The following is an 83,447-nucleotide window of genomic DNA, read 5'->3' as shown; positions in this document are numbered from 1 at the left end:
TGCGCCCGACGTGCCGTCCCTGCGCGCCCATCTGCCCCAGATCACCTTCGCCGTGGCCATGGCAGGGGCAATGCTGAACGCCCTCAATGACGCGCTCAAGCATGACTTCCTCGGACAGGTCTTCCCCCTGTCGGTCTCGATCATCGGGCTGGTGATGCTGGCCATCCTGATCCCGCAGCTGGTGCGGGGCAAGGCCGGGCATCATTCGCATTTCGATGCGGAACTGACGGGCGATCACGTCGGCCAGCCGGGCATCGGCAACCTGTGGGGCGGCCTTGCCTGGATCGCGGGCCTCGTCGGCCTCACCGCCCTCATCGGCTTCTATGGCGCCATGCTGCTGTTCTTCCCCGTCTTCCTCATCGTCCGGGCAAGGGCAGGACTGCTGGCAACCGTCCTGATGACCGCAGGGGCCGCCGGCATCATCCTCCTCCTCGCATGGGCCCTGTCCCTCAACTTCCCGTCAGGCATGCTGCAGGACGCGATGGACCTGCCCTGGCCATTCCGCTAACCAGATCCAGACCCGCCCGCCAAAACGGGCGGGTCAACCAAGGCTTTCGGTGCTGACGCATCACGCCTTGGAAATACTCAAACGCCGCAAGGGCTTAACCAGTCTTCGGCTTCAGGAGATCATGATGGTGCGCTTGCGCTCCGTCTTCGCCCTGTCCTCAGGGGCGGGCTCTGGAAGCCGGCAGCTGCCCGCCAGACATAGCCGATGATCAATTCCGGCAGCAGCGGACATGCAGCAATAAAAACAGCCACACAGCCTTGCATCTTGCGCGGTGCGCTTGCCAGAAGCCTTTTCCGCGAAGACGGGATGCGGTTTGACGTCCGAAGCCTTGTGCAAACGGACAAGTGCCTTCTGATGGCTTTGTTTTCGTCAAACCTGCTCTAGTACAAACGATTTAAAAAACCGGCCCCGTCAAAGGTTTCAAGCGATACCCTTCCGGCATATTGCAAAACCCGCAGGATGAGATAATGCATAAACGGATCTTGTTGCCGGGATGATTTGGTTTGTCTTGTTGTGGTGAGTAAAGCCGGAGGGAGACGGCGCACCAGAACGGCCAAACGGAGAGTGTCCGGATTTATCTGCGGGTATCAGCTTGGAGGGGGGCTGCATGCTGCTGGAACGATCTGCCACGCCACCGGTGTATCCACCTGCCGTTCTGACGGCAGATGATCCGGTTCAATTTGCTCAGCTCACGCCGGAGTGGCCGGCGGAATATGTCCAGCTCTCACCCGGGCGGCTGTCCGCTTCGGTTCAGGTGCTGAACCTCAAGCATGTCCAGCTTCTGCGGGAGACCGTTGACAAGTCGCTGTTGAAGCGGGGGCTGGCGTCCTGCCGTTCACCGCTGGTCTTCGCCTTTCCCCTTGCCGCCGAAGGCATCGGCAAGGCGGGCGGGCGCGACATTCCGGCGATGGCCGGGCTGCTGGCGGACGGGAGCGGGCACCCGGATATCGTCACATCGGGTTATCTGGATCTCGCCTGTCTTGCCTTTGACGAGGACTGGTTCCGGCAGGCCTGCCTTCTGGCGGACGGAGAGGAATTGCCGGAGGCCTTGTCCCGCCACAAGACCCTGTTCATTCCCCCCGAAAAGCTCGCCCAGGTGCGCGCATTGTTCGAGACGGTTATGGGCTCCGGCCACATGCTGCCGGATGCGGCCCGCTTGCGCGCCGGGGAAGACCTGCTCCTGTCCGTTCTCGATCTTTTCACCCTGTCCGGTTTCCAGCCCGGACCGGCAAGCCGCCCGCATCTGCAGGTCACCGATGCGGCGCTGGAACTGGTGCTGGAAGGCGGGCTGGAGGCCTGTTCGGTGCTGGAACTGTGCCAGAAGCTCGGGGTCAGCCGCCGCTACATGCAGTATTGCTTCACGCGGGTCTACGGCAAGAGCGCGGTTCAGGTGCTGAAGTCGGTGCGCCTTGGGAAGGTGCGCGAGGCGCTGGTGGCCGCCCGCAAGGAGGCCCGGCGCGAGACCATCGGCGACATCGCCGCCCGCTGGGGCTTCTGGCACTGGAGCCACTTCAGCCGGGACTACAAGGCCCAATTCGGCGAATTGCCCTCCGAAACGCTGGGGAATGCCGGCGTCATGTCCTGAAGACCTGCGGTTTTTGACGAGGACGGTAACGGAGTGCCGATCTCGGATAACGGCGTTCAGCCTACTGTGTCTAGGTTTTCCTGCTTAACCGGAAAACACAGTGGGGAACAATGAAGGTTAAAGATATCGCAGGAAAGACGGTTTTGGCGGGTGCAGCGCTGCTGGCCGTTCTGTCCGGGGCTCAGGATGCGTTTGCGGTGGAGGGAGGAGCCACCATCACGCCTTTCGGCCTGTTCGACTTCGGTGCCGGCATGTCGCCGCCGCCGACACCTTACGGCGCCTTTGGCCTGCAGGTGATGCATTACACGGCCAACAAGGGCAATGACGTCTTCGGCAATGACAACGGCATCGATCTGCAGCTGGATGTCACCTCCGTCACCCTGTCCTACATCAAGATGACCGAGATGAAATTCCTGGGCGCTGCCTATGGCTTCGGTGTCGCGGTGCCGCTCATGAACCTGACGGGCTCCTTCAATGTGGGGCAGAAGGTGGCGGACAAGGATTTCCACATTGGTGATGCGGCGTTCATCCCGCTGATCCTGCAGTGGGATCTGACGAAGAACTGGTACGTGAACACCGCCTTCCAGATTCAGGCGCCGACCGGCCACTATGACGTGAACAATCCGTTCTCGGCCGGCGTCAATCACTGGACCTTTGCACCCACCGCCGGTGTGACCTACCGGACGGACAGTGGCTGGGAAGTCTCCTCGCGCATCGAAATCTCCTTCAACACGGTCAACCGCGCCACGGATTACACCAGCGGCATCGAGTACAAGCAGGAGTTTGCCGTGGGCAAGTCGCTGGGGGCATGGACGCTTGGCGTCGGCGGCTATGCCTATCAGCAGCTGACCGATGACAAGGGGCAGAATATCGTGAAAGGCAACCGCAGCCGCGCCTTCGCCGCAGGCCCTGCCATCGCCTGGTTCGAGCCGGGCCTCCCGGCGGTCAACTTCCATGCCTACAAGGAGTTTGGCACGCGGAACCGGCCGGAGGGCTACAACCTGTCCTTCCGTCTCTCGCACGCCTTCTGAGGCAGGAGGCCAGCAGTCACCTGACAGTATCAGGTTGATGACAAAGCAGGCATTCTTCTCTTTCGTCATGGTCGGGCTTGTCCCGGCCATCTGCAGACAATCGATCTGTATAGATCCTCGGCACAAGGCCGAGGATGACGATGGAGAAGCTGCAGATTTGTCAACAGCCTGCAGAACGCCGTCTTGCCGTCCCGCACAGTCCTTGAAAACAGAAACCCCGCCGCAGGCCTGAGAGCCTGCGGCGGGGTTTTGTGTCAGCCGAGCTGGGCGGTCAGCGGGTCGTAGGCGTAGACCCAGGCCGGGTCTTCCGGTTCCTTCAGCCAGGTGTTGGCGTTGGAGATGGTCTGAACTTTCGTGGCGCGGTCGCGGCGGGTGGCTTCGTAGAGGGCGAAGGCCTCGCGGTAGCCGCTGGTGCCGGTTTCCTCCAGGCACCGGGTCAGCACGGCGGCGTCCTCGATGGCCATGCAGGCGCCCTGCGCCATGTGCGGGCGCATCGGGTGGCAGGCATCGCCCAGCATGACGAGGCGGCCACGGCTCCACAGGTTCAGCGGATCACGGTTCCAGAACGGCCACTTGGTCACGGTCTCCGTGGCATCGATCAGCGCCTGCACCACCGGATGCGAGCCGCCGAAGATGGCTTCCATCTCCTCGCGGGAGCTGTCCACGAAGCTCGTCTCATGCTCCCAGCCATCCACCGGCACGCCGGTGACATAGTAATATTCGCTGCCATCGCCCTTGGTCGCATATGCCATGATGTGGCGCGAGGCTTCCCACCACCACTTGACGCAGGCCTCGAACTGGAGGCCGGAAGCGCGCAGCTTGTCCATGTTGACCAGTGCCCTGTGCCCGACCCAGCCGGAGAAGCGCGGCTTTTCCGGCCCGAGCAGCATTTCGCGGATCATGGAATTGATGCCATCGGCACCCACCACCAGCCCGGCGGCGATCTTGCGCCCGTTCTCGAAGGTCAGCAGAACATCGCTCTCGCGCTCCTCGATGGCGGTCAGCCTGTGGCCGAAATGGACCCGGTCCTGCGGCAAGGCATCGATCTGCACCGCGTGCATGTCGCCCCGGTGGATGGTGATGTAGGAGGCGCCATATTCGCGGCGGCCATAGTCGCCCAGCGGAATGCGCGAGAGATAGTCACCCGTGTTGCCATCGCGGGAGAACCAGAAATCCGGGTGCGAGCCGATGGATTCCAGCGTCTTCTCGATGCCGATGCGGCGGAAGATCTTCATCACGTTGGGGCCAATGTGAATGCCCGCGCCCAGCCGGGTGAAGACCGGCGCCTGCTCGAACGTGTGCACCGAAAACCCGGCTCCAGCCAGCAGCGCCGCCGCCGCAGCCCCGCCAAGCCCTGCACCGATGACGGCGATTTCTACCCTTTCAATTGCGTCTGTCATGGGTCTGTCCTCTCTCTGTCAGATATTTGTTTGTATACTAACAATATGGGTATGCGTTGACCTTGGTCCCGTGTGTCCGGGGTTCAGGATTGGTTACGGGGCCTACTCTGTTGGCACGGCCTCTCGTTTCCCCTCCCCCTTGAGGGGAGGGGTAAGGGGTGGGGGTCTTCACGCCGAAGCGTTGGATGACTTGCACTCTGGTCTGCATAGCGAACCTGCAACAAAAATACCCCGTGTTTTCAGCCCGTTACCCCCACCCCCTGCCCCTCCCCTCAAGGGGGAGGGGGTGGAGAGTCCATTGGAATCTCTCCCCTCTCACCATGGCGGCAGGTCCGGGGCGAAGCGGTGGCGGAGGTAGGTGGCCAGTGCCTCGCGGTTGCTGGCGGTCAGCTCTCCATGGAAGGAGGGCATGTCGCGCAAGGGGAGGCCATCGGGGGCGCGCACGCCCTCGTCCAGAACCGAGTACAGCGCATCCGGCTTTGGGGCGCGCAGGGCGGCGGAGCGGCTGAGCGGGGAGAGCGCCGCCGTGACCGTGCCGGAAATAGCCGGCTCGTGGCAGACGGCGCAGGCGCTGTCATAGATGCGGCTGCCCGGTCCGGGTGCGGGAGAAGCTTCCGTAACAGGGGCCAGCGCTGCCTTCGGATCGCCGTCCCCCAGAGAGGCGAGATAGGTGGCCATGGCGCGGATGTCGCTGTCCGGCAGGGCGGTGAGGCTGGCGGTCACTTCGGCCATGGGGCCGGAGGCGGTGGCGGCTTCCGAATGGCCGGTCCGCAGATAGGCAAAGAGCGTGTCCTCGTCCCAGCCGCGTGCAGTTGCCTGCGCCCCGGCGAGCGCGGGCGCGTACCAGCCCTTGATCATGGCACCCGTCAGCTCCGGCATTTCGGCCCCGGCCGCATTGCGCGGGGCGTGGCAAGCGGAGCAATGGCCGGCTGCTTCCACCAGATACTTGCCCCGGTTCCAAACCTCGCCTTTCGCTGGCTCGGGCATGAAGGGCCTGGCATCGTGATAGAGCAGGTTCCACACGGACAGTGCCGGGCGCAGGTTGGCCGGCGCGATCATCTGCGCCTGCGGGGTTGCCTGACTGACGGGCGCAAGCGTTTGCAGGAAGGCGTAGAGCGCCAGCATGTCCTCGCCCGACATCTTGGCGAAGGATGTGTAGGGGAAGGCCGGATAGAGATTGTGCCCATCGCGGCTGATGCCGTGGCGCATGGCCCGGTCGAAGGCCTCGAAGCTCCAGCGGCCAAGGCCGGTCTCCGGGTCCGGTGTCAGGTTGGTGCTGTAGATGGTGCCGAAAGGCGTGACCACGGGCCGCCCGCCCGCATTGGCGATGCCGCCTTCCGCCGTGTGGCAACTGGCGCAGTTGCCAAGGGCAAAGACCTGCCGTCCGCGCTCCAGCGTTTCCGCCGAGAAGGAAGCGGGAGCGGAAGGGGCGACCGGGGCAATGGGCCGGTGAAGCGGCAGGGCAACCGCGCCGAAGGTGAGCGCGCCGCTCAGCACCGTGCCAAGGCCCAGCAGCTTGCGGCGCAGGCTGTGGCTCTTCCTGCCCGGTGCAGGCGCGGGCAGGGCGGCGGCACCGTCAAAGCCATGGGCGGCAAGGGCGCTGCGCATCTTTTCCGGCGTGAAGGGCACTTCGCGCATGCGCACGCCCGTGGCATCGAAAATGGCATTGGCGATGGCGGCAGCACTTGGCACGGCGGCGCTTTCGCCCACACCCAGCGGCGGGTCTTCCGGGCGGGCGATCAGCATGGTGCTGATGTCCGGCACGGCGGGGAAGGTCTGGATCGGATAGGCTGCCCAGCTTTGCGGCGTGGGGGAAATCTCGTCGAAGGTGACTTCTTCCAGCATCACGCGGCTGGCGGTCTGCACCGCGTTGCCGTGGATCTGCTGGCGCACCCCGTCCGGGTTGATCACAAGCCCCTGATCCTGCCCGATGAAGATGCGCGTCAGGGTGACTTCGCCCGTTTGCGTGTCCACCGCCACATCCACCACCCAGGCGGCGGAGGCGGCGGCAACGCCGGGGAATGTGCCATGCACATAGGTGGCAAAGGCAAAGCCCTGCCCATAGGCCATGCGCCCCTCGCGCCGCAGGCGCGGGCCGCTGCGGGCGGACCAGCCCGCCTCTGCCGCCGTGCGCCGCACCAGTTCGGCCTGCCGGGGGTCATCGAGATGGCGCAGGCGGAAATCAACCGGATCTTCCTCCGCCTCGAAAGCCATTTCGTCGATGAAGCTTTCGTGGGCAAAGGTGTTCGGCAGGGCCGAGACGCCGCGCATCCATGCGGCGCGCACCATGGGCGCCATGTCATGCACGGTGATGCGTTTGTTCGGCACCCGGTAGGGCGGAATGATGGTGCGGTCGCCCATGTCCGAGGGGCGCGGCTCCGGGCTGACGCGCCCGGTCAGCAGCAGCGCCAGATTGGGGCCGCGGTTGGACGGGTACCAGGTGTCGATGGCATAGGCATGCAGGCTGCCCGCCTTCATGCCGCCTTGCACTTCCATCAGCTGCGCCGCGCCCTTGGGCTCCCACAGATGCTCCTGCGCCCGGGTCAGCTGCACGCGCACCGGCTGGCCGATGGCACGGGAGAGCAGCAGCGCGTCGCCGCACACATCGTCGGCGCAGTTGCGGCCATAGCAGCCGGCCGCCTGATAGCGGCGGATCTCGATGGCCTCCGGCGGCAGATCCACCAGCACGGCCAGATCACCGCGCAGCATGTGCGGGTTCTGCGTGCCGGACCAGACGACGGGCTGCCCCTCCGCCCAGTCGGCAATGGCGCAGGACGGGCCGATGGAGCCGTGCTCGTGATAGGGCCAGACATAGGTGCGCTCACGCGCCACATCGCATTCGCCAATGCCACGGGCGAAGTTGCCGGTCTGGTCCAGCGGGCGGGGCGTGGAGGGATGGTCCTTCAGCGTCTGGCGCAGGCTGGCCATGTCCGGCAGCTCCGGCGGCATGCGCCAGTGCACGGGCAGGGCCTCTGCAATCGCCTCAGCCTGATCGGCGCGCTCAGCCACTACGGCCAGAAAATCCGCATCCCGCACGAGGGCGATGAAGCCCGGCATGCCCCGCACGGCGGCTTCGTCAAAGCTGATGAGGCTGTGGCCGATGAAACTGCCGCTGTCGCGCCCGGCATAGGGCGGGCGGATGACATGGCCATGCACCATGCCGGGCACGTCCACATCGTGGATATAGGGGTGCTGGCCGCGCAGCTTTTCCGGCAGGTCCCGCCGCCCAGTCTTCCGGCCGACGATACGGTACTCCGCCGGGGCCTTGACTGCGGCGCTGCGGTCCAGCGGCAGGTCGAGGCTCAGTCCCTCCAGAAGCTGGGCATAGGTGAGGCTCTTGCCCTGCCAGTGGGCGGCGCCTGCCTCCAGCCGCAGCTCATCTGCCGGGGCGTTGAAGCGGCGGGCGGCCTCGGCGGCCAGCACCGCGCGGGCCTGCGCGGCGGCAAGGCGCAGCGGAATGGCGGCCACCTGAATGGTTTCGGAGGCAATCGTCGGCCCCTGATCCGGCGTCAGCGCCGTCTCCCCCAGCACCATGCGCACAGAGCCGAGCGGCAGATCCAGCTCTTCGGCCACGATCTGCGCCAGCGCCGTCTCGATGCCGGTGCCAAGATCCACATGGCCGTTGAAGCCGGTGGCACTGCCGTCTGCCGCAAGATGCAGATAGACGGCGCGACCATTGGGCCGGTCCTCGTGGATGATGAGGGCAGGGGCGGCGGGGCTCATGAGGCGCCTCCGCGCATGAGCTCGGCGGCGCGCTCGACGGAGGCGATGATTTCCAGATGGGTGCCGCAGCGGCACAGGTTATGCCGCAGGGCGGCCCGGATTTCCTCGCGTGAGGGGGATGGATTGTCCGCCAGAAGGGCGGTCGCGGTCATCACCATGCCATTGAGGCAATAGCCGCATTGCGCGCCCTCGCACTCCAGAAAGCCCTGCTGCACGGGGGAAAGCGCGCCGGTTTCAGCATCGGCGAGGCCTTCCAGCGTGGTGATTTCGCAACCTGCGGCGCGGGAAGCGCGCAGCACGCAGGCGCGGGCTGGCCTGCCATCCACCAGCACGGTACAAGCCCCGCACTGGGCCATGCCGCAGCCATATTTCGCCCCCGTCAGCTTCAGCTCGCTGCGCAGGATGTCGAGAAGCGTGCGGTCTTCCGGATGCGGCAGCACATGGCGTGCCCCGTTCACGGTCAGGCAGAACGTGTCAGTCATTGTACCCTCTGGATCGCTCTCTCGGGGGAGCGTTGCCGTGAGTTGAGCAAAAAATTTGTATGCATGCAAACAATTTTTTACGGGATGATACTTATTTCTGCGCAAATGATGTGCAGGGGGTAGATATGCCTAATGCGGCGCCGGAGCTGCCCGGCATCCGGGCTGACACTCATGCGAAACTGCAACCTTTGCTGCGGAACTCATGGTAAGGCAGATTCAAACAAGAAAGGCCGGCGGGGGAGACAGCGGGCAAATGGCAGCTACCGGAAATGACAAGGACAGTGAGAAGGCCTATGTGCTGGACGAGCAGGCGGGATTCCTGCTGCGCCTTGCCTATCAGCGGCATATTTCGATCTTTACCGAGCGCATGACCGGCGGGCTGACGCCGACGCAGTTTTCAACCCTGTTCCGCCTGCGCGAGGTGCGCGGGCCGGTGTCGCAGAATGCGCTGGGGCGCATGGCGGGCATGGATGCGGCGACGACAAAGGGGGTTGTCACGCGGCTGATCGCACGCGGGCTGATCCGGCTGGAAAAGGACTGCGAGGACAAGCGCCGCCATCTTCTCTCCACCACGCAGGCGGGCCGCGATCTGCTGGACGAACTCGTGCCGCAAATGCGCGCCATCACCGAGGCAACGCTGGCGCCCCTTTCGCCGGAGGAACAGGCAACCTTCCTTGCCTTGCTGAAACGGCTGATTTAATTATTCATATGAATAATATGAGCGTATGAGTCAGCAATCTTTTGCCCTCTGGCGGGGGGCTTTACACGGGGTGGCCGGTCAGGCAGCAGTTCGTTTCAAAGGCACGGCCTATCTGCTCCCCTCCCCCTTGAGGGGAGGGGTGAGGGGTGGGGGTAACGGACTGAAAACACGGGGAATTTTCATTGAAGTTGCGCTGGGTGGAGACGAGTGCCAGTCAAGCTGCGCTCCTGTGTGAAGACCCCCACCCCTACCCCCTCCCCTCAAGGGGGAGGGGAAACGAGAGGCCTTAGCCAGAGAGGCAAGACTCTGAAACTGTTCGCATTTCCGGCATCGAGGCAACGTTTGCAGCGTCTTGCTATACGATGTGTGAATCCGGTAGCCCCTCTTGAGGGGGAGAGGAGTGCTGCGGCAAGGGGAGGGCGCTTTCCTTCTCTGGCCATCCGTTGCAAACATTGCCCGCCAGTGGGCCAGACACGAGACATGAGGAAATCCGCGTGGCGGAAACCAGCAAGACATCTCCGGCAGACGCGAAGGCAAAATCAGGCGCCAGTTCGGGTTCTGGCAAGCGGGCAAAGCCGCGCGGGCCGGGGCGTCCGGCGCGGGGTGAGCAGGCCAGTGCTGCGCCGGATCTGAAGGATCAGATCCTCGATCATGCGGAGCTGGCCTTTGCCGAGGCGGGCTTTGAGGGCGCGAACCTGCGCGATATCGCGGCCCGCGCCGGGGTCAATCAGGGGCTGATCCGCTACTATTTCGGCTCCAAGGTGGACCTGTTCGACGAGTGTTTCCGCCGCCGGGGCGGGGTGCTGGCCGGGCACCGGCATGTCAATCTGGACCGGCTGCTGGAATTCACCGAAACGCCCACGGTGGAGGATGTGGTCTTTGCCTATCTGAAGCCCCAGTGGGACATGAAATATTCCGGGCCCAACGGTGCCGCTTTTGTCGCCATGCAGGCCAGGCTCCATGCCGAGCCGGAAGAACATGCGCTGCGCCTGCGCCGCGAGGTCTATGACGCCTCGGTCAAGCGCTACATCGCGGTTCTTTCCCGCATCCTGCCGCATGTGCCGAAGGATATCATCAGCGTGCGCATGGCCTTCCTCGTCGGCGCCTATCTCTTCATGCTCAACGACCTGGGCCGCATCGGCGACCTGACGGAAGGCCACCTCACGGCCTTCGGCAAGGACGAGATGCTGGACCATCTCGTCCGCTTCCTCTCCGCCGGACTGCGCGCGCCGCTGTGATTGGGAGGGGTCTCTGTCCCTCCCTTTCTTGAGCGGCAGGGTCTGCAACGGACTGTCAGTCAGGCTCCAGTTCCTCTCCCCCCTTGAGGGGGAGATGCCCCCGGCAGGGGGCAGAGGGGGGGTGTGCAGCCTGTCCATTTATGCGAGAGTTCCTGCTGTGCTGCGCCGCTGCCACCCCCCTCTGTCAGCTGGCGCTGACATCTCCCCCTCAAGGGGGGAGAGGGGCGCTGCGGCAAGGGGTAGGCGCGTTCCTCCACTGTGCGTCCGTTGTAAACACTGCCCCGCCAGGGGGAGGGGAGCGGAGAGGCCCCGCCGGAGTGATCGTCTGCGTGCACTCCTCTCGCTTTTTCACCTCTGCTGAATGATGGTGCAGCGCGATATGGCGGCACGGTGAAAAAATGGGCTTGTTATTATTCAATTGAATAATTAACGTGGCTTCCAACGAATGGAGGGAGCCACAGGCATGAAGACCTACCGTATCGGGCAGATCGTCCCGAGCTCGAATGTGACGATGGAAACGGAAATCCCGGCGCTGCTGCGCATGCGTGAGCAGATTGCGCCGGAGCGCTTCACCTTCCACTCCTCCCGCATGCGCATGAAGCATGTGACCAAGGAAGAGCTGGCGGCGATGGATGCGGACAGCGACCGTTGCGCGCTGGAGCTTTCCGACGCCCGCGTTGACGTGATGGGTTACGCCTGCCTCGTGGCGATCATGGCCATGGGCCTTGGCTATCACTGCCAGAGCCAGACCCGCCTGCATGGGGTGACGGTCGAGAACGGCAATGCCGCGCCGGTTGTCACCTCTGCCGGGGCGCTGGTTGAGGGTCTGCGGGCCATCGGCGCGAAGAAAATCGCGCTGGTTGCGCCTTACATGAAGCCGCTGACGGAGCTGGTCGTTGCCTATATCCGCAATGAAGGCATCGAGGTGAGCGACTGGCGGGCGCTGGAAATTCCGGACAATCTGGCCGTTGCCGCCCATGACCCGATGAACCTGCCGGGCATCCTCAAGGGCATGAAGACTGATGACGTGGATGCGGTGGTTCTGTCCGCCTGCGTGCAGATGCCCTCGCTGCCGGCCGTGCCCATGGCGGAAGCCATCACTGGCAAGCCGGTGCTGACGGCGGCCATCGCCACCACATGGCAGATGCTGAAAGCGCTGGATCTCGACACCCGCGTTCCCGGCGGCGGCACACTGCTGTCCGGCGCATATTGAGGGGGCGGGTGATGGCACGCGGCTACAACGTTCACGCCAATGGCATCCGCCAGCATCTGGTGCATCACGCGGGCAACGGGCCTTCGCTGCTGCTCATTCCGGGCATCACCTCGCCGGCGGTGACCTGGGGTTTCGTGGCCGAGCGCCTGACCGGGGCCTTCGACGTGCATGTGCTGGACGTGCGCGGCCGTGGCCTGAGTGAAGCAGGCGCGCTCGACTATTCGCTCGACGCCATGGCGGAAGATGCCATTGCGGTGGCGGAAGCTGCCGGTCTCGGCAAGCCGGTGGTGCTGGGCCATTCCATGGGCGCCCGCACCGCCATCCGCGCCGCCCGCAAGGCGCCGGAGGCCTTCTCCGGCCTGGTGCTGGTGGACCCGCCGGTCTCCGGCCCGGGACGGCGGGCTTATCCTTCGGCCTGGAACTGGTATGAGGATTCCATCCTCATGGCGCAGAAGGGCTGCTCGGGCGAGGACATGCGCCGCTTCTGCCCCACCTGGACGGACGAGCAGAATGCGCTGCGGGCCGAGTGGCTGCACACCTGCCAGCTCGACGCAATCCGCACCGCCTATGACGGCTTCCACACGGACGACATCCACGCCGACCTGCCGCATCTGCGCCTTCCCATGCGCCTTGTGGTGGCAGGCGGAGCTGCGGTGATCGGCAAGGAGGATATCGCGGAGATCTGCCAGCTTTCGCCGGGCATCGAGGTGATGATCGTCGAAAAGGCCGGGCACATGATCCCCTGGGATGATCTGGAGGGCTTCCTCTCCGCCGTCATGGATTTCCGGGCGTAAGCCCCAAAAGAACAAGAGGACACAGCACATGGACCACGCCAGCTTTACCGAGATCTGCCTGCATCAGCTGAAGATGTCGGGCGTGCATGAGGGCGAGAAGCTCATCGTCCTGACGCAGGGCAGTGACCGGCTTGATTATGCCGATGCCTTCATGGCCGCAGGCCAGCGTCTTGGCGCGCTGATGTATCACATGCGCCTGCCCGCACCGCTGCCGATGAGCGGCTGGAACGTCGGCGTCACCGGCCTTGCCGCCATGCCCGACGCGGTGGAAGCGCTGAAGGCCTGTGACATGCTGATCGACTGCGTGTTCCTGCTGTTCTCGCCCGAGCAGATGGCCATTCAGGCCGCCGGCACGCGCATTCTCACCGCCGTGGAGCCGCCGGAGCTGCTGGCGCGCATGCTGCCGACGAAGGAAATCCGCGAGAAGGTGGAAATCGCCGGGGAAATGCTGGCCAAGGCGAAAGTCATGCGCATCACCTCGCCCCATGGCACGGATGTGACCTACAAGCTGAACACCTATCCCACGGTGACGGAATATGCCTGCACCGACGAGCCGGGCCGCTGGGACCACTGGCCCTCGGGCTTCGTCTTCACGGGCGGGGATGATGACGGTGTGGACGGGCAGATCGTGGTGGCGCCGGGCGACATCTTGCTGCCGCAGAACATCTATGTGCGCGAGCCGATCATCTACACCATCGAAAAGGGCTTCGTGCGCGACATTCGCGGCGGCCTCGATGCGGAGCTGGTGAAGTCCTACATGGACGCCTTCAACGATCCGCGCGGCATGGGCATGAGCCATGTGGGCTGGGGCATGAACCCCCATGCCAAGTGGCACAACATGGTGCCGGGCGCCTTCCCCGGCGGCATGGGCATGGAGCCGCGCAGCTTCTACGGCAACGTCATGTTCTCCACCGGCCCGAACAACGAGCTGGGCGGACCAAACGACACCGCCTGCCACCTCGACATCCCGATGCGCGGCTGCTCGCTGTTCCTTGATGACGAGCCGGTGGTGATCGATGGCGACATCGTCGTGAAGGACATCCAGATGGCGCGGGGCTGAAATGGGCTCCAACTCCTCTCCCCCCTTGAGGGGGAGATGCCCCCGGCAGGGGGCAGAGGGGGGTAACGGACTGTCCGCTTGTGAGAGAGGTCCTGCTTTTTTGAAATGCTGCATACCCCCCTCTGTCTGCTGACGCAGACATCTCCCCCTCAAGGGGGGAGAGGGGGGCTGCGGCGAGAGGTGAGGCCGCAGTTTTTGAGCAGCGGGAACGTCCAGCCGAAGGGGGGCAAGGACATGACACAGCAGGAAGAAACATATCAGGCTGCCGGGTTTGGCCAGCCGGTGCCGCGCGGCACGAGGCCTGCCGTTCTGGTGGTCGATTTCACCTATGGCTTTACCGACACCGCCTATCCGACGGCGGCGGACATGAGCGCGCAGATGGCCGCCACGCGGCGGCTGACGGATCTCGCCCGTGCCAAGGGCTTTCCGGTCATCTACACGACGATTGCCTATCACCCCGGCGAGATTGCCCTGCTGCCATGGTTGCGCAAGGCGGCCGGCATGGCTGCCCTTCTGGAAGGCAGCCGGCTGGTGGAGATTGACGCGGCAACGGGCATTCAGCCGCAGGACCCGGTGATCACCAAGAAGGGCGCTTCCGCCTTTCATGGCACGGCACTTGCTGGCCTTCTGACCGGGGCGGGCGTGGACACGCTGGTCGTCACCGGAGCCACCACATCGGGCTGCGTGCGCGCCTCCGTGGTGGATGCGGTGCAGAGCGGCTTCAACGTGCTGGTTCCGGCGGACTGCTGCGCCGACCGCGCGGCGGCCCCGCATGACGCCAACCTTTATGACATGGGCCAGAAATATGCCGACGTGACCGATGCGGCGGACATTGAAAGCTGGCTCACCGGCCTTGCGCCTTCCGGGCGCTGAGCCTGTCACCTGATGTGCTCCGGCGGACGGCCGGGGAACTTGCGGGCGCCGGCAAGCGTCCGTTCAAACCGCCGGAGACAAGGCGGATGAAAACAACCCACCAATCTCTAGAGGGAAGTCACCACATGTCGAAAGCTGCTCTATACCTGATAGGCGTGGTCGTCCTCGCCTGCTACGCCATACCCTATACGCTGCTCACCAATGTGGCGGAGTGGTATGGCTCGTTCCTGTTCTGGTGCGTGGCGGGTGTCGCCGTCATCGTCCTCAACATTCTGGCGACGTCCAGCTTCGAGGAGGACGAGGCATGAGTGTTTCCCTTGTCGTCTGGGGACTGGTCATCTACGTCCTCGTCTCCTTCATCGTGGCCTATATCTCCCGCACAGGCCAGTCCGCCAGCATGTCCGACTACTTCATCGGCGGGCGCTCCATGGGCGGCGTGCTGTCGGCGCTGAGCTATTCGGCTACCACCTATTCCGCCTTCATGATGATCGGCCTCGCCGGTCTCACCTTCAAGGGCGGTGTTGGCGCCCTCGGCTTCGAGATCGTCTATTTTGCCGGTGTGTCACTCGTCGCCATCTTCGGCCCGCGCTTCTGGGCGGTGGGCAAGAAATACGGCTTCGTCACGCCCTATGAAATGCTGGGCACGCGCTACGGCAGCCGCTGGGTGGCCGTGGCGGCCGGTCTCGTCAGCCTCGTGTTCCTCATTCCTTATTCGGCAGTGCAGCTGTCGGGCGTGGGCTATCTGCTGTCCGGCATGACCGGCGGCGGCATTCCCTTCCTGTGGGGCGTGGTCATTTCCACGGTGCTGGCCATCATCTTCTCCTATGTGGCCGGTATCCGCTCGGTGATGTGGACCGACAGCCTGCAGGCTCTGATGATGATCGTTGCCTCGGTGCTGGTCTGCGGTCTGGTGCTGATCGAGCTGGGCGGCTTCTCCGGCCTCTTCGGTGCCATTCAGGCCACCAAGCCGGAACTGCTGCAGGTGCCCGGGCCCGGCCTCTTCAGCTTCACCACCTTCCTGGGGCTGACCATTCCGTGGTTCTTCTTCGCCATCTCCAACCCGCAGGTGAGCCAGCGCCTCTATATGCCAGCTTCCCTGAAGGCGCTGCGCCGCATGCTGGTGATCTTCCTGTGTTTCGGCTTCGTCTACACGGTGGTGTCGGTGCTCTGGGGCTTCTCCGCCTTCGTCGCCTTCCCGGACCTTGAGAAAGGCGATCTGGCCACCTCGGCGCTTCTGTCGTCGGACTTCGTGCCGCCGGTGCTGGGGGTCATGGTCATGGTCGGCATTCTGGCCGCGGCTGTTTCCACCATCGACTCGATCCTCCTCACCCTGTCGTCGGTCTTTGCCCGCGACGTGTGGAGCAACGTGACGGGCGGCACCAGCGATGAGCGCCAGCTTTTCATCGGCAAGCTGATCATCCCGTTCATCTCTGTCGTCTCGCTGGTCTTTGCGGCGATGGAATTCTCGATGATCGCCATCCTCTCAGTCGCGGCGTCCGTCGGCCTGCTGGTCACGGTTCCGGCCATCATCGGCGCCTTCTTCTGGCGGCGCGGCACGGCGGCCGGTGCGCTGGTCTCCATCCTCGGCGGCGTTGCCTTCGTGGTGTGGATGTACCTGACGGGCAACAAGCTGTTCGGCCTCAACGCCGGCGTGCTGGCCCTGCCGGTCTCGACGGTGCTTTTCGTCGCCGTCAGCCTCGTCACCAAGCCCAACATGAAGGCCGCTGACGAATTCGTGGAGGCGTCCGTCTCCTACAAGAAGAGCAAGCTGCCGCAGGGCATGCCCGCCCCGGCTGAGTGACAGAGCGGCCTGACACTGCAACAAGGGCGGTCCCGGTTTCCGGGGCCGCCTTTGTCTTTATGCGAGCCGCAACCGCCCTGCGGAATTGGGCTTAAGCTTCCGTTAACCTAATATTTCTTGCAGAATCGGCGGGGCTGGGGCATTTCTGACGGTATTGAGGTCGCGCTCGAATGCGAAACCGTCAGGAGATCGAGATGCTCGCAGGCGAGATGGATAGCGCCAAGGACACAACCGCCAAGATCGGGGACTTCACGCAGCGCCTGTCGGACAAGCTCCAGTCCATGCGCGAGATGACCTATCCCCCCGAGGCGCGCAAGTCCTATGGCCGCACGTTTTCGACGCTGGATCTGGTGCGCCTGCTTGGCATTCCGGAAAGCACCTTGCGCGCCCTGACGCTGGACGGCAAGGGGCCGCAGCCGCTGCGGGCCGAAAACAACCGGCGCATCTACACCATCGAGCAGGTGTGGGAGCTGCGCAAGTATCTGGCCGAACAGCGGCCCGACGATGCCTTGCGCCTGCTGCCGCACCGCCGGGCCGGCGAGCATCTGCAGGTCATCGCCTGCGCCAATTTCAAGGGCGGCTCGTCCAAGACCACCACCTCCGTGCATCTGGCCCATTATCTGGCGCTGCAGGGCTACCGGGTGCTGTGCATCGACCTGGACCCGCAGGCCTCGCTGACCACCACCTTCGGCATCCAGCCGGACCGGGATCTTCGCTCCGGCGAGGACGAGGACGAGCGCACCGACACGGCCTATGACGCGCTGCGCTATGACAACAACCGGGTGCTGCTGAGGGACGTCGTCCGCAAAACCTATTTCCCCGGCATTGATCTGGTGCCGGGCAACCTGCGTCTGATGGACTTCGAATATGACACGCCGAACGCGCTGGTGAACCGCACCACGGACGAGCTCGGCCTGTTTTTCCAGCGCCTCGACGCAGCCATCCGCACGGTGGAGGATGACTATGATCTGGTCATCCTCGATACACCGCCCTCGCTCGGCTACACCACGCTTGCTTCGCTCTATGCGGCAACGGGCCTGATCATCACCGTGCATCCGGCCATGCTGGATATCTCCTCCTGCGCGCAGTTCCTGAAGATGATTGCCGATGTAACGGCGACGCTCTCGGAAGGGGGCGCGCGGTTCGAGCATGATTTCGTCAAGTTCCTGATGACGCGGGTGAACCCGAACGATGCCCCGCAGAAGATCATGGCAGGCACCATGCGCAGCCTGTTCGGCAAGGATGTGCTGGTGGCCGAAGCCGTGGAATCCACCGCCGTGGCCTCGGCCGGCGTTGCCAAGAAGTCGCTTTACGAGGTCGAGCCCGGTGAAGTCGGGCGCGAGCCGCTGAAGCGCGCATTGGAGAGCGCCGATCAGGTGAACGGCGAAATTCTGGACCTGATCAAGTCCGTATGGAGGCGGCAGGGATGAAGAAATCCATCGTCAAGATGATGGCGGAAGCGGCCAAGGCGGCTGAAGCCGAAAAGAAAGCGGAGGCGTCCGCGCCTGCCGCCCAGCCTGCATCTGCACGCCAATCTGCGCCTCAATCGTCTGCCCCGTCCGCGCCCGCAGTAGAGGGCGCGCGGATGGTGGCGCCTGTCGTCAGCTCCATGGGCCGCGCCCTGTCGCAGCTGAAGGAAGACAGCATCGTTGCGCTGGACCCGGGCAAGATCGACCCTTCCCCCTTCCGCGACCGCTTTGCCGCCGATGAGGAGGCTGCCGAGGCGCTGGAGGAGCTGAAGCTTTCGATCTCTTCCGAAGGGCAGAAGATCCCGGTTCTGGTGCGCCCGCACCCGGCGGCGGAGGGGCGCTATCAGCTGGCCTATGGCCACCGCCGCCTTGCGGCCGTGCTGGCGCTGATGCAGGAGAGCGGCCGCCCGGAAGCGGTCAAGATCCGTGCCTATGTGCGCCCGCTGTCCGACATGGACCTGATCCGCGAGCAGTCGCTGGAAAACGGCGTCCGCGAGAATCTGACCTGGATCGAGCAGGCCCTGTGGGCGCAGCAGTTGAAGGAGGCTGGCTTCAAGCAGCGCGACATGCAGCCGGTGCTGGGGGTGACGGAATCTACCGTTTCCACCCTGCTGAAGGTGGCGGCGAGCGTTCCGGAGGACATTGTTCTGGCCATCGGCCGGGCGCGCAATGTCGGCCGCCCGGCCTGGACGGCCTTTGCGAAGCTGTTCGACGACGCCAAGGCTGCCCCGCGCATCCGCGCCGTTCTGGACAGCAAGGCCTTTCTTGCGGGCGATGCGCCCGCGCGCATGAGCCTTGCGGCAAAGGCCGCGCGCGGCAAGGGCGCTGAAAAGGCGGCGGGCAAATCCGGCGAACAGGAAATCCGCTCCGGCAAGCGCCTCCTGGGCAAGCTCAAGACTGGATCATCCGGCGTGACGCTGACCATCCCGAAGCAGGAGGCCGCCTTTGGAACCTGGCTGGGCGGGCGGCTGGAGCAGCTTTACGCGGAGTTTGAAAAGGACACTGACAGCCGTCAGCACTGAATCTGTTCCGAACTTATCCCCGCCCGGCAAGGCGGTGGTAAAAAGGAGACAGAGGCATCAAATCAGGGAAAGGAGCAGCAATGACGCAACAGGCCAAATGAAAAGGGATCATCTGGCGGCAACCAGATGATCCCCGATTTCACGGTCGAATGGGACTTCGCCCACACGAAACCTTGCACACATTTCTTGTAGGCGAAAAGCGAATCACGTTCAAGACCCGCTCTTGAGCGCACAAGCACTTTTGTGCCCGTTTCCCCCGTTCCGGCCTCCATCTTGTTCACCGTCCGAGCGTCACGCTCGCGGCGGATGGAGGATTTCATGTCCACCACTTCGATCGCCACCTTTCGCAAGGTGACGCCAGGCATTCTTGCGTCCGCAGTCCTGTCGCAGCAGGACGGCCGCCCGCTCGTGACCAAGCAGGATCTGTCCCTCGTGCTCAAGCGCGTGGCGCCTGCGCTTGGCATTGATGGCACGTCCTATCACGTGCTCGACATTCTGCTGGGCCTTGTCCAGGCGGAAGATTTCAAGGCTGGCCGCAGGCCTGTGGTCGCCATCTCCAACCAGCGCCTGTCCGAATACACGAGCCGCCATCCGCGCACGGTGATCCGCTGCCTGAAGCGGCTGGTGGAAGCCGGGATCCTCGCCTACCGCGACAGCCCCACGGGCCGGCGCTACGTGCAGAAGGACAATGCTTCCGGCCACATCGAAGCCTATGGGCTCGATTTTACGCCGGCCTGCGTCAATCTGGAGAGCTTCCGCGCGGCCGCTGATGCGTTTCAGGCGCAGATCAAGGCCGATCAGGCCGCCCGCCGGGAACTGACCCGTCTTGCCCGTGCCATCGCCGATCTGAATGAAGCCTGCGAGGGGCTGGAAGGCTTCAGGGCCTGCGCCCAGACCATCCTTGAGGAACGGCACACGCTTCTGGGCTTCAGGCTGGAGCGGATGCGCGCGCTCTATCAGGATGCTCTGGAGTCAGCTGCTTCGGATCATGCAGCTTTTTCTGAAAATATGTCATCCACGGGTGACATTGCTGTCACCTCCTTATTTATTACAAACCGTCCCGACTCTTCAAAAAGTAACATCAGACGGACTCGCCCTGACGGGCGAGAGATAAATACGAAGACTGACAACGGCTGCGCCGTTGAATTGGCTCTTGAAAAAGAGCCTTGCGGCGATCCTGCCCGTGAGCAACCAAAACTGCGGCAAGCGGCAAGGCCTCAGGGGGCGGGCCGGGATAGTCATCAGGAAACTCATCAGGATACTCGGCGGGCCACGCAAAGAGACAGGCAGCAGGGCAGGGCGCAAGGGGCCTCGCAGCATGGGCTGCTCGACGATGTGTCGGCAGGTCTCGTTGAAAGCGCCTGCTCCGAGCTTCAGGCGGTGATCAGCCACAGGCTCACCTCATGGCCCGCCATTTGCGAGGCGGCAGAGGAGATCCGTGTGCTGATCGGCGTCAGCCCTTCGGCCTATGCGCAAGCGGTGGAGCAGCAGGGCCGCTATGTGGCGGCCGCCTGCCTTGCGGTGGTGGCGGAAAAGGCGCTGCGCGATCCGGAACAGATTTCCCGTCCTGGCGGCTATTTCCGTGCCATGATCGAACGCGCAGGCGAAGGCCGCCTGCATCTGGCCCGCTCGCTGTTCGGACTTGCGGCGGACAGGCGGTCGTGATGGGCGTCCTTCAGAGACCGAAGAGGCAATGTCTGGCAGATTGGAGAACGATATGTTTGCTCGTACACAAGCCGATACAGATGCCATCTCTGCTGAGCGCGAGATTAAGATCATCGACGGCATCAAGCAGAGTATCGGCGATGCAGCCGCTGGCCGCGCCGTCCCGCATGAGCAGGCCATGGCTGAGCTCTATGCGGTGATCGGCGAAGCAGAAGAAAAGTGAAGGGGCCCCGCATGTGTGCGTGTGCAGCGCTGAACTGAAACCTTCCGGACTGGCCAGCCTCGGGCGGGAATTGATCTGTGAAGGCATGAAGATACAAAAACGGCAGGCCCCGGTGAGGCCTGCCGTCTGATTGTGCCGGTTGGTTGCGCTCAGCCTCAGAACGTGGCGGAGAGCGACAGGTAGAAGGTGCGGCCGGGCTCGTTGTAGGTGTTGGCACCGGCACTGTTGCTGTTGCCTTCGCGGAACTGGCGCTTGTCGAAGATGTTGTTCACACCGGCGTTCAGGCGGAAGTGGTCATTGAGATCATAATTCATGGCCGCATTGACCAGCGTGTAAGCGCCGCGCGCTTCCGGGTTGGTCACCGCGCCGCCGGTGGTGGCGGTCAGGGTGGGGGACTCCGTCTTGCCGTAGTGGGTGGCGGAGAGGATCAGCGTCAGCTTTTCCGTCGCGGCCCAGTCCAGCGAGGTGTTGATCGTGTATTCCGGGATGAGCGACAGGGGCTGGTTGTTCCGCTTGTCCTTGGACTCGATCATGTAGGTGGCGTTGGTGCTCCAGGTCAGCCCATCCATCACCGGCACGGCGAGGTTGCCTTCAAGGCCCTGCACCACGGCTTCGGGCACATTGTACCAGCGGAAATACTGGGCCCGGCCCGAGCGTCCCTCCGGCACGATGCCGGAGGCAATGCGGTCCTTGTAGTCATTGTGGAAATAGGTGATGCCGGCATTCCAGCCGTTGTCATCATTGTAGTTGATGCCGATTTCCTTGTTGATGGCAATCTCCGGGTTCAGATCCGGATTGCCGACCACAAAGCAGCCGTTGCCAAGGCTCGGATAGTCGATGGGGCAGCCGTTCCCACGGGTGTAATACACGTAGTTCGGGTTGAGCTGATAGAGGTTCGGCGCCTTGAAGGCGCGGGCGATACCCGCCTTCAGGGAGATGTTCTGCGTCAGCATGTAGGTGGTGTTGAGGCTGGGGCTCCAGTTGCCGCCGAAGGAGCTGTGATGATCGAAGCGGATGCCGGGCGTCAGCGTCCAGTCTTCCGTGATCTCGATGTTATCCTCCAGCATCACACCGAACATCTGTGCGTTCACATTCGGGTCGCGCAAGGCGGGATTGGAGGCCGTGCCGGGAATGGTGGCGCCATTCAGCCCCTGGGTGATCGAAACCGGATCATCCATCCACTCGCCGCGGAACTCGGCGCCTGCCGTCAGCATCTGTTCAAAGCCCAGATGCAGGGGCAGGTTCCATTCGCTCTTGGCAGTGACGTTGTCGAGGGTGATCGTGCCCCAGGTGGCGTCCGGCAGGATGGCCCCTTCCACCCGCCCGGCCGGACCTTCCGACAGGCGGCGGTTGAGCGTGCGCTCCCACTGGACATAGCTGCTGGACTTGCCGAAGTCATAGTCGCCGGAGTGGGTCAGCGACACCGTCCGGCGGGTCATCGAATTGGTCTCGGTGCCGAACAGGCCATTCTTGACGCTGTCGTCGATCGTCCCGAGCTGGCTGTCACCGGCAAAGAGATTGCCCTGCCGGCTGTAGGAGCCTTCCAGATCGAAGCGGTGATCGTCACGCGGGGTGAAGGACAGAAGGCCCCGCACGTCCTTGTTGATCACCCCTTCACGCCCTGCGGCCACGCTGCCGCCGGGGATCGTTGCATCCGCATTGATGTTGGCGTCATCCGGCTCGGTGCGGGAATAGCCTGCATTGAGGCGGAAGGAGAGCCAGTCGAGGATCGGGCCGCCCACGGTCACATTGGTGCGTGCCGTGCTGCCCTCTTCGGAATGCTGCGGCAGGGCAAAATAGGTGGTGACGGAGCCGCTCATCTTTTCCGGCCGCTTGGTGATGATGTTCACCACGCCGCCTGCCGCGCCCGAGCCGTAACGCGCTGCCGCAGGACCCCGGATCACCTCGATGCGCTCGATCATCTCGGCCGGCACCCAGTTGGTGTCACCGCGCGTGTCGCGCTCGCCCGCACGGCCCATGCGCACGGAATTGCGCGACAGCACCGGCTTGCCGTCGATCAGGATCAGCGTGTTTTCCGGGCCCATGCCGCGCAGTTCGATCTGGCGCTGGTTGCCGCGCTGGCCGGAGGAGGTGGTGCCGGTCAGGTTTGCGCCGGGCATCTTGCGCAGGATTTCCGAAATGTCATTGGAGACCGGCGTACGCTCCAGATCGGTGGCGCTGAGCACGGAGACGCCCGGCGCCTGCTTCAGCTGCTCTTCGGCCGAGAGGACGATCTTGTCGAGAGAAGTCGTCTCTGCGGCCTCCTGCGCCTGCGCCAAAGACGCCTGCATCAGCACCAGACCCAGGGCGCTGGCCCGCAGCAGGTGGACCTTCAGCGCCTGCGCCGTTGTGTCCGGTGCCGTCCGCCCGAAGGCGGCCTTTTTGATCATACGCATGCTTCACCCCAATATATGAATTTTGATGTCATATTTTCTATGGGGCGGTTCGGGTCAATCCTGCAGAATTAGAAGCCTTCCAAATTGCTGAAATGGCAAATCATCAGTCCGTTGCTGCGGCTCCGGTCCGCCTGAACGGGCAGCCGCCATAGAGGACAAAAGCAAGCGGCGCACCGGATGTGTTTTTCCGGTGCGCCGCTGTTGTGGTTCAGGCCATCATGGATGGCCGGATGGGGCTCTTGCTTAAGGCTTTGTTCAGGCGGCCTTCAGCAGGTCGCCATGCGGGTCCAGCACGAATTTCGTCGCGGCACCCTGATCGAAGGTTTCATAGCCCTGGACGGCTTCATCCAGCGGAATGATCTTGGCATTCACGATGTCGGCAATCGGCAGCCGGTCATGCAGAATCGCCTGCATCAGCTGGCGGTTATATTTCAGCACCGGCGTCTGGCCCGTGTGGAAGGACTGCGCCTTCGCCCAGCCGAGTCCGAAGCGCAGGGACAGGCTGCCCTGCTTGGCAGCAGCATCCACGGCGCCGGGATCTTCCGTCACATAAAGGCCCGGAATGCCGATGGAACCGGCTGCCCGGGTGATCTCCATCATCTGGTTGAGCACGATGGCGGGCTGCTCGCCGCCCGCATGGCCTCTGGCCTCGAAGCCCACGGCATCAATGGCGCTGTCCACCTCATCGGTGCCGACCACCTGGGCAATCATGTCGCCCAGCCGGTCGCTGGCGGACAGGTCGATCGGCTCAAAGCCCATCTTGGCGGCATGGGCCAGACGGTCCTTGTTGAAGTCGCCGATCATCACCACAGCAGCGCCGAGAATGCGGGCGGAGGCGGCGGCGGCAAGGCCGACCGGGCCGGCACCGGCCACATAGACCGTTGAGCCCACACCAACGCCTGCACGCACCGCGCCATGGAAGCCGGTTGGCAGAATGTCGGACAGCATGGTCAGATCGCGGATCTTCGCCATGGCCTGGTCGCGGTCCGGGAACTTCAGCAGGTTGAAATCCGCATAAGGCACAGTGACATAGCGCGCCTGTCCGCCGATCCAGCCGCCCATGTCGACATAACCATAGGCACCGCCCGCGCGGGAGGGGTTGACGGTCAGGCAGACGCCCGTGTCCTGCGACTTGCAGCAGCGGCAGCGCCCGCAGGCGACGTTGAAGGGCACGGACACGATGTCGCCGATGTCGAGCATCTCGACGTCGATGCCTTTCTCGATGACCTGACCGGTGATTTCGTGGCCCAGCACCAGCCCCGGCATGGCCGTGGTCCGGCCGCGGACCATGTGCTGGTCGGAGCCGCAGATGTTGGTGGAAATGACCTTCAGGATGACACCGTGCTCAATCCGGCGCCCATCCGGAGCTTCCAGCTTCGGATCGTCGATGTCACGAACCTCCACCTTGCCCGGCCGCATGTAAACCACACCTCTGTTCTTGCTCATAGTCTCTCCTCCTTATGAACCGGGCCTCTGCCTGTCCCGCTGCCTGCTGTCACGCTTCAGCGCGCTGTGTGACAGTCCAATGGCCAGCCCTTGCCTTCCGGAATGGCCGGAACGTCCTGAACGGGTGCTGGACGGCATCGTGGCTGAAGGTCTCCTCCCGGAATTTCTGCAATTTACGGCTTTCAGGCACACCGCTTGCCGGGCGGCGCTGCGCTCGTGGCACGCAGGATCTCCAGTCCTGCACGGCAGACGCAGAGGTGAAGCAGATCACCCGCAAGGAGAGACTGATATCCAAAACGCGACACCAAGATGGCGTACAGCGACGGGTTGTGGAATCGCCGCCCTAAAAGCGGGCGGAAAAGGGCAGGGGGGCGAAGACGTTCTCTTGCTGGCGCACAGCCGGTGAGCAGGTTATCCGGCTCTGTCCGTCAGGCACGGCGATTGCCGAAGCTGCGCCACTCCATGTGCCGTTCAATCTGAACCATGACCCGTGCGGCAAAGCCCCACGGCGTCAGCGAACAGCTCATTGACTTTATCATTGGGGTTTCATATTTTTATTCTGTGAAACCGATTTGGAACGTGACCATGACCGGAGGCGACGTCACCACCTTCTGCGGTCCCGCAAGTCCGGTCCACGAATTTCAGGTTATTCCGGTAAAATTCAGCAGATGCGATTATGATCATGCAGGGAGCAGTGCCGAGATTTCTAGCTGAAATTGGCGAAGCCGGTGGCCTGAAGGGGACCGATATTGCCAATATCATGGACGTGTCGAAAGCCACCGTCTCACGCTGGCGTGCCGGTGATATCAAGCCGCAGCCGCGCAACGAGCTGATACTTTCTGATCTGCACTATATCGTGACCCGTCTGTCTGATTATTACTCGGCTGATGAAATCCGGACCTGGCTCTATGCCCGCCATTCCCAGTTGAATGGCGAGCGGGCGATTGACCTTATCCATCAGGACCGTGCCATCGAAGTGCTGAAGGTCATCGACCGGCTGGATAACGAGGTGTTCCTGTAAGGCATGGCTCACACGCGCAGAAGCCGGGACAGTGCACTCATCGATGCGATCGAAGCGCTTCCGCCTGTGCAGTTCGAAGGCACGGTATGGCGGGTGGTCCGCAAGGGAAGATCTCCGGTTGACTGTGCACGTTCCGGTGGCCGGTGGGACGACGGAACCTTCGATGTGCTCTATACGTCGCAGCAGCGCGACGGGGCGATCGCGGAAATGTACTTCCATCTCGGGCGCGGGCAGCCTGTCTTTCCGTCGAAGGTGGAATACGGGGTGCATGAGCTGGATGTGACGCTCGATAACGCACTTCAACTGGTGGACCTCGGCGCATTGCAGCGTCTTGGCCTTGATACGTCCCGTTACGGGCAATTGTCCTATGACCGGGCCTCTGACGAATACCCCCGCTCGCAGGATATTGCCGAAGCTGCGCATTTTCTGGAATTCGATGGCCTCATCGTTCCAAGCGCAAGGTGGGACTGCATGAACGTCATCCTGTTCTGCGATCGTGTGCCCCCCGGCGCGATGGAAATCGCCGCCGGTCACGGCCTTGTAAACTGGCCGGAATGGATCAAGGCCAACATACGGTAGCCCTTCCTCACGCCTTCACGATCCTGTCCCGGAGCTCCGTCACGGCCTTGGTGGTGTTGCGGGTGCTGGGCAGGGCTGGGACGTAAGGGGCGTGATCGTCGACGGAGGCCTTGCGCAGCTTCAGCCGCCCTTACAGTTTTGCGAGATAGTCCTTGAACCGCCGCCCGTTCTGCGGGCGGAAGCTGGTGCCCGTCTCCCTGATCCCGCTGATCCGGTCCAGCCGGAAATTCCGGAAGTCTTGCCGCATCTCGCACCACGCGGTCAGGAGCCACACGTCATCGAAGAGCGTCAGGCCAAGAGGATGAACCTGCCTTTGGCTGCTGCGCCCATCAAGGCCGCAATAGGCAAGCTCCAGGATCCGCCGCTCACGAATGGTCCTGCGCAGAATGCTGCTCCACTTCGCCGCATCGCCGTCGCCGGGCCGTTCGCGGGTTACGGCCAGAAGCGGAAGCGTCTGGAACCTTTCTCCACCTTCGTCCCCCATGGCATTTGCGACTTTACCCGAGACCCGTTTGGCAGCATCGCGCAGGTCTCCGGAGTCCCGCGCCATCACGAGACGCAGGCCGAGCATGATTGCTTCCATCTCGTCGGGGTCAAATTGCAGCGGCGGCAGGAAGTACCCCCTCTCCAGCTGATAGCCGAGACCGGATTCGCCCCTGACAGGCGCGCCCATCGCCTGAAGACTGGCCATGTCGCGGTAAATCGTGCGCAGTGAAACGCCGAGTTTCTGTGCCAGCGTCTCTGCCGGAACAGGATGGCGCGCACTTCGCAGTTGATCCAGGAGGGCGAAAAGCCGGAGAGTTTTCATGGTCTGGTTTGTACCATACCCCTGACAGAAAGTGTCAGGGGGGCATTGTTAGACAGAGGCTTCTTCAACCTGCACGGCGCAAGGAGCCAAAGCCCATGACCAGACAATGCATCGAAATCGTCACTTACAAGACCGTGGATCCGGCCGAGGCTGACCGGCAGCGTGAGGCTGCGCGCCAGCGCGTTGCAAGTTTCTCCGGCTTTGGCGGATGGCTGCCGCTCACCGGTGGCAAGGATCCGGCCGACCGGGTGGATGTCGTTCTCTGGGCGAGCCCCGAGGCGGCGGAGGCCGCTGCGCAGGCCGTGGGCACGTCGGAGGACTTTGCCGGCTTCAGGGCGGCGATCGCGGAGCTTGGCACCATGGGCCACTATGTGGCGCCTGCCAATGGGCTTGTCTTGATGCAACCGGGGACCGGCGTCGAGATCGGGCGGTTCCGGTTGCGTCAGGGCGTTACTGAAGAGACCATGCGCGCGGCTTATGACAAGATGATCGCAGACCATTTGTCCCGTCAGCCCGGCTGGCTCGGACAGCGGCTGATCCGCCTGCAGGATGGCAGCTTCATCGATGCCGCCTTCGCCACGACGCAGGCCAGGGCGCAAGACATCTGCAACGCCTGGGCCGGGAACGCCCATTGTGACGCCTTCCTGAGCCTGGTTGAGCCGGTCAGCATGGAGTTCGGGGCGGTTGCTTAACCCTTGATCGCGGGGCCATTGCGCGGGCCGTGCCTTGCAGAGCGCAAGGTGTGGCCCGCCGGACCGGTGACCGGCGGCCGCGCTGCTTCCAGGGTCCTTTCTCCTGCTTCAATGCGGCCTGTGCCAGCTCTGGAAAACGGACCTCTGAAGCCTCACGCCTTGACGATCCTGTCCCGGTGCTCCGTCACGGCTTTCGTGGCGTTGCGGGTGTCGATGACGAGCCGGCTGGCGCTGACGAGGGCCTGATAGTCGATGCAGTCGTGGTCGGTGGCGATGATCACCGCGTCGAACTGCCCAAGGGTTTCCGCGCTCAGCTCCACCGATTTCATCCCCATCAGCGGCTTGTGCTTGCGGGTGCTGGGCAGGGCAGGGACGTAAGGGTCGTGATAGTCGACGGTTGCCTTGCGCAGCTTCAGCCGCTCGATCAGCACCAGCGCCGGGCTTTCGCGCATGTCATCGACGTTCTTTTTGTAGGCCGCCCCGATGATCAGCACGCGGGAGCCGTTGAGGCCCTTGGCAAAGCGCTCATCAAGCGCTTCGGCCGTGCGGGTGATGACGTAATCCGGCATGGCGGTGTTGATCTCGCCCGCCAGTTCCACGAACTTGGTGGTGATGGCAAATTCCCGTGCCTTCCAGGTCAGGTAGAAGGGGTCGATCGGGATGCAATGGCCGCCAAGGCCGGGGCCGGGATAGAAGGGCATGTAGCCGAAGGGCTTGGTCTTGGCCGCCTCGATCACCTCCCAGATGTCGATGCCCATGCGGTCGTAGATCACCTTCAGCTCGTTGACGAGGGCGATGTTGACCGAGCGGAAAATGTTCTCGCTCAGCTTCACCGCCTCCGCCGTTGCCGCCGAACTCACCGGCACGACGGACTGGACGATGGCCTGATAGAGCGCGATCGCAATCGCCCGGCTGTCCGGATCATCGGCGCCGACAACCTTCGGAATGGTCGAGGTCTCATAGTTCGGGTTGCCGGGATCTTCCCGCTCCGGCGAAAAGGCGAGGAAGAAATCGCGGCCAGCCGTAAGCCCCGAGCGCTCCAGAATGGGCTTCAGCACCTCATGCGTGGTGCCGGGATAGGTGGTGGATTCCAGGATCACCGTCTGCCCGGCCTTGAGATGCGGCAGCAGATGCTCCGCCGTGCTGACGATGTAGGACATGTCCGGCTCCCGGTGCCGCGTCAGCGGCGTCGGCACGCAGATCAGGATGGCGTCTGCGCGGGCAAGGTCGGCAATGTCCGAGGTGGCATGAAAGCGGCCGCTCTGCGCAATCGCGGCCACGTCCTCATCGGAAAAATGCCGGATATAGGACTTGCCCGCCATCAGCGAGGTGATCTTGGGCGGATCGATGTCGAAGCCGGTGACCTCGAACCCCGCCCGCCAGAAGGCCCGCACCAGCGGCAGGCCCACATAGCCAAGGCCGATGATGGCCACGTTGAACCGCCGCTCCCCCACCGCTGCAAGCATCTCCTGGGCGAGGGGGCTCACGCAAGGCGTTGTGTCATGCTGCGGCTGATCGGGCGTGGTCATCGGTCTGTCTTTTCCTGCAAGCGCCGTCGCCATCGGTTTGCGGTCCACACGAAAACCAATGGCTGGATGTGATGACACCCTGATCCACTGCCCCGCCTGTCTTGTCAATGAACTGCGTCATCACGCCTGTGCAGGGGGGCGGTGTTGGCTGCTGGCGCAAGGAGGAGGAGGATTTGGCCTTCGTCTTGCCGAAGCGTCCCTTTGTCCTCTTGAGGCTGCTGAGTGCATATAAGCGGACCGCAGTGACGTGTCTGCATGGTGGCAGGGCCTCTCCGCTCCCCTCCCCCTGGTGGGAAGGGGTAAGGGGTGGGGGGCTCTGAGCCTGCAAGATATTGAAAAGCAGAACTTTTCCTGAAGAAGCCGGAGAGGAGAAGCTGTCTGTAATCAAGGGACACTCTGCCAGACGGAAAGGCATTTCCCCCCACCCCTACCCCCTCCCCACGAGGGGGAGGGGGGCTGAAACGCCGTGCCGGGGAGCCGCCATCGTGCTCTGCTCCTTCCCGGTTAGGCGGCGTCGAGCTCCGCCAGGAAGGCTGCGACGCCGTTGCGCAGGTCTTCGGTGTTACCGTTGAGCTGATGCGTCAGCGTCAGAACCCTGTGGGCCGCTTCGTCCGTGCGGGCGATGCTGACCTGAACGCTGCCGACGCTTTCGCCTGCGGACATCGTCCCCTGTGCGGTGGACTGGGCCGAACGGGAGATTTCGCTGGTGGCTGCGCTCTGCTCTTCCACGGCACCGGCAACGGAGGTCACCGCCTGGCGGATATCGCCCACCACCTGGCGGATCGAGCTGATGGCTTCCACGGCATTGCCGGTTGCAAGGCGCATGGCCTCGATCTGGCCGCCGATCTCGTCCGTCGCCTGCGATGTCTGGTTGGCGAGGGCCTTCACCTCGCTGGCCACCACGGCAAAGCCCCGTCCGGCCTCGCCTGCCCGGGCGGCCTCGATGGTGGCGTTGAGGGCGAGAAGGTTGGTCTGGTTGGCGATGTCGCGGATGATGTCGATGATTGACCCGATCCGGCCCGCGGTTTCCGACAGGGAGGTGACGATGCCATGGGTGGAGCCGGCATGGCGGTCTGCCTCGCTCACCACATCGCCGGAGCGCTGGATGAGGCTGCCGATTTCGCGGATCGAGGTGAAAAGCTCTTCGGCTGCGGCTGCAACCACCTGCACGCTTTCGTTGGACGAGTTGGTGGCCGCCATGGCGCTGTCGGCCTGCTGTGCGGATTGCTTGGCCTGGTCGGCCATGCCGCTGGCGGAAGAGGCGAGTTCTCCTGCCGCCGTGCCAACCTGCTTGACGAGGCCGCCCATCTTCTCCTCGAAGTCGCGGGCCAGCCGCTGCATCATCTGGCGCCGGGCGGCGTCCCGTGTCTCGCGCTCGGCTTCTTCCTGACGCATCTTCTCATCGGCAGCAATAGCTGCCTGCTCGCGGATTGCATCGACGGCGCGGGCGATGTCGCCGATCTCGTCGCGGCGGGTGGCGCCTTCGATCTCGGCCAGAACCGTGCCGCGGGCCATGCTCTGCAGCGCGCCGGTCAGCTTCTGGATGGGATTGGTGATGCTGCGGGCGACAAGCCACATGGCGGTGATGCCGGCAAAGGCGACGGCAAGGCCCACAAGAACGCCTGTCCAGGTGTCAGAGGCAACGCGGCCGGCCATGGACTGGTCGAGCGCTGCGGCCTCCGCCATCACCACTGCCTGCGGCAGCGACAGGACGATGGCCCAGTTTGCCCCGGTCCGGCCCAGAGAGATGGGCGAATAGACCTTCATCTGCTCTGTGGCGGCGTCATAATCGACCATGGCGGTGCCGCTGGTCATCTTGCCGAGATTCTCGGTCCAGACGGGGCCAAGGCTGCTGACCGAAGAGCCGATGGCATCCGGCCTTTCGCTTGAGGCCACGATCAGGCCGGCTTCCGTCACGATGGTGACACTGCCCTTGCCGTCATAGGTGGCCTTGTTGACCGTTTCGGCCAGCTTCTGCACGAAGGCGAGATCAAAGTCGGCCCCCGCGACGCCGATGAACTTGCCGCCCACGGTGATGGGCACCGACATGGTGGCCAGGAAGACCGGCTTGCCCTGCACGATATAGGGGAGCGGGGCGAGAACGCTTTCCTGCCCGGTCTTCTGCGGTCCGAGATACCAGCCGCCCTTGACCAGGCCATTGGCGTGACGGTCCGCGCTGTCATATTCGACCAGCGGCTGAACATCGATCTTGCCCGCCGCATCGCGCGTCCAGTAGGGCAGGGCCCGGCCGGTCTTGTCGGAGCCCATGGCGGCATTGCCGGTGTACTGCGCATCGGCGCCGTCGAGCGCATCCGGCTCGATGGCCGAATAGGTGCCGTTGAAGAGTTCATTGTCCTTCAGAACGGACAGGAGGATGCCGTTGAGCTGGGCGCGGCGCTTGTCCGGCGCGGTCGCATCCGGTCCTGCGGCTGCAATCACCTCGATGGATTTTGCCATGCCGCGGGCGGCCATGAAGGCGGACGTGACCTCACTGCGGATCACTTCCGCCTTGGAGCCGGCCAGCTGCAACAGGCCCTGCCGGGCGCTTTCGTTCAGAAGGCTGTCGATCCGTGTGGCGGTTTCCGCATTGCTCATCTTGCTGGAGTATAGATTTGCGCCGACAAGTACTCCCGTTGCAACCAGAAGGCAGGCTGTCGACAGAACTACAATTCTTGTCTTCAATGAATGAATCTTCATAATCGCTCCGATCAGTCTGCCTATGTTTTGGCTGACGTAGGTGAAACTTATGAAAATTCGAAATTAATGACGTATTAAACGGCGTTCATAGATGGCGATATGTCGTATTTGTACGGTATATACGTTCTGATAATAGTGAATTTGCTTAGGTAGTTTTCGGGTTGATCAGATATTTTCTTGAAGTTTTGACGTGAATAATTCGCATCAAAAGCGGCATTATTGAGTTTTGGCAACCATGAAGGGAGTAGGGCCTGAGCCGCCGAAACCGGGAGCCGCCGCCGTCTGAGTCGATCTCTCCGCTGCCGCCAAGGTCCGGTTTCACCCATGCGCCGCCCGGCATCCTTTGCCATGGCAGGCACGCAGCGTGCCTGAAGCCGGAGGAGGATTGGGCCTTCGTTTCGCCGCAGCGCCCCTCTCCCCCTCAAGGGGGAGATGTCAGCGCGAGCTGACAGAGGGGGGTGGCAGCGCCTCGGTACGGCGGGATCTCTCGTGATAAACGGACAGTCAGATACCCCCCTCTGCCCCCTGCCGGAGGCATCTCCTCCTCAAGGGGGGAGAGGAGCTGGAGCCTGACTAACAGTCCGTTGTAAACACCGTCCCACCCAAGGAGAGGGGGGCGGAGAGGCCCTGCCACAGATCAGATGCGTCTTTGCGGGCAGCGAAGGACTGCGGGCTTACACCGCCTGCCAGGTCAGCTCCTGCGGCTCGCGGAAGGCGAAGCGGATGAAGTGGCTGCCGACCACATCTTCCAGCCGGTCGAGGGCGGCGCTGTCTGCGGCTGTCACATCCATGGTCAGGACCGAGCCTTCCGCCTTCAGCGTGCACACGCCCATCGGAAAGGTGATCGTGCCCTGTCCGGCGTCGAACTCGGCCGGGATCTTGTGCTGGAAGTGCTTGCACAGCTGCTGCAGGTAGCGGCTTGCCTTTTCGGTTTCCACCACGCAGCGGCGGGTGGAAAGAGCGGCGGTTTCAGTGGTCATCAGCTTTGCTCCACGGCAAGGGCGGCTGCATCTATGGCAGCGGCAATCTTCTGGGCTGTTTCAGGATCAATTGCGCCGCCGCGCATCCGCAGGCGCAGCGCGGTCTTGAGGTTTTCCATGGCCCGCACCACGGGCGCCGGGGCACATCCGCGCCCCATGCCGCCACGGGCCCGGGTCATAAGCTCGTCTGCCTGAGCCTTGCTGGCGGCCAGAAAGGCCTCGCCTTCCGGCGTGACGCTGTGGCGCTTGCGCCCGCCCGCTTCCACGGTGATGGCGCTGTAGCCCATGTCCTCCAGCCAGCTCAGCGTCGGGTAGATGACGCCTGGGCTGGGGCTGTAGCTGCCGGCAAACCGGTCCTCGATGGCCTTGATCAGCTCATAGCCATGCCTTGGCTCTTCAGCGATCAGCGCCAGAACCAGCAGCCTCAGCTCGCCATAGTCGAACAGGCGCCGGTGTCCGCCGCCCCGGCGGTGCCCGCCGGGATGGCCTTCGTGCAGGGAGTCGTGCGTGCCGTCATGGGGGCCGCCGTGGGGGCCTTGGCCGCGATGACGGTGGGGGTGTCTGTGTCTCATGGCTTTAGATATATTCCCGATATATCGAAAGTCAAGATATATCGGGATTTGTTCCGGAAGCAGGCCTGCCTTTGAAAAATTGCCGCTGCAGACCTCTGACGATCCTGAGGCCTCTCCATCGTCATCCTCACCCTCGTGGGGCAGTGTTTGCATTCTGCGCAAGGAGGAGGATCGGACCTTCGTCTTGCCGCAGCGCCCCTCTCCCCCCTTGAGGGGGAGATGTCAGCGCAAGCTGACAGAGGGGGGTAGCAGCGCCTCAATACGGCAAGATCTCTCTCATAAACGGACAGTCAGCTACCCCCCTCTGCCCCCTGCCGGGGGCATCTCCCCCTCAAGGGGGGAGAGAAGTTGGCGCCTCACTGGCAGTCTGTTAGAAACACTGCCCCCGCTCTATGGCTTCCGCAGACTGGCGGCATCTGCACCTGCCGGGCGGAGCTGGCGCGGGCGGTTGCGCCAGAGGGCGGCGGCGTCCTCAAGGCAGGCGGAGAAATCCTCCTCTGGCGCTTGGCGCAGGGTCATCAGGGCGAGCGCTGCGGTCTTCACGATGGCCGCCTCCGCCAGCTCATCACGCGCTGCGCCCGTCCACACGGCCAGCCAGTATTCCAGCTGGGTAAAGGCGGCGGGAACCGGCATCCGGCTTGCCTGTGTCGAGGGCAGGGTGAAGCGGGCTTCCCCGCCATTGATCAGGCGGAACACCGGTGTTGGCCGGTCCGGTGTCACCTGCGCAAAGTCACGGTTGGCGCCGGTGACAGCAGCATCCAGACAGCCGGTGAGGGCGGCAGCCGTGCGGAACAGTTCCCGGTCCGATGTCTGCGCCGCACCCAGCATCACGGCGGAAGCGCCGCCCGGATTGAGCACATGCACGGCGGTGTTGACCGGGGTGCGCATTTCAAAGGCCGGATAAAGGGCGAGCAGGCCCGCCAGCTGCGGGCAATAGGCGGTGACGGGCAGATAGGCGATGCCCTCCTGCGCCAGTGCCTGCCTTGCGTCTTCCAGACTGTCCGCCACGGGAATGGCACCGGCCTCTGCCGCCTGTTGCAGCAGGATGCCCGAGGCGACGTTGCTGCCGAAGCCATGCACCAGCACCCTGTGCCCGGCCATGGCGACCAGACGGGCGGCATGGAGGAACCACGGCACGGTGCGCAGGCGGGGCGAGAGATAGGCCGGCCAGTTGAGATCGGCCATCGCCGTCTCTGCCGCTTGCGCTGTCTGCGCCGTGCTCCCGCCTGCCGCATGCTGCTGGACGGCCTGCGCAAAGCCGGCCAGTTCCACCGCCGTCATGCCCCGGAACTGCATGGTGGCCAGCAGCGCGCCGGTCTGGAACGGGTCCGCCTCGGCCCGCAGCACGATGCCGAGGGCATCGCGGGCTTCTTCCTGCGTCAGCGGGCGGGTGCGGCCCGGCCCGGCGGCAATGCTGGCGATGTATTTTGCCAGCCGCAGGCTGGGGGCCGATGCATGATCGATCAGCGCCATCCGCTCGGCGATCACCTGCGGCGAGGGCTCGCCCGCCAGCCGGTCCGCCGCGCTGGAGCCCGGCGCCAGCGGGGTTGCCTGAGGCTGGGTCTGATGCTGGGCCTGATGTGGGGAAAACGCCCGGGCAGAGTTGGAACCGGGCCCATGGTGGCTGCCCCAGGGCAGGGCAGCAGCGCTTTCCGGGGTGCGGGCCAGCAGCATTTCGGCATCATTGGCCAGCCCGCGCACCTCCAGCCGCAGGGCTTCGGCAAAGGGCGTCGGGCGCATGCCCTGACCGGTGCGCTCCAGCAGCGGATCGCCGTAGAATTCGCGCAGCTGCGCCAGCATCCGGCTCATGGCCGAGACCTGCATCCCCATGCTGGCCGCCGCTGCCGACACGCTGCCCTCCCGCAGCAGCGCATCCAGCGCGATCAGCAATTTCATCCGGCCAATATCCACCTGTGCGCTGCCTTCCGTTTGCGTGTCCGGTTTGGAATGGGTGGGTTTTTGCGTTTTTCGCAAATTGGAATTGCTCAAAATGATGTGCGTTGACCCTGTGCATCAGTCTCTACATAAGTGGATTTAGAAACTCAACTTATGTTGTTCAGGCAAGGCGCTGCCGCTGTCACAGTGGCGTGAGCGCTTCTGCTGCGAGGTTCAGGAAATGACGCATATGTTCTCCATGAAGCGCCTGGCTGCGGGCTTTGCAAGTGCTCTGGTTCTCTCCGCCGTGCTGACGGGCTCCGCTGTTGCCGAGGTCAAGGTGACCCACGCCAAGGGCGAGCTGACGCTGCCTGCGGTCCCTGCCAAGGTGTTTGTCTATGACCTTGCCGCGCTGGACACGCTGACGGCGCTTGGCGTCGAGGTGGCCGGTGTGCCGGGCGGCAACAAGCCGGGCCAGCTCGCGAAATATGCCGATGGCAAATACCAGAAGATCGGCTCCCTGTTCGAGCCGGACTTTGAAGCCGTTGCCGCCGCGCAGCCGGACCTGATCATCGTAGGCGGCCGGTCTGCCGCCAAGTATGAGGATCTGGCGAAGATCGCGCCCACCATCGACCTGTCGTTGGACTTCAACGACTTTACCGGCTCGGCCCTGAAGAACGTCCAGACGCTGGCTTCCCTTTTCGGCAAGACGGACAAGGCGGACGAGCTGACGGCAAAGTACAAGGCCTCCGTCGAAGAGCTGAAGGGCAAGACGGCAGGCGCCGGCAAGGGCCTGTTCATCCTCACCACCGGCGGCAAGATGGCCACCTATGGCAAGGGCTCCCGCTTCGGCCAGATCTTCGGCGACTTCGGGCTGGAACAGGCCGACGACAACATCAAGATCGGCATCCACGGCCAGCCGGCATCCTTCGAATATATCCTGGAGCGCAATCCGGACTGGCTGTTCGTGCTGGACCGTGATGCGGCCATCGGCCGGGAAGGCGCTGCCGCCCGCCAGCTTCTCGATAACGAAATCGTCCGCCAGACCACGGCCTGGCAGAAGGAACAGGTGGTCTACCTCAATGCGGCCAACTGGTATCTGATTGGCGGTGGCATCACCGCCATGCAGGATACGGTAGACCAGCTGAACGCTGCCTTCAGCGGCAAGTAAGTTCCGCTGTCAAGTAGCGTGTCAGGCGGCTGCGTCTCCTCCGGGGCGCAGCCGCCGCAATCCTTTCAGGACCCTGCCTTGAAATTCCTGCTGCCAGCCTCTCTCCTGACCCTCGGTCTTGCGATAGCCAGCCTGTTCACCGGTGCCAGCCCCGTCTCCTTCTGGACCGTGGTCAGCGGCGCGGGCGATGAGCGGGCCCTGATGCTGCTGGCCGAAAGCCGCATTCCGCGCACCATCGCCCTCATTCTGGCGGGCGCAGGCATGGCCGTGGCCGGAACCCTGATGCAGATGCTGGCGCGCAACCGCTTTGTCGAGCCCTCCACCGCAGGCACGGTGGAATCGGCCTCGCTGGGCATGCTTCTGGTGCTGTTCTTCGCGCCGGATCTGCCGGTCATGGCCAAGATGCTTGTCTCCGGCGCCTTTGCGCTGGCGGGCACCTTCCTCTTTATCGCCATTCTGGAGCGTATCCCCCTGCGCTCGGCCCTGATGGTGCCGCTGGTGGGGCTGATGCTGGGCGGGGTGATCAGCGCCGTCACCGCCTTCCTGGCCTACCGGTTCGACCTGCTGCAAACCCTCGGCGCCTGGACCAGCGGTGATTTTTCCGCCGTGCTGCGCGGGCGCTATGAAGTGCTGTGGCTCAGCCTTGTGCTCACCATCGCCGCCTATGTGGCCGCCGACCGCTTTACCCTGGCCGGAATGGGCGAGGATTTCGCCGTCAGCCTTGGCCTCAAGTACCGGCAGGTGCTGCTGCTGGGGCTCTTCATCGTGGCCATGGTCACCGCTGCGGTGGTGGTCACGGCGGGCGTGGTGCCTTTCGTCGGGCTGATCGTCCCCAATCTCGTGGCCATGGCCCTGGGCGACCGGCTGCGCCGCACCCTGCCGCTGATCGCCGTCACCGGCGCGCTGCTGGTGCTCCTGTGCGATCTGATCGGCCGCACGGTGAATGCGCCCTTCGAGATCCCGGCCGGTTCGGTGCTGGGTGTGGTGGGCAGCCTGTTCTTCCTGTTCCTGCTGCTGCGGAGGCGCTCCCATGCGGCTTGAGCACCTGTATCAGACCGGCGCAAGGCGGCTGACGCCTGCCGGTGTGCTGCTGCTGCTGGGCGTCCTCACGCTCGCCGCCGCCGCCGCCTTCATGACGCTTGGCGTCAAGGCCGGCTGGTCCTTCATCCTGCCCTTCCGGGGGCAGAAGCTCGCGGCGCTGGTGCTGGTGGCCTATGCGGTGTCCGTCTCCACAGTGCTGTTCCAGACGCTGACCAACAACCGCATCCTGACACCCTCGATCATGGGCTTCGATGCGCTTTATGTGCTGCTGCAAACGGTGCTGGTCTTCACGCTCGGTTCCGCCTTCGTGACGGCCATGGACCCGCGCCTGCTGTTCGTGGGGGAAGTCGCCATCATGGCCGGCTTCTCGCTGATCCTGTTCCAGCTGCTGTTCTCCGGGGCGATCAAGGGCCTGCATCTGATGATGCTGGTGGGCATCCTGCTCGGCGCCCTGTTCCGCAGCCTTGCGGGCTTCCTGCAGCGGATCATTGATCCGAACGAATTCGTCGTGCTGCAGGACCGGTTCTTTGCCAGCTTCAATTCGGTGGATGGCACGCTTCTGGGCGTCTCGGCGCTGCTTATTGCCGGAGCCAGCCTTGCTGCCTGGCGTCTGGGCCACACCTTTGATGTCATGGCGCTGGGGCGCGACAGTGCCATCATGCTGGGGGTGGACCACAAGCGCGTGACCCGGCAAGTGCTGATGATCATCACCGTGCTTGTCTCGGTCTCCACGGCGCTGGTCGGGCCGGTCACCTTCTTCGGCCTGCTGACGGCGAACCTTGCCTATCTGCTGATGCCCTCGGGCCGCCACCGGCATGTGCTGCCTGCGGCGGTGCTCATTGCCATCATCTGCCTTGTGGCGGGCCAGACGGTGCTGGAGCGGCTGCTTGATTTCAGCACGGCGCTTGCCATCGTCATCGAATTTGCCGGCGGGCTGTTCTTCATCTTCTTTCTGCTCAAGGGGGCGCGGCGGTGATCCGGATCGATCAGGTCAGCAAGAGCTATGGCAACACGCTGGTGGTGGACGGGGTGTCCCTCGACCTGCCGAAGGGCGGGCTCACCTCCATTATCGGCCCCAATGGCGCGGGCAAATCGACGCTGCTGTCCATGATCGCGCGGCTCACCACGATGGATCAGGGCAGCGTGCTGGTCGATGGGCTGGATGTGGCCAACACCTCCGGCGAGGTGCTGGCCCGGCGCCTGTCGATGCTGCGGCAGGACAACCAGATGACGGCGCGGCTCACCGTCACCGATCTCGTCTCCTTCGGGCGCTACCCCTATTCAAAGGGGCGGCTGACGGGGGAGGACAGGGCCGAGGTGGACAAGGCGCTCGCCTATCTTGGCCTCACGGACCTCCGCGACCGCTTTCTCGACGAACTCTCCGGCGGCCAGCGCCAGCGGGCCTTCGTCGCCATGGTGCTGGCGCAGGACACCGGCTACATGCTGTTTGACGAGCCGCTGAACAACCTCGACATCAGCCATTCCGTTTCCATGATGAAGCTCTTGCGGCAGGCGGCAGACGACTTCGGCAAGACGGCGGTGGTGGTCCTCCACGACATCAACTTCGCCTCCTGCTACTCCGACCATATCGTCGTCATGCAGAACGGCCGCGCCGCGCTTCAGGGCACGCCATCCGAGATCATCCGCCCCGAAGTCCTCACCTCCATCTTCGGGTGCCCCTTTGACGTGCAGGAAATCAACGGCAACCGGATTGCCGTCTATTTCCGGTGAGTGGGGAGGTCACTCACCCCTCTCATCCTCGAACAGATCCGGGCCGGTGATTTCCTGCGGGTTGCTGCTCAGGGAGGCGAGGGTGAGGGGGGTGGTCTTATCAGACGGGGAGAAGAGCCCGCCGAAGAGGGACCAGCTGCTGACCACGCGCGAGACGGGGCCCGGCTGGCCTGCGACCGGCTGCGTGATGTCTGCCAGCGCCGTGGCTGTGCTGCTGGCGAGGGTGTAGTTCATGGCATCCGCCCCGCCGAGGCTGAGACCGCTGATCAGCACCGTCTTGCCCGTGCCGGGCTCTGCACCGGCGAAGACGCCGGTTGCCGTTGCCACGCGCAGCCTGTCGCCCGTGACCATGCCGTTGAACAGGGCACCCGAGGTGTCGAGCGTTGCCATCACCGTGCCATCGGCCGTCTTGTTGAGGGCGATGATGCCGCCGATGCTGGAAATGACGGCCCTTTCCACGGTGCCCGTCACCGTGCCGGGTGTGATCGTCAGCGTGTAGTTTCCAGCCGCCAGACCCGACAGCAGATAGCTGGAGAGGCTGATTTCCTTGCCAGAGCCTGCATTCTTGTCCGCATAGATGCCCTGTGCTGAGGCGAATGACACGTCATCGCCAAGGATGATGCCACCCAGCTGCGCGCCGGTCAGATCCAGCGCCACGGCCGTGGTGCCGTCATAGGTGCGCGTGATGCCGGAAACGCCGGTGAGGGTGAGCGCCTTCGGCGTGATCGCGGCCGCCGTTGAAACGTTGAAGCTGTTCTGCAGCGCGTTGGCGAGCTCGTAATTGGCAGCGTCTGCACCGGCCAGGGCAAGGCCAGAGACCGAGATGCCCTTGTTCGTGCCCGCCGAGGGGTCGAGGAAGGAAGCGGAGCCCGTGAGGGTGAGCGCGTCCCCGCTGACGAAGCCCGTCAGCACGGCATTTGTGGCATCGAGCGTGGCGGTGTCGCCGCCGTCATAGACCTTGCTCTGTGCGGAAAGCCCGCTGACGGCGGAAATGAGGGCCTTTTCCACGTCGCCCGTAACTGTGCCGGGCGTGACGCTGACGCTGTAGTTGCCCGCTGCCGCGCCGCCGAGGGTCAGGCCCGAGATGGTGATGACCTTGCCATTGCCCGCATTCTTGTCTGCATAGGCGCCAAGGGCGGTGGCAAGGCTCACGTCATCGCCCATGATCACGCCGTCGAGGCTGGCAAAGCTCTGGCCGATCGTCACTGCCGTGGTGCCGTCATAGGTGCGGGTGAGGCCTGCAAGGCCCGTGACGGTGAGCGCTTTCTGCGAGATGTCTGCGGCGGCCGCGAGCTGGATCGTATTGCCGATGCTGGCGTCATATTCATAGTTGCCGGCATCCGCGCCACTCAGGGCAAAGACTGTCACCTCAACCGTCTTGCCGGTTCCGGCAGAGGCGTCAAGGAAGGCGGCGGTGCCGTTGAACGTGAGCTCATCCCCGCCGACCATGCCGGTGAGGACAACACCGGAGGTGTCCAGCGTTGCCGCCGTGGTGCGGTCATAGACCTTGTTGTCCACGGCAAGGCCGCCGATGGATGTGATCACCGCCCGTGTGACATCAAGCTCCACCGCCGCGTCCGTGAGCGTGTAGTTGGAGGCAAGGCCCGTGCCACTGCCAAGCGCAAGCCCGCTGGTGTCAGCGGTGAAATGCGTGTCCGCATTCTTGTTGACGAGGGTGGCCGTGCCGCTGAGGGTCAGTGTCTCGCCATTGGCGAGGTTCCCCAGAACGATATCCGAGGCCGAGAAGCTGGTGCTGCCGTTGTAGGTCCGCGAGCCGGTGAGGCTGACGGCGCGCGGCGTCACCGTGACACCGCCCGTGCCGAAGGCGAGGTAGAAGTCGGCCATCGTCAGGCCGCCGGGCAGGCCGAGGGTGACCATGTTGGGCTCCGACCAGGCGTAGGTGCCCGCATTCGTTGTGCCGCTGATGGCGCTGCCCACATCAACGGAAACGGACGCGCCGGAGGTTACGGTGCTCAGGCTGCCCTGAAAAATGCCCGTGTCGCCATAGGCGCGGGAGAGGGTGCCGGACACCTTGAGGTAATTGTCGTAGAGCGCCTGCGTGGACAGCGCCCGCAGCTCCGGCACACCGCCTGCCTTGGGCGAGCCCCAGACGCTGGCAAAGTCCCAGCCATCCTCGATATAGAGGAAGGGATCGAGAAGCTCGGTGGCCGTCTTGCCCCAGCTGGCGGGCATGGAGCCTGCGCCCGCCGTGTCCACGTTGTAAAAGACGTTGGACACATTGGCGATTGAGCCGGTGCCGATCAGGCCCTGATTTCCCGAAACGGTGCCTGTGGCATAGCTGTAGCTGATCGTGCCGCCGTTGCTGCCAACGAGCGCGCCTCCGCTTGTTCCCGAGACGTTGCCGGTGGCATAGGAGTTGATGATCACGCCGTTGCTGCCGGTTGACCCCACCAGCCCGCCCACCTGAAACCTGACGGTGGAGGCATTGCCGGTTGCATAGGACTGGCTGACGGTGCCGCTGTTGAGATAGCCGACCAGTCCGCCGAAGGCCCCCAGCACTCCCCCGCCAACAACGGCACCGCCGCTGACGTCTCCGCTCGCGAAGGAGCGGGTGAGGGTGGTCTGGGACATGTAGCCAACCAGTCCGCCCGTCGCCCCCGTGCTGCCAGCCACGGTGGCGGAGGACCATAGGCCGGAGAGCGTTGAATTTGATGCCCAGCCTACGGCACTGCCAACCCCGGAACCGCCTGTGATTGAGCCCGTCACGCCGAAATTGCTCAGGCTGGCGCCCGTCGTAACCCCGAACAGGCCGATGGCCTGTGTCGAGGGCTGGCTGACATAAAGGCCGGAAACCGTATGCCCCAGCCCTTCAAAGGTGCCGGAGAAAGAGGTGGTGAAATCGCCCAGCGGATCAAATCCCGCGCCGCTGTTCCACCCTGAAGTGGCCGAGGCGTCAATATCGCTGCCGAGCACATAGAGCCCGGCAAGGTTGCCGTTGATGCCCTGCAGGTCCGTGCCCGTGGTGCTGCCTTCTGCGCCGAGGCTGGTAATGATTGTGTAGCTGTTGACCGCGCCGTCGCTGCCCAGCTTCGTTTCAAAGCTGCCGGTGGAAGCAAGGTTGACGGGGGCGCTGACGGTGTAGGTGGCCGTGTTGCCCGCCGCCACTGCGCCCTGACCGTAATGCAGCGCCAGCCCCGCGGTGGCCGTGCCGTTGAGCGCGGCGTTGATGGCAATGTTCCGGTCGGCCCGGAGTGTGAGGACATTGGCGGACCAGTTGATCCCGGAGGACACGGTGATATCGCCTGCATCCGCTCCCACAGCGGCGGTCGAGATTTCCACATTGCCGCTGGCAAGCCCTGTCTCGATAGAGGCCGCCATGTCCGCGTCGATGTTGATGTCCGTGGGGTCGATCAGCCAGTCGCCGCCGTCCGTCTCGACCTTGAGTGTCTTGTCCAGCTTCACCTTCTTCGCCGAAGTCTCGACGAACTTGGCTTTCAGCGAGCCGCTGGCATGGGTTTCATCGCTGCCCAGCAGCAGGATGCGGCCATTGCGCGAGCCGATGGCCTTGGCCTCCACCGTGCCGGTGTTGTTGACGATGCCCTTTTTCGCCTCCGAGGCGCCCCTGGCGGTGAGAATGGCGCTGCCGCCATCGGCCTTGATCAGGCCGCTGTTTTCCGCCAGCGCCTCCATGGTGGAGGCTTTCACCTCCACCGAGATCAGGCCGTCGCCGTCAAAATCCAGCAGCACGTCCGTTCCGGCGGCAAGGGCTGTATCGCCGGTGATGGTGCCGCTGTTGCGCACGGTGGGGGCGATGAGGGCCACAACCGCGCCGGAAATTTCGCCCGCATTGGTGATGGCACCGCCGCTGCCGGTGAAATTGAAGTCATGAGCCAGAAATTTGCTGTCGGTGATGCCAAGCGTGGAAGCAACAAAGGCCCCGGTCTGCACCCGCCCGCTGGTGCCGATGGCCACGCCATTGGGGTTGATCAGGAACACCTGGCCATTGGCATTGAGATTGCCGAGGATCTGCGACGGGTCTTGCCCCGTGACGCGGTTGAGCGCCATGGACGAGGCGCCCGGCTGCACGAAATTGACCGTGGCCCCGCTGCCGATGGAGAAGCTGTTCCAGTTGGTGATCAGCTGATTGCTGGTCTGGGTCACCGTCATGGTGCTGCCCGAGGTGCCGATGCTGCCCGTGCCTGCCGCGATGGTGCCGCCGGTGGGCAGCTCCTGCGCCTGCAGCAGGGACGGGGGCAGGATCAGCCCGGCGCCAAGCGCGCAGGTGGACAGCAGCAGGGTCAGATGACGCCGGCGCGTGGAACGGGAGCCAGCCGGAGAGACGCTGTTACGGGAAAACTGCCGGGAAAGCTGCCGGAAAAGCTGCATGACACCAGTCCTCATACCGGGGCTTCGGGAGGATCATGCCTCCCGCCCAGAAACTTCTTTTGCCGCGCTGGCGTGAGAAGGGTTCAACCGCCTCAGAAGCGGATGGCCCCCGTCAGCCAGAATTGATTGTTCAGGGACTTTCCGTCCGTGTTGCTGCCGTCTGCCGGACTGCGGCCTGGGTTGTCCCCGATGGCATGGGCCCAGGTGGCGGAAACATTCAGGTTCTCGCGTGTCCAGCGGGCATAAAGCCCCGCACCACCAACGCCATAGCTGTTGCAGGCGCAGGCATTGGCGAGCGGAATGCCGCGCTCGAAGCGGTTCACCACCACCTGTCCGGCATCGGCAAAGGCGGCCAGTTGCACGTTGCCATATCTGGCATTCACCGGCAGGTCGTAGCGCAGCTCCACGCTGCCCAGCACGCCCATGTCGCCGCGCCCTTCGCCCACCGGATAGGCGCGCACCGCATAGGGCCCGCCGAGCGAAAATTCCTCGGACGAGTCCAGATTTCCACCGGCAAGCTGGCCATAGCCGCGGGCAAAGAACGAGAAGGCCCCTTGCAGCTTCTGCACCCGCGCCAGGCTCGCATTGACCTTGTTGAAGGCCCCGGCGGTGCGCAGCCCCGCCCGGTCTGCCGCCTCTGCCGAAGGCTCGCCGGAGAGATCCAGCGTGCCGGTGGTCCAGCTCAGCGACAGGGCCGTCAGGCCGCCGCCGAAAAACCCGTCGCGCGCTTCACCCGAGACACCAAAGGTGCCCGAGACGGACTGCTTGTCCGAAAGCCGCCCGGCGCGGCTGTCATCCACCAGCGACTTCCAGTTGACCCCGGCCGAGGTGGAGACGGAAAGCCTGCGGGTGGTGACGAGCGCATAATCCAGCGTTGCCCCGGCGAAATCCGCCTTGCCCTTCAGTCCCAGCAGGCGGCCGGTGTCATCCACGTTGCGATAGGTCAGGTGGCCATAGCTGGCGCTGAGCGTGAAGGGGGACGCCCAGAGCGGCACACTGGCTGAAAGCGACCCGAAGCGCTGGCCTTCCGAGCCCGACAGCGTGACGCGGCTGAGGTCGCCGTAACCGGTCGCATCCGTGAGCAGCGCCGTGCCGGTGCCCTGTATCCGCCCCGTGGACCAGGAGCCGAAATTGTCGGCGGACAGGCTGCCCGAGAGCAGCGGGTCCTGTGTGGTATCGATCACAAGCCGTGTGGTGCCGGGGGCCGAGCCGGGCATCAGCCGCGCTCTTGCGGTGACGCCGGGATGCGCATTCATCCGCAGCAGGGCGCTTTCCAGCTGCGCCTGCGTCAGATCATCCCCCGCCGTTTCCTGCTCCAGAATGGCGCGCAGCCGCGCTTCGGACGCCCGCATGCCCTCTGCCCGCTCGAAGCTTGCCTCCTCCAGCCGGCCTTGCAGGATCTCGATGGTGATCACCCCTTCGGTGATGTCCTGCGGCGGCAGGATGGCGCGGGCGAGAAGATGGCCTTGCACCTGCAATGCCGCCGTCGTCTGGCTGGCCAGCGCCTGAATGCCGCCGATGCCAAGCCGCTTGCCTTTCCCGGCCGCAATGATGGAAGCCTGACTGGCGGGCGGCAGAAGGTCCGCGCGGCCGGTAAAGCGCAGGCCGGTGACAAGGATGGTCTGGCCTTCGTCCGAAGCGGTGACTGGCCGCCCTTGCGGGGTCTGCGCCGCCGCGTCCGCATCCATGCCCGGCAGGGTGCGCTGCATATCCAGCCGCCTCTGCTGCTCGCGCAACAGACTGCCCGCATCCTGCGCCACCGCAGGCATGCCCGCGCCGCCCATTGCAGCCACCAGCGCCGCCGCCGCCAGAGGCCGCGGCACACCCCGCCGCCCGGCGCGCCGTTCCGTCAGTGTTCCCCAAATCGTCACAAGCAGAAGATCCCCGTCCCGGACCGGGCAGCCAGACCATGTCTGACGCCTGTTCACCGAACATGCCTGAAACACTCATGGCTTGCATGTCCAAATTTTGCATGTATCAGCAAAATTGCCGTGTTTGTGGGGATGATAATGCCGGGCACCGCGCGTGAACTGGCTCTTTCAGCACAAAAAAAGTTCCATAAGATAGATTACGCGATAAATCTGTGTAGCAGCCAGACAAACTTGGGCCCAGTTAGAGATGCGACACTTCCCGTCCGTCTGACTCTGGTCAATGTCAACGTTGGAAGGAAGGCATTGACGTACTTGAGATCGAACGTCGCCTCCATTTAGGTGGTGGGTAATTCCCAATGAACCAAATTAGGTGAAAGGAGGTGGGTAATAATGAGTAACATTTGACAAAATGCATAACATATTTCATTATGTTTCTAGATTTAAGTCAAAGGAATCGTCATGAACATCACTGCTGCCCAATGCCGCGCCGCCCGTAGCCTGCTGAATTGGACACAAGATCAGCTTGCGGCGAATGCGGAGGTGTCCCGAGCCACGATTGCGGATTTTGAATCCAGTGCAAGGCAGCCGCTAACTAATAACCTGCGCTCCATCAGAGATTGCATGTTTGCTGCGGGTGTTGAGTTCATCCCTGAGGATGGTGAGAAGGGCGTTGGTGTTCGATTTCGCGAGCGAAAGCTTGAATATATTACCAATGTTCGGATTGATCGCTTCAACCGCGTCGCAACAATGCGCATGCGTTATTTGGGCGAAGACTTCCTATGTGTAATAGAACTTAACGCTATAGACGATCACTATCGTACGAGTTTTAATACTGACGATGAGTTTGCGAAGGCGATCAGCGGCATTTTGCACATCATCCTGACGACAGCGGAGCGTTATGCGCCATCGCATATTTCGGATGGTACGTTGCGCATTACCTACACGATGTTGGATGATGAATGACTACAAGGACCACACCCAGCTATGTGCTGAGTGAACGGGATTGGCTGGCCCCTTGACCTTGTTTGCAAGGCGAACCAGTCAGCCGGGTCTCGCGAGATTTCCCTCGTCATGCAGCTTTCACAGGGTTGTTCTTACTGGGCGCCAGACAATCTTGAGGGGAGACCGGCACGCAATGTGAAGGGATGCCCAAGCGGACGGAACGCCGTGAAACCGTCAGGCGGCTGTGGTAGAGGACCGGAGCTGGGACTCTTGCCGGAGCGCGATTGATGAGACGTCTGCCTGATCCGATCGAAACCTACATTGATGCCTATAACCGCAAGGACGTCGAGGGCATGCTGATGTGCCTCGCCGGGAACGTGGTCTTTCAGAACATCTCCGGCGGTGAGGTGACGGCTGAGGCAAGGGACAAGCAGAGCTTTGCGCAGATGGCGAGGTTCGGCGCTTCCGCATTCGAGACCCGGCACCAGAAGGTCGTGAACGCGATCACCGTGGCGGGCACCACACTGGCGGAGATCGACTACACGGCGGTTGTGGCAACCGACCTGCCGAACGGGTGGAAGGCCGGCCAGAAGCTCGCGTTCTCAGGCGCATCCGCCTTCCGCGTCGAAGACGGAAAGATCATCAGCATCGTCGATGAAAGTTGAGGTCTGGTGCCGCCGCTGCTGCGGCTCTTTCCAGCTTTGCGCTTACGAGGCCCCTCGTCACGCAGCCGTCACACGGCTACGGTTACTGGGCACCTGACACTCTTGAGGAGAGACCGGCGGGCGATGAGCAGCGGAGAGGGAACGCAAGAGGCTGCAAGGCCGGAGGGGACGGCTGGAGAGGTGTTCAGGGTTTTCCTGAAGCTGGGGCTCACGTCCTTCGGCGGGCCCATTGCCCATCTTGGCTATTTCCGCGATGAGCTGGTGACGCGGCGCGGCTGGCTGACGGACCGGGCCTATGCGGATCTTGTGGCGCTGTGCCAGTTTCTGCCGGGGCCTGCCTCCAGTCAGGCGGGCTTTGCGCTGGGGATGATGCGGGCCGGGTGGCTGGGGGCTTTTGCTGCCTTCACCGCCTTCACCCTGCCCTCGGCGCTGGTGCTCTTCCTCTTTGCCATGACGGCGGCGCGCATGTCCGGTCCCTTGGGCACCGGCGCGCTGCACGGGCTGAAGATCGTTGCCGTGGCCATTGTGGCGCAGGCGGTCTGGGGCATGGCGAAAAACCTCTGCCCGGACAAGGAGCGCGCGGCCATTGCCGTTGGCGCTGTCGCCATGCTCGCCCTTTTGCCCGGCGCTTTGGGGATGGTGGCAGCAATCCTGCTCGGGGCCAGTGCCGGTCTGGTGCTGGGCCGGGGGCAAGGGGCAGCCGCCGCCCCGCCTGCCCCCCTGCCCGTCACACGGGGCGTGGCCCTTGCCGCGCTGGCCGTCTTTGCCTCGCTGCTGGTGCTGCTGCCGCTGCTGGCCGGGCAAGGCCAGAGCCTTGCGGTGATGGACAGTTTCTACCGCGCCGGGGCGCTGGTCTTCGGCGGCGGCCATGTGGTGCTGCCGCTGCTGGAGGCCGAAGTGGTGCAGCCCGGCTGGGTGACGCCGGACGCTTTCCTCGCCGGTTATGGCGCGGTGCAGGCGATGCCGGGGCCGCTTTTCACCTTTGCGGCCTATCTCGGCGCGGTGCTGGGGCCTGCGCCCAATGGCCTTGCCGGGGCGGCGCTGGCGCTTGTCTTCGTGTTTCTGCCCGGCTTCCTGCTGCTGGTGGGCGCCCTGCCCTTCTGGGACCGGTTCCGCACCCTCGCCCCGGCGCAATCGCTGATGCAGGGGGCCAATGCCGCCGTGGTGGGCATTCTGGGCGCCGCGCTCTATACGCCCGTCTTCACCAGCGCCATCGGCGGCCTGCCGGATTTCACCCTTGCGCTGGCCTGTTTCGTGCTGCTCGTGGCCTTCAAGGCCCCGCCCTTCGCCGCCGTTGTGCTGGCAGCGGCGGGCGGCGCGGTGCTGGCGGTTCTGGCCTGAGAGATAAGGACAAGCCGATGCATGCTGATGATCTTCCCGTCACGGATGCCCTCATCCATGCGCTGCTGGCCCGGCAGGCACCGCAATGGGCGCAGCTGCCGCTCTCACGGGTTGCCTCCACGGGAACCGACAATGCGCTGTACCGGATCGGGGAGGATCTGGTGCTGCGTATCCCCCGGCGCCGGTCCGCAGTGGAACTGGTGACGAAGGAGCTTGACTGGCTGCCGCATCTCGCCCCCCTGCCCCTCACCATTCCCCGGCTGCGCCATCGCGGGCATGCCGGGCCTGAGATGGGCTGCGAATTCGGCATATTTGACTGGATGGAGGGCGAGGTTGCCACGCCGCAGAACATTGCCAGCGTGACGGACGCAGCGGTGTCGCTGGCCGGGTTCCTGAAGGCGCTGCACCGCAAGCCCGTTGAGGGCGCGCCGCTGGCCGGGCCGGTGAACAAGCTGCGGGGCATCCCGCTTGCGGATATGTCCGCGCAGACCTTTCCGGCAATCGAAATGGTGCGGGACGAGGTTGATGCCACGGCAGCGGTGGCGCTGTGGGACAGCGCGCTGGCGGTGCCTTTCGAGGGACCGGCTGTGTGGCTGCATGGGGACCTGAAGGCGGACAATTTGCTGACCATCGGCGGACAGCTCTCCGGCGTGATCGACTGGGGCCTTTCGGCTGTGGGCGACCCGGCTGCCGATTATGCCACCGCCTGGTCCTGGGTGGACCCTGCCGCGCGCGATGCCTTCCGCCAGACGCTGGAGCTGGACGAGGGCGCCTGGCTGCGCGGCAAGGCCTGGGCGCTTTACGGCGCCGTCATTGCCCTCAGCTATTACCGGGGCGGCCGGAACGAGCCGCTTTGCCGCCAATGCCGCCTCACCCTGTCCCGTCTCGGGCTGCTGCTCTGATCCAGCGTTGCACATCATGCCCTGAAAAGGCTCCGGCGCCGCGGGCCTACACCCAGCCCAGCAGCCGCCACCACAGGTAATCGAGCGGCAGGAGCAGCAGCAGGGTGATGGCGGTCAGCGGCAGGAGCAGGCGGGTCACATGTGACAGCCGCTCGCCCGACATCTGCATGGCGATGATCAGCGGCGCCACCTGATAGGGCATCAGCACGGTGGAGAAGCCTGGCACCTGTGTCATCAGCACCGCATCGAGGCTGAAGCCGCTGGCCGCTGCAAGGTCCTGCGCCATGGGCGTCAGCACCGCCGGGGCGCTGGGAACCGTGGCAATGAGACTGGTGCCGAAGCTCATCAGCGTCAGCGACAGGAAGTTGACGAGGCCCTGCCCCGGATTGTCTGCGGGCGACAGAGGCAGGACCGCCCGCAGCCCCTCGCCGATCAGCGTGCCCAGACCAGACTGGTTGACCAGCGTGCCCACCGCCAGCGCACCGGCAACGAACAGCACCGTGCCAAAGTCGGAGGAGGCCTTGAAGGCCGGTCCTGAAACGACGCCTATTGCGGGCAGCAGCAGGACGATGGCCGTGACGAGGCCGATCCAGGCCGGGTTGACGCCATGCAGGCTGTCAGTTGCCCAGAAGCCCAGTGTGATCATCAGGATGACCGAGGTTTTCAGCCGCGCGGTGGCCGCGCCTTCGGCTTCAGGCTTCTGCGGGGCGGCATCGGGCATCTGGCCGGAGGCCCGGCTGATCCTTGCGGGGAAGAGCTTCAGCACCAGAAACACGATCAGCGCCGACTTGACGATGCCCAGCACCGGATAGTGCAGCAGCAGATAATCGACATAGCTGAAATGCGTGCCGTAGATGGTTTCGGCGGCGCCGGACAGGACCATGTTGGGAATGTTGGACGGCAGGATGGCAAAGCTCGGCATGTTGCAGCCGATGGCCAGCACCACCGCGATGCCGGCGCGGCCATTGGAGCCCGGTTCAAAGCCGCAGCGGGCGGCCAGGGCCATGCCTGCGGGTATCAGCGCCACGGCGCGTCCGACGGAGGACGGCATCAGGAAACCGAGGAACATGGCGATCAGCATCAACCCGCCGATGAGGCGCAGATAGCTGCCGGTCAGCATCGGCGCGAGGGCAGCGGCCAGCTTGTCGCCCAGCCCCGACAGGCTGATGGCGCTGCCGATGACGAAGCCGGAGACGATCAGCCAGATGGCGGCCGAGGAAAAGCCGGAAAACACCAGCGGTGCAGGGGCGAGTTTCAGGATTAGTGCGGCAGCGAAGAAGATCAGCGCCGCCAGATAGTTGGGCACGAGGCTGGTGGCCCAGAGCCCGAGGGTGACAAGGATGATGGCCAGCGTCTGCCCCTGAACCGGGCTCAGGGGCGCAGGCGGAAACAGGGCAATGAGCAGCGAAATGGCGATGAGGCCAAAGGCGAGCGCCTTGCGCACGGGAATTGGGTTGGTCACGGATGTATATCCTGATCTGGTGCGGGGCCGCCAAACTAGCCTTCCCCGGTGCAATGCGTTAGACTATCATCATGCCAATTGATGTCGCTGACACGCCAAATGCCGCCCCCTCCCCCACCGCCTTCGTGATCGACCCGGAGCGGCCGGTGCTGGCCCGCAGCGAGAGGCTGGCGCCCGGCTGGGCCGTTGCGCCGCACAGCCACCCCCGCAGCCAGCTTCTGTGGGGCATGCGCGGCGTTCTCAGGGTGTTCAGCGCGGACGGGGTGTGGATCGTGCCGCCCTCGCATGCGGTCTGGGTTCCCGGCGGCGTGCCGCATCACACGCTCTCGGAAACGGAAGTGGAAATCCGCAATCTCTATGTGGACCCCAGCGCCCTTGAGGGCCGCCCGGCCCTCTCCGGCTCCGCCTGCAGCGTGCGGCTGATGACGGGGCTGATGCGCGAGATCATCCTGCGGCTGTGCAGCATGGGCGGGCCGGAGGGACCGGAAGGACATGAAGGAAAGGACAGCGCGCACCAGCGGCTTTGCGCGCTTGCGCTGGATGAGATCACGGCCCTTGCCGAAGCCCCGCTGCATCTGCCCGGCGGCCACGATCCGCGCCTGCTGCGGGTGACGCGGCATCTGGTGGCCAATCCGGGGGATGGCCGGTCTCTGGCAGAGCTTGGCACTATGGCAGGGGCCAGCATCCGTACGCTGGAGCGCCTGTTCCATGGGGAAACCGGGCTCACCTTCCGGCAATGGCGCAGCCGCTTGCGGCTGCTGTCCGCGCTGGAGCTGCTCAACCGCGGCCACAGCAGCACGGAAATTGCCCACCGGCTGGGCTATGGCAGCGCCAGCGCCTTCTCCGCCGCCTTCCGCAGCTACTTCGGCACCCCGCCCCAGAGCTTTCTGGCAAGGGGCATGCCTGCGGCGGACCAGCCGGACGGGGAGTGATCAGAAGACGCGGATTTCGTCATCCGTGCTGCTGGCATAGGTGGATGAGGTGGCGGTTTTCTTGCGGGGAACGAGCGTGACCTTCAGGTCGTCCGGCAGGGAGGCGGTGATGATGTCGCCCACCCGGCCGATGCTGAGCAGGGACAGGCCCGCCTGCGGGTCCAGCTCATAGGAGAGGCTGACTTCCTGTCCGGTGGATGGCTCGCCCCGGGCCAGCGCGCCGGTGAGATAGAGATGCTGAAGGCCGAGGCGCATCAGCCGCTCCTTCTGGGCGCGCAGGAGATGGAGGATCTCCGCCGCAGAAGGCTCGCGCCGGTCCAGCCCTTCCGTGTAGCGGGTGAGCAGCTCGTTCAGAAGCTCCTGCACCTTGAGCCCCCGCTGTGCCGCAACGGCCTTGAATCTGTTTCTCAGGCTGACCGGCACGCGCGCGGAAAGAAAGGCGGTCTTTTCAGATCCGTCTGTCATATATGGCAATCCGTGAGCTCAGGATGCGGACGCACCCCGTTTAGAGAAGGCTTGTGCGTTGAGGAAACTGGAGAAAACCAGTTTGTGCACAAACGCACAATAGGCCCCTCCCCTGCCCGCTGTCGAGAGGGGAGGCGGCACGCAGTGGTGGATTTGCGCAAGCGCTTGAGCCGCTCGCCCTCTTTCCTTTTGAGCTGCCGGATTCACACATCAGATCTGGAAACTGCCCGCAATGAGGCGTTTGCTTTTCGCAAGGACGCCTGCCGCCCCCTCCCCTCAAGGGGGAGGGGAAACGAGAGGCCTCACCCAGAGAGGCAAGGCTTTGAAACGGCTTGCCTTTCCGGCGTCAAAGCAAAACCCGCCTGCCCGCAGGCTCAGCGTACCAGTGCCACCGGGTGGCCGGAGGCTGAAGCGGCGGGCAGGACGTCCATGTCGACGTTGTAGATGCGCCGCAGCGCCTCGCTGGTCATGATGTCTGCCGGGCTGCCCTCAAGGATCTTCCGCCCCGAATGCAGCGCCACGATGTGGTCGCAGAAGCGGGCGGCCATGTTGATGTCATGCAGCACGGTGATCGCCGTCAGCCCCTTGTCGCGCACCAGATCGCGGATCAGGCCCAGCACGTCCAGCTGGTGGCCGATATCGAGCGCGGAAATCGGCTCGTCCAGCAGCAGGCAGTCTGCATCCTGCGCCACCATCATGGCGATCCATGCGCGCTGGCGTTCGCCGCCCGACAGCGTGTCCACCAGCCGGTCCGCGAAAGGCTCCATGCCGGTGCGGGCCAGCGCCTCTTCCACCTTGGCCTTGTCGGCGGCGCCAAAGCGGCCAAGAGCGCCATGCCAGGGATAGCGGCCAAGGGCCACCAGCTCGCGCACCAGCATGCCGGGGGCCACCGGCGTGTGCTGCGGCAGATAGGCGAGCTTGCGGGCAAAGGCGCGGGCGTTCCAGCCGCTCAAGACCCCGCCCTGGAAGCGGATGGTGCCGCTGGCGGCCTCCTGCTGGCGGCCAAGCAGCTTCAGCAGCGTGGATTTGCCCGAGCCGTTATGCCCGATGAGCGCGATGGATTTGCCCGCCGGCAGCTCCAGATCCAGCGGCTGCAACAGCACCTTGTCCCTGAGGCGGAAGCTGACATTTTCCAGAGAGAAGGCCGGGGCCAGCGAAAAGCCGGGGGACGGCGCTGCGTCAGCCTTGAGGGCGCTGGCGGACATGGACATGAAACCCGGATTCCGTTACTGGTCAAACTGGAGTACTGTTTTCATGTTTCGCGGATCAGGCCGGAAAGGTCAAGCGTCCTTCCCGCCCCGCTGTCCTGCCTCCCCTGCCCTTCGCCGGGGCGGTGTTTACCTCGGAAGGCCAGCCAGGCCCCAACTTCTCTCCCCCCTTGAGGGGGAGATGCCCCCGGCAGGGGGCAGAGGGGGGTATCTGGCTGTCCGTTATCAAGAGAGTTCCCGCCGTGCTGAAGCGCTTCCACCCCCCTCTGTCAGCTTGCGCTGACATCTCCCCCTCAAGGGGGGAGAGGAGCGCTGCGGCAAAAGGAGAGAACTTTTCTCCTCCCTCCTCCCCTGTCCTGCCCGTAAAGCCCTGAAGTTCCATGACGAAATCCGATCTGATCCGGCGCTTTGCCGCCTATTACAAGCCGCACAAGGGCCTTTTCGCGCTGGATTTCGGCAGCGCCGTTGCGTCCGGCATGCTGGAGCTGGCCTTTCCGCTGGCGGTGACGCTGTTCATCGACCGGCTGCTGCCGACGGGCCAGCTCGGCCTCATCGCGCTGGCGGTTCTGGGGCTGATGGCGATCTACTTCTGCAATGCGGGGCTTCAGGCCGTCGTGACCTATTGGGGCCACATGCTGGGCATCGCCATCGAAACGGAGATGCGCCGCAAGGCCTTCGACCACTTGCAGAAACTCTCCTTCGGCTATTTCGACAATCAGAAGACCGGCCATCTCGTCGCCCGGCTCACCAAGGATCTGGAGGAAATCGGTGAGGTGGCTCACCATGGCCCGGAAGATCTGTTCATCGCCCTGATGACGCTGACCGGCGCCTTTGTCCTGATGCTGCATGTTCATCTGGAACTGGCGCTGATCACCGGTATTGTCGTGCCAGTCACCGCCTGGGTGACGACGCATTTCGGCAGCCGCATGACTTCCACCTGGCACGCGCTCTATGGCCGGGTGGCGGATTTCAACGCCCGGATCGAGGAAAATGTCGGCGGCATCCGTGTGGTGCAGGCTTTTGCCAACGAGGACCATGAGCGGGAGCTCTTCGCAACGAGCAACACCAATTACCGCGACACCAAGCTTGCCGCCTACAAGGTGATGGCTGCATCGATGTCCCTGTCCTACCTGTCCATGCGCTTCGTGCAGGTGGTGGTGATGCTGGCGGGCTCCTGGTTCGTGGTGCGCGGCGAGCTGAGTGCGGGCGGCTTTGTCGGATTCCTGCTTCTGGTCAACGTGTTCTTCCGCCCGGTGGAGAAGATCAACTCCGTCATCGAGACCTATCCGAAAGGCATCGCCGGCTTCCAGCGCTATCTTTCCTTCCTTGCCGTCAAGCCGGATATTGCCGACCGTCCGGCAGCCCGTGCCGTGGGGCGGCTCAACGGCGATATCGCCTACAAGGATGTGCAGTTCGGCTACAAGGCGGATGCGCCGCTCCTCAATGGCATCTCCTTCTCCATCAATGCGGGCGAGACGGTGGCCTTCGTCGGCTCTTCGGGCGCGGGCAAGACGACCATCTGCTCCCTGCTGCCGCGCTTTTATGATGTGACCGGCGGTGCCATTTCCATCGACGGCACCGATATCCGCGATCTGACGCTGAAGTCGCTGCGCTCCAACATCGGCATCGTGCAGCAGGACGTGTTCCTTTTTGCCGGAACCATCCGCGAGAACATCGCCTATGGCCGCCTTGATGCGAGCGAGGCGGACATCCGCGAGGCGGTGCGCCGGGCCAGGCTGGATGAACTGGTGGAAGGCCTGCCGGCCGGGCTCGACACGGTGATCGGCGAACGCGGCGTGAAACTGTCCGGCGGGCAGAAGCAGCGGCTGGCCATCGCCCGGATCTTCCTCAAGAACCCGCCCATCCTCATCCTCGACGAGGCAACCTCCGCCCTGGACACGGAGACGGAAAAGGCCATCCAGCAGTCGCTGGCCGAGCTTTCCACCGGCCGCACCACACTGATCATCGCCCACCGTCTGGCCACCATCGCAGGCGCTGACCGTGTCTTCGTGGTGGAACAGGGCCGCATTATCGAGGAGGGCAGCGAAGCTGAACTGCTGGCCCGCGAAGGCAGCCGCTACGCCCGGCTGCGGCTGGCGCAATAGGGGAAAAGCGGAGACAGGGCATTGCCTTCCCATCTCCCTGTCATCCCGCCAGAGCTATCGATAAACAATAATAAAAATGAGTCTAAACTGGCTCGTGTGAGCAAGGTTGCCGTTCAATAGATGCAAACTTTGGACAGGCGTTGAATATTCAGAGATTTTCAGCGGTTAAATTTATGATAATGATGAGGTCCTGCCACCAAAACCTGCAGTCCGGACTTCAACATGAAATTTCAGTTTTCCGAAAGAAATGCCGTCTGGCTTTCTGTTGCAATGGTTTCATGCCTCAGCTCAACTTCAGCGGGTGCTGCCTGTGTTGATGGCGGAGGCAATGTCTACAGCTGTTCCGGCAGCCTCACCTCTGGCGTAACAATTCTGGATATGGACCCCGGCCTGCAGATTGCCACGATGCCGGGCTTTTCGGTGAACACTGCAACGGGCGATGCCCTGTCTATTTCCGGCTGGGGGGCGGTCAGCTACACGGATGCAAACAGCTCCAACCTGACCACCACAGGCGGCAGAGGCCTTGTGGCAACCGCAAATGCCTTGTCCGGTGATGGCACTTCCTCGCTTTTCATCAGCACGGCCGGAAACATTCTGTCCTCGGGCACGGGTGTGCTGGCCTCCAATCTGGGGGCTGGCTCCCTGACCGTGCAGCTTGGCAACGTCACGACAACAAGCACCGGCAGCAACAGCTTCGGCGTCCAGATCAGCGGCAGCGCGGCAGCAACGGGCATGACGCTGACAGCCGGCACGATCGACGCTGCCTATGGTGGCATCTCCGCAGGTTCTTACGCCGGCTTTGGAACGGTTTCGATCACGACGACGGGTGACGTGATCGGGCGCAGTCAAACCGCCATCGATGCCAATATAACGCGCGCGGGATCGTCGCTGAACCTTGATATCGGCGGGAATGTCTCCAGCGCCACGCACACCGGCATCCGCGCCTTCCTGTCCGGCTCTTCCAACAGCGGCAACGGGACCATGACCATCAACGTGGCAGGAACCGTCTCCGGCCAGGCGACAGGCATTTATGCCGATGCCCGTGGCGGCTCCACCCTCACGCTTTCCGCAGCCGGGGCTTCCGGGGGCACATCGGACGGCATCCGCGCCTTCGGCGGATCGGGGACGGCCAGCATCACTGTCACGGGCCTGGTGCAGGGCGCAGCCGACAATGCCGGTGTCAATTACATGCACAGCGGGTCAGGCACCTCCACGCTGTCTCTCGCGTCCGTGCAGGGCGGCAATTATGGCGCCTATCTCTTCGGCTCAGGCACCGGCGCAACGGTTCTGTCAGCTTCCGGCAGCATCACGGCTGCTTCGGCAAACAGCACGGCGGTGGGGACCAGCATGACCGGCAATGCTGGTGCGCTCGACATCAGCGTCACCAGCCTCTCCGCCACCCTCTATGGCGCCTATCTCGGCAATGACGGGCGCGGGGCCACCAGTTTCACCGCAACCGGACCGGTCACCGTTTCAGGGGCGAACTCGACAGGCGTTCTGGTCAATCAGGGGGCAAATGCCGGGGCGGTCGACCTCAATCTCGCCTCCGTGTCGAGTGCTCTCTACGGCGTCTATATCGATAACAGCGGCGCCGGAGCCGTCCGGCTCAATGCGGCCGGTCCGATTGTTGCCACTGCCGCAGGGTCCACCGGGATCCGGGTTGTTCAGCGGACTGCCTCCACCGGCACGGACATCAATCTTGGCCAGGTCAGTGCCCAGGGCTACGGCGTCTATATCACCAACAACGGTCAGGGCACGACCAGGCTCACCAGTTCTGGAACAATTTCAGCCACTGGATCAACCTCTTACGGTATTCTCCATTACGGAACCGCCAATGCTGTCCTTGATGTGAACACCGTCGAGGCGAAAACAATCGGCATCTATCTCGGGTCCACCGGAGAGGCAGAGCTGACCGTCCGCGGTACTGTCTCCGGCGCATCGGCGGCCATCAGCGCCAATGGTACGAGCCTGCTGGACGTTCGCGTGCTGGAAGGGGCCGTGGTCGGTGCCCTGCCCGGCTCGCCCGAAGGCTTTGCTGTCTCGCCGGCCACCGGCGCCTTGCGCCTTGCGAACTCCGGCACGCTTCTGGGCAGCGTGTCCGGCGGCAGCGGCGATGATGTGGTTACCAATGCCGGTGTCTGGCGTTTGCGTGACTGGGACAATGCCGGAACGGCAGTGAATGCCGTTGCGCTCGGCGCGGGCAATGACACGCTGACCAACCTGGCTGGCGGACAGATCATCGCTGCGCTGGACGCCTCGCGCGGCGAGCGCACGGGCTTTACCGGGATCGGGACTTTCGTGAACCATGGGCTGCTTTCCATGGCCGATGGCGGAACGGGAGATGTGGTATCCGTCTCGGGCGGCACGCTGACCCTCGCCTCGGGCTCTGTGCTGGCGCTGGATATCAACGCGGCCGGTGAGGCCGACCGGGTGGAAGTGACTGGCAAGGCCATAATCGAGACGGGGGCGAAAGTTTCGGCGTCCAGCCTCGACGGCGTGAAACTCGACCATGATTATCTCGTGCTGAGCGCAACAGAGGGCGTCAGCGGCCGGTTTACCGAGGCCTTCTCCGCTTTTCTGCAGCTTGAAACAAGAAGCGATGCGCAAAACGCCTATATCCGGCTGAACAAGACGGCAGATCTGGCTGCTGCGGCGGCCACTGGCAACCAGCAGGCTGTGGCTGCCGCCATTCCGGCGTCTGGCGAGCTGCGCAACAGCCTGCTCGTGCTGCGCACCAATGAGGAAGCGCGCCAGGCGCTCGAGGTGCTGTCCGGAGACGTCTATGCCTCCGGACAGGTGGCGGTGCAGGGGGCGACGGGCCAGATCATCGGCATTCTGGAGCGGCGCATGCGCGGCATCATCTCCGCGAGCCCGGTTGCGCCTGCCGTCCAGCCTCTGGGCTATGCTGAGGAGCCGCGCAGCACGGCCGCGCAAGTGTTCGACCCGGTGCTGGGCGCTGGTGCTGGCGCAGGTGCAGAGGCGGCGGTTGACACCGGCCTCAGCGTCTGGAGCAGTGCCTATGGTCAGGCCGGTGAGCTGGACGGTGGCAATGGCGCTGCGGACCTGTCGTCCCGTGCCGGGGGCTTCGTTGCGGGCGCGGATGCGCTGGCGGGCAGCTGGCGGCTCGGCATGGTGGCGGGCTATGGCCGGTCCGTTTTCAAGACGCCGGGCGGCCAGTCGCGCGGCACCAGCAACAACTATTCCCTGGGTGCTTATGGCGCCAATGCCTGGGGGCCGGTGCGGCTGCGCACGGGCGTGATGCACACCTGGCACCAGCTGGAGACACGCCGCTCCGTCGCCTTCGGCACATTCTCCGACCAGCTGGCAGCCTCCTATGACGCCCGCACATTCGAGGCCTTCGGCGAAATAGGCTATGCCTTCGCGCTGCCAACAGCCACCAGCCTGGAGCCTTTCGCCGGGGTGTCCTACACCCGCGCGCACACGGATGCCTATCAGGAAACAGGTGGCGCTGCCCGTCTGTCGGGCAATGCCACGGACCGCAATACGGTGTTCTCGGCACTGGGCTTGCGTGCCTCGCACCCCTTCGTCACCAGCATCGGCACCTTGCGGATCAACGCCGGGGCCAGCTGGAAACACGCCTATGGCAGCCTCTCCGGAACAACGGAGCATGCGCTGGCGGGCGGATCGGTCTTCTCCGTTTCCGGCTCTTCCACCGCGCGGGATGCAGCTGTTGTAGAGGCAGGGGCAAGCCTTGATCTGGGCCGCCGCGCCAGCCTTGGCCTCACCTACACGGGCGAGTTCGCCAAGGGCTCGTCAGAGAACGGAGTGAAGGCCGATTTCCGCCTGAGGTTCTGAAGCGACCTGCAATTCCTTGAAACAAAAACGCCGGCGGACCTGATATCCGCCGGCGTTTCTCATTGAAATGGCTTGAGAAAGTGAGGCGCTGCTGCCGTGTGGCCCTGTTGTGCAGCTCCCTGCCCGCCCAGCTTCGCAATTGCGAAGTTTTGGGGGAGAGAGTGCCTCTCCCCCTGCCCTTCCCGCTTCAGGTGCGGATCTGAAACTCCGTCATCATGCCGGTCACCAGATGCGGCATGTGGTGGCAGTGGAGCATCCAGCGCGCCGCCTCGCCGGCATCCAGCGCCACCGTCACCATCGCCATGGGCGGCACGTAGACCGTGTCGCGCAGTGCGCCGGAGAGCCGCTGGCCGTTGACCGCCACCACCTGGAACACGTGGCCGTGCAGATGCATCGGGTGACCCATCATCGACATGTTGTGGAAGGTAATTTCCACCCTCTCCCCGCTGACGGCTTCCAGTGGCTGATGCTCACCCCAGACGGCGCCGTTGATGGTCCAGACATAGGGCTGCATCGTGCCGCCCAGCATCACCATCATCTGCCGGTCCGCCGGGCGCTGCGGCAGGGGGTGAGCAGCGCGCAGACGGCTCTCCTGTGAAAGATCCGTATCGAAGGCGGGGGCAGGAGTGTCCGTCATATCCGGCAGCTTGCTGACGCTGGCGCCTGCCGTGGCAAGGATCAGCCCCGTCTGCTCCCGCGCGCCTTCCCGCCGGGCGAGGATGGGCCAGTTTCCTGCTGTGGCGGGCAGGTCCAGCTCGATGTCGAGGCGCTGGCCCATGGCAATGCCGAAGCGGCTGCCCGCAAGCGGCTGCACCGGATCGCCGTCCACGGCGGTGAGCTGTCCGGCCAGTGCGCCGGTTTCGATCCAGAACACGGTTGCGGCAGAGGCGTTGATGATGCGCAGCCGCACCCGTCCGCCCTTCTCCACCTGCACCACCTGCGGGTCGTCCAGCGTCCGGTCATTGGCGAGATAGGCGTCCCAGTCATGGTCGTTGAGGTCCATGCCCGCCATCTGCGCGCCGGACATGTCCATTCCGCCCTGCCCGTTTGCCGCCGCGTGCCCGGCGTGGGCGCTGTGGCCCGCCGCGGCCGCACCATGGCCGCCGTGCCCGTGCCCATGCCCGTTTGCACCACCATGTCCGCCGCCATGTCCCGCACCGATGGCGGCCATCACTTCTTCCGGGCTCTTGAAGGAAAAGTCATGCAGCAGCATGACCACGTCCTGCCGGTCCTCCTGCATTTCTGCCGCGCTGCGCACGATCAGCGGGGCGGCCAGAAGCTGCATCTCCTGAAAGGGGATGTGGCTGTGCATCCAGAAGGTGCCCGTGCGCGGGGCAAAGTCATAGGCGCGGTTCTCGCCCGGCTGCAGCGCGGGAAGCGGCATGTCCGGCACGCCGTCCTGCTCGTTGGGCGGGATCTGGCCGTGCCAGTGGATCAGGGTTGGCTCGTCCAGCCCGTTGGTCAGGTTCACCTGAAACCGCTGGCCGGCGTCCAGCGTCAGGCCGGGGCCGGACGGCCCCTCCAGCCCGAGCACCGTGGCGGCACGGCCCTTCACCTCCAGCGTGCGCTTGACCGCTCGCAAGGAGAGGGAGCTTGTGCCGGTTTGTGTGGCCGCAAGGATCGGGCTGGCAGGCAGCATTGCACAGGCCGCAAGGGCGGCTCCGCCCTGCAACAGGGCACGTCTTGTCGTGATCATGAGTATCTCTCCGCAGGATGCGTGGCATCCTGGCCGGTGGAAAAAAAGCGGGAACCGATGCGGTGCGGCGCCTTTCAGGGCTTGCGCATCCGCATCAAGGGTTCAGGTTTCAGGCGGAGAAGGCGCGGGGCGGTTGCAGCGGCGGCGCGGCGCTGGTGGGGGAGGGGAGATGCACGGATGCGCCCTCATGCGTTTGCACGGGCGCAGAGGGCAGGGCCGCAGGCTGGGCCAGAAGGGCGAAGGAGGCGAGCAGAAGGCAAACGCTGGCGCAGGCGGCAAGGCTGGCCGGATCATCAGCTGCGGCATCTGCCGCGCCGTGATGCGGGCCCGTATGCCCTGCCTGCGCATGGTCCATGGCCGCCATGGCCATCTGGTGATGCTGGCCCATCTTCTGGCCCAGCTGCTGGCCAGCCTGCGGCATGCCATGAGCCAGTGCCACCAGTGGCGACAGCACCAGTGCGGCAGTAAGAAGCAGGTTCATCAGCAAGCGGGACATGGCAGTACGATAGGGCAGGGGCAGGGGCAAAGTCCAGCACGCAGGTCTTCACGATGCCGTGGACCGTGCCGTGCCATCCGGAGCCCTGCAGGGAAAAAACTCAAGGGCCCGGCGGGCCTGGCGCTCCAGACTTCTGACAAACCTTCGGCCTCTCCATCGTCATCCTCGGCCTTGTGCCGAGGATCTATATAAATCAAAGGCTTGCAGATGGCCGGGACAAGCCCGACCATGACGAAAGAGGAGAACTCTTGCTTTGTCATCGGACTCAAGGCGCCCGGCGGGCCGGACGCCTTCTGGTGCAGAAAGTTATGGTTAATCAACCGTTAATCAGCGGATTTCGGTCACCGGACGCGGCGTTGCGGGTGTTTCTGCCGGAAGGACCGGCACAGTCACCTCGGGCTGCTTGCCGGTGAGGCTGCCGAGGAAGGCGACGAGCTGCGCCGTTTCTTCCGGCTTCAGCGCTTCGCCGAGCTGGCTTTCGGCCATGATCTCGACCGCCACCGGCAGATCCCAGACCTTGCCCGAATGGAAGTAGGGCGCGGTCAGGGCAATGTTGCGCAGCGGCGAGGCGCGGAAGACATATTCATCGCCCGCCGTTTCGGTCACGGCAAAGCGGCCCTTGTCTCCGGCGGGCAGGATTTCCGAACCCGGCTTCTCGATCAGGCCGAAGGGATAGTAGCCGTTTCCGCCCACATTGACGCCCGAATGGCAGGCCGAGCAGCCCTTGTCGATGAAGAGCTGCAGCCCGGCTTTGGCTTCCTGCGTCAGGGCGTTGTCATCGCCGTTCAGCCAGGCATCAAAGGGGGCAGGGGTGATCAGCGTCGCTTCAAAGGCCTCGATGGCCTTGGCCATATTGTCGAAGCTGACAGCATCGCCATCGCCGGGGAAGGCGGCCTTGAACTGGCTGACATAGGCGGGCATGGAGTTCAGCGTCGCCACCACCTGATCGGGGGTGTTGGCCATTTCAACCCCGGCCTGGATCGGCCCCTTGGCCTGTGCGGCCAGATCTTCGGCGCGGCCATCCCAGAACTGGGCCTCGTTGAGCACCGCATTCAGCACGGTGGGGGAGTTGCGCGGGCCCTTCTGCCAGCCGTGGCCGACCGAGGTTTCCATGTTGTCATCGCCGCCCGTCGCCAGATTGTGGCAGGAGTAGCAGGAGAAGACCCCCGAGGCCGACAGGCGCGGATCAAAGAACAGCGCCTTGCCGAGTTCGATCTTCTCCGGCGTGACGATATTGTCTTTCAGCGCCGGAATGGTGGAGGGCAGGGGCTTGAAGATTTCCAGCGCCGTCTGCCGCAAGTCATCGGCATAAGCTGCGCCGGACAGCAGCGCCATGGCGAGCATGGCGGCGGGTAAACTACGCGTCATCATTATTCTCCGCAGTTTGGAACCCCTCCAGAAACAGGCTACGTTGACGCCACGCAGTCCTGTTTGACCTCAGTCAATTCTGGAGCGATTCCAAACAGCTTTTCCTCACCGTGCGCCTTCGCCCCGGATCAGCGACTGGGCGGTGTAGACGAGAATGGCCGCACCGACGGCGCCGAGCACGGCGACGCCGAGCAGGACGATGAGGTCCACCGGCCCGCCCATGTCGCGCAGGTGCGAATGGGTGACGCTGAGCACGAACCAGACCGCCGCCACCGCGCCAAAGGGCATGGAAACCTGTGCCCAGAGGAACTTGCGCATGGAAAGCGCCCGGTCGCGGATCAGCACGTAGAGATAGGCAGCGGTGACGAGACCGGCCACGATGACCATCGCCCAGAACAGGCCGCCCCCGAAGATTTCCTCAAAGACGGCGATGAGGGTTTCAAACGTCAGGTCCTTCATGATGTCTCCTCCCTCAGGCCTTGCCGCGCAGCATGGCGTTGTAGGTTGCCTTCAGCGCCACTTCCTTCATCAGCCAGCTGATCCACAGTTCCTCCAGCGGCGCGATGATGCCGGGGAAGGAGGGGACGAGGTTGTTCTGATAGTCGAACTCCACCAGCATGGCCCGGCCAACGCGGGTGATCAGCGGGCAGGAGGTGTAGCCTTCATAGATGGCGGTGCCTTCCTTGCCGGCAATGGCGGCGACCAGATGGTCCTCCACCACGGGCGTCTGCCACTTCACGGAAGCCGCCGTCTTGCCCTTCGGCACACCGGCCACGTCGCCAAGGGCGAAGATCTCCGGAAAACGCAGGTGGCGCAGGGTTTTCTGGTCGCATTCCACCCAGCCCTGATCCGTCCACTTGTCCGCCCAGGACAGGCCGGAGGAGCGGATGAACTGCGGCGCCCGCTGCGGCGGGATCACATGCAGGTAGTCATAGGGCAGCTCCTGCTGCGAGGTCACATCCAGGCCCGTCGCCGGATCTTTCGCGGTGACGTTGAAGGTGGCCAGCTTGCGGGCAGGGTCCACCGCCTTCAGCACATGGCTGTAATGGGTCTTGAAGCCGCGTTCACCGAACAGCATGCGCACCTTTTCCGAGACGATGGGCACGGAGAAGAGGGCGTTGTTCTGGGCCGCATAGTGGATTTCATACTTGCCGCGGCCTGCGCCCCGGCTGGCGATGTCGTCAATCAGGAACGTGTGCTTCAGCGGCGCACCGGCGCATTTCATTTCCGTCGCCGGACGGGTGAACAGGCCGATGCCGCCCTTCTCGGTGAAGGCGGAGGCGGCCGCCCATGTGCGCGCCGCATAGTCCGGCCCGGCATAGAGCGCGCCGATGCCGTCCTTGCCGACGAGATCCAGCGAAAAGCCTTCGATGGCATCGTGATCCAGCGTCAGGCCGGGGGCGAGGACGAGGAAGTCATAGGCAACAGTCTGCCCGCCGGTGGTGGAGACCACCTTCGACAGCGGATCAACGGCAGCGGCCGTGTCCGTGATCAGGGTGATGCCCTTCGGCAGCCAGTCGCTGGTGCGCGAAACCGTGTAGGAAGCTGGCTTCAGCCCGGCGGCGACGAGCGACAGGCCCGGCTGGTAGATATGCTCGGCGCGGGCGTCGATGAGGGTGATGCTGGCGCCGTTCAGCCGCTCCACCAGCCGGTTGGCGAGGGCAGTGCCCCCAGCACCTGCACCGATGATGACGATGCGGGCCTTGGTGCTGACCGGCTGCGCCTTGCCGGGCGCGGCCAGAACGGCTGTGGCACCAGCGGCGCCCGCCAGTCCCATGAAGCCACGGCGGCTCAGTGCGAAGTAATTGTTTTCTTTCATGTTCCCCCCTTTTTACCAAGGCGTCTGAGAGGCAGGCGCATCACGCCTTGAAACTGCTCGTACGCCGCACGGGCTTGTTCAGCTCCGGGCCTCTACCCGGTCTGAAACCTCACTCAGGCACGCAGATGCTGCCGCTTCTGATTGCCCCTGCCGTCCTCCAGACAAGGCCAATGACAACGATGGTGAGAAGGGCCAGAAGCCCGGCACCAATGAACTTGTGAGCCAGCGAAGCAGCCGCGCCCGCATAGCCGAAGCTGGCAATGGCAAGAGCCGCCAGCGGAAAGGAAAGCGCCCACCAGGACAGCGCAAAGGGCATGTTGCGCAGCTTGCCGGCCTGTGTGGCGACAACGAGTGCGAAGACATAGGCGGCGCTCAGCAGGAAGTGGCCGAAATGGCCTGGCTCACCCGTCAGCCGCAGCCAGGCGGTGAAGGCAACGGCGGGCGGCGCAACGAGGATCATCAGCGTCGGCACCATCTTGCCGGGCAGGGGATCGTGGAACATCAGCCGGTTCATCACCAGCGTCAGCAGCACGATCCAGAAGATCAGCCCGCCCGAAAAGAACAGCCAGGACAGTTCCATGTAGCCAAGCCGGGCGCCAGCCAGCGGCACCACCACATTGCCCACCGCAGGGATGAACCATGCGGGCGTCAGCGTCTGGTGCTGGAAGGGGCGGTGGCCGATCCAGGCGGAGACAACGGAGAGCGCCAGCACACCCTGCAGGACCGTGGCAGGCAGCCAGACGGCCGTGGCGATGGCCGGGGCCGGTTCTGCCAGGGCGGCAGCCAGCAGCAGCAGCGAGATGGGAATGGCCGGAAAGAAGGCAATGCGCACCGGGTGGTGCCATTCGGCGGCAACTTCGCTGCCGTGGCGCAGCCACTTTGCGCCATAGAACAGGCTGACAACTGCAAGCCCGGCAATGGACAGGGCCAGAATTACGCCGGAGACCTGATGCGGCCAGCCAAAGGCAGCCTCAGCGGCGCGCCAGGCCAGCGTCAGGCCCATCATGCCCATGCCGGTGGCGAAAAAGGTGATTGGAAAATGCTCCAGCCGTGAATGCTTCACGCTGGCAACGGCAGTCTCGTCCATATCCGGCCCCTCGCAGCACCGGGCCAATCCCTCCGGATGCCCTGATGCAAGGGGCAATAGTTTCAATAAATCGAAACTTTAGCAAGTCCGTCAAAATGCGAAGCTTTGCCGCAGGAGCACGTCCTCGGAAGCCGTGCGGCAGCACCAGGCTTTGTTTCGCAAGGTGCAATGGGTCAGCATTCCACAGCCTCGGTCTCAAGTATCGGTCTGGTCTATGCAACGCGATGTTTCCGAGAAAAGCGAAGGCATGCGGGGCGCAGGGTGCGGAGCGGGGGCTTTTCTCCGGCCAGCCAGCTTTCACCGGGAGTAAGGCTCCATATGCTACACGTGTTTGTGGGAAATACTTTTTCTTTGTGCGTTTAAGGCCGGGTTTGATAGGTTTTAATTTGTATTTTGTATGACTAAAGGAAATTATACTTGATGCATATTTACTAATTTGTGGATTTCTTTTGTGGGTAACTGAATTATCAATACTTGCGATGACGCATATCCGCTTTGTTTTAGCTTCAGGACGATCCGGATGTATTGACTCACAGGTTCCCTCTCTCTATGCAAAATCACGAATGGTTGTAACTTTCTGGACCGGTATCCGGCCTCCCTTTCCGTGAGGCTGCCGGTCTGTCGAATGATGTTGCTTGGGGTGCATGGATGGGCAAGCAGTGCAAGGCCAATGGACGCGGGCGTGATCTGGCAAGGTTGCCCCTTTCGCGCAATGCGGCCTTGCGGGGGCGTTGCCTTCTGACGGCGGCGCTGGCTATGGCCCTGACGCTCCAGTCGCCTCTTGCCTTTGCCGGCGGTGGGGCCGGTGGTGCTGGCGGAGATTTTTCGCCAAGTGTTGGCGGACAGGGTGGCGCAGGCGGTGCTGCGGGTGGCGCAGCAGGTCAAGCGGGAACCTCTGGTCAGGGAGCAGGCTCTGGTTCCGGTGGCAGGGGCGGCGATGGCGGTGCGGCCGGCGGATCCGTGTCTGATACAGGCGGTGGTTTTAACGTAACCACTGGCACCGCCGGTCAAGCTGGCCTTGGTGGTCTTGCAGGTAATTCTGCGACGTCTGCGGGCGGTGGCGGCGGCGGCGGCGGCGAAGGCGGCACAGGGCTGGTACTCGACACTTCAGGTTCCTACACCATTGGGGGTGAGAGCGTCACTACCGGTGGTGCGGGTGGCGCGGGCGGTGCCGGTGGCAATGCTGACTTCGGCGTCGCCGGCAGCGGTGGCACTGGCGGCGATGGCGGCACGGGTATCTTTGTCAACCAGCCCAACACCACGCTGACCATAGAAAACGAGTCGAGAGTTCTGGGCGGGAACGGCGGTGCAGGCGGTGCGGGCGGCACAAGTGACGATAACGGTGTCAACGGTGCCCAAGGTGCCGGCGGCGCCGGCGTCGTGGCCTCGATGGCGACGATCAACAATTCCGGCGAGATCATTGGCGGCAACGGCTTGACCGGTGGTTCCGGCATCAAGGGCTCCAACCTCACCGTCACCAGCGACTGGATCATCCGTGGAGGTTTGGCTGCCGATAACGTGACGAGGGGGCTGGCCCTTGAGTTCACCGGTGGCAGCAACACGCTCACCCTTGTCTCGGGCGCGGTGCTTGAGGGCGGTGTTTCCGTAACGGGTGACCTGACCATCGATCAGACGGACGATTTTGTTCTAAGCAACAGGATCTCCGGCACCGGCAATGTGGTGAAGGCCGGAACTGGCACGCTGACGTTCAGCGGCGAGAACTTTTATACGGGCACCACGACCGTCAGTGCCGGAACGCTGGTGATTTCCGGCGGTCTTGCCATTTATGACAATGGCCAGGTGATCGTGAATGGCGGGGCGACGCTTCGGGTCAACAGCGCCGAGAATATCGGGTCGCTCGCGGGAAGCGGCAGCGTTGTCCTCAATGGTTCCCTGGCGGCTAACAACGACGATTCCACGGCATTCTCCGGCAACCTGTCCGGAGCCGGGACGCTGCTCAAGCGTGGTACTGGTACGCTTACATTATCCGGTACCAACACCAACAATGGCGGCATCGTGGTTGACGGTGGCAGCGTCATCCTCTCGGGCGGCAGCGCGGTTGCAGACACGGCTGGGCTGACGCTGAATGGCGGCACGGTTGAATTGCAGAGCAGCGAAACGGTTGGTTCCCTTTCGGGGACGAGTGACATCAATCTCAATGCCAACATTCTGGAGGTCGCTGGATCTGACACTACCTCCTACTCCGGCATCATTTCGGGCAGCGGCGCGCTGGTCAAAAGCGGCACGGGCACTCTGACCCTGTCTGGCAACAATGCCTACACTGGAAGCACGCTGGTCTCCGGCGGCACCCTGTCCATCGCCTCGGACAGCAACCTTGGCGGCGGCGCGCTGACGCTGAACGGCGGCACACTGGCGGTGACCGGCACGACGACGATTGACAATGCCGTAACCCTCGGGGCCAGCTCCGGCACCATCAACATCGCCACCGGCAATGCGGTAACACTGAGCGGCGTGATCTCCGGCAGCGGGAATCTGACCAAGACCGGTGCAGGCACGCTTGTCCTGTCCGGCACCAACACCCACACCGGGCAGACGTATGTTGCGGCAGGCACCCTGTCGATCTCGTCGAACAGCAACCTGGGCTCCAGCACCCTGAGGTTCAGCGGAGGCACGCTGGCCGTGACCGCAGATGCGGCCATTGCCCGGAGCGCGAACTTCCAGGCCGGCTCCTCCAGCACGATTGATACGGGCACAAATGCGGTCACCTGGAACGGGAACTTCTCCAGCAGCGGTAATCTGACCAAGACAGGCCTGGGCACCCTGACCTTGTCCGGGATCAACATTACATATGCCGGCACCATCACGGTCTCTGCAGGCACCCTGTCGGTGTTATCGGACTACAATCTTGGTAGCGGCACGCTGGCGCTTGATGGCGGTACGCTGGCCGTCACTGGCGGCACGATGATCGAAAATGCGCTCACCCTCGGAAGCGGTGCCGGCACCATCGACATTGCCAATGGCCATGAGGTGATTCTGGACGGCGTCATCTCCGGCAGCGGTGGCCTGACCTCGACAGGCAGCGGTAAGCTGATCCTGTCCGGCACCAATACCTACAGTGGCACAACGACGGTTTCCGGCGGCATCCTCAGCATCTCCTCCGGCAGCAATCTTGGCACCGGCGCGCTCACCCTGAGTGGATCCGACCTGGCGGTGACGGGTACAACAACGCTGACCAACAGCGTCTCTGTTGCATCGGGAGCGGCAAGCTTCCTTGATACGGGAGGCAATTCGGTGACACTGAGCGGGGTGGTCTCCGGCAGCGGTGATCTGCGTAAGCGCGGCAGCGGCACGCTCGTTCTGTCCGGCGCCAACACCCTTACCGGCACTCTCACGGTTGCGACCGGCACCCTGTCCATCGCCTCGGACAGCAACCTTGGTTCCGGCACGCTGCGCCTTGACGGCGCACGGCTTGATGTCACCAGCGATACGGTCATCGATAATACTATCGAGATTGAAGATGACGGCCCCAATACAATCAACACGGGCACGGGCATCCTTGTCCAGATAAGCAGCCAGGTCTCGTCCGGTGGCGGCCTCGTCAAGACCGGTGCAGGCACGCTCATCATGTCCGGCACCAACACCTACACTGGCAGCACCACCGTCTCCGGCGGCACGCTTCAGGTTGAGGGCTCGCTCGGCTACACGGCCGTGAGCGTCGCATCCGGTGGCACGCTTGGCGGCAGCGGCAGCATCGCCGGTGCCGTGACCGTGCAGGATGGCGGCAGCCTCAACCCCGGCAGCAGCCCCGGCACGCTGACGGTTGATAGCCTTGTGCTGAACAACGCGAGCCTGCTGACCTATGAGCTGGACACGCCGGGAACCGTAGGGGGCGGCGTCAATGATCTGGTGTCCGTCACCAATGGCCTGACGCTCGACGGCATTCTCAGCATTGCCGCGGGCAGCAACTTCGGCACGGGCACCTACCGGCTGTTCGACTACGGCACGCTGACGGACAACGGCCTTGTGTTCGGTGATGTTCCGGCCGGTTACGAGCTGACGGTTTCCACCGGCACGGCGGGGCAGGTGAACCTTGCTGTGAGCTACACCGGCCTGCAGTTCTGGAACGGCGGCCAGACCACGGCCAACGGCAGCGTCAACGGCGGCAACGGCTTCTGGGACAGCAGCTCCACCAACTGGACCAGCCAGGCTGGCAATGTCGCCACCAGCTGGGCTGATCTGACGGCGGTCTTCGCAGGAAGCTCCGGCGGCCTTGTTGCAGTGGACGGCAACCAGACGGCTGCTGGCCTGCAATTCGCCACCGATGGCTACACGCTGAGCGGCACCGGTTCTCTCGTGGCCGGTTCCGGTGGCATGGAGCTGCGCATTGACAATGGCCTCACGGCCACCATTGCAACCAGCGTCACCGGCTCTGGCGCTGTCAGCAAGACCGGCGCAGGCACCATCGTCCTGTCCGGAAACAACACCTACACCGGCGGCACGTTCCTGAATGCAGGCACGCTGTCCGTTTCGCTGGATCTGAACCTCGGTGACGTGAGTGGCGGCGTGACCTTCAACGGCGGCACATTGGCCTCAACCGGCAGCTTCTCGACGGCCCGGTCCATGGTCTTCAACAGTGCGGGCCGGTTTGATGTGGCAACCGGAACAGAGCTGCGGCTCGCCGGTGCGCTTTCGGGTGCTGGCGGTCTGGTCAAGTCGGGAGACGGCACGCTGCGTCTTACCAGCACCGGCAGCTATTCCGGCGGCACCACGATTTCCGCAGGCACGCTGGTGGTGGGCAATGGCAGCACCTCCGGCACACTCGGCGCGGGCGATGTCGTCAACAATGGCGCGCTGGTCTTCAACCGCTCGGATGTGGTGACCTTCGCAGGCAACATGACCGGCACGGGCACGCTGGAACAGGCGGGCAGCGGCACGCTTGTCGTGACCGGCAAGGTGGATGTCACGGGCGCAACCACCATCTCTTCGGGCACGCTGCAGATCGGCGATGGCGGCACCAGCGGTGAAGTCACCGGCGCCATCATCAACAACGGCACGCTGGTCTTCAACCGGTCGGACAATTACACGGTGCCGGGCTCCGTCTCCGGTACGGGCCGCATCGACTTCACGGGCAGCGGCCGGGTGCAGTTTGCAGGCACCTACTCCGGCTCCACCACTGTGACTGATGCGAAGCTGGTGCTGTCCGGCACTGGCCTGACGGGAACGCAGGTGTCCGTCGGTGGTTCGGGCACCACGTCCGGCATTCTTGCGGGCAACGGCACCATCGGCGGGCTGACGGTTCTGTCCGGCGGCACCGTGGCACCGGGCAACTCGATCGGCACCATCACTGTCGCCGGGGCGGTTTCCTTCGGGGCCGGGTCTGTCTACGAGGTGGAAGTCAATGCCAATGGCACGTCCGACCGGGTGATTGCCACGGGCGCAGTGACCATCGACAGCGGTGCATCCGTGCGCGTCTTGGCCGAAAGCGGCACCTATTCGGCCTCGACCACCTATACCATCGTGAGCGGGGCCAGCGTGTCGGGCCAGTTCAATCCGGTTGTCACCACCAACTTTGCCTTCCTGGAGGCGGCGCTTGGCTACTCGGCCACCGATGTGCTGCTGACGCTGACGCGCAACGACACGAGCTTCGCGCAGGTCGGCGTTACGCCCAACGAGATTGCCGTGGCCTCGGGCACTGCCACCCTGCCTGGAACTAACGACCTGGCGGTGGCGGTGACTGCGCTGTCTGCAGATGGCGCCCGCAATGCCTTCAATCAGCTCTCTGGCGAGGCTCATGCCTCCACCGCCGGGCAGATTCTGCAGGACAGCGCCATTGTGCGCGGCACGGCCCTCAAGCGCCTGTCGCAGGAGGCCTTTGACCGCCGCTTCGAGGGCGGCGACCTCAGCTTTGAAGGCACACGGGTGTGGGGCGAAGCGCTCGGCAGCTTCGGCCGGGCACGGGCGGCGGACACAGCCTTCGGCTTCAGCCGCAACATGGGCGGCCTGATCGCAGGCATCGAGGCGCGGCCCACGGACAGCGCGATGGCCGGCATCATGGCCGGTTACACGGGCAGCTATCTGGACAACAAGCAGCTCGGCTCCACCGCAACCGTGACGGCCTATCACGCCGGCATCTACGGCAGCTATGACTTCGCCGCCACGGATATGGGCGCCGTGTCGCTGCGCGGCGGTGCGGCCTACAGCTGGCAGGACCTCTCGACCCGGCGCAACGTCAGCTTCGGCAGCATCTCCCAGCGGCTGGACGCTGACTATGACGCAGGACAGGTGCAGGGCTTCGGCGAGCTGGCCTATGGCCACATGTTCAGCGGCGTGATGGAAGGCGCCTTCGTGGAAGGCTTCACTGGTCTTGCGCTGGTGCATCAGGACGGGGCGAAGTTCACGGAGACCGGCGGCAGCGCCGCCTTGTCGGGCAACGGCAAGTCTCTGGAGACGGCCTTCTCCACCGTGGGTGTGCGCGGTGCGGTGCAGACCGGGCTTCAGGGCATCCCCGTCCGGCTGACGGGTGAACTCGCCTGGCGCCATGCCTTCGGCGATGTTGCGGCAACCCAGACCATGGTTCTGGCCGGCAGCAACCCCTTCGCCATCCGCGGGCGGGCGCTGGACCGCGACGCGTTCCTGATCGGCACCGGCGTTTCGATGACGATGACGGAAAAGCTGGACCTCACGCTCGCCTATCAGGGCGAGCTGGCGGCCAAGGCCACGGACCACAGCGTCAAGGGAAGCTTCCGCCTGAGGTTCTGACCTTCAGCAAAGCCAATATGGAGGACCGCCCGGATGCCAGCCATCCGGGCGGTTTTTCTTTGCCCGGACGGATGGCGGCCCTGTGCGCAGGCGCAGCCAGCCAGACCTTATACAAATTTACGCAACGGTCCTGGTTCCGCAGGCCTGCGCGCTTCAGCAAGTCCGCTGCTTGCCCGCTGCGCCTTCTGGCACAGGACAGCTTCCTGCTGGGGCCTTTTTCACGGAAGACGTACTTTTGCTTTCGTCTATGTTTATTTCTTGATGAGTTATTTGTTAATTTCGATATTTTTTGGAATTTATATTTTTTACTTTGGCAACTGTTAGGCGGAATACCAAGCGTTAATATTCCATTAAACTTGATAATCTGAACGCAGTTTCAAAGTATATTAATAAATTGCAGTTCATTCTTCACCCAAGTGAGTAGTTTTATTTTTTAGCCTTGCCCGCAAGTTCGATCAGCAATTGTGGCGGGGCAGATGACTGATCTTGATGGGGGCAAAATGCGCGAAATCCGCAAAGCGACCGAACGTGGGCCGGCTCTGTCAGGGGCGGCGCGCCCGCGCCATGCGGCCTTGCGCAACGGCCTTCTTCTGACGAGCGCGCTGGCTCTCAGTCTTGCCCCGGACGCAGCGCTGGCCGGTGGTGGCGCGGGTGGTTTGGGCCAGCAACTCAATCAGCTCATCTTTGGCGGACAGGGCGGCACGGGCGGCGCCTCGGGGGGCAATGCCGGTCAGCCGGGAGGTGAGGGGCGAACCGTTAGTATGGATTTCTTGCCGGGCCGTGGCGGGCACGGCGGTACTGGTGGCACACATGGCTTCACGGCCAATGCGTCTGGTGGCAGCGCCGATGTGCACAGCAGCACTGGTGGCGCGGGTGGCCAGGGACAGATTGGCGAGAGTCTACCGTTCCTGCCGGACTTCGGGCCGATGATTGCCGGCGGCGGCGGCGGCGGCGGCGAGGGTGGCGCTGGCGTCGCCACTGGCTCCCCGGGCACCTATACAATAGTGAGCGGGGCAACCATTGTGGGCGGCACAGGCGGCCCCGGCGGGGCCGGAGGTGCCATCGTGGTCCCTCAGGGCACTTCCCCCGCCACTGGCAACGGCGGCGATGGCGGCGCCGGCATTCTTACAGGCCAGACCCTCACCGTGCTGACGATCAGCTCCGGCGCGCAGGTTCAGGGCGGTGCCGGTGGGACTGGTGCTGCTCAAGGGTCGGGCGGTGCCGGTATTCAGGCCACCATGTCCACCATCACCAACGCAGGCACGATCACTGGCGGCCACGGGTTGACCGGTGGCTCCGGCATCAAGGGATCGGGCCTCACCGTCATCAACAACAATGTCATCCGGGGCGGATTGGCGGCCGACAATGTGACGAGAGCACTGGCCCTCGAATTCACCGGCGGCAGCAACACCCTCACCCTTGGCTCCGGCGCTGTGCTGGACGGCGGCATTTCCGTCACCGGCACCCTGACCATGGATCAGACAGCCAGTTATACCCTCTCCAATGTGGTCTCCGGCAGCGGCAGTCTCATCAAGTCCGGTAGCGGCACGCTGACCCTGACAGGCGCCAACACCTACAGCGGCGGCACGCAGATGAACGCAGGCACGCTGGCGGTTGCCTCGGACAGCAACCTGGGCGCCGCAAGCGGGAGCCTGACTTTCGGCGGCGGCACGCTGGCCACGACCGCCAGCTTCTCGACCGCCCGGTCCATGGTCTTCACCGGCGCAGGCCGGTTTGATGTCGCGGCCTCCTCGGGCTTGACACTAAGCGGTGCGATGAGCGGCTCCGGCGGGCTGGTGAAGTCGGGCGGCGGCGCGCTGGTTCTCACCGGCACCGGTGGCTATTCCGGCGGCACTACCATTTCTGCTGGCACGCTGCAGGTGGGCAACGGCGGCACCTCCGGCTCGCTCGGCACGGGAAATGTCACCAACAACGCCGCGCTTGTGTTCAACCGCGCGGACGCAATGGTCTTCGCCGGCAACATCAGCGGCACGGGCACGGTGCAGCAGACCGGCGCAGGCACGCTGTTTCTGACCGGCGATGTCTCCCATTCCGGCGGGACGGAAATTGCCACCGGCCGCAGCCTGAGCATTGGCATTGGCGGCACATCCGGCAGCCTCTCCGGCAGCGTCAACAACAAGGGAACGCTGCTCTTCAACCGCTCGGATGCCTATACGGTGGGCGCGAATATCACGGGCCCCGGCACCGTGAGCGTGACCGGCGGCGGCACGGCGTCCTTTGCCAGCGCATACGGGGGCCAGATCGGGGTTCTTGATGCAACGGTCCGGCTGAATGGCGCGAGCCTCAGCAATGCGTCCGTGACGCTCTACGCCCTGGGCACCCTTGCCGGCAATGGCACGGTTGGCCCGGTGACGGCCGGGTATGGCAGCACCGTCTCGCCCGGCAACTCCCTCGGCACGATCACGGTGAACGGCAATGTGACGTTTGAAACGGGCTCGGTCTTTGCGGTGGAGACGGCAGCCGCCGGAGGCTCGGACCTGCTGACCGCGACGGGGCAGGTGACCATCGCCAGCGGCACGCAGCTGCAGGTGAATGCCGAACAGGGCAGCTATGCCCCCTCGACCATCTACACCATCCTGAGCGCGCAGAACATTTCCGGCCGGTTCGACCACGTTCTCCTGACCAACTTCGCCTTCCTCGACGCAGCCTTCAGTTATTCGGCAACGGATCTGAAGCTGATGCTGCTGCGCAACAACGTCAGCTTTGCTGAGCTGGCAGCCACCGTCAACCACAAGGCGGCGGCGCACAGCACGTCGAACCTGCCCGACTCCTCGGATGTGAAGAAGGCCGTGACCGGCCTGTCGCCCCAGGGCGCGCGCGATGCCTTTGCCCAGCTCTCCGGCGAAGCACAGGGCGCCGTTCTGGGCCAGATCATGTCGGGCAGCACGCAGGTTGGCCAGACGGCGGTCAAGCGCCTGACGAACGAGTCCTTCAATCAGCGCTTCCAGGGCGGTGACTTCAGCTTCACCGGGGCCCGTGTCTGGGGTGAGGCGCTCGGCAGCTTCGGCAAGGAGCGCTCCTCCGGCTCGACACCCGGTTTCAGCCGCAACACCGGCGGGCTGATGGCGGGCATCGAGGCTAAGCCCACGGACAACGCGATGGCCGGTGTGTTTGCCGGCTATACCGGCAGCTATCTGGATGGCGAGGAGCTGGCCTCCACGGCCACCGTCTCGGGCTATCATGCAGGCGTGTACGGCAGCTATGACTTCGACGCCTCCGACTGGGGCGCGCTGGCCCTGCGCGGCGGTGCGGCCTACAGCTGGCAGGACATCTCGACCCGGCGCAACGTCAGCTTCGGCAGCATCTCCCAGCGGCTGGAGGCGGATTATGACACCGGTCAGGTGCAGGGCTTCGGCGAGCTGGCCTATGGCCACATGTTCAGCGGCGTGATGGAAGGCGCCTTCGTGGAAGGCTTCACCGGCCTTGCGCTGGTGCATCAGGATGGGGCGAGCTTCACGGAGACCGGCGGCAGCGCGGCGCTGTCCGGCCAGAGCAAGGCGATGGACACCGCCTTCTCCACCGTGGGTGTGCGCGGTGCGGTGCAGACCGGGTTTCAGGGCATCCCCGTCCGGCTGACGGGTGAACTCGCCTGGCGCCACGCTTTCGGCGATATCACGCCCCTCATGAGCATGGCTTTCGCAGGCGGCAGCCCCTTTGCCATTCAGGGCCGGGCGCTGGACCGCGATGCCTTCCTGATCGGCACCGGCGTTTCGATGACGATGACGGAGAAGGTGGACCTCACGCTCGCCTATCAGGGCGAGCTGGCGGCCAAGGCCACGGACCATAGCGTCAAGGGCAACCTGCGCATGAAGTTCTGATCTTCACGCAGAGCGAGAATCACGAGCCGCCCGGATGCCAGCCATCCGGGCGGTTCTTTTTTGTGAGGCGGGTGTCATCGTCGTGCCATATTTAATACTTGACTCTTAATATCATGTTTTATATCCCGGCATGTACATGACCGGCTGAACCTGTGCCGGTCATCCCAGCCAGCCCAAAGCAAGCAGTCAAACTGTAGACCGGCTCCATCCGCACAGCGGGGAGCTGCCGGGGAGCTATTTTCATGTCGAGATACGAAGGGCGCAAAGCCCTCTGGCTGGCGGGCTGCGCCGGCCTCGCCCTCCTGTGCGCGCAGCAAGGCCAGGCCCTTGCGCAATCCGAGACTCAGGCTGCCGCCCAACCGGGCGCTGCGGCGGCAGAAGCGCAGGCAAAGGCCGATGCGCAGGGGCTGATCACCCAGCTCAGCCGCGTCACCCTGTTCGCAGACCGGCAGGAAACAGCGGTTCTGGATGTGCCCGCGCATGTCTCCGTCGTCACGGGCGCCGATATCGAGCGGCTGGGCATTTCCGACATGCAGCAGCTGACGCGCTATCTGCCCGGCGTCACCGTGGCCCGGCAGACCAGCGCCACCGATCCGTTCAACACCTTCAGCGGCTTCACCGTGCGCGGCGTTGGCGGCAACCGGGTGCAGATGCTGGTGGATGGCTCACGCGTTGCCGAGCGCATCACCGACGGCACCCGCGATTATCTCGATCTCAACTTCGTGCGGCAGGTCGAGGTGGTGCGCGGCCCGGCCTCCGTGCTGTGGGGCGCGGATGCCCTTGGCGGCATTGTCGCGGTGGAAACGCTGGACCCGGAAGACGTGCTCAAGGGCCGCAAGATGGGCGGGCAGGGCAGGCTTGCCTATGACAGCCTGAACGGCTCGGGCACCGCATCCGGCGTGTTTGCGCAGCGCTGGTCGGACACATTCGCCGTTCTGGCGGCGGTGTCCCGCCAGTCGGCGCATGAGGCGGAGCTTTCCAAGGCCCGCGCCGATGGCGGCCTCTATGGCTGCCCGCGCAATCTGGCTGCCGGGCAGCTGCCCTGCAACAAGCTCGACAGGATGGGCACCGACAGCTACCGCGGCCTGCTGAAGTTCGTCTGGACGCCCAGCACCGAACACCGGCTGGAGCTTTCCGCCGACATGATGCGCCGGGACACGGATGTGGACTATACCCGCACCCTCGGCCGCCAGACCAATGGCAGCACGCTCACCTCCTATGACCGCAAGCTGGAGCTGACGCGCCACCGCTTCGGCGTGGAGCACCAGTGGACGCCGGAAAACGGCCTGCTGGATTCGCTGAAGACCTCCTTCGCCTATGCCCCGCACAAGTATGACCGCAGCGGCCTTCAGCGCGGTGTCACATCTGCCCGGCAGGCCTACACGACCGGGGATCTGCTCGGCTATTCGGAAGACTTCTACGAACTCGACCTGCAGGCCACCAAGGGCTTTGCCACTGGCGCGCTGTCGCATGAGCTGACCTTCGGCTTTGATGGCGACTATTCCACGCAGGACTATGTCCGCCGCGACCGCACCACCAACCTCGTTACCGGCGCGGTGACCGAGGCGCGGGCCGGGGGCTTCAACTTCGCCAATGCGGAAACCCGCCGGGCGGACGTCTATCTTCAGGACAAGATCGGCCTGTTTGATGGCAAGCTGGAGCTGACGCCGGGCCTGCGCTTTGCCACCTACCGCATCGAGCCCAAGCCCGATGCCGACTACAAGCTGGTGGCAGGCTCCCCACCGGCCGTGCGTGACGATAACGAGCTTCTGAAGAGCCTTGGCGCGCTCTACCGGGTGGATCAGACCTGGTCCGTCTGGGGCAAATATGGCGAGGGCTTCAAGATGCCGACCGCCCAGCAGCTCTACACCTCCGTGCCCGGCACCTTCTTCAATCTGACACCGGCGATGGACCTGAAGCCTGAATATGTGCGCTCGCTGGAGGCTGGGGCCCGTGCGGAACTGGACAACGGCTATGTCGCCGTCACCGCATTCCACGCCCGCTACACGGACTTCATCCAGAGCTTCTACAACCCGCCGGGCACGAACGATTACACCTACCGCAACCTTTCCAAGGTGCAGGTCTGGGGTATCGAGGTGGAGGGCGCCTACAGCCTGACGCAGGATCTGACGGCCACCGCCAGCCTGTCCTGGCAGAAGGGCATCCAGACTGTTTCGGCGGATGCGGACACCACGGCGCACACGCTGCCGCCGCTGACGGCGGTGCTGGGCCTCAGCTACGCGATTCCCGACTACAACCTGACGCTGGATGCGGTGACGACCCTGGCAAGCCCCGTCTACAAGGTGGGCGAGGTCAACGGCTTCAAGCCGGATGGCTATGCGCTGCTGGATCTCTTCGCCAGCTGGAAGGTCAGCGGGATGGCGTCCTTCGATGTGGGGGTGAAGAACGTGTTCGACACCCGCTATTTCGAGGCCTCCGCAGCGGGCATGACCTTGCGTCCCACCGCGTCCATTGCCAGCCAGAACCCGCTGGAACTGCAGACCGGCGCCGGGCGCACCTTCTCCGCCGCCTTCAACGTGAAGTTCTGAGCCCATGCGCACAGTTCTTGCCCGGACTTACCGCCTGACGCGGCTTGCCGCGTCGGGCCCCGGCGCGCCGGTGGCGCTTGTCCTTTATGCTGTCGTTCTCGGCCTGCAATTTGCCGCCGTCTGGGTGTCAGTGCAGCTCATCAACTGGTTCAAGGTCTTCTATGACGCGCTGGAACAGCGGGATGCAGCGGAGGCGCTGCTTCAGGTCGGCCATTTTGCCCTGCTGACAGCCGCCTCCGCCGCCTGCTTCATCACCGGCGACTGGCTGCGCAAGCGGCTGCAGATGCGCCTGCGCGAGCGGCTGACGGCTTGCGTGCTGGAGGCCTGGCTCGCCAACAAGGCCTACTGGCATCTGCGCCCCGGTTTTTCGGCGCAGCCGGTGGACAATCCGGACCAGCGCATTGCCGAAGACTGCCGCAAGTTCATCGAGCGGCTGCTCATCGAAACGCTGGACGTGATCTCCAATGTGGTGGCGCTCGTCTCCTATGTGGCGGTGCTCTGGTCGCTCTCGGCTGTTCCGCTCAGCTTCACCCTCTTCGGTGTTGATGTGGAGATCGCGCGTTACATGGTCTGGGCCGCCTTCCTCTATGTGGCGGTGTCGAGCCTGATGACCCACCTGCTGGGCCGTCCGGTGAAGGGGCTGGTGTTCCAGCAGGAGCGGCGCGAGGCGGATTTCCGCCATGCGCTGGTGCAGCTGCGCGAGGGGACCGACGAAATCGCCCAGTCTTCCGGCGAAGAAGCCGAACGCCGCCGCCTTGAGCGCAGGTTCGGTGAAATCCGCCGCAACTGGCACCGGCTCATCCGCGCCGAAGTCATCCTCGGCCTGTTCGTTCAGCCCTACAGGCAGACCGTCTTCCGTATTCCCACCTTTCTGGCTCTTCCAGCCTATTTTGCAGGAAACCTGACCCTCGGCGGGCTGATGCAGCTGGCGCAAAGCTTCGTCAACACCTCGACTTCCCTCAGCTGGTTCATCTTCTCCTACCGGGATCTGGCGGAATTTGTCGCTGTGTCGGAGCGTCTGGATGGCCTGCTGGCGCTGGCGCGCCATCCGCAGACGCCGGAGGGCGTGCCGCAGGCGGTCACACGGGGGGCCGCCCCCGGCGGCGGCCTGGCGCTGCGCGGCGTGGCGCTCTCCACCCCGCAGGGCATGCGGCTGGCGCCGGTTCCCGATGTGGCGCTGCGCCCCGGCCAGTGCCTCTGGGTGGCCGGGCCATCGGGGGCGGGCAAGAGCACGCTGCTGGCGGCGCTTTCCGGCCTCTGGCCCTTTGGCGAGGGCCGCATTTCCATGCCTGATGGGCCGCGCCTTGTGCTGCCGCAGGCCCCGCGTGTCTTCCCCGAGGGCCTTGCCCATGCCGCCAGCTATCCGCTGGAGCCGGAGGAGGTGGGCCGCGAGGCCATCGAGACGGCACTGAGAGACGTGGGTCTCGGCCACAAGCTTGCCGCGCTGGATCTGCCGGGGGCGGAAGGCTTTGCGGGCCTGTCCATGGGCGAGCGCCAGCGCCTTGCCCTGGCGCGGGTCTTCATCCACCGGCCTGCCGTGCTCATTCTGGACGAGGCGACCAGCGCGCTCGATGCGCGCAGCGAGGCGGATCTGCTGGCCCGGCTGCGGGCGGCGCTGCCCGGTGCCACGATCATCTGTGCTGCCCACCGTCCGCCCGAAGCGCTGGGGGACTACGTGACCCTGCATCTGACTGCCCCGGACGCTGACACCCGCCCGGAGCCTGAATTATCCGCCACAGGAGCCCTTGCATGAGTGAAGAGATCAAACGCCACCGCCTTGATGCGGCGCCCGCCGCCGTTCTGGCGCTGCTGCCGGAGATGGACCGGCTGATGGTGATCGTGCGGTCTGGCGGCAGCCTGCACGAGCGGATCGGGCCGGTGGAGCGGGTGGTGCGCGAGAAGGATCTGCTGCGCATCGAAGGCGCCTGCCATGACAGCGAGATCCGCCTTCCGCTGATCAAGGCGGTGGATTTCGACACGTCTTCCGTGATGAAGGACAAGGTCTATCCGCGCCTTGATTTTCTGGGCTCTGACGGGGAGGTGCTGTTCTCCGTAACCGGCATGGAAGGCGAAGCACCCTTTGCTGCCGCGCTTGCCGCCTTCCCGCGCCTGCCGTCCCTGCGCCCGGAACATCCCGGCACACCGGCGGGGCCGGAGACCACGGAAGAGGGCGATGCAGGCGGTGCCTTTCTGGAGGGTCTGACGGGCAAGGGCGACGCGGCGATCCGCTTCGAGACCCCGGCCATCAGCCAGAAATGGTCCGGCCCGGTGGAATCCATCCGCCCGATGAGCGGCTATTTCAACATCATCACCAGCCACTTCCACCTGCATCTGCAGGCCGGCAGCGTCAGCGGCTGGAGAGAGGCGGACGGCTGGCAGCATGCGCTTGGCGCGGGCGGTGAAGCGGGTGCCCTTGCCATCCGTCACCCGGCGGCGGCCGCATGAGCGGGCATTCCTCCCCCGTTCGTCCCGGCATCTGGCTGGCGCCAGCGAATGGGCCAGAAGGCGGGCCTGAAGGCGCGGCGCAAATCAGCCATCAGGAGGTGCTGCGCCGTGCGGCTTCCGCGCCCGCCGTCCTTTTGGGCGAGCAGCACGACAAGGCCGCCCAGCACCGCTGGCAATTGCACGTCGCCGCCGGGCTTCTGGCGCTGCGGCCCGGCATCGTCATGGGCTTCGAGATGTTTCCCGCAAGGCTCGATCCGGTTCTGGCCCGCTGGGTGGCCGGGGAGCTGAGCGAGGCGGAGTTTCTGGAACAGGCGGAATGGGGCACGGTCTGGGGCTTTCCGGCTGAGCTTTACCTGCCGCTGTTCCGCTTCTGCCGCCAGTTCGCCATCCCCATGCACGGGCTCAATTGCCGCCGCGCGCTGGTCAGCGAGGTGGGCAAGGAGGGCTGGGAGGCCATCGCGGAAGAGAACCGCGACGGGCTGACCCCCGCCGTGCCCGCCACGCCAGCCTACCGGCAGTATCTGTTTCAGATCACCGGCGGCGGCTCGCCCAACCGCAAGGTGATGAACCCTGAAGATCCGGCCTTTGACCGCTTCGTCCGTGCCCAGCAGGTGTGGGACAGATCCTTCGCCTGCCGCATCGCTGCATTACGCAACCAGCCGGAGCCGCCGCTGGTGATCGGCATCATCGGGCGCGGGCATCTGGAATTCGGCCACGGCACCCCCGCCCAGCTCGCGAGCCTTGGCATCACCGGCACGCAAGTTCTGCTGCCCCATCGTGATGCCGCCCCGCCCGCTGCGGGCATCGCCCATGCGCTCTTCTGCCTTGATCCTGAGGAGGTGTGAGGCTCACCCTACATGACCGGCGAGAAGATGCAGCGTGAGGAGAAAGCCGAGGAGAAGGGCGAAGCCGCCGCCCAGCCCCACCTGCCAGCCGCGCCCGGCGTGGCGCAGCTCTGCAAAGACCAGCAGCACGGTCATGACCTTGATGAAGGTGAGCGCAAAGAGCAGCGGCGCGAGGCTGGCGGGCAGGGCGCCGGCGGGAAGTGACAGGGCGGTCAGAACCAGAAGGGCGGCCGCGCTGATATGCAGGGCTCTCATCGCATCACCTCAGGATATAGACCGTGGGGAAGATCAGCAGCCACACGATGTCGGTGAAATGCCAGTAGCGGACAAAATCCGGCAGGTGCTGCGCCTGTGACCGGGCAAAGGACACCAGCAGCAGCACCAGCCCGAGGATGACATGCAGGGCGTGGAAGCCGGTCAGCAGGTAGTAGATCTGCGCGAAACTTTCCTCATAGCTGAAGGCCGCAAGGCTCTGCGCATATTCGCCCGCCTTGAACACCAGAAACAGGCTGCCGGACCCCACCGCCCCGGCGAGAAAGGGCCGGATGCTGCGGCCCAGGCGCTGGCGCTCCACCGCAATGGCCGCCAGCCAGCCGCTGAGGATGAGCGCAAAGGTCTCCATCAGCGCCGCTGTGCCGGAAAGCTGCGCCTGCCCGGTGAGGAAGGCTTCCCGGTTGAGCAGCTTTGCCACGCCAAAGCCGCCCAGCAGCAGGGCAAACACCGCAACATCGCCGAGAATGAAGATCCACATAAGGACATTGCCGGGCAGGCCTTCGAGGCCTTCCTGCTCCTGTGGGGCAGCGGTTGACGGGTGGGGCATCGGATGGGCTTTCATGTTCCCGCTCACGGCGGCAGTTGGTGTTGACCCGGCACGGCCTATCTGTCCCCCTCCCCCTTGAGGGGAGGGGTGAGGGGTGGGGGTAACAGGCTGAAAACACGGGTTTTTTATTGAAATCGCTCTGTGCAGAGACGAGTGCCTGTCAAGTTGCGCTCCTGCGTGAAGACCCCCACCCCTACCCCCTCCCCTCAAGGGGGAGGGGAAATGAGGGGCCTCAGCCAGACCGGCATGATGGCAGGGCCCCTCCGCCCCCCTCCCCACGAGGGGGAGGGGGGCTGAAACGCCGTACCGGAATGACCAGAACGCAGGCTTTCCTCAAACCATAACCGGGGAGCCTGACTGGCAGTCCGTTGTGAACACTGCC

Annotated in this window: 60 protein-coding genes and 1 pseudogene; 36 read left to right on the top strand and 25 right to left on the bottom strand. The window is 64.2% G+C overall.

What is annotated here, in order from left to right; all coding sequences use genetic code 11:
* The 3 genes and pseudogenes from V6L75_RS16100 to V6L75_RS16090 form a co-directional block, all read left to right on the top strand.
* Positions 1 to 508: pseudogene (locus V6L75_RS16100) on the top strand (tripartite tricarboxylate transporter permease); the annotation flags it as partial.
* A 607-nt stretch (positions 509 to 1,115) separates the two neighbouring features.
* Positions 1,116 to 2,093 (top strand): helix-turn-helix domain-containing protein, encoded by a 978-nt coding sequence (locus V6L75_RS16095; RefSeq protein WP_334252504.1) that lies wholly within the window; start codon positions 1,116 to 1,118, stop codon positions 2,091 to 2,093.
* Positions 2,094 to 2,203: 110 nt separating this feature from the next.
* Positions 2,204 to 3,124 (top strand): SphA family protein, encoded by a 921-nt coding sequence (locus tag V6L75_RS16090; protein WP_334252503.1) that lies wholly within the window; start codon positions 2,204 to 2,206, stop codon positions 3,122 to 3,124.
* A gap of 254 nt (positions 3,125 to 3,378) precedes the next feature.
* Here the strand turns inward: V6L75_RS16090 and V6L75_RS16085 are convergent, their stop codons facing one another.
* The 3 genes from V6L75_RS16085 to V6L75_RS16075 all read right to left on the bottom strand — a co-directional run bounded on the left by V6L75_RS16085 (position 3,379) and on the right by V6L75_RS16075 (position 8,729).
* A complete protein-coding gene (locus tag V6L75_RS16085; protein ID WP_334252502.1) occupies positions 3,379 to 4,524 on the bottom strand; it encodes an FAD-dependent monooxygenase in 1,146 nt (381 codons plus the stop codon).
* Between the two features lie 315 nt (positions 4,525 to 4,839).
* Positions 4,840 to 8,247 (bottom strand): molybdopterin cofactor-binding domain-containing protein, encoded by a 3,408-nt coding sequence (locus tag V6L75_RS16080; protein ID WP_334252501.1) that lies wholly within the window; start codon positions 8,245 to 8,247, stop codon positions 4,840 to 4,842.
* Entirely contained in the window at positions 8,244 to 8,729 is a 486-nt protein-coding gene (locus V6L75_RS16075; RefSeq protein ID WP_334252500.1) for a (2Fe-2S)-binding protein, read from the bottom strand. Before V6L75_RS16075 ends, V6L75_RS16080 begins: the two co-directional genes overlap by 4 nt.
* 253 nt (positions 8,730 to 8,982) lie before the next feature.
* Between V6L75_RS16075 and V6L75_RS16070 the strand changes: the two genes are divergently transcribed.
* From V6L75_RS16070 to repB, 10 genes are all read left to right on the top strand, one after another.
* Positions 8,983 to 9,429, top strand: coding sequence for a MarR family winged helix-turn-helix transcriptional regulator (locus tag V6L75_RS16070; RefSeq protein WP_334252499.1), 447 nt, complete (start codon positions 8,983 to 8,985; stop codon positions 9,427 to 9,429).
* A 494-nt stretch (positions 9,430 to 9,923) separates the two neighbouring features.
* Positions 9,924 to 10,667, top strand: a complete 744-nt coding sequence (locus tag V6L75_RS16065; protein WP_334252498.1) for a TetR/AcrR family transcriptional regulator — start codon at positions 9,924 to 9,926, stop codon at positions 10,665 to 10,667.
* Positions 10,668 to 11,130: 463 nt separating this feature from the next.
* A complete protein-coding gene (locus tag V6L75_RS16060; protein ID WP_484555973.1) occupies positions 11,131 to 11,880 on the top strand; it encodes a maleate cis-trans isomerase family protein in 750 nt (249 codons plus the stop codon).
* Positions 11,881 to 11,891: 11 nt separating this feature from the next.
* Positions 11,892 to 12,674: an alpha/beta fold hydrolase gene (locus V6L75_RS16055; RefSeq protein ID WP_334252497.1), complete on the top strand. Its 783-nt coding sequence runs from the start codon at positions 11,892 to 11,894 to the stop codon at positions 12,672 to 12,674.
* A gap of 28 nt (positions 12,675 to 12,702) precedes the next feature.
* The gene (locus V6L75_RS16050; RefSeq protein WP_019965512.1) at positions 12,703 to 13,734 is read left to right on the top strand and encodes a 2,5-dihydroxypyridine 5,6-dioxygenase NicX family protein; all 1,032 of its coding nucleotides are present in this window, start codon (positions 12,703 to 12,705) and stop codon (positions 13,732 to 13,734) included.
* Between the two features lie 234 nt (positions 13,735 to 13,968).
* Complete coding sequence (locus V6L75_RS16045) at positions 13,969 to 14,607, top strand: isochorismatase family protein (RefSeq protein WP_334252496.1); 639 nt, start codon at positions 13,969 to 13,971, stop codon at positions 14,605 to 14,607.
* 125 nt (positions 14,608 to 14,732) lie between these two features.
* The gene (locus V6L75_RS16040; protein WP_050475468.1) at positions 14,733 to 14,915 is read left to right on the top strand and encodes a hypothetical protein; all 183 of its coding nucleotides are present in this window, start codon (positions 14,733 to 14,735) and stop codon (positions 14,913 to 14,915) included.
* The gene (locus tag V6L75_RS16035; protein ID WP_334252495.1) at positions 14,912 to 16,408 is read left to right on the top strand and encodes a sodium:solute symporter family protein; all 1,497 of its coding nucleotides are present in this window, start codon (positions 14,912 to 14,914) and stop codon (positions 16,406 to 16,408) included. Before V6L75_RS16040 ends, V6L75_RS16035 begins: the two co-directional genes overlap by 4 nt.
* Before the next feature lie 170 nt (positions 16,409 to 16,578).
* Positions 16,579 to 17,838: a plasmid partitioning protein RepA gene (repA, locus tag V6L75_RS16030; protein WP_334252494.1), complete on the top strand. Its 1,260-nt coding sequence runs from the start codon at positions 16,579 to 16,581 to the stop codon at positions 17,836 to 17,838.
* A complete protein-coding gene (gene repB, locus V6L75_RS16025) occupies positions 17,835 to 18,899 on the top strand; it encodes a plasmid partitioning protein RepB (protein ID WP_334252493.1) in 1,065 nt (354 codons plus the stop codon). The genes repA and repB overlap by 4 nt, the downstream gene beginning before the upstream one ends.
* Before the next feature lie 62 nt (positions 18,900 to 18,961).
* Here repB and V6L75_RS16020 read toward each other — a convergent pair whose 3' ends face one another.
* The gene (locus V6L75_RS16020; RefSeq protein ID WP_334252492.1) at positions 18,962 to 19,219 is read right to left on the bottom strand and encodes a hypothetical protein; all 258 of its coding nucleotides are present in this window, start codon (positions 19,217 to 19,219) and stop codon (positions 18,962 to 18,964) included.
* Between V6L75_RS16020 and repC the strand changes: the two genes are divergently transcribed.
* The gene (gene repC / locus V6L75_RS16015; RefSeq protein ID WP_334252491.1) at positions 19,218 to 20,564 is read left to right on the top strand and encodes a plasmid replication protein RepC; all 1,347 of its coding nucleotides are present in this window, start codon (positions 19,218 to 19,220) and stop codon (positions 20,562 to 20,564) included. The genes V6L75_RS16020 and repC overlap by 2 nt on opposite strands.
* A 52-nt stretch (positions 20,565 to 20,616) precedes the next feature.
* Positions 20,617 to 20,787, top strand: a complete 171-nt coding sequence (locus V6L75_RS16010) for a hypothetical protein (RefSeq protein ID WP_334252490.1) — start codon at positions 20,617 to 20,619, stop codon at positions 20,785 to 20,787.
* A 155-nt stretch (positions 20,788 to 20,942) separates the two neighbouring features.
* Here the strand turns inward: V6L75_RS16010 and V6L75_RS16005 are convergent, their stop codons facing one another.
* Positions 20,943 to 23,183 (bottom strand): FepA family TonB-dependent siderophore receptor, encoded by a 2,241-nt coding sequence (locus tag V6L75_RS16005; protein WP_334252489.1) that lies wholly within the window; start codon positions 23,181 to 23,183, stop codon positions 20,943 to 20,945.
* 255 nt (positions 23,184 to 23,438) lie between these two features.
* A complete protein-coding gene (fdhA, locus tag V6L75_RS16000; RefSeq protein ID WP_334252488.1) occupies positions 23,439 to 24,629 on the bottom strand; it encodes a formaldehyde dehydrogenase, glutathione-independent in 1,191 nt (396 codons plus the stop codon).
* Positions 24,630 to 25,323: 694 nt separating this feature from the next.
* On the opposite strand from fdhA, the gene V6L75_RS15995 reads away from it, so the two are divergent.
* A complete protein-coding gene (locus tag V6L75_RS15995; RefSeq protein WP_334252487.1) occupies positions 25,324 to 25,650 on the top strand; it encodes a hypothetical protein in 327 nt (108 codons plus the stop codon).
* Between the two features lie 3 nt (positions 25,651 to 25,653).
* Positions 25,654 to 26,229, top strand: coding sequence for an RES family NAD+ phosphorylase (locus V6L75_RS15990; protein ID WP_334252486.1), 576 nt, complete (start codon positions 25,654 to 25,656; stop codon positions 26,227 to 26,229).
* A gap of 130 nt (positions 26,230 to 26,359) precedes the next feature.
* Here V6L75_RS15990 and V6L75_RS15985 read toward each other — a convergent pair whose 3' ends face one another.
* A complete protein-coding gene (locus V6L75_RS15985) occupies positions 26,360 to 27,037 on the bottom strand; it encodes a helix-turn-helix transcriptional regulator (protein WP_334252485.1) in 678 nt (225 codons plus the stop codon).
* A gap of 95 nt (positions 27,038 to 27,132) precedes the next feature.
* Between V6L75_RS15985 and V6L75_RS15980 the strand changes: the two genes are divergently transcribed.
* Positions 27,133 to 27,729, top strand: a complete 597-nt coding sequence (locus V6L75_RS15980) for a hypothetical protein (RefSeq protein ID WP_334252484.1) — start codon at positions 27,133 to 27,135, stop codon at positions 27,727 to 27,729.
* A gap of 152 nt (positions 27,730 to 27,881) precedes the next feature.
* Here V6L75_RS15980 and V6L75_RS15975 read toward each other — a convergent pair whose 3' ends face one another.
* From V6L75_RS15975 to V6L75_RS15955, 5 genes are all read right to left on the bottom strand, one after another.
* Complete coding sequence (locus V6L75_RS15975) at positions 27,882 to 29,195, bottom strand: nucleotide sugar dehydrogenase (RefSeq protein ID WP_334252507.1); 1,314 nt, start codon at positions 29,193 to 29,195, stop codon at positions 27,882 to 27,884.
* A gap of 567 nt (positions 29,196 to 29,762) precedes the next feature.
* Positions 29,763 to 31,853 (bottom strand): methyl-accepting chemotaxis protein, encoded by a 2,091-nt coding sequence (locus V6L75_RS15970; RefSeq protein ID WP_334252483.1) that lies wholly within the window; start codon positions 31,851 to 31,853, stop codon positions 29,763 to 29,765.
* Between the two features lie 776 nt (positions 31,854 to 32,629).
* Positions 32,630 to 32,935: a DUF2218 domain-containing protein gene (locus V6L75_RS15965; RefSeq protein WP_334252482.1), complete on the bottom strand. Its 306-nt coding sequence runs from the start codon at positions 32,933 to 32,935 to the stop codon at positions 32,630 to 32,632.
* Positions 32,935 to 33,507 (bottom strand): PadR family transcriptional regulator, encoded by a 573-nt coding sequence (locus V6L75_RS15960; RefSeq protein ID WP_334252481.1) that lies wholly within the window; start codon positions 33,505 to 33,507, stop codon positions 32,935 to 32,937. The genes V6L75_RS15965 and V6L75_RS15960 overlap by 1 nt, the downstream gene beginning before the upstream one ends.
* Before the next feature lie 390 nt (positions 33,508 to 33,897).
* On the bottom strand, positions 33,898 to 35,403 hold the full coding sequence (locus V6L75_RS15955; protein ID WP_334252480.1) for a glycosyl transferase family protein: 1,506 nt from the start codon (positions 35,401 to 35,403) through the stop codon (positions 33,898 to 33,900).
* A 229-nt stretch (positions 35,404 to 35,632) separates the two neighbouring features.
* Here V6L75_RS15955 and V6L75_RS15950 point away from each other — a divergent pair, with 229 nt between their 5' ends.
* From V6L75_RS15950 to V6L75_RS15935, 4 genes are all read left to right on the top strand, one after another.
* Positions 35,633 to 36,553 (top strand): siderophore ABC transporter substrate-binding protein, encoded by a 921-nt coding sequence (locus tag V6L75_RS15950; protein ID WP_334252479.1) that lies wholly within the window; start codon positions 35,633 to 35,635, stop codon positions 36,551 to 36,553.
* A 78-nt stretch (positions 36,554 to 36,631) separates the two neighbouring features.
* A complete protein-coding gene (locus tag V6L75_RS15945) occupies positions 36,632 to 37,594 on the top strand; it encodes an ABC transporter permease (RefSeq protein ID WP_334252478.1) in 963 nt (320 codons plus the stop codon).
* Entirely contained in the window at positions 37,584 to 38,570 is a 987-nt protein-coding gene (locus tag V6L75_RS15940) for an iron chelate uptake ABC transporter family permease subunit (protein ID WP_334252477.1), read from the top strand. The genes V6L75_RS15945 and V6L75_RS15940 overlap by 11 nt, the downstream gene beginning before the upstream one ends.
* Positions 38,567 to 39,325, top strand: coding sequence for an iron ABC transporter ATP-binding protein (locus tag V6L75_RS15935; protein ID WP_334252476.1), 759 nt, complete (start codon positions 38,567 to 38,569; stop codon positions 39,323 to 39,325). Before V6L75_RS15940 ends, V6L75_RS15935 begins: the two co-directional genes overlap by 4 nt.
* Positions 39,326 to 39,334: 9 nt before the next feature.
* Here V6L75_RS15935 and V6L75_RS15930 read toward each other — a convergent pair whose 3' ends face one another.
* Both V6L75_RS15930 and V6L75_RS15925 read right to left on the bottom strand, forming a co-directional pair.
* Positions 39,335 to 43,672, bottom strand: coding sequence for a beta strand repeat-containing protein (locus V6L75_RS15930; RefSeq protein ID WP_334252475.1), 4,338 nt, complete (start codon positions 43,670 to 43,672; stop codon positions 39,335 to 39,337).
* A 92-nt stretch (positions 43,673 to 43,764) separates the two neighbouring features.
* Positions 43,765 to 45,543 (bottom strand): ShlB/FhaC/HecB family hemolysin secretion/activation protein, encoded by a 1,779-nt coding sequence (locus tag V6L75_RS15925; RefSeq protein WP_334252474.1) that lies wholly within the window; start codon positions 45,541 to 45,543, stop codon positions 43,765 to 43,767.
* A 459-nt stretch (positions 45,544 to 46,002) separates the two neighbouring features.
* Here V6L75_RS15925 and V6L75_RS15920 point away from each other — a divergent pair, with 459 nt between their 5' ends.
* The 4 genes from V6L75_RS15920 (at position 46,003) to V6L75_RS15905 (ending at position 49,393) form a co-directional block, all read left to right on the top strand.
* Entirely contained in the window at positions 46,003 to 46,506 is a 504-nt protein-coding gene (locus V6L75_RS15920; RefSeq protein ID WP_334252473.1) for a helix-turn-helix domain-containing protein, read from the top strand.
* Between the two features lie 266 nt (positions 46,507 to 46,772).
* Positions 46,773 to 47,150 carry a nuclear transport factor 2 family protein gene (locus V6L75_RS15915; RefSeq protein WP_334252472.1) on the top strand — a complete coding sequence of 126 codons (378 nt, stop codon included), beginning with the start codon at positions 46,773 to 46,775 and terminating at the stop codon, positions 47,148 to 47,150.
* Between the two features lie 123 nt (positions 47,151 to 47,273).
* Positions 47,274 to 48,491, top strand: a complete 1,218-nt coding sequence (gene chrA, locus V6L75_RS15910) for a chromate efflux transporter (RefSeq protein ID WP_334252471.1) — start codon at positions 47,274 to 47,276, stop codon at positions 48,489 to 48,491.
* A gap of 17 nt (positions 48,492 to 48,508) precedes the next feature.
* Positions 48,509 to 49,393 (top strand): aminoglycoside phosphotransferase family protein, encoded by an 885-nt coding sequence (locus V6L75_RS15905; protein ID WP_334252470.1) that lies wholly within the window; start codon positions 48,509 to 48,511, stop codon positions 49,391 to 49,393.
* A 46-nt stretch (positions 49,394 to 49,439) separates the two neighbouring features.
* On the opposite strand, the gene V6L75_RS15900 is transcribed toward V6L75_RS15905, so the two are convergent.
* Entirely contained in the window at positions 49,440 to 50,855 is a 1,416-nt protein-coding gene (locus tag V6L75_RS15900) for an SLC13 family permease (protein ID WP_334252469.1), read from the bottom strand.
* Positions 50,856 to 50,926: 71 nt separating this feature from the next.
* On the opposite strand from V6L75_RS15900, the gene V6L75_RS15895 reads away from it, so the two are divergent.
* Positions 50,927 to 51,787, top strand: coding sequence for an AraC family transcriptional regulator (locus V6L75_RS15895; RefSeq protein ID WP_334252468.1), 861 nt, complete (start codon positions 50,927 to 50,929; stop codon positions 51,785 to 51,787).
* Here V6L75_RS15895 and V6L75_RS15890 read toward each other — a convergent pair whose 3' ends face one another.
* Complete coding sequence (locus V6L75_RS15890) at positions 51,788 to 52,252, bottom strand: nucleotidyltransferase domain-containing protein (protein ID WP_334252467.1); 465 nt, start codon at positions 52,250 to 52,252, stop codon at positions 51,788 to 51,790.
* A 374-nt stretch (positions 52,253 to 52,626) separates the two neighbouring features.
* Complete coding sequence (locus V6L75_RS15885; RefSeq protein ID WP_334252466.1) at positions 52,627 to 53,463, bottom strand: ATP-binding cassette domain-containing protein; 837 nt, start codon at positions 53,461 to 53,463, stop codon at positions 52,627 to 52,629.
* Between the two features lie 377 nt (positions 53,464 to 53,840).
* Here V6L75_RS15885 and V6L75_RS15880 point away from each other — a divergent pair, with 377 nt between their 5' ends.
* Both V6L75_RS15880 and V6L75_RS15875 read left to right on the top strand, forming a co-directional pair.
* Positions 53,841 to 55,565: an ABC transporter ATP-binding protein gene (locus V6L75_RS15880; RefSeq protein WP_334252465.1), complete on the top strand. Its 1,725-nt coding sequence runs from the start codon at positions 53,841 to 53,843 to the stop codon at positions 55,563 to 55,565.
* Between the two features lie 378 nt (positions 55,566 to 55,943).
* Positions 55,944 to 59,381: an autotransporter domain-containing protein gene (locus V6L75_RS15875; protein WP_334252464.1), complete on the top strand. Its 3,438-nt coding sequence runs from the start codon at positions 55,944 to 55,946 to the stop codon at positions 59,379 to 59,381.
* Between the two features lie 187 nt (positions 59,382 to 59,568).
* Here the strand turns inward: V6L75_RS15875 and V6L75_RS15870 are convergent, their stop codons facing one another.
* The 6 genes from V6L75_RS15870 to V6L75_RS15845 all read right to left on the bottom strand — a co-directional run bounded on the left by V6L75_RS15870 (position 59,569) and on the right by V6L75_RS15845 (position 65,847).
* A complete protein-coding gene (locus V6L75_RS15870; RefSeq protein WP_334252463.1) occupies positions 59,569 to 61,077 on the bottom strand; it encodes a multicopper oxidase family protein in 1,509 nt (502 codons plus the stop codon).
* 109 nt (positions 61,078 to 61,186) lie between these two features.
* Positions 61,187 to 61,573: a hypothetical protein gene (locus V6L75_RS15865; protein WP_334252462.1), complete on the bottom strand. Its 387-nt coding sequence runs from the start codon at positions 61,571 to 61,573 to the stop codon at positions 61,187 to 61,189.
* Positions 61,574 to 61,900: 327 nt separating this feature from the next.
* The gene (locus tag V6L75_RS15860; protein ID WP_334252506.1) at positions 61,901 to 62,917 is read right to left on the bottom strand and encodes a cytochrome-c peroxidase; all 1,017 of its coding nucleotides are present in this window, start codon (positions 62,915 to 62,917) and stop codon (positions 61,901 to 61,903) included.
* A 129-nt stretch (positions 62,918 to 63,046) separates the two neighbouring features.
* Positions 63,047 to 63,400, bottom strand: coding sequence for a DUF5368 domain-containing protein (locus V6L75_RS15855; RefSeq protein WP_334252461.1), 354 nt, complete (start codon positions 63,398 to 63,400; stop codon positions 63,047 to 63,049).
* Positions 63,401 to 63,413: 13 nt separating this feature from the next.
* The gene (locus tag V6L75_RS15850; protein WP_334252460.1) at positions 63,414 to 64,760 is read right to left on the bottom strand and encodes an NAD(P)/FAD-dependent oxidoreductase; all 1,347 of its coding nucleotides are present in this window, start codon (positions 64,758 to 64,760) and stop codon (positions 63,414 to 63,416) included.
* 109 nt (positions 64,761 to 64,869) lie between these two features.
* Positions 64,870 to 65,847 carry an SLAC1 anion channel family protein gene (locus V6L75_RS15845; RefSeq protein WP_334252459.1) on the bottom strand — a complete coding sequence of 326 codons (978 nt, stop codon included), beginning with the start codon at positions 65,845 to 65,847 and terminating at the stop codon, positions 64,870 to 64,872.
* Between the two features lie 648 nt (positions 65,848 to 66,495).
* Between V6L75_RS15845 and V6L75_RS15840 the strand changes: the two genes are divergently transcribed.
* The 7 genes from V6L75_RS15840 (at position 66,496) to V6L75_RS15810 (ending at position 82,245) form a co-directional block, all read left to right on the top strand.
* A complete protein-coding gene (locus V6L75_RS15840) occupies positions 66,496 to 72,567 on the top strand; it encodes an autotransporter-associated beta strand repeat-containing protein (RefSeq protein WP_334252458.1) in 6,072 nt (2,023 codons plus the stop codon).
* A gap of 17 nt (positions 72,568 to 72,584) precedes the next feature.
* Positions 72,585 to 72,935: a hypothetical protein gene (locus tag V6L75_RS15835; RefSeq protein WP_334252457.1), complete on the top strand. Its 351-nt coding sequence runs from the start codon at positions 72,585 to 72,587 to the stop codon at positions 72,933 to 72,935.
* Between the two features lie 108 nt (positions 72,936 to 73,043).
* Positions 73,044 to 76,406 (top strand): autotransporter outer membrane beta-barrel domain-containing protein, encoded by a 3,363-nt coding sequence (locus V6L75_RS15830; protein ID WP_334252456.1) that lies wholly within the window; start codon positions 73,044 to 73,046, stop codon positions 76,404 to 76,406.
* 242 nt (positions 76,407 to 76,648) lie between these two features.
* Entirely contained in the window at positions 76,649 to 78,955 is a 2,307-nt protein-coding gene (locus tag V6L75_RS15825) for a TonB-dependent hemoglobin/transferrin/lactoferrin family receptor (protein ID WP_334252455.1), read from the top strand.
* A 4-nt stretch (positions 78,956 to 78,959) separates the two neighbouring features.
* Entirely contained in the window at positions 78,960 to 80,708 is a 1,749-nt protein-coding gene (locus tag V6L75_RS15820) for an ABC transporter ATP-binding protein/permease (protein ID WP_334252454.1), read from the top strand.
* Complete coding sequence (locus V6L75_RS15815) at positions 80,705 to 81,400, top strand: hypothetical protein (RefSeq protein ID WP_334252453.1); 696 nt, start codon at positions 80,705 to 80,707, stop codon at positions 81,398 to 81,400. The genes V6L75_RS15820 and V6L75_RS15815 overlap by 4 nt, the downstream gene beginning before the upstream one ends.
* Entirely contained in the window at positions 81,397 to 82,245 is an 849-nt protein-coding gene (locus V6L75_RS15810; RefSeq protein WP_334252452.1) for a ChaN family lipoprotein, read from the top strand. The genes V6L75_RS15815 and V6L75_RS15810 overlap by 4 nt, the downstream gene beginning before the upstream one ends.
* 3 nt (positions 82,246 to 82,248) lie before the next feature.
* On the opposite strand, the gene V6L75_RS15805 is transcribed toward V6L75_RS15810, so the two are convergent.
* Both V6L75_RS15805 and V6L75_RS15800 read right to left on the bottom strand, forming a co-directional pair.
* Positions 82,249 to 82,500, bottom strand: a complete 252-nt coding sequence (locus V6L75_RS15805; protein ID WP_334252451.1) for a cytochrome C oxidase subunit IV family protein — start codon at positions 82,498 to 82,500, stop codon at positions 82,249 to 82,251.
* 4 nt (positions 82,501 to 82,504) lie between these two features.
* Positions 82,505 to 83,080 carry a cytochrome c oxidase subunit 3 gene (locus tag V6L75_RS15800; RefSeq protein WP_334252450.1) on the bottom strand — a complete coding sequence of 192 codons (576 nt, stop codon included), beginning with the start codon at positions 83,078 to 83,080 and terminating at the stop codon, positions 82,505 to 82,507.
* Positions 83,081 to 83,447 lie beyond the last annotated feature (367 nt).

The organism is Pannonibacter anstelovis, assembly GCF_036881715.1.
GTDB lineage: Bacteria > Pseudomonadota > Alphaproteobacteria > Rhizobiales > Stappiaceae > Pannonibacter > Pannonibacter anstelovis.
Note: the sequence above shows the minus strand (reverse complement) of the source record. Positions and strands in the feature narration are given on the sequence as shown.

Coding starts and splice junctions, on each gene's coding strand:
- V6L75_RS16095 (WP_334252504.1), top strand. CDS start 1,116: ATGCTGCTGGAACGATCTGCCACGCCACCGGTGTATCCACCTGCCGTT.
- V6L75_RS16090 (WP_334252503.1), top strand. CDS start 2,204: ATGAAGGTTAAAGATATCGCAGGAAAGACGGTTTTGGCGGGTGCAGCG.
- V6L75_RS16085 (WP_334252502.1), bottom strand. CDS start 4,524: ATGACAGACGCAATTGAAAGGGTAGAAATCGCCGTCATCGGTGCAGGG.
- V6L75_RS16080 (WP_334252501.1), bottom strand. CDS start 8,247: ATGAGCCCCGCCGCCCCTGCCCTCATCATCCACGAGGACCGGCCCAAT.
- V6L75_RS16075 (WP_334252500.1), bottom strand. CDS start 8,729: ATGACTGACACGTTCTGCCTGACCGTGAACGGGGCACGCCATGTGCTG.
- V6L75_RS16070 (WP_334252499.1), top strand. CDS start 8,983: ATGGCAGCTACCGGAAATGACAAGGACAGTGAGAAGGCCTATGTGCTG.
- V6L75_RS16060 (WP_484555973.1), top strand. CDS start 11,131: ATGAAGACCTACCGTATCGGGCAGATCGTCCCGAGCTCGAATGTGACG.
- V6L75_RS16055 (WP_334252497.1), top strand. CDS start 11,892: ATGGCACGCGGCTACAACGTTCACGCCAATGGCATCCGCCAGCATCTG.
- V6L75_RS16050 (WP_019965512.1), top strand. CDS start 12,703: ATGGACCACGCCAGCTTTACCGAGATCTGCCTGCATCAGCTGAAGATG.
- V6L75_RS16045 (WP_334252496.1), top strand. CDS start 13,969: ATGACACAGCAGGAAGAAACATATCAGGCTGCCGGGTTTGGCCAGCCG.
- V6L75_RS16040 (WP_050475468.1), top strand. CDS start 14,733: ATGTCGAAAGCTGCTCTATACCTGATAGGCGTGGTCGTCCTCGCCTGC.
- V6L75_RS16035 (WP_334252495.1), top strand. CDS start 14,912: ATGAGTGTTTCCCTTGTCGTCTGGGGACTGGTCATCTACGTCCTCGTC.
- repA (WP_334252494.1), top strand. CDS start 16,579: ATGCGAAACCGTCAGGAGATCGAGATGCTCGCAGGCGAGATGGATAGC.
- repB (WP_334252493.1), top strand. CDS start 17,835: ATGAAGAAATCCATCGTCAAGATGATGGCGGAAGCGGCCAAGGCGGCT.
- repC (WP_334252491.1), top strand. CDS start 19,218: ATGTCCACCACTTCGATCGCCACCTTTCGCAAGGTGACGCCAGGCATT.
- V6L75_RS16020 (WP_334252492.1), bottom strand. CDS start 19,219: ATGAAATCCTCCATCCGCCGCGAGCGTGACGCTCGGACGGTGAACAAG.
- V6L75_RS16010 (WP_334252490.1), top strand. CDS start 20,617: ATGTTTGCTCGTACACAAGCCGATACAGATGCCATCTCTGCTGAGCGC.
- V6L75_RS16005 (WP_334252489.1), bottom strand. CDS start 23,183: ATGCGTATGATCAAAAAGGCCGCCTTCGGGCGGACGGCACCGGACACA.
- fdhA (WP_334252488.1), bottom strand. CDS start 24,629: ATGAGCAAGAACAGAGGTGTGGTTTACATGCGGCCGGGCAAGGTGGAG.
- V6L75_RS15990 (WP_334252486.1), top strand. CDS start 25,654: ATGGCTCACACGCGCAGAAGCCGGGACAGTGCACTCATCGATGCGATC.
- V6L75_RS15985 (WP_334252485.1), bottom strand. CDS start 27,037: ATGAAAACTCTCCGGCTTTTCGCCCTCCTGGATCAACTGCGAAGTGCG.
- V6L75_RS15980 (WP_334252484.1), top strand. CDS start 27,133: ATGACCAGACAATGCATCGAAATCGTCACTTACAAGACCGTGGATCCG.
- V6L75_RS15975 (WP_334252507.1), bottom strand. CDS start 29,195: ATGCTTGCAGCGGTGGGGGAGCGGCGGTTCAACGTGGCCATCATCGGC.
- V6L75_RS15970 (WP_334252483.1), bottom strand. CDS start 31,853: ATGAGCAATGCGGAAACCGCCACACGGATCGACAGCCTTCTGAACGAA.
- V6L75_RS15965 (WP_334252482.1), bottom strand. CDS start 32,935: ATGACCACTGAAACCGCCGCTCTTTCCACCCGCCGCTGCGTGGTGGAA.
- V6L75_RS15960 (WP_334252481.1), bottom strand. CDS start 33,507: ATGAGACACAGACACCCCCACCGTCATCGCGGCCAAGGCCCCCACGGC.
- V6L75_RS15955 (WP_334252480.1), bottom strand. CDS start 35,403: ATGAAATTGCTGATCGCGCTGGATGCGCTGCTGCGGGAGGGCAGCGTG.
- V6L75_RS15950 (WP_334252479.1), top strand. CDS start 35,633: ATGTTCTCCATGAAGCGCCTGGCTGCGGGCTTTGCAAGTGCTCTGGTT.
- V6L75_RS15940 (WP_334252477.1), top strand. CDS start 37,584: ATGCGGCTTGAGCACCTGTATCAGACCGGCGCAAGGCGGCTGACGCCT.
- V6L75_RS15930 (WP_334252475.1), bottom strand. CDS start 43,672: ATGCAGCTTTTCCGGCAGCTTTCCCGGCAGTTTTCCCGTAACAGCGTC.
- V6L75_RS15920 (WP_334252473.1), top strand. CDS start 46,003: ATGAACATCACTGCTGCCCAATGCCGCGCCGCCCGTAGCCTGCTGAAT.
- V6L75_RS15915 (WP_334252472.1), top strand. CDS start 46,773: ATGAGACGTCTGCCTGATCCGATCGAAACCTACATTGATGCCTATAAC.
- chrA (WP_334252471.1), top strand. CDS start 47,274: ATGAGCAGCGGAGAGGGAACGCAAGAGGCTGCAAGGCCGGAGGGGACG.
- V6L75_RS15905 (WP_334252470.1), top strand. CDS start 48,509: ATGCATGCTGATGATCTTCCCGTCACGGATGCCCTCATCCATGCGCTG.
- V6L75_RS15895 (WP_334252468.1), top strand. CDS start 50,927: ATGCCAATTGATGTCGCTGACACGCCAAATGCCGCCCCCTCCCCCACC.
- V6L75_RS15890 (WP_334252467.1), bottom strand. CDS start 52,252: ATGACAGACGGATCTGAAAAGACCGCCTTTCTTTCCGCGCGCGTGCCG.
- V6L75_RS15885 (WP_334252466.1), bottom strand. CDS start 53,463: ATGTCCATGTCCGCCAGCGCCCTCAAGGCTGACGCAGCGCCGTCCCCC.
- V6L75_RS15880 (WP_334252465.1), top strand. CDS start 53,841: ATGACGAAATCCGATCTGATCCGGCGCTTTGCCGCCTATTACAAGCCG.
- V6L75_RS15875 (WP_334252464.1), top strand. CDS start 55,944: ATGGACCCCGGCCTGCAGATTGCCACGATGCCGGGCTTTTCGGTGAAC.
- V6L75_RS15870 (WP_334252463.1), bottom strand. CDS start 61,077: ATGATCACGACAAGACGTGCCCTGTTGCAGGGCGGAGCCGCCCTTGCG.
- V6L75_RS15865 (WP_334252462.1), bottom strand. CDS start 61,573: ATGTCCCGCTTGCTGATGAACCTGCTTCTTACTGCCGCACTGGTGCTG.
- V6L75_RS15860 (WP_334252506.1), bottom strand. CDS start 62,917: ATGCTCGCCATGGCGCTGCTGTCCGGCGCAGCTTATGCCGATGACTTG.
- V6L75_RS15855 (WP_334252461.1), bottom strand. CDS start 63,400: ATGAAGGACCTGACGTTTGAAACCCTCATCGCCGTCTTTGAGGAAATC.
- V6L75_RS15850 (WP_334252460.1), bottom strand. CDS start 64,760: ATGAAAGAAAACAATTACTTCGCACTGAGCCGCCGTGGCTTCATGGGA.
- V6L75_RS15845 (WP_334252459.1), bottom strand. CDS start 65,847: ATGGACGAGACTGCCGTTGCCAGCGTGAAGCATTCACGGCTGGAGCAT.
- V6L75_RS15840 (WP_334252458.1), top strand. CDS start 66,496: ATGGGCAAGCAGTGCAAGGCCAATGGACGCGGGCGTGATCTGGCAAGG.
- V6L75_RS15835 (WP_334252457.1), top strand. CDS start 72,585: ATGGAGGACCGCCCGGATGCCAGCCATCCGGGCGGTTTTTCTTTGCCC.
- V6L75_RS15830 (WP_334252456.1), top strand. CDS start 73,044: ATGACTGATCTTGATGGGGGCAAAATGCGCGAAATCCGCAAAGCGACC.
- V6L75_RS15825 (WP_334252455.1), top strand. CDS start 76,649: ATGTCGAGATACGAAGGGCGCAAAGCCCTCTGGCTGGCGGGCTGCGCC.
- V6L75_RS15820 (WP_334252454.1), top strand. CDS start 78,960: ATGCGCACAGTTCTTGCCCGGACTTACCGCCTGACGCGGCTTGCCGCG.
- V6L75_RS15815 (WP_334252453.1), top strand. CDS start 80,705: ATGAGTGAAGAGATCAAACGCCACCGCCTTGATGCGGCGCCCGCCGCC.
- V6L75_RS15810 (WP_334252452.1), top strand. CDS start 81,397: ATGAGCGGGCATTCCTCCCCCGTTCGTCCCGGCATCTGGCTGGCGCCA.
- V6L75_RS15805 (WP_334252451.1), bottom strand. CDS start 82,500: ATGAGAGCCCTGCATATCAGCGCGGCCGCCCTTCTGGTTCTGACCGCC.
- V6L75_RS15800 (WP_334252450.1), bottom strand. CDS start 83,080: ATGAAAGCCCATCCGATGCCCCACCCGTCAACCGCTGCCCCACAGGAG.